Origin of the sequence: Vibrio iocasae (genome assembly GCF_042245395.1) — a bacterium.
GTDB lineage: Bacteria > Pseudomonadota > Gammaproteobacteria > Enterobacterales > Vibrionaceae > Vibrio > Vibrio iocasae.
The window spans coordinates 3513567-3628909 of the sequence record NZ_CP145311.1; the positions used below are offsets into that span (position 1 = coordinate 3513567).

Consider the following 115343-nt stretch of genomic DNA (forward strand, 5'->3'; position numbering starts at 1 on the left):
ATCTCTTGCTTGCTCTAATGTCATTCCTCTTTCTGGGTCTGATTGGTCATAGCGCCCCATTGAAATTTTTTCGTGTTTCTTTCCCAATTGAAAGCGAAATGTCCACGTCATTGTACCTGTTGGTCGAACCCTAATATTCAACCCCTCAACCTTTTTATCCGCAACTAAGTACTCTTTTTCTTTTGGTTTCAGCGCTTGCAAGGTCGCATTTTTATTAATTCGCTTACTCATGACGATCAACATCCTTTGATTCCGGGTACGGCTCGGGGTACGGCAACAAGTGAGTTTTCATTGTATCTCTTAAGACGACACTGGACAACGAAATCAACATAAACAATTAATATCAATGAATTAGAAAACAATCCTAGACTTTAATGGACGCTATCAGACCTAGCAATCCATATACCCACCATATGGAAGCGGGTGTGCTGCTAGAGCGCATAAAGTAGGAAGTTGGGTTAGGTGTATACCGTCATACTGCCTAACCCATTTTTATAAACACTCATATCTAACATATAGTTACTGATCAGAGTTAGAAAATCAGCGCTTAAACAAATCTCTACTGAATATATTTAATATTCCCTGATAACTGTAGGATCATACAAGTACTTTGAAGAATAGGCTTTCATCGAGTTAAAGATAAGTATCTTTGCGGAGGGATTTTTGTAATACAGTTTCTGAATGGCCAGATTCATTCCGCCACATTGGGTGGAGTGGTCATAATCATTAACGTTACCTATTGGCTTAGCTGAAGTGGCATCATTCGTACTGCACCAAAGAATATAAATATCATGATAGCCAGCGGTATCGGCCTGATCATCAATATAGTTGCCTTCCTTTGTAAAGCCTGCCCCACTCACTCCATAGTCGGTATAAGTAACACCTAACTCAGATACCCAAACGTCTTTAGCCGCATGTGATTCCCACATTACAGAGTACGAGCCACCTAACACACCTATGGACTTCCCTTTTATTCCACCAGCCGGTGCATTCTGACGTATAAACTCGGCTGTCATGGTAGCTATATGAGCATAACCAGCGGACTTGTAGTGCAGTTGGTCTGCTTGAATAAACATATCTTTGTTTGCGTAATTCAGACCTGACCTTCGATACAAGTCGCAAACTGGCAATGACCACTTTTCAGCAACAGCTTCTTGACCACGAACATAATCAATCAGGTTTTTTCCTGTAATCGCACCGATAGTTGCGGCCATTACCGCATTTGTTGTGGAAGCTACAGCCGCTACCTCAGATATTGCCTGTTCAGCTAATTTCGGAGCATCCTGATAGTTAAACATTTGCCCATTGATGGAGTATTTCGTTGCAGCGCTCCATGCCACCAAGTTGAGCGGTGGAAATATTACAGCTATCAACCACAGGTTCTTATAGTCAAGTGCACTATCTCTACTGTTAGTGGTGACCAATTTATATGTACTGGCATCGTAATAGATCATTCGTGTTTCATTATTAATAGAAACTGAGTAACCCGCTAGCGAGATATCTCTTTCAGTGCCTCTATACATCCAAACATTCTCGTAATGAAAGGAAAAGCGTTTAGCTTCAAAATCCACATTGAATGCTGAATCAAAACTCAAAATTACACCTTGCTTTTGAGCATTCAGACGAGGTATTGCCGTCGTATCATTGGTTGATACCACCCTAAAGTTTGGACAAGCACACCAGGATACCCCTGACTCCGGACGAAAAACGGCCATTAGATGGTCATTTTTCGATATCTCAGATATCGATGCGGAACTACCAAATACTCTGAAAGCATTTGTAACTGAATTCCAGTATAAGTTACGTGATGAACTATCAATAGCAATGGTCGTTGGACCTACCCATGCACCAATCCTGTTTTGGAGGTATAGCGATGGCACCTGGATTTTCCAGTTTATAAAATCAAATACGATTTGATCTATAGAGTTGTTCCCAGTAACCAACCCCAAAATACCGTGATGATATGGATTTCCGATGTCCCCCGCGTCTGCACCACTACTTTTAACCTCTATCTCCTGAGTAATCATAGAGTTTGTAGGCTCATCAATATCAATGGCTCTTTCGTCGTAATCAGTCGTCATTTAAATTCTCCACGTAAATGCTCCTCTTAGGTGGAAAACAAACTGCTTTTTATTGTTTGCCACCTTAGTAACATTCAATACTACTTCTAACCTCTTCACCTTGAATGACTCTAAAGTTAAGGTCAGGAAAATTATAAGTAAGCCTTTGTTTATATTCCTTTTAATCAAAGGTTACCGATCGATTCATCAGCTTATGGAGAGGGAGTGAACAAAAGAAAAGTGCACAGTATGAAGAAGTGACGTGCCTTTGAATGACAGGCTTTGAGTGATAAAAAAGAACCCCACTAATATAGCGGGGTCCAGATGTTCATCATTGAGCCATGAGGCTCGTTAGCAGATTAAGCATGGTTCTTATTCATATACCCAAGCTTCTTACCTACCCATGCCATCAACAACATAGTGACTATAATAGAGAAGAAGTTAGAACCTACTTCCGGGAACTGAGCTTTTACAAATGCGGAGTGTCCAAATGCCCCGACAAAGAAGCAAGCCAAACCAATTAGTGGAATATCCTCTGCAACCGGGCTTTTTAAGTAACCGTCATATAGCATCTGTAGAGACAGTACCAATGCGATTAATGGGAAAATGGAAAATGACACTTCAGAAAGTGTTACTGAAGATAACAGTGCATTACTACACATACCAGCGATAGCCGCTAAGATAAGTGTCTTTCTCTCTGACTGACCAGAGTTTAGGGGAGCCTCATTCGACATAGTTATATCCTATTTTTCTGCCGTTCACGTTCTTTTCTATACCAATAAGCGCCTTTAGCTGTCATTCTCAGCTGCATAACAAGACGCTCTGTTAGTTCTTCTCTTTCATGCTTGCTTAAATCAAGCGCTTCCGCTCCGGAACTGAAGACCAATATTACCGATGCTTCTGCTTGTACTACTGCCTCTTCTCGATTCATGCCAGTACTGATTAAGTATTCTGTCATTTCTGCTGAGAAGTGCTGAATCTCTCTCGCTACTGCAGCGCGAAACTCAGCGGATGTTCCCGAACGCTCGCGTAACAACAACCTAAAAACGTTCGGACTACTCTCGATAAATTCCATAAAGGTCTCTACCGATGTTCTTATCACACTACCTTCTTTAACAATTCGTTGACGAGCTTGACGCATTAGTTGACGAAGCAGAAGTCCACTTTCGTCTACCATTGTTAGTCCTAACTCATCCATATCCTTAAAGTGACGATAAAATGATGTTGGCGCAATTCCAGCTTCTCTCGCGACCTCTCTCAAACTTAAGTTTGAAAAGCTACGATCGGCACTCAACTGACTAAAAGCAGCATCGATCAAGGCGCGACGAGTCTTCTCCTTTTGCTGTGCTCGTATTCCCATTTTATTTTCTTTCAATCTTTTTATCGCAAGCAATCATTACTACAGGCCCTTACTATAGCGCGAATTTGGGCAAGTAGAAAATCACTGAGTCACAACGCGCGTCCCTTCTCATAACTCCGTGATCGTCACCACTCTCTTATAGGAAGATCATTTACCTGACAAATTAAGAGGTTAAAATCTCGATAAGTAAATGTTAACAAAAAACACTAAGGATGGAAGTAATGGTGAAGCCCAATCACTATGATGCAATTGTAATTGGTAGTGGCCCCGGTGGTGAAGGCGCAGCAATGGGCTTAACTAAAGCAGGGCTCAAAGTTGCGATAATTGAAAAGGAAGCCAGTGTAGGTGGCGGATGTACACACTGGGGTACTATCCCTTCAAAGGCACTGAGACACGCAGTAAGCCGAATTATAGAGTTTAATAACAACCCGCTTTTTTGTAACAACAACTCCAGTATACATTCCACCTTCTCCAATATACTCAATCACGCTAAGACGGTTATCGACAAACAGACCCGATTAAGACAGGGCTTTTACGATAGAAACGAATGTTCTTTGATATTTGGCGAGGCTCGTTTTACAGATAACAATACCATTGCTGTATCTAAACCGGATGGGATTGTAGATACCTATACTGCCGATAAATTTGTTATCGCTACTGGTTCCCGACCATATCAACCTTCAGATGTCGATTTTAATCATGAACGCATTTACGACAGCGACTCAATCCTTTCACTACAGCATGACCCAAGACATATCATCATCTATGGTGCCGGGGTCATCGGTTCTGAGTACGCATCCGTCTTCAGAGGTCTAGGCGTTAAAACTGACCTGATTAATACTCGAGATCGACTGCTTTCATTCTTAGACAACGAAATTTCAGATGCTCTCTCCTACCACTTCTGGAACAGCGGAGTCATCATTCGGAACGACGAAACGTACGAGAAGATCGAAGGCACAAAGGATGGTGTAATCGTTCATTTAGAGTCAGGTAAGAAAATGCGTGCCGATTGCCTGTTATACGCAAATGGCAGAACCGGCAACACCGATAAACTCAACTTAGAAGCGGTTGGATTATCACCTGACTCCAGAGGGCAACTCAATGTCGATGAACACTATAAGACTGAGGTTGAGAATATCTACGCAGTTGGTGATGTTATTGGTTATCCAAGCCTTGCCAGCGCAGCATATGATCAGGGACGCTTCCTAGCTCAGCATATTGCTCAAGGTAATATGGATACACACCTTATCGAAGATATTCCAACGGGTATTTATACTATCCCTGAAATCAGTTCAGTAGGAAAAACTGAGCAAGAGTTAACTGCAGCTAAAGTACCGTACGAAGTTGGTCGCGCTTCTTTCAAGCATCTTGCTCGCGCCCAGATAGCAGGAAAGGATATTGGTAGTTTAAAAATCCTTTTCCACAGAGAGACTAAAGAAATACTGGGTATCCACTGCTTTGGTGAGCGAGCTGCGGAGATCATCCATATCGGACAAGCTATTATGGAGCAGAAAGGTGAAGCCAACACTATTGAGTACTTTGTAAATACCACATTTAACTATCCAACAATGGCTGAAGGATACCGTGTTGCTGCCCTAAATGGTTTGAATCGACTTTTTTAATCTGACAGGGATGTGCCGAGGATACCTAATAGCTCGGTATATCCTTTACCAACTTAGTTCGATTACGGTCGGTGTCAGTCTATTTTTGATCGGTGAGAATTTTCTTAATAGTTTATGCCAAAGCTTCCATCTACCACATTCATGGTCAAGTGGTGAGTACTGTTTTGTCCATTTTAACCAAGGCAGCCAACCAATTAGCTTTTCCTGTGGTGACGAAAAGCCATGAGCATACTCACCGCAACCCAACTTGCGCCCCAACCTTGAAGCAGTCTTATCGCCAGCTAAAACTATACAAGCCTGTGCTTTGGTGAAATGACGTCCTAAGTATTGAATGAGCCTTGCGACTTGTCGCTCGTCTGAATCCAGCAATGCTTGCTCACATACTATTAGAACAGGGGTACTTTCATGGATAGATATATCATCCAGCCAATCCGTTGAGCTTACCGAGCCAATTTTTAACTGGTAACGTTCATTGTGATGAAACAGTTTTTCGCGCCATAAAAGATTTTCGCTAATATCGAGCTCAATCCACTGACACAATCCATTATCAAGCCGATAAAAGCGTGTATCTAGTCTGGCGCCAACATTAATAACCAAACCTTGTGGGTGGTTTTGTAGAAACGTTTGGACTCGAAGATCGCAGAGTTTGGTGAGTGTCGCGTGTAAAAGCTGTTTTTGATTAACATCTCCAGAAAGGCATTCAGGAGAAAGGTGACACTGCTTGCAAGCTTTAGCAGCAATCGGATCATAGACTAGCCCACCATCAACAAAGCTCTCCCTACTTCTTAACCACATTGGTTCTAGTAGATTGGCTGGGATCAAGTATTCCGGCTTGTTCTTATGTTTTCTAAACGATAGGTTTATATTGTCACGACTCATTATCATCTTCCTCTCATCAAGAAAGATGATAATGAATATCAATTACATTCGCAAATTAATATCATGACTTATATCAAATTACATCCAGTCAGTATTACGGATGATACCAACAGCAATGCCTTCAATAGCCATATGCTGGGAAGTCAGGTCTACTTGAATGGTGTTAAACTCTTCATTCTCAGCATGAAGTAATACGGTAGCACCTTTTCGCTCTAGCCTTTTAACTGTAACGTCATCATCAACACGTGCAACAACCACCTGGCCATCCCTAACATCCTGTGTCTTATGAACGGCTAACAGGTCACCATCCATGATGCCGATGTCTTTCATACTCTCTCCGTGAACACGAAGAAGAAAATCGGCTTGAGGGCGGAACATAGTAGGATCAACCTGATAGTGAGCTTCAACATGCTCTTGAGCAAGAATTGGTTCACCCGCAGCCACCTGACCAATAAGAGGTAACCCTGGATCATTGCTGGCTTCTTCCTGAAGAAGAATTCGAATACCTCGAGATGCTCCAGGAATAATTTCAATAGCCTGCTTCTTAGCAAGCGCTTTTAAATGCTCTTCAGCAGCATTCGCTGAACGGAAGCCTAACTCACGAGCAATCTCAGCTCTGGTTGGCGGCATCCCTGTGTCATCGATTTTATCTTTAATCAGGTCAAATACCTGTTGTTGGCGAGCGGTTAACGGCTTCATAAGTCACCTGTCTTTTTATACAGTTAACTGTGAGTATATACAGTAAGTAGGGACTTGCAAAGGAACATTTGAAAAACTTGTTGATTCATCACAACTGTTTCATGTGGAACACATTCTAAACCTTAATAAATCACTGTCTTCCATCACTATTAAAAGTATGTGAAATAGAAGGCTTCACACCAAACGTATCCACAGAGAACCATAGCAACCATTACGGCGGCCGAACCAGTATCCTTCGCTCGACCAGCTAACTCATGAAACTCAGGGCCAATTCTATCCACTACAGATTCCACAGCGGTATTCAGAAGTTCAACGATCATCACCAATAAAACTGTGCTCACCATTAAGACACGATACGTTGAATCCACATCCAAATAAAAAGCCAATGGCAGCATAATCAGAGCAGCAAGGACCTCCTGTCGAAATGCTGCTTCGTTTTTAAACGCAGCTCTCAGCCCTTGGCTAGAGTATATACTCGCATTTATGAGCCGTTTGAAACCTTTGTTATCTGGATTCTTCATTTATTCTCCCTGCCTATGAGTTCAATTTATAATTATTTTCAGACTATTATTACGTTATTGCCTTTTAACAATAAAAGGTTTGACCAGTTTCTGATATCCTTGCACCAAATTATGACTTCTCTATGTTAAGCGACATATATGCTCTGTTTGCACACGCAATCATACAAAGTATTCGCTTAGATTTTTTGAATTTTCTCGAGGCCAGTTATAGATGTCTTCAGGACGAATCATTCCCCGTTCAATCGTTAAGTTACCAATTTCTGTTTTGGTTAAAAGCAAAGCGATTCCATCAAATCCGATAGAAGATCTCGGCATTGATTTAAATAAGCCTCTCATATACGCGATGCCATTCCGCTCGAATGTGGATTTGCACAGTATGAGAAAGCAAGCTTTAGCACTTGGTTTACCCGACCCTCTCTCACCTTTAGAGATTAACGGAAAAACACTGGGTCGTTACGTTTATATTAGCTCACGACCAACTTTGCTTCAGGACGACAAGCACATCCCTAGCGCTTCAGTTGAACTTTTTTCAGAACTACTGGAAATGCATGCTCAAGATAGTGAACTGGATGTACAGGTAATTCCAACTTCCGTCCTTTGGGGAAGAAAACCGGGTAAAGAAGAAAAAGAAACCCCATATTTACAAGCGATGAATGGCCCGCAAAAAGCCAAAGCGATGTTGCTATCCGGACGAGATTGCATGATCCGATTTAGTGCCGTTGTTTCTTTGCGTTATATGGCTGATTCGCACGGTACCGATAAGGCGATTGCTCAAAAGCTTGCCCGGGTAGCTCGTATCCACTTTTCGCGACAAAAACTTGCTGCGTCCGGTCCGAACCTGCCAAATCGTGAACAACTGTTCGAACGCTTACTGAATTCTCAGGTTATTCAGAAAGCCATTGAAGATGAATCCCAGAGCAAAGGAATCAGCATAGAAAAAGCGCGAAAAGAAGCGCATTCAATTCTTGATGAAATCGCAGCTAACTTCTCCTACTCCCTAGTAAAGAAAGGAGACCGTTTCCTCGGATGGTTGTGGAACAAACTTTATCAAGGGCTAAATATTAGCAACGCTTCAACGGTAAGAAGACTTGCGCAGGAAGGGCATGAAATTGTTTACGTTCCTTGCCATCGTAGCCACATGGATTACCTACTGCTTTCATATGTTCTGTATCGTGAAGGAATGGTACCTCCACATATTGCCGCGGGTATTAACCTGAACTTCTTCCCTGCGGGTCCAATTTTCCGCAGAGGTGGAGCCTTCTTTATTCGCAGAAGCTTTAAAGGCAACAAGCTCTACTCAACCGTTTTCCGTGAGTATCTTGCAGAACTTTTTGCAAAAGGTTACTCAGTCGAATACTTCAGTGAAGGTGGACGCTCCCGAACAGGCCGACTACTGCCAGCTAAAACGGGCATGCTAGCGATGACTATTCAGGCGATGCTTCGAGGCCTGAACCGTCCCGTTACCTTGGTTCCTGTGTACATTGGCTATGAACACGTTATGGAAGTTTCTACTTACGCCAAAGAGCTTCGAGGGAAGCGTAAAGAGAAAGAGAATGCAGGTCAGGTAATTAAAACCATCCGTAAGCTGAGAGATTTCGGACAAGGTTACGTTAACTTTGGTGAGCCTATCCCACTCAATAACTACTTGAATACCCATGTGCCTGAGTGGACCAAAGACATTAATCCGTTAGAAGTACCTAGACCTCACTGGATGACACCAGTCGTCAATCAGATTGCGAACAAGATGATGACGCATATCAATGATGCAGCAGCAACAAACGCACTGACACTTTGTGCAACAGCGTTGCTTGCATCACGTCAACGCGCTCTAGCCAAAGAGACACTGATAGCGCAAATAGACTCTTACACTCAGCTACTTCGCAATGTCCCTTACTCGGAAACAAGTACTACACCGGATAAATCAGCAGAAGAACTGGTAGAGCACGCTCTGGCTCTCAACAAGTTCATTACTGAGCGAGATGCTGTCGGTGAGATTATCTCTCTTGATCGTCATCAGTCTATTTTGATGACTTACTATCGAAATAATATTATCCACTTGTTTGCTATTCCATCTCAGATTGCTCTGATGGTTGTTCGAAACGAAAAAGTCTCTGTGGCACAAGTTCAGGAAACTATTGCTCAGTTGTACCCATTCTTGAAGAAAGAGCTTTTCTTACGATATGAACAGGATGAATTAAAAGAAGTAGTCATAGCCATCATTGATGAGCTAGTAAGGCAGGAGTTAATTAAGCTTAACGATGGCATACTTTCAATCAATCAGGTGAAGATCCAGTCACTAATGTTGTTAGCAAGAAGCATTGCGGAAACACTTCAGCGCTATGCAATAGCTATAAACCAATTAGTGTTTGACCCAAGTGTCGATAGATCAGAATTGGAACAAAGAAGCCAGGAAGTCGCTCAACGTCTGGGGCGTCTGCACGGTATCAACGCACCAGAGTTCTTTGATAAGGGTGTATTCTCTTCTTTGTTCAGCGTACTGAAAGAAGAAAACTATATCGATATCGATGGAAAGTGCGATATTGAAAGAACTCAAAAGCTCGCAGAGATGCTATCCGGCCTACTAACTTCAGAGGTTAGGCTAACGATTCAGGAAAGCCTGATATCCAAAGAGGATGTTCCTAACGAAGAATTAGAAGAGAAATAGACTAAAAAAGGTTCTGCAGTGCAGAACCTTTTTTCTATCTATCGGCATTAATTAAAGAGTACTTAAAAAGATTCCAACCGTTAGTACCAAACCTACATTATTGTTGTTCAAAAAAGCCTGAAAGCACTTATCTCGGTCCCTGCCTCGAATCAGGTTTTGCTGATAAACAAATAGCGAGGCAGCGCCTAATACTCCCCAATAGAACCATTGGCTAAGCTGAAGCTGATAACCCAATGCAATAAGTAAAACGATAGTTAGAAGTTGCAAAGCGCCAATAATAGCTTTGTCTAATCTGCCAAACAAGATAGCGGTAGATTTAACACCAATGCGTAAATCATCATCACGATCAACCATGGCATATTCTGTATCGTAAGCAATCGTCCACATGGCATTTATCACAAATAGCAACCATACGTATGGCGAGATTTCATTGGCCTGTGCAGCCCATGCCATGGGGATTGCCCAGCTAAATGCCAATGCGAGAAAAAGCTGTGGTAAATGAGTATAGCGCTTCATAAAAGGGTAAATAAATGCGAGCGCTATACCGATAAAAGAGAGCTTCACCGTTAGAGTGTTCATGGTCAAAACCAGAACAAAAGAAACAACGGCAAGTAAGAGAAATAATATAATTGCTTCAGACGCAGATACCGTACCGGAAGGAATTGGTCTGTTTTTAGTACGCTTAACTTTTCCATCAATGTTTCGATCTGCAAAGTCATTGATTACGCATCCGGCAGAACGCATTAAAACAACGCCGGCAACAAACACGATAAGCACATCCCAACGCGGTAACCCATCCGCGGCCAATATTAGTGACCACATTGTCGGCCATAACAGCAATAATGAACCTATTGGCTTATCCATGCGCATCAATTGCCAGTATGCTCTGGCTTTGACGAAACTCATCTATACATTCTCCTTAACGTATACCGGAGAGTCAGGTAAAAAAAGTTCAGCAACTAAAAGAGGCTTACCATTCATCCATAATCTTGAACGCCTGGCTAACAGCTTGCCATACGAAGTATTAGCCCATCCAGCTTGTAACTTATCACGATATACTTCTTCTGCTCTAAAAACTGTTAAGCCGAGAGGAATCTCACCTAATTCGCTGAGATCGTACTGCTGATCTTCTAACGAAGAGAGAGGCATAAGGGTTCTGCCAACAACCCATTGGCTATCATCTCCATTTAAAATCACTTCCCTAAGGATACACGCTTCATTGCTAAGGAGAGAAACCTCCTGAGTTGTCAAACTTTCTCCCTGAATAACATGATTGCTAAGTAAGTTTACGGATAGATCCTGGCACTCTTTTTCGAGGCGTCGGGACAATGAGCCTTCTTCCTGCAACCAATCCAGTAAAAAGTCTGTAGATAATTCAAAAGATTCAATATCTTTCCATTCAACATTTTTTAGAGCGTTAATGTACAACGAAATCTGCTCGGGCATATTTGTTTTTTATAGTTAGCATTATTGTTATAAACTAGTGAGTGAAGTTTAGGTGAAATGAACATCACAATACAAGCGTACCTAAGCCATTTTAACAGACAAAATCGCCCTGGATATTGGAATAAAAAATATAGAACTCACAAATATGGTTAGATCATTCCTCGTATTACTTCTGCTCACTGTTAGCAGCTTCTTTTCAGTATCAGCAATAGCAGAAGAAGAAAAAGCAGCACCAATTCTACAGTACTATGCTTTATCTCCTCACATTACAACAAATGTGTATACCAAGGGGAAAACCATTGTTTATTTGCGCGTCAGTGTCGACTTAATGGTGGCAGATAGCAGTTATATTGCGGATCTTGAACTTCATGAGCCGCTAATAAGAGACGCAATAATTGAGCATATCGGGCAGCAACAAGAAGAAAAGGTTAAGTCACTGGCAGGCAAAGCCGCGTTAGAGACTGAGCTATTAGATTTGTTGAACAGCCTGCTACTAGCTGAAACAGGCAAAACTATAATTGCAAAAGTTCTTTTTTCTGAGTATCTGGCGCAATAACACTTTGTATTGATGAGAAAGGCAGCCGTAAGGTTGCCTTATTGTCTTAAGCCTTTCGAACGCTGGAACCGCTATCCTTAAATCCAAGCGCGACCCCGCTTAACAAACCCACTAAATGAGCGGTGTTTGCAATGGCTAAATATGATTGCACATATCCAAGAATCAACCAGACCAGCATAAAACCTACTATAGATTTAGGTATCACCAACCCTTTTTCTGGTGCTCGTGTACCTAGAACCCATATATAACCGAGTAGCGCATATACCACACCTGACAGGCCACCAAAGTTAGCACCTTCAACCCAGTATTGGCCTGCACCTGAAAGCAGTGCTGAAAGAGCAAATATCTGGAGGAGCTTTCCACTGCCTAACCGTTGCTCTATGTCTCCGCCTAACTGCCACCACCAAAGCATATTAAAGACAATATGCATAACCGAAAAATGCAGCAGTGCATGAGATAACCATCGCCATAGCTGCCATTGTTGCTCTGCCGATGCAGGGAAATGCATATAACTGAAAACTAGCCTGCCAAACCCGATCTGTTGCAGAGCAAAAATAACTATGCCTATCACCATCACAGCCAACGTAATCGGCCCGGCTTTTGCCTTCACCATACTTAACATACTTGGCGTGTGATACTTAAACTTCTGATTTCTCGATTCAGCCATGTCCCATGATGCAGCATGATACTTACTGGCATCTGGATTGGCCAAGAAATGCTTTAGCTCTGCTTCAGTTTCCAATTGATCTTCAACATTTTTTAGCCAAAGAGCAAAACTACCACCCCCCTCTGGCATCATGGCAACTTCTATCTTACGAGAAGCCATATAGTCGATAAAAGCTTGTGCTAACCGAGGGTTATCCAAAACGATTAATCGGATCATCTACTCACTCTTCTCAATTGGCAGACCAGCACGCTTCCACGCTTCGAAACCACCATCAATGCTGTAGACCTCATCAAACCCCTGGTTCATCAAATACTGAGCAGCCCCCTGACTACTGACACCGTGATAGCAAATAACCATTACCGGTGTCTCAAAATCCACTTCATCCATGAAGTTTACGATCGTATCGTTAGTTAGATGAAATGAGTTCTGTGGACAGGCCATTGTGTACGAACCAGGGTCTCTAATATCAACAAGTACGGCCCGCTTATCTTCCAACAATTTATACGCTTCTAATACATCAATATTCTTGAAACTACTCATTTGTCACTTCCTTATTGTTATTTGACCATTGTAACTTATCCCAACGCAGATATGGACAGATGAACGTCAGGGTTATCCACTAAAGATCGAAATTTAGCCAACTGTGCATAAACTTGTGGATTACGTTGATAAAGTGGTTCTTAAGAAAAAGATCCACAATATATAGTGATGATCTTTCTTAATCTGTGCGTATTTCATTTTTTATCCCCAATCGTAAAAAACCGATCAGAGCCTATTGCACCCCGCTTTCTTACAACAAGATTTCACTTTTTACACAAAGTTATTCACAGCTTGCAAGTGGTTTATTGATCTAAAAGCATAAAAAAACCGGGATCATCTGATCCCGGTTTCTTTTAATCTATTCTAGCGATGAATGGTTAGAACTCACCAACGGCTGCTTTCAGCTTTTTCATGGCATTCTTTTCAAGCTGACGGATTCGTTCAGCAGACACGCCATAAGTCTTAGCCAGTTCTTGAAGTGTTGATTTTTCATCATCCAACCAGCGTGAACGAACAATGTGCTGACTACGATCATCCAGAGTCGCAAGTGCATGAGACAAGCGAGTATTTGTGTGCTCTTCCCAGTTGTCCGCTTCAATGCTTTCAGCGATATCTGAGTTTTTGTCTTCCAGGTAAAGAACCGGAGCAGACATGCTTACACCAGCATCGTCATCTTCAGTCGGCAGTTCAAAAGCAGCATCCTGAGCGGCAAGGCGAGATTCCATCTCTCTCACTTCTGAAGGCTCTACACCCAACTCGCGAGCAACAGTTTCTACTTCACCGTTGTTGAACCAACCTAAACGCTTTTTCGACTTACGCAGATTAAAGAACAGTTTACGCTGAGCTTTGGTTGTCGCAATTTTTACGATACGCCAGTTTCTCAGAACGTATTCATGAATTTCAGCTTTAATCCAGTGAACTGCGAAAGAGACCAGACGAACACCCACTTCCGGGTTAAAGCGTTTTACCGCCTTCATCAGGCCAATGTTACCTTCCTGAACGAGATCTGCCATTGGAAGACCATAGCCAGAGTAACCACGTGCAACATGAACAACGAATCGAAGATGAGAAAGGATAAGCCCTTTCGCAGCATCAATTTCACCTTTGTAATGTAATCTCTCGGCTAGTTCACGCTCTTCTTCTACAGACAGCATTGGGTAGCTGTTCACAGAGCTAATATAGCTGTCTAAGCTATCTTGTGTAACTAAAGCCATTGGATACGCTTGGTTTGCCATTCAATTCCTCACTCGTTTCTCTAACAGAGAAAGCTAATTATTACTGCTCTTCTATCTAAAATTGAGATGAATCAATTTTAAAGAAGGGGGATTTATTATCCACAGATACAGGCGCTATACAAGTATATTATCTATTTCTACTAAACAACTATGACGCTATATCGGTATTTTTATGACAAAATCACATCAAACTGGTTCAATTTCTTTTAGATGACTTCTAGCCGACAGCCTTGCCGCGATAAAGCCTAAGAAAAGACCTAGCATAAGTAAAAGAACAGATTCATCTATATTTAAGCCGATAAGTCTAAAGCGACTATCATAAAGTGATGCGAGTTCTTCTACAGCGCCGTTCAACAATATAGTAATAACTGCTGTAAGTATCCAGGCAGATACCGCCCCAATAAAGCCAAACCACATTCCATAATAAAGATAAGGACGAAGGATAAAGCTATCAGTCGCGCCAATCAGCTTCATTACCTGTATCTCCTCTTTATGAGCAAGAATGGTAAAACGTATTGTATTGCCAACAATCAAAAATACGGCTGCGCACATCAATACTGAAAGTGTAATAACAACGGTTACCGCCAGTTTATGTATCGCGTCTAGTCTCGATAACCAATCTTCATCCAGCCTAACATCCGTAACTGACTCATCTTTTTGAATGCGGCTCGCGATGGCTTTGATTTGCTCATTAGTCTCAACTGCTGGCTCTACAACGAGTACAGCAGGCAAAGCGTAGTCACTAAGAAGAGAAAGGGCCTGCTCAAATCCAGAGTGCTGACTTAAGTCACTCAATCCTTGCTGCGAAGAGATATATTCAACAGCCTGAACTTCTTCCCAGTTTTCAAGCTCATCTTTCAGAACCATAACTCTTGCTTCTGCCACATCTTCATGCAGAAAAACACTAATCTGAGAAGGTGTTGCGACACTATCAGCAACTTGCGCAATATTTTTCCCAACGAGATAAATACTTGCGGGTAACGCTAGCGCCATTGAAATAACAGCTAATGTCAGAAGATTTCCTAACGGCCTTTCCCACAAAGATAAGAATGCTTTCTTTGCCTGACTGAAGTGAATTCTTAAAAAGCTATCTCTTTTACTCGATGCCTTTTGCTTTCTGGCATTATTGCCCATAGCCTTGAACCTCACTTAGAAAGCCCTGATTAAGCTCCAGACGACGGTACTGCGGCCGGCTTTGAATCAAGCCAATATCATGGGTAGCCAAGATTACCGACACTCCGACTCTATTAAACTCTTCGAACAAATTTAGAACTCGACCGGAAAGCTCAGGATCAAGATTACCTGTAGGCTCATCGGCAATAAGCAACGTTGGTCTGTTAACAACTGCTCTGGCAATCCCAACTCGTTGCTGTTCACCGCCAGAAAGCTGACTAGGTAAGCACTTTGCTTTGTCCAGTAATCCTGTTTTATCTAAGGCTGCAGATACTCTGCGCTTGATATCGTTTTCAGAGGCCGACTCAATACGCATCGGCAAGGCAACATTATCAAACACCGAACGGTCAGTAAGTAGCCGGTGATCCTGAAATACAATGCCCAGGAGTCTTCGAAGGAACGGGATATCTTTAGCCGGGATATTAGTAATATCATGGCCATTGAAGCTAATTTTTCCGTCGGAAGGGCGTTCCATAGCACAAATCAGCTTAAGCAATGTACTCTTACCAGCTCCTGAATGACCATTCAGGAATGCCATCTCACCTCTTCGCAGATGAAAATCAACTTTTTGCAGAGCCTGACGGCCACCACGATAGGCTTTACTAACCTGCTGAAATTTTATCACCCGTTCGTCCTCTGACTCGGTTATATCAGGACCACATAGTGGCTTTTAGTCATCTCTGCTAAATAGCGCTTCAATAAAGTCTGTAGTATTAAACTTGCGAAGGTCATCGATACCTTCACCCACACCGATATATCGGATTGGAATTTTAAATTGGTCAGCAAGGGCAAAAATAACGCCACCTTTTGCTGTTCCATCTAGTTTAGTCAGCGTAATACCGGTTAATGGAGCGACATCGCTGAACAGTTTAGCCTGACTAATCGCATTCTGCCCCGTACCAGCATCCAGTGTTAACATAATTTCATGTGGTGCAGAATCATCTATCTTCTTCATTACGCGAACAATCTTACGTAACTCTTCCATCAGGTTGCTCTTGTTCTGCAAGCGCCCTGCGGTATCCGCAATTACAACATCCACGCCACGCGCTTTAGCAGCTTCGATGGCATCATAGATAACAGAAGCACTATCCGCGCCAGTATGCTGGGCAATGACAGGAACATCGTTTCTCTCACCCCAAACCTGAAGCTGCTCAACTGCCGCTGCACGGAAGGTGTCACCCGCAGCCAGCATCACTTTTTTGCCTTCACTTTGGAATTGTTTAGCCAACTTACCAATCGTTGTTGTCTTACCTACACCATTCACACCAACCATCAAAATAACGTATGGAGTTTTGGTTGTATCAACTTCAAGAGGCTGCTCCACATGAGATAGGATCTCGGCCATCTCTTCTTTAAGCAGACCATACAGCGCTTCACCATCTTTCAGCTCATGGCGAGATGCTTTTTCTGTCAGGTTATCGATAATTTTTACTGTGGTGTTCATACCCACATCAGCAATCAATAACTGCTCTTCTAGCTCTTCAAATAGATCATCATCAATTTGCTTGCCTTTAAACAGGCCAAAGAATCCAGCACCGATGTTCATCTTGGTTCTGGCAAGACTACGCTTCAGACGAGCAAAAAAGCTTTCTGTTGGCTTATCCTGCTCAACCACTTTAGGTTCTGATTGCTCTTTCGCTACTGACTCTTCGGCTTCTTCAGCAACGTCTTCCTCGGACTCAGAAGAAACCTCTTTCCAATCATCTTCCTGCCAGTCCTCGTCACTCCATTCATCTTCTTCGGAGTCTGGCCCCTGGTCTGACTCCGCCTCTGTCTCTTCGAGATCTGACGTTTCTGTTTCTGAAGAATCAGCTTCTGAAGCTTCCGCTTTTTCTTCTTCAACAGGTAGCTCAGCTTCTTCGCTCAGCTCTTCCTGCTCTACATTCTCTTTCGGTGCCTGTTCTTCGTCACCAAACCCGAGCCACGATAGTAATCCGCGCTTTTTCTTTTCCGTCATCTGGATGAATTCCTGAGTCTCAATCTGTACCTGAAAAATGATAAAACAACAAAGTAGTGAAAATTTTTTTGTTTGATTGGTACACTTCGTCAATTATTTAATTATTCAACTTCGCCTTATCAACCCGATACAAGCGAATTTGATATAGTAACACTTTATTTGCGGTCAAAAAATCTATGGTAAGACGTCGTCGACAAAACACCTCACAAAACAGGACTTCAACCGGTCATGTACGTATTATTGCTGGCTTGTGGAGAGGGCGAAAGCTACCTGTGAAAGATGCGGAGGGTCTTAGACCAACCACGGACAGAGTAAAAGAGACACTGTTTAACTGGTTGGCACAAGATATTCCTCACTCTAAGTGCCTTGACCTGTTTTCTGGTTCTGGCGGGCTTGGGTTTGAGTCTGCATCAAGACAAGCAGAAAAAGTGACGATGCTTGAACTGAACCCGGAAGCTCACCAGCAACTAAAATCCAATATCTCTCTGTTAAAAGCGGAGAACATCGAAGCACTAAACACCGATGCGTTAGCCTTTTTGAAAGGCCAGGGAACACCGCATGATGTTGTGTTTATTGATCCTCCATTCAGAAAAGGGCTTCTTGACGAAGTAGTGCAACTGCTAGAAAGCAATGGCTGGCTGGCGGAAAATGCTATGATCTATGTTGAAACAGAAAAAGAGCTGACGCTGGATAATATACCTCTGAGCTGGCACCTTCACAGAGAAAAAACAGCAGGACAAGTTAGCTATCGCTTATTCGAAAGGAATACTTAAATGAAAATACTTATTCTTCTGGCAAAGGCCTCTATCGCGTTTGTCTGGTTTATTCTGATTCTGAACCTGTTTATGCCATTTCCTGGTAAAGCAGCCATTGCTCTATACATCATGACGGCTTTCCTATTTATGATGCATGCTGTGCAGATGATGATCTTTATCGGAGCCTTTGGCGATAAGGTAAAAATCTCAGGCTGGGAGAAGTGGTCTATCCTTGTTTTCGGTATTTTTTCACTACTGGATATTCGCCGAAAACACATGCAATAAAGGCCATGTATAACAGGCCGAAAATAGCCTATTTATTTTTATCCAAAAGCAAGCCACAACCATTATTCGGTGATATAGTTGCGCCCATTCGATTTCCGGTTATAGAGACTTAAACGATGGATTTAATTTCCGTATCTGTAATGCTATTTTTGATTATGGATCCGATGGGCAATTTGCCTATTTTTTCCTCGATTTTGCGCCATATAGAAAAGAAACGGCGCAGAGTAATCCTGATTAGAGAGCTTCTGATTGCGCTCTTTGTCATGCTTGTTTTTCTCTATTCAGGGGAAAGCATTCTTAACTTCTTGGCACTTAAAAAGGAAGCGATCTCTATATCAGGTGCAATCATTCTTTTCCTAATTTCATTAAAAATGATTTTCCCGTCCAAAGACTCCGCTATGGGTCTGGCGGCTGGTGAAGAGCCAATGATTGTTCCTCTGGCGATCCCTATGCTTGCAGGGCCTTCGATTCTGGCAACACTCATCCTGATCGCTCATCAGGAACCACACCGAATGCTGGAATGGTCTGCAGCCATCGTAATTGCGTGGTCAGCTTCTGCTGTTATTCTTCTGTTTGGTGAACTGTTTGAGAAAATTGTCGGGCCAAAAGGTCTTGCAGCGATAGAACGATTGATGGGTATGCTGCTTCTTATGATTTCAGTTCAAATGTTCCTGAACGGAATTTTCAGCTACTTCGAGCATATGACCCAATAAATCTTCCTGTTACTAAAAGGGCCAGCATATTTGCTGGCCCTTTTAGTCAGATTAGTGATGAGAGCAAATCTTCTCTCTCATTGTGCTGTACACCCCATCTGATTCAACGATTTTTCCACGCTGAATAAAGAACTCAAACAAGTCCTCAAATGCGATAGCATCAAACTTACAAGTTCTAAACATCAGCTCCGAACCAAACTTCTTCTCTAAAGTCTCTCTGAGTTCTTCTTTCGACATTGGCGTCTCTGCTAGTAACTCCAGAACTTCATGACCATGAGTATTTTGTGACATAAACAACTCCACATGTAGCAGCCTATATTAGTGGCTGAAGATTTGAATTATAAAACAGAAGCCACTATCAACGAGTGTGCAAGTAAGTAGCTTCCTGAAACTAAATTGTTTTTGTTCGCTTTATTATTCTGCTTTGCATTTCCTGCTCCCAAAAGCGCAGAAAGGGCGAATAGGTATGCACCTGCACAGGCAAGCTGATGTCCAAATACAGGCTCACTTAAACAAAGTTGTGTCGCAGCCCAACAGAGCTGAACCAGAACCAGCCCCATCATCAAGACAGGAAAGACGATTGAATCCAGGCGGGGCAGCATTAAGAAAAAAACGATAACCGCAGAGGCAAAAAGCAATGCTGGTAACCACCAGGATAACCCACCTTCTAGCTGCAACCAGAATGATTTGCTGTAACAGATAAACATTATCAATGTCATAACAAAGGCCGCGCGCTTACCTATTTTTTGAAAGGCGACCAACAGTTCCACACAGACAGCCAAAGACAGGGCAACAGCAACCCAAAGAACATGAGGTTGTAGTTCGGAGAATATTCCAAGAATAATCAGTAAAATAGAAAGGGTTATAGGCTTAAACAAGACCCGAAATTCCAACAGCTAACCAATAAAAATGAGGAAACCTCTGTGATTTAACCGAAGTAGTGTATGGAATGAACGAGATTAGTCCAGTACTCAATACCAATTATTGGATCTAAGAGAGGAATTCTATTGGCGAACTCCTCTTTAGTATTAGAGGCTCATAAGTGAACAGATAATGTGTCCCAATGAATGTAGTAAAAACCCAAGGCTGCAAGAGTAAATAGGATCATCAATGCGACAGCAGCTCGCCAGATAAAACGGCTTGCTCTTGGTGTTAGTTCCTGCTCACAATCATCACAGACTGCTAAAAAGTCGTTTCGATCCTCTAGCTGATAATTCTCTTCATGGACAATCTTGTTTCTTATGGTCGCAACATATCTAAGCTTGCCAATCACATCATGTGGCAACCTCTCTTCGCAGCTAGTGATTAGCTGATGCAGACCCTTCCCATCTGCGTGATATTGCACCCGAAGTAATTTCTCCAGTCGACGAGTGCGAACTACAACTCTTTCAATATCTGACATAACACTTACCATCCCTTCGTCAGAAATGCTTTTTAAGCTATCAATCCTTGTCTCATTTTAAGTATAGGAAACAAAGCAGAAATTCATTACCTAACATTGCAATTAACTCTATATATATTAAAAAGTTAATCATCAAGTCAAAGCAAAATGATGATTCTTAGATAAAGCCCCCTACTTTGACCAACACATGTTAAGGCAATAGCCAGCGACTTTTGCCCGATAAAGAGAACAACCAGCTCATTGCAAGGGCACCACTACCGCTTAACGCAACCCAAAGCGGAATAAACCAAATCGGATTCATTCCTTCATGCCAACCGAGCTCAATCATCGGCCAAAGAAAGATTGGATGAAGAATGTAGATACCTAGGCTATGTTTGCTAATAAATCCAACTACCTTTCTGGCTTTATCTGATAACCCTTCACCATAATAGCGCCCCAACATAAATATCATGGATGCAGCAGCAACCGTATTTAACGTTTTATAAGAAAGCCAACGTCCAAATGTATATTCACCAGCCTCAATACTACCTTGTATCACCATTGCAGCCGTACTCACTAACCCAATGGTCCCGGCAAGCGTAACTAAACTCACCGTTAGCTTCGTAAGAGGTAGTTTCTGATACAAAATGTATCCTAATAGTAAGTACCCACTATATAACCACAGTTGTGAGCTCCATATTCCGTCAAACCTAAACAGGTAGAGCCCGGTTGTAAGCAACCACAGTAGAACAAAAGCATATAGCGCCGCTTTATCCGCTCTTCTCACAAATACTTGTAGAAAAGGAATTACAAAATACAACGGAATAAAATAATAGAAAAAGCCTAAGTGGTAATACGTCGCGTCATGAGGACTATTTTTTAACACTTCCAAAGAGACTTCTGAACTGTATCCATCACTACTCCAACCTGATAAGTAACAATAGAAGAGAGACCAGGCAATAAAAGGCAGCAACACCTTCCCGAGCCTTTTTTTCACATAATACCCAGCATCAAATGGACGCTGGTCGCTCAACATCAAGGCTCCGGTGATCAGAATAAATACAGGCACCGCCCACCGACTGAAGCTATTGAGGGTAATTGCCGTCGACCATTCAAATAAAGGTATGTTCCCAAACTCATGCCGATAAGGTCCCAAAACATGAATAGTTATAACAGCGAGTGCTGCTACACAACGAAGAACATCGAAAAAGAAAACGTGCTTTCTCATAATTTAATAGCATTTGGAGTTTATCCAAAAACTATAGCACGAAAATAAAGCCGAGGAGTGCTTTTAGATCTTTGATAGATAAGACAAATAAAGCCAGATACAACTGGCTTTAATTATGTCGTCAGGATATGAAATTACGCGAGTTCTGGCTGCTTAACCTTGGGCAGGTAGACAGAAATAAACACCGTAATCGAAAGAAACGCAAAAGAAACCCACAGACAAGCGGCCAACCCTGCCATCTGGAACACCCAGCCAGAAAGAATGGTACCTATCAGACGTCCCATTGCATTTGCCATGTAATAGAAGCCTACGTCCAATGAAACTCCATCACCCTTGGCATAACTCACTATCAGGTATGAGTGCAACGAAGAGTTGATCGCAAACACAGCACCAAAAATAAGCAACCCAACAATAATCACCAGCTCCGGTTGCCATTCAACCTGCACACCATAAGCAATTAAACCGGTTACACCAGCAAGGATTGCAGCCCAATATGTTGCGGCAGAACCATCCGGCACTTTACCTTGTGCCTTCCCGGTAATTTTAGGAGCAATTCCCTGCACAAACCCGTAAGCAATAACCCATAGAGCCAGAAAGCCACCGACCCAAGTGTGGTTCCAACCAAAAACCGAGCCAAGGTATACCGGCAACGCAACCACAAACCATACATCACGTGCACCAAACAGGAACATACGCGCTGCTGAAAGAATATTGATGCTTTGAGACTTTGAAAAAATCTGCTTAAACTTAGGTTTGTTTTTGGCCTTGCCCATATCACTTTCAAGCCACATCAAACTCCCGCTCAGAACTACGGCAAGTACACCAGCCATAATAAGAACCGCCAACTTAAATCCAACAAGCGAAAGAAGCAAACCACCAATAAAGAAGCCTGCACCTTTTAGTGCGTTCTTAGAACCGGTCAGAATCGCAACCCATTTATACAATGCACCCTGCTGCTCATCTGGAACTAAAGTCTTGATAGCGCTCTTCGCACTCATTTTGTTCAGGTCTTTCGCAATACCGGATATGGCTTGCGCAGCCATTACCCAAGGAATGGTCAACCATGCGCTTGGTACCGCTAACATCACCAACGCAAAGATTTGCATTGCCAGGCCAACATTCATCGTTCTGTTCAGGCCAAGGCGCGCTCCTAACCAGCCACCGATGAGGTTGGTCACAACACCAAAGAATTCGTAGAAGAGGAAAAGTGAAGCAATTGCTAACGTGCCATATCCAAGGTCATGGAAATAAAGCACCACTAGCATTCTTAACGCACCGTCCGTGATGGTAAAGTTCCAGTAGTTAAACGTCACCAGCATATATTGGCGAACACTTTTACTTAGATTGGAGAACATAGTTTTAACCACTTTAAGTTCAGGTGGGCAGCTTCTAAAGCTTTTGGATCATCATGATCCAAAAGCTCTTTGAACTAGAATTTAGCTGCTACTTTTTCGATGTAATCGATCTGAGGTTGCTTGGTAAACGCGCCTGGGCGAAGCGCCTTAACTTCACGCTTAATTGTTTCCAGATCCCAACCTTGCTCCAGAAGAATATGTGCTGCAAGTATGCCTGTACGGCCCGAGCCACCAAGGCAATGAAGAACAACTTTTCCACCTTGCTTCAACATTTCCTGGACCTTAGGACTAATCACTTCCCATCGAGCATCAAACTCTTCACCCGGAGCCTGATCATCTTCAATAGGTTGATTGAACCAGGTCATTCCAAGCGCTTCCGTCATTTCAGGTAGAGCTGCAACGCCAACTTTTTCCATCTCTTCTTTATCAAGAGCGGTCACAATCGCAACCGTACCTTGCTCTTTTAGTTGCTTCAGAGATTCCTCAAGACCAGCCTCTTTAGTACCCGGACAAGGCGTTAGAATAAGAGCTGCTTTGCCTTCAAGGATGTTTAGTTCCCATGTTGGATGTGTCATTTCAATACTTCCTTATGCCAGACCAACTTTACGTACAAGCTCAGCAGTACGTGTTGCGTAACCCATTTCGTTGTCATACCAGGCATAGATCTTCACCATACGAGAGCCAACAACCATAGTCGACATCGCATCTACAATCGTAGAACGCTGGTCACCTTTGTAATCGATAGAGACTAGCGGACGTTCTTCAAAGCCAAGAATGCCTTTTAGCTCACCTTCCGATGCTTCCTTCAAAAGTGCATTGACCTCTTCGGCCGTGGTATCACGTTTAACGTCAAAGATAATGTCCGTAAGAGAAGCATTCGCCAGAGGTACACGTACCGCGTGGCCATTAATCTTGCCTTTTAGCTCAGGGAAAATCTCAACAATCGCTGTCGCACTACCTGTTGTTGTCGGAATCAGGCTCATACCACAAGCGCGAGCGCGACGAAGGTCTTTATGCGGCGCATCCAGAATAGTCTGAGTATTGGTAAGGTCGTGAATAGTAGTGAAAGAAGACTGTTCAATGCCTAGCTTCTCGTGAATCACTTTAACCACTGGCGCGATACAGTTGGTCGTACAAGAAGCAGCGGTAACAATCTTATGAACAGCTGGGTCGAAAATTTCGTCATTCACGCCTACAACAATATTCGCAATACCTTCTTCTTTTACCGGTGCCGAAACAACGACACGCTTCACGCCCTGATCAAGGTACTTGTTCAGGAAAGATGTTTTACGATGCACGCCTGTACACTCGATAACAACATCACAACCAGACCAGTCAATCGCGTCGATATTACGTTCCTGAGTTGTCTTTATACGTTGACCATTGATCACCATCTCTTCACCGTCTGCGGTTACTTCGTGGTGCCAGCGACCCTGAACAGAATCAAACTCAAGCAAATGAGCCAAGGTTTTTGTATCACCAGCAACATCATTGATTTGAACAAACTCAAGCTCTTCCCAATCAAAAGAAGCTCGCAGAGCAAGGCGGCCAATACGACCAAAACCGTTAATTCCAACTTTAATAGGCATTTTTTAACCCTCTGATAGAAATCTATTTTTGCTATCGGCTAAACGCAAGGGCGTCCGCTGAAAGCATTTAATCTGTCAATATCCTGCTGATATTGTTCTTTTAGACAACTTGACTCTTTCAAGCCATCAATAATCTTTAACAGCCATCCCGGAAGGTTGTCTGAAACTCGATACATCACCCACTGCCCTTTTCTTTCATCAATCAATACTCCTGACTGACGAAGCTGCGCAAGATGACGAGAGATTTTGGGCTGGCTCTCGTTAAGAGCCTCAGTAAGTTCACATACGCACAAGCCTTCCTCTCTGGCGATTAAAAGCAGACAACGCACACGTGTTTCATCTGAAAGCATCTTGAAGAACTGATTTGGTAACATATATAACACTCACTACATATGGATATGCGCATATATTATGATAAAAAAAACGCGCGTCAACCGACACGCGCTTTTTGTCATCAAACTTTAATATTCACTATTTGGACATCTCTAGCATTTCCTGGCTCCACTTCTGAGCTTCACTCAGTATCGGACTTACATCTGCCAGCTCAAGGCCCAGTTCAGTACACATCTCTTCCAGACCAATCCAATCCGCTTTTTCGTAACACTCTTCCAGCTTTAGCAGGCAACCAAGTGTACCTTCACGATTTAGCAAAGCAGATTTGGCGTTCTCCGAAAGAGGTAAATCTTCAATCATGTTCTCCAGCGGTGTGTCCATCAGTGCATCAAGCATTGAAAAGAGACCAATGATAAACGCCTGATTCCGATACCCCTGGAACTGACTTATGCGAGACATCATCAGGCAGAACTGCGCTCTTTGCATCGAGAGTCCATATAGCTCCTGAGGCTTGTTACCCGACACGTACGAAGCCGCTGCCAGTGACACAAACACCTTTAGCTTCTCCTGTCCTAAGTAAACTAATGCTTGCTTAAATGACTCAATAGGCTTGTCAATACGTGGAGACATGGTATTCACAAACCGCAGAAGCTTGTACGAAAGCGAAAGGTCTTTGGCAATAATTTGCTCTACCTTGTTGTAGTTGACCTCAGGTTGCATTACCTCTTTGATCAACTCCAACGCTAATATCTGCTCTGGACTGACATACTTTTGTTTCACAATTTCTGGTTTACTGAAAAAGTATCCCTGAAAATAGCGAAAGCCCGCTTCCATAACGGCATCAAATTCATCTTGGTTTTCTACTTTTTCAGCTAAAAAAGAAGCGGTGACACCTCTCTCTTTCTGCTCAATAACATAGTCACACGCATCATCAACACCATGTCTCATTACATCAATTTTGATGATGTGGATGTATGGAAGAAATTCGTCCCATTTGTGGTCAAAGGTAAAGTCGTCCAATGCAATCATATAGCCAGACCGGTTGAGCTTTCTGATTGCCGCCAATAACTCATCCGTTGGCTCACAGGTTTCCAAAACCTCTATAACCACCTGATCTTTAGGTAGCATGAGCGGTAGATCGTGAATAATCGAGTCATAGGTAAAATTGACAAAGCTTCGGGAAGACAAAACGGATGGATTCCGCCCCATTGACAGGAAATTCTCTACTACCAAACGGTATGTTGCCCGGTTTTCTCCTATGCTACTTGGAAAGGCATTTCGCTCACCATCACGAAACAGCAGTTCATAACCTATTGTTTGCTTACTTTTGTTAAAAATCGGCTGACGAGCAACATATGTATACATAGCAATCCATTCTTCTTATTTCACGACACTTAAATCGTAGCTTTGAGTGGTTTGAGTTGATAGGCTTTTATGAATTTAATTTCACACTATTATATACTTACGTGAATTCAGTCACGTTGTACTTCTTAGTGATAACCGTGCACTGTAAGCTAAATAAACTAAAGATATAATTATTGACCCTAAAACCAAAAATGTCCTGATGATGACCAAAGATTCCGAATATCTATTAACTACAGAAAAAAACTTTACTACCGACATTGAGGGCAATATTCGCGCATTGTGGGAAGCTCGAAATGAAGGGTATTTAAAAAACAAAACAAACAAAAATCTCTACTGGATATCTTTAACATCACCAAATCACTCCAAAGCAGTCGTTATTGTTAATGGCCGAATTGAAGGAGTATGGAAGTATCAGGAACTCTTTTACGACTTCTATCGCAATGGTTATGACGTCTATTCTTTCGATCACCAAGGACAAGGTTGTTCCGACCGCTTAGTAACGAACTCCGATATCGGTCATGTTGAGTTTTTTTCTGACTATGTTGAAGATATGGCTGCAGTTATCGAACAATTTCAGTTGCACCGATACGAGAAACGCTTTTTGGTTGCCCATTCAATGGGAGGTGCCATCAGCACCAGATACTTGCAGCTGCACAGCGAACATAACTTTAATGCAGTCGCACTAAGTGCTCCTATGTATGGAGTAAATGTTGCCTGGTACTTAAAACCCATCAGCGCTCCATTTATGAGGCTCAAGGCGATGTTTCATTCAAAGCCTGACTATGGGACCAGCAATACAACTTATTACTCTAAGCCTTTTGAAGACAACCCTCTTTCCGGTTGCGAAGTCCGGTATCGCTGGTTTCGCAAACTATACGAAGATAAGCCAGGACTAAAGGTCGGTGGTCCTAGTGCAAGATGGATCTGGCAAAACCTCAATGCCGCTAAACTATGTATCTCAGAATCTCAAAAGCTGACTCTTCCGTTCTTGTTACTGCAAGCCTCCGGAGAGGTCATTGTCTCTAATAAAGATCAAAACAAATTTATAGACAAACTCAGAAAAACAAACGAACAAGCCAGGTTAGAAGTCGTGCAGGGGTCCAGGCATGAGATTTTTTTTGAGAATGATGAGTATCGTAACACTGCACTAACAAAACTATTCTCTTTCTTTAATAAGAACTAATACAAAGTACTTTAGAGCATTAAAAGAGGAAAAGTAGGTTTACCCTCTTTTTTCGGTCCGTTTTTACATAAACTACGGACTATTGCCGAGAAACAGCTCTCAGCACCCACACTTCAGATTTATGAGGAACACATGACCGTAGCGAAATATCAAATTGTTGCATCTGATCTTGATGGCACGCTTTTAGCGCCAGACCACCAGCTAAATCAGTTCAGTAAAGAGACACTGGTAGAACTGCATAATAAAGGAAAGACTTTTATTTTCGCGACAGGTCGCCATCATGTAGACGTAGCCGGAATCCGCGAACAAGTTGGTATTCCTGCATTTATGATTACCTCTAACGGTGCGCGTGTTCACGACCTAAACGATAAACTTCTGTACAGTCAGAATGTTGAAAGCAATATTGTTCAGCCAATTCTGGATATTGTAAAAAAAGATCCAAATATCAGAATCAACATCTACCAGGATGACGAATGGTTTATCAATCAGGAAGATGAACTCCTTAAAAAATTCCACAAAGACTCAGGCTTTGCATATGGTGTTTTTGATGTCGATAACGCCCCGACAACAGGTATCGCAAAAATCTTCTTTGTTTATCCTGATCATGAACACCTAGTTCAATTCGAAGACGAGATAAACGAAAAATATGGTAATCAGGTAAACGCTTCTTTCTCTACACCATTTTGCCTAGAAATTATGGCTGCAGAAGTGTCTAAAGGAGATGCACTAAAAGCTGTCGCTGAATCTCTCGGTTATACACTAGAAGATTGCATCGCCTTTGGTGACGGTATGAATGACGTAGAGCTACTATCGATGGCTGGGAAAGGTCTTGTCATGGGTAGCGCACACCCGAAAGTATTTGATGCTCTCCCAGATATTGAAGTGATAGGTACAAATGAAAATGATGCGGTCGCGCATTACCTGAGAGATCATTTGATCTAGACAATTAGATTCTTACCCAAACTAAATGGTAGTCTTTTACGACTACCATTTTTGTTTTTGCTCCACAGGAACTGAGTTGATGAAAACCAAATCCACACTCGTATCGATTGCTTTACTGACTCTGCTTCAGGCATGCAGTTCTCTATCAGAGACCTCAACGAATCCCGAAGAGGGAGTTTTTGCAACGACAGAGTCTGCTGTACCTCAACCCTTTGAAATGAAGGGAACTCTGGTATTAGGCCCTGATAGCCGAACATTTACACCATGTGGAAGTCGCGAGCAATATTTACTGCAGACTAAACCAGAAATATTAAAAGAACTTACAAACCTCCAGACAGAGACTTATCAGCCATTATATTCTGAGTTTTCAGGCCACTTGCTCCCTATGCCTCAAACTGCTCCAGAACAAGATTTTGGAGCACAGTTTATCGCCTCAGAGCTCAAATATGCTTCAACGAAGAGTCTGGAAAAAAAATGTATTAATCGTTCTGATGTTGATACATCTTTGGACTGGGTCGGAACATACTCCGCCACCAGCACAAAGAGTGGAGGATTTTCTGTCTCAATGGCATTAACACAAGATCACTCAGCAAGCATCACTTACCAATCAGGTACTGGTGGAGCTGAAACTAAAGAAAAAGGTTTCTGGCAACAAATCAACTCACAGCAAGTCCAAGTCATTATGACAAGACATCAAGGACAACGCCTTCTCTCGAATCGCTTGTTTACAGTCGTAGATGAAAAGTTAATCGCGGTTGAAGAGATTATCAATGGAACAACATACCCAATAGCCGATGGTGGCTTAGTCCTCTATCCAGAAAAGAGTTCCAGATAATGACAAGCAATGATTTAACACCTGAGCCATGCCCGAACTGTGGCTTGAAACATCAGTGTGTTTGCCACCAAATTCCGCAGATACAAACTGACTGGCACATCGCCCTGCTTACCCATCCCAATGAGAGATATCGTGATACAAATACAGGTAAGCTTTTGCATCAGTCATTAGGTAACAGCAGTATCCATATCTGGGATAGAGTCAGTCCCCCAGCATCATTGATGAAGATGATTGAAAGCCATAACTATCAACCTGTGGTTTTATACCCCTCAGAAACAAGTATGGAGCTCAGTGCTTTCTGTGCATCTGATACTCATCTTCCCATACTCTTTATCTTGCTAGACGGAACCTGGCAGGAGGCCCGAAAGATGATGAACAAAAGCCAATGGTTGAAAAAAATAACCTCTGTACATTTATCAGGTAGTTTTAAATCTGAATACAAATTGCGTAGGAATCAGAAAGATGGAAAATTATGCACATATGAAGTAGGCATTCAATTATCTAAATACTTTAATGAAAACCACCCCGATGAAATGTCACAGTTTTTTAATTATTATTTATCCGTATTTAATGCGGATAAAAGCGGACATAAATACACGTCTTAACCTAATTTAATAAGCCTATATAAAATATAGGCTTATTAATATAATCAAATATATTCTTGTTAAAATATATTAGAACGAGTATTTAGCACCAAACTTAAAGTTCGTACCTTCTTTTTCAACACCAGCCCTTTCTACAGTGCCATCCTGAATGACGACATAAGATGTAATGCTATCGGTGAATTTATAATCAACGCCTGCATACATAGTGCTAGCTTCAACATCTACACCTTTTGACTCACCATCAACTTGCTGGAATGAGCCATAAACGGTTGCTGCACCAATAACATACTCAGCTTTAAGTGCGTATGAATCACCTTTGTTGTCTGGGTCTAATTCTAATTCAACATCATCATTAACTTTCAAAGAGCCGGCACCTTCGAACGAAATGTATGTCACACCAAACTTCAGGTCTCCAAAGTTAACATCTGCTCCGATACCTGAAGAGCTTGCTTCATCACCGTCAGAGCCGTATGCCACTGCAACAGAGAAGCTATCTTCTACTTTGTATTCACCAGAGAACGCATAGTTTGAGTCTACATCTGAGCTAGAGTCCGTTTCATAGTTTGCAGAGAAGTTGAAATCTCCAAATGAGTTTTTATAGCGAAGACCTTGTCCATCAACGCCGCCCTGACCGATTGCATAAAGGTTGTCACCTTCACCAGCGCCAGCTTTTTCGATAGCACCGAAGGAGTTCCCTGTATCACCGATAGAGATGTTACCAATGGTTGTGTGGTCGTATTCGAACTTGATATCATCGAAGCTTGCGTTCTTATCGATTGAGCTACCAGTGTTGATAGCGTATGTACCAATCAACTTAGATTCTTCATCGATAGTGTGTGTTGCCTTGATTGTTAGATTTGCATCAGTCAGAACATGGAGATCTTTGTCTAGCTCTTTCCCCTCTTTGTCCACTGCGTTTGTATCGAGAACATTACCAAACGCTTTAGCCCAACCACTTAGCTCTACGCTATTACCATCTTTATTATAAACTTCTGCTGCTGATAGAGAACCCGCTGCCAGCACCATAGGAATAGCTAGCGCAATTGGCTTTAATTTCATATTAATACCCTTTTGTAAAATACATAACCACATATTGTTCGAATAATTTGTTTTATTATTTATTCGAAACAGCATTCTTTATAATTTAATTAATCTCATTATTTTTGATTAATTTAATCTCGCTGCTAAAAGAATATTATTTATTCAATCAATAATTACAAAGCGGGAAATAATTACAAAATATTAATGCATGATCTCGGTAATACTTATAGAAGAAATATTACGCTGAAGTGTAAAATAATATTTAAATAGAATGGAGTACAAATAAATAAGGCCAGCTAATTGCTGGCCTTATTACATTTATTAGTTGTTAATTTATACGTTCACAAGAGTGAGTGCTCTCCTGGAAACATCGTTCGCAGCTTGAGTCATATCTTGTTTTTCCAGAACATCCGCCAGATAAGCATAGTCAGACACATCAGCACGAATAGAGAGCGCCTTTTCAAACTGCTCCTGAGCCTCAGGCCATTTCTCCGCACGAACACTCAGTTGCGCCATTGCGCTGTATGCCGCCGCATTCTCTGCGTCTTTCTTAACGATTCCTTCCAGTAAGACTGTCACTGGATGTAAATCCGGAAGATTTAACTCAGGCAAAACGGCAATAAGTGCATCGTCTTTATTCTTCTTAAGTGTTTCACGAATAATAATAAACGCTTCAGAGTCCGCTTTGCGAAGCATTAACTGATTAGCCAGACAGAGAACCAACCTGGTGTTCTGTCTCTCTTTTTTGCTAAGTGCAGAGTTCCAGTGAGACAGTAGTCCCTCACTTCCTTTCTGCTGAGCAAGTTGTTCCATCAAGCCACACTGACCATCAAGGAATAGCGCTTCACGCTCTTTAGCATCTACAATGCCTGCCTTTTCCAGCTTGTGCAAAGAATCGAGCAGAGGCTTCCACTGCCCAAGCTTCACATAACAGTTCTTAAGCAGATTCAGAACCATTGTATTATCCGGATATTTGCCTTTTAGCTCAGATAGTACCGCCAGTGCAGACTCGAAATCACCATTTCTATTGTGTTGTCTGGCTTTCGTTAGCTGTACAGCAAGTTCAGAGTTATCTTGCTTGTTCGCAAGCGCTAGATATTTGTCACGCTTGGTGTCATCGCCCATCTCTTGTGCTGCCTCAGAGGCAATCAGATAACACAGAAGTGGCATATCATGATGATTAGCCCAGCGAGTCACTTTTTTCTCTGCACCTTTCCAGTCACCTTCGAGGAGCTTCACAATACCTTCGTTAGTATAACGGCGAGCTCGTCTCATCTTTCTCACACTGAACCAGTTCCAGGTTGTCGATGAAGCATGCAGTACCTTCTTAATCAGATACTCAAGCCCGAATAAAGCGGCAAGCAGAGCTACGACAAAAATAACCAGAGTTGTAACGCTCATTTCAATTGTGGTGTTGGCAATTGAAATTAATACGTAACCTTGCTGACCATTAAACTGCGTTCCTGCGAACAAGCCCAGTCCAAGAACAGCAAAGAGGAAAATAGATCGAATCATTTTTTCTCCTCCATAGTCATACTAGTCACTTCTCTGCGCAGTCTTTCGTTGATGACATCTGAAAGCGCCTTCTGAGAAACCAGCTTAACAGGGTAAGTCACCTCAATATTCTTCTTACTTAAATCTGAAAGCGTTTTGTTGAACTGGATTACAGATGGGTCATCGAGCTTGAAGAACTGTGTTGACCAGTCATTAGCTACTTGAAGAGAGGTTTGATAAACCTCTTTATTTTCAGAGTAAACCGCTCTGATAGCGTTCTCGATCTTGCCTTTAATGTTTTCTTTCAGATAGTAATGCTGCTTAGGCGAAAGAAGAGGAATGACATTGCCATCACGAGTACGGAAGGTAATGAACTGCTCAGAAAAATCTTTCAGAGAAGTCACCAGGTTTTCTTGCCAATCATTGATATCTCCAGATACTTCTGCTGTTTCAACAACAGGTGCATCAGGCAATATCGCATTTGCTAATGGAAGCTCATCGACTTGCTGTTGCAAAGTCGTCAAACGGATAGCCAGACCTTCTCGGTCAATAAGAGGAACCGCTTTAAGGGAAACAATATCCTTCGTCATCTCTTTACGAAGAGGAACCAAGCTAGGGTCGTTCAGCGCTGAAATTCGCTGGTCCGCACTTTCCATAAGCAGTGTTGCGCTCTCGACATCTTTATCCAGGAATAGTTTTCTACCTGCCAGTTTAACCAGATAATCAGCTTCAGCTAACAGCCAGTCATTAGGGCGACGTCCCTTAATATCAGAGATCGCGACTTGTAAGCTCTTAATGCTCTCATTCTGCTGATTAAACAAGGTTTCAGATTTTGCCTCAAGCGTGTTCATGTTTGACGCGACACTGGCAGAAGTATCAGATAGTTTTTTGTCTAGTTGAGCACTTAGCTGACTTATCTGAGATTTAAGTTCAGCGACTTGCGCTTTATATTGCTGAGCTTGCTGGTTGGTCATGTATGCGACACCACCACCAATAAAGAGTGAAAGTACGATGGCTAACGTCGCCAGTTTCGTACCTTTGCTTCCTTGCTTCTCTGCGGGTTTAGGCTCTTTTTCCTTTGATACAGATTTTGATTCAACTTCTGGTTCAGTTGTTGGGGGGGTGTCCTCAACTTTAGGTTCAGAGTTACTCTCCTCTTCAGGAGTAGTCACAACAGCATCATTCTTTTCTTCGGGTTGAGAGTCTTGTTTGTTTTCAGATTCCAAATTCTCGTTTTTTTTAGTTGTCATGCGTAAGTCCTGTTGTTGAAAACGACTGTATTGCTGCTAACAGTTCAGAGTTGGAGGCACTCCCTGTCACTTCCACACTGGCAAATCCAGATTCAGAAGCGATCTCTGCGATCCTGTTGCTTGGCACCAGCAACGTCTTTTGATAAAGCCAATCATGAAAATATTTGGGAACAGAGCTAATTAAAATGCTTAGCTGTTCCGCGCTGGTTACAACAATGTGGTCAATATTGTTTCTTTGCCATTTTTCTATCTCAGAGTGTCCATTAAAAACAAGTGTTTGACGCTGGTACACTTCACAATAATTAACTAATGCACCTTCTTTTGATAGTTTGGCACGAATAAGCTCACGACCACCATTCCCTCTTAGTATTAGTACCTTTTTACCATCTAACTGTTTTAGTTGAGGTAGTTCCAGGAAGTGTTCGCTATCGCTTATCTTTGGGTAGTGTACTGCCTGTTGAGTACATTTGCTGAATTCATCGGCGGTTTTTTGACCAATTGCAAGATAAAGCAATTTTTCTGGCCAGCTCTGCTCATGATGACACAAAATTTTGTGCGCCCATTCAACTGCGGGCTTGCTGACAGCAATAACTATGTCAGAGCTTTTGAGCAGGAGAAGTAAACTCTCGGCTTCTTCTCCTTGTTTAAACGCTATCAGAGGCAAATGAATAGCATGAATACCAATTTCACCCAGTGAATGACATAATTCTTCCCCTTCCGGGCTTGGTCGTGTCACTAAAACCGCATTCATTGCTATTAACTCACCTCACTTTATCATTTGAAGCCAAGCTTAGTGCTCGCTGTATAGCTTCTCTAGAATTTCTTTAGCACCTTCATCAAGTAGCTGATTAGCTAACTCAACACCTAATGCTTCTGCATCTTTTCTGCTACCGCGTATTTCACCACGCACGATCTTGCTTCCATCTGGCTCACCAACCAAAGCTCTCAACCAGATTTCATCACCGTCAAGCAGAGAGTAGCTACCAATTGGCACCTGGCATCCACCTTCCAGAGTTAAGTTCATTGCACGCTCACAACGAACTCGGTCTGCTGTATCAGCATCGTTGAGTGGCTCAAGTAATTTAATCAGTCTTTCGTCATCTAATCGACACTCAATACCAACCGCACCCTGACCAACTGCTGGCAATGATTGCTCTGGCTCAATAAAACTCTGAATACGCTCTTCAAGCTCCAGGCGCTTCAGGCCAGCCGCAGCCAGAATAATTGCGTCATAGTCGCCAGCATCCAGTTTACCCAGTCTGGTTCCGACGTTACCACGCAGTTCTTTGATCTGTAGGTCTGGTCTCGCTTCTTTTAACTGACATTGACGACGTAAACTACAAGTACCAACTACCGCACCCTGTGGAAGTTCATCAAGATTGTTATATGTATTGGAAACAAAAGCGTCACGAGGATCTTCACGCTCACAAATCGTAACCAGTCCCAAACCTTCAGGGAAATCTACCGGCACATCTTTCATAGAGTGCACAGCCAGATCAGCCCTACCTTCTAGCATCGCTACTTCAAGCTCTTTTACAAATAAGCCTTTACCACCGACTTTGGCTAAAGGGGTATCCAAAATCACATCGCCCTTGGTTACCATAGTAACAAGCTCAACTTCTAAGCCTGGATGAGCGGCCATAAGCGCATCTCTTACATAGTAGGCTTGCCAGAGAGCTAGAGGACTTTTACGAGTAGCAATACGAATTGGTTGATTGGTAATACTTTCGGACATAGGGATACAACTTCCAGAACTTGTTATAGATTTGAAGCTAATCCTAACACTGTAACCGTACTGGAATCATCTGTTGTTATTAGTAGTGATAAAAAGCACCGCGATTTTCATTATTAGATAAAGATAGTGTGATACATGTCGCAGTTGTCAGCTACACTAGTATTAGAAGCAACTTAAAAAAGTAGAGACTTTCATCCCAAATTGATGCTAATGTTGCATTTTGTTGAAAGTATTGAAGAGGATCGTATTTTCTTTACTCAGAAGGCCAAAAGTGTTAAATTGATCACGTTTTGTTGACCATAAAGAATAAATTTCAAACGAAATCAGAACGAAAAACTATCAATCAAGGAATACCTCTTGCAGGCTTATACCCATAAAATAATAAGTAGACTCGATATACTTAACCAGCAGCGAATTGATCGCGCGCTGGCACTTATGGATGTTCAAAGCCAGCAAGTATTTAACTTTATTCCTGTTCTTCTTCACTACAACCACCCTGCATTTCCCGCTTACTACGATAAACCTGTCCCACATGGAATCTTTGGTTTTGAACCAAATGATATTCAAAATCAGCTTATCGAGCAGGTTTCTCTGGGCCAACAAGAAACGCCTGAAGTCACTGTAGAGCCTCAAGTACTCGCACTGTATACCATGGGCAGTACCTCCTCTATTGGTCAAAGTACCTCAAGTGACCTTGATATTTGGGTCTGTGTATCTCCATCAATGGACAGTAATACACGTGCGCACTTAAGCAATAAGTGCATGCTGATTACTGAATGGGCAAAAGGTTATGGTGTTGAAGCAAACTTCTTCCTGATGGATGAAGAGCGCTTTCGCAGTAATAAATCTGAAGAGATGACCGGTGATAACTGTGGCTCGTCTCAACATCTTCTTCTGTTAGATGAGTTTTACCGTTCAGCCGTTCGATTAGCAGGCCAACGATTACTATGGCATATCGTTCCACCAGAAATGGAGGAGTGCTATAACGAATATGTCTCTCAGCTTTGTAGCAGTGGTGATATCAACTGTGAAGAGTGGATAGATTTCGGAGAGCTGAATCGAATTCCTGCAGAAGAATACTTCGGCTCTAACTTGTGGCAGCTATACAAGAGCATCGACTCACCTTACAAATCCGTTTTAAAAGCTATCCTTCTGGAAGCTTATTCGTGGGAATACCCACATACACAGCTATTAAGTATTGATTACAAAAGACGTTTCTTTGCGTACGATCCTGACTTGTACAGCATGGATTCATACTACTTGATGCTTGAGAAGGTAACTCGTTATCTTGAAAGGATTAAAGATGACAAGCGATTGGATCTTGTTCGTCGCTGCTTCTACCTAAAGACGCATGAAAAGCTATCCCGTGAGCCCGGTGCTGGTTCTGTTGAATGGCGACGTGAAGCGCTTACAGAAATGACCCAACAATGGGGCTGGGATCTATCCGTCATTAAAGAGTTGGATAACCGACGCAACTGGAAGGTAAAACAGGTAAAGGTTGTACATCATGGTCTTCTTGATGCTTTGATGCTTAGTTACCGTAACCTGATTCAGTTCGCCCGCAGAAACGACATCACATCCTCAATTAGCCCGCAAGATATCAGTATTCTTGCACGTAAACTCTACGCTGCATTTGAGATTCTGCCGGGAAAGGTGACTCTGCTAAACCCTCAGATTTCGCCTGACTTGCATGAAGAAAATCTAAGCTTTATTCAGGTCAGGGAAGGTAGAGTCAACAAGCCAGGTTGGTATCTGTATAAGCAGCCTCTGGTAGCAAAAGAAATTATCGGTCAGCCATACCTGGAGCACAACGAGTATCTTAGTAAGCTTGTAGCCTGGTCCTTTTTTAATGGCTTAATAACCGAATCAACCCGACTCCACTCTGTGGTTCGAGATGCCGATCTGGACATCGACAAGTTCTACCAGATGGTGAGTGACCTCAGAAATACGTTCTCACTTCGCAAACGTCGCCCAACGATGCAGGCGTTGGGAAGTCCTTGTGAAATTAGCCAGCTTGCTATGTTCATCAACTTCGAGGACGACCCAACAGCTCAGTTGGACCTGAACCCAAAGATGACCAAGTTTGATGTTCAAAATACGGATATCTTTAGCTTTGGTGACGAAAACAAGAGCCTTGTTGGAAGTGTTGATCTGGTTTATCGAAATTCATGGCATGAAGTAAGAACGCTTCACTTTACCGGTGAAACCGCCATTCTGGATGCACTAAAAACAGTATTAGGTAAGATGCATCAAGACGCCCTTCCACCAGAATCTGTTGATGTATTCTGCTACAGCAAAAACTTACGCGGCATCATGCGTAACTGTGTTTATCAATTGCTTGCTGAGTGCATAGAGTTAAGACTTAAGCCTGTTGAGCAGCAAAAGAGAAGGCGCTTTAAAGCCATCAAAGTCGCCAACGAAATGTTTGGGTTGTTTTTTGAAAGGCGAGGAGTCTCTGTTCAGAAGCTAGAAAACTCTGTCGACTTTTATAAGAGCATCTCAATTAACAAGCTTCAGGGCTCACCACTTTCTATGCTTGATAAAGAGCAGGATTACCATCTACCAGAAGTTGTTGATGGGTTTGCGAGCGAAGGCTTGGTTCAGTTCTTTTTCGAGGATACAGATATTGGCTTCAATATCTATGTGCTGGACGAGGAAAACGAGATTGAGGTGTATCACCAGTTTAATGGTGACAAGGACTCTATGATCAGCAGCGTCAATCGATTCTACACCTCTTCAAGTGAAGGTGAAGCGGAAAGTAAGCTGATTAACTTTAACCTTCCTCAATACTATCAAATCGTGAAATGTGAAGATGGAAGCGAGTATGTCGTTCCTTACAGAAACGACGGTGGTGCTCCGGTAAAGTCTTCTAAAGCTGTAAACGCTTAGTTTCAGGCTAAGCTTGCTAAACCTATTTGATAAAGGAGCGAATGATCGCTCCTTTTTCTATTCCCACTCTATCTCTTCCTGAGCGTGTATCTCACACTCTTCTTTTACTTTTTCAAAAAACTCACTTCCGGTTTTTGAGCAAATCCACTTTTGATCCTGATACGAAAAATGAAAGCCACCAGACTTTGAAGCAAGCCAAATCTCTTTCATCGGCTCCTGCTTGTTGATAACTACCTGACTTCTATCTTCAAATTCAAGATTCAGAACATTTCCTACGCGCTCATAATCAATATCCGCACCAGACTCATCTATCGCTTCCTCTAGCTGACTAAACTCTTCGTCAACCAATTCATGATATTCAGTTGCATTCATCCTGCTCTATCCTATTGCTTTTCTTATCGGTAGTGCGATTATAGGGGGCATTGAATCAATAATCACGATATGTACTATGAAAAAGATACTAGCTGCACTTTGTCTGACATCACTTCTTGGCCTAGCAGGCTGCGGTAACACAGGCCCGCTCTATATGCCTGAAGATGCAAACCAGACTGAAGAAACGCAGTCCTAATCGAGAACAGATCGTAAGAATAAGCAGGGAAAAGAACATTGGATTACTTTAATTATCAGGATGATGGCCAACTATGGGCTGAAAATGTCCCACTTACCGACATCGCTAATGAGTACGGAACACCTCTTTATGTTTATTCCAGAGCTACGCTAGAACGCCACTGGAATGCATTTGATAAATCTGTAGGAGAGCACCCTCACCTGGTTTGTTATGCCGTTAAAGCAAATGGCAACATCGGTGTACTAAATGCCCTTGCACGTCTAGGTTCAGGCTTTGACATCGTCTCTGGTGGTGAACTGGAACGCGTTTTAGCTGCGGGTGGTAAAGCATCAAAAATCGTATTCTCAGGTGTAGGTAAAACAGAAGCTGAGATGAAACGAGCACTGGAACTAAAAATTAAATGTTTCAATGTTGAATCTGAGCCCGAGCTGGATCGTCTAAATAAAGTAGCATCCGAGCTTGGTGTAAAAGCCCCTATTTCTCTGCGCATCAACCCAGATGTCGATGCAAAGACTCACCCGTATATCTCTACTGGTTTGCGTGATAACAAATTTGGTATCGCGTTTGACCGTGCCAAAGAAGTTTATGCATACGCAGATAACTTAGAGTTCATTGATGTTCAGGGTATTGACTGCCATATAGGCTCCCAGCTAACAGAAATCGAACCATTTATCGATGCAACAGATCGACTACTGGCATTGATTGATGAGCTTATCGAAGATGGCATCCATATACATCATCTGGATGTCGGTGGTGGCCTTGGTGTTATCTATAAAGATGAGCTTCCACCACAACCATCAGACTACGCTAAAGCACTGCTTGCACGTTTAAAAAATCACCCTGAAATCGAGCTAATCTTCGAGCCAGGGCGAGCTATTGCCGCAAACGCTGGTGTTCTTCTAACTAAGGTTGAGTTCCTAAAGCATACCGAATTTAAGAACTTTGCTATTGTAGACGCAGCTATGAATGATCTGATGCGCCCAGCTCTATACTCTGCATGGCAGGATATCGTTCCAGTTAAGCCAAGAGATGGGGAAGCTCATACCTATGACATCGTAGGTCCTGTTTGTGAAACAGGCGATTTCTTAGGCAAAGACAGAGAGCTAACCATCGAACAAGACGACCTGTTGGCCGTGCGTTCTGCTGGTGCGTATAGCTTCTCTATGTCATCAAACTATAACGCCAGAGCAAGAGCTGCAGAAATTATGGTGGATGGTGATAAAGTTCACTTGATAAGAGAGCGTGAAAAAATCACCGATCTTTGGCAACTCGAACACTTGCTACCGGAGTAACAGAGACAGATATGCATTTCCATTTTTCTAAAATGCACGGATTGGGTAATGACTTCATGGTTGTGGATTGCATTACCCAAAATATATTCTTTTCTCCTGACTTAATCCGTCGTCTGGCGAACCGGAATACGGGGATTGGGTTTGATCAGCTTTTAGTGGTTGAAGCACCCTATGATCCAGAAACTGACTTCCACTATCGTATATTTAATGCCGATGGTAGCGAAGTGGAACAGTGTGGCAATGGTGCTCGCTGTTTTGCCAAATTTGTGCGCATGAAGGGGCTGACGAATAAGTTCAGCATTGGCGTGAGCACCAAGAAAGGCAAAATGGTGCTGAAGGTTGAAGACGATAACATGGTCACCGTTAACATGGGTGAACCTGTATTTGAACCGTCTAAGATCCCGTTTAAAGCTAAGCAAACTGAGAAAACCTATATTATGAGAGCAGAAGACCATACTCTCTTCTGCGGAGCAGTTAGTATGGGTAACCCTCATGTGGTCACCACTGTAGATGATGTAAATACTACCGATGTAGATACTCTTGGGCCCTTATTAGAGTCCCATGAACGTTTCCCTGAGAGAGTCAATGCTGGTTTTATGCAGGTTGTAAACCGTAATGAAATCCAACTTCGTGTATATGAACGAGGAGCTGGTGAAACTCAGGCATGCGGTAGTGGTGCTTGTGGTGCTGTCGCTGTGGGCATTATTCAAGGTAGCCTAGACAATGAAGTGTTGGTTCATCTCCCAGGTGGAGACCTTACTATTCACTGGGATGGTCCAGGCCATCCGTTATTTATGACCGGCCCAGTCGCGCATGTATTCGACGGCCAAATTAGTTGTTAACGAAAAAGAGGACATGTTTTGTCTCATGTAGAACCTGGTGCTCTTACTGCTGAAATCGTAGAAGAGTACCTTAGAGACTATCCCGACTTTTTTAAAACCCGCCCGGGACTGGTAGATAAACTTTCTCTACCTCATCAACAGCAAGGCGCTGTATCTCTGGTGGAAATTCAACTGCGCAGGCAGAGAGAGAAAATTCAGGAACTCGAAGAGGAAATAACTCAGTTGATGTCATTAGCAGCAGAAAATGACAAAACATTTCATGAGTTTATGCACCTTCAGGAATCTGTGTTGAAATGCACAACTATCGATGAGCTTATCGCATGTATCTCAAGCAAAGCTGTCACGCTTGGCCTGAAAGGATATGTCAGGTTAATTGATAGTCCGGATAGTAAATCTCATCTGAGATACGACAGCTGGCATCGCTTTGCAACAAATCATTTTAACGGGAAAGACGCTTATCTTGGCCGCCTGAGAAAAGCTGACCGAGAGCTTCTGTTTGGAGAGCAAAATGTCCCAGAACTTGGATCTTATGTTGTACTCTCTTTGAATAAACATAAGCCTCTAGGTGTTATTGCTTTCTCATCGGAAGATGGTGGGCATTTCCAACCAAATATGGACACCCTGTTCTTGCGCCATCTAGCACTTGTTGTTTCACATCTCGTTTCAACTATGGAATGGGCTTGTGAGAAAGATAATGATGTCATCGAACAAACCACTGCCTGATAGCCTTTCTGAACCCTTAGCTCGCTTTTACGAATATCTTCGAAGTGAGCGAGGGTTAAGTCCCCTAACGATTCGGAATTACCGTCAGCAGCTGGAGACTATAGCCTCAGATCTGCATACAAAAGGATTAAACTCTTGGCAAGACGTCGATTCCAAATGGGTAAGGCAAGTTGTCAGCAAAGGGGTCCGACAGGGACTTAAGTCTAATAGTATTTCAACTCGGCTTTCATCCCTCAGAAGCTTTTTTGATTATCTGATATATACAGAAGAACTGTCTGCTAACCCCGCTAAAGGGGTTGTAGCACCTAGAAAAGACAAGACACTACCCAAAAACCTGGACGTTGATGAAGTAGGCCAATTACTGGAAGTAGATGAACAGGATCCGTTAGCCGTGAGAGACAGAGCGATTATGGAGCTCATGTATGGCGCAGGTCTTCGACTCGCTGAATTGGTTAGCCTTGATGTAAAAGGGGTAAACCTTGGCTCAGATGAGCTTCGTGTCATCGGTAAAGGCAACAAAGAGCGAAAAGTTCCTTTTAGCGGTCTGGCGAAAGAATGGATAGCTAAGTGGCTAAAGCTGAGGCCACTACTTATGAAACAAGACGAGCCCGCCCTTTTCATCTCAAAACTTGGCCGCAGAATTTCACACAGAAGTGTACAAAAGCGAATGGAAGAATGGGGGTTGAAGCAAGGTGTAGCAAGCCACATTAGCCCGCATAAACTGCGACATTCATTCGCAACGCATATACTAGAATCTAGTGGTAATCTGAGAGCGGTTCAGGAAATGCTAGGCCACGAAAATATCTCGACAACGCAAGTATATACTCACCTTAACTTTCAACATCTCGCTCAGGAATATGATAAAGCTCACCCTAGAGCAAAGAAGAAATAGGTCAACTCAATGCTGATATATAGAAACCTTAAACCCGTAAAAGCGATGACTTTTGATCTAGACGATACACTTTATGATAATCGCCCAGTCATTGAGAATGTCGAGCGCGAAATGGTGAGTTGGCTCTACACTCAGCACCCTGTATCTTCTACCGTTCCCGTTTCCAGGTGGCGACAAATTAAAAGAGAAGTTGCGCGTGCTAATCCTGAAATCTGTCATGATGTGACCTTATGGAGACAGACTCAGATCGAAACAGGTTTACTGCAACTAGGTTATTCAACAGAAGCTGCCCGAAAAGCTGCTCAGGAAGGCATTGAACACGCTCTGTGGCTTAGAAACCAGGTCGATATCCCCGATATAACTCATACCGTAATGGAGCAACTTGCAGAAAAATACCCTCTCATTGCGATTACTAACGGTAATGTTGATCCGAATAAAATTGGTATTGGCGGTTACTTTAAAAAAGTATACAAAGCCGGGCCAGACGGACGCTCAAAGCCCTTTTCGGATATGTTTGATTCAAGTGCCAATTATCTGAACTTACCAAGAGAGAACATACTGCACGTTGGCGATCACCTCAGAACAGACGTTATGGGAGCGAAAGTTTCAGGGTTCCAAGCATGTTGGTCAAACTATACGGATAAAAGCATTAAAAACGCCCCAAAGGCCCGCATACTTCCAGATATAGAAATCAATCAACTCGAAGCGTTATTAGAGTTTATCTAACTCATGCTTTCCGAATCTCGTCATTTGGATTTAAGTATTAGAGAATCTAAGGTGTTGCTGCTTGTTTCTCTTTTTTAGTCAGCCATTTATTGACTATATTATTGGTATGGCCAGAATTTTAGGCAAGGGCATTAGCGGTATATACGGATGAGAAACTATCCTTTATTGGTGACATCACCTGAAGAGCTACATATTCAACTCGATGAAATAGTTCTTGATAGCCAAGCAAATTATTTGGTTCAGATTTGCTCGACTCAGAACGACCAACTGAGTATTCGTTATAGCCAACTTCTAGGTCAGACTCTTCCCCTATGTACAATAATTGGCCAAAGTACTACCAACGTCATTTTTCGTGGTGAGATTTATGACCACGGTACTCTCATTGTCATTACAGAGCTAAAACAAAGCACTCTAACAAGTAGTGTCATACCTTTAACGGATAACCACTCACAAGATAGCCAGTCTCTGGTTCACTCTTTAGATCTGAAAGAGAGTACTCAATCCGTTATCAGTTTTGCTGATGGTATCACCGCTGGTGATTTCTCTTTATATCAGGCCTTTAACCACCTCGACACTCTAATACCTGTTTCTGGAGGTGTTTCAGTAAAATCTAAGTATGGTCATTGGGTTATGCTAAACCAATCCATACACAATGACGCTATCGTTGCCGTAGCGATACATGGTAATGAGCTTCAGACCACGTATGGCAGCTTTAACGAGTGGAATCCTATTGGCAGAAGGTTTGTCGTTACGGAATCCCAGAATCATCGCGTTATCTCTCTAAATGGAGTCTCAGCTGTCAATATCTACAATCGCTATCTGGCCGATGGACAGCAGGCCCCTTTATCTGACATCGTCAACTTTCCTTTGATGAAAGGGATTAAAAGCGAGCAAAACCTATACAGCCCGATCTCTACCTATCCTGATGGTTCTATTGAGTTCGATAGACAACTAGCTGAAGGTAGTGAAGTCAGGTTTAGTTATAACCACCCGTCTTTAACTATTGAACAGGTTCAGTTGGAAACAACGCAGCTTAACAAGTTTAATCCGGATAGCATCTTCATTTACAACTGTACGTCTCGATTAGACTTCATGGAAGGCAATGAGGAACTACAGCCCTTCCTTTCTTTAGGTTCCGTTAACGGTACTTACTGTTCGGGAGAAATTTGCAGAGATAAAACCAGACAAACCATTTTGCATCACAGCATGACTTATTTGGCAATGAAGGAAAAAATTTCCGAATCCGCGTCGAATAATAGTTATTCGGATAAAAATCACGCGATATCTCCGCTCTTTTCACTGATAAGAAACGCGATCACTGATGTCGATATGATGCATAGCGAACTCGAAGAAAAGTATGTGCAGCAAGCTAAAGCTCTTACAGAGAGTTATCGTATTGATCTGCGAACAAATCTGCTAAATAGATCGGTCTTGAAAGAGCGCTTATCTGAAATACGACTGAACGAGCACCTGATCACCATGAAGCTCAACAACTTCCCTCAAATAAACGAGAAGTATGGCTACGATATTGGCGATCAATTGTTGATGGACATTAGTCGGTATTGCGAATCATTGCTTCAGGAAGCTCTTGGACGGCACTGTACTCTATACAGCATAGGCACCGGTGAATGGGCGGCTGTTTTTAGCTCCGATCTTTCTGGCGTCGCACTTAAAAAGAAAATATCTGAATTTGCAGAGCAAATCGAACATGTAAACTTTGATCCAGCCAACAGACCAGAGCTGGGACATCTATCCGTTGCTGTATCCGTTGGCGTCACCAGCCGAAGGGACTACCCTAATGTATCGCCAGATAGAGTTCTATTAAAATCCATAGAAGCACGTCGCTTTGCAGCTAAGCACAACCGACACGTATTTAGCGCAAAACAGCTCGAAAAAGAAAATGACAACAGACAATCTCAGCTCGAATGGTTAAGTTGCGTAAGTCGGGCGGTATTAAACGATAGTGTTGTCACTTTCGCCCAACCCATTTTAGAAGCACATAGTCATAAAGAAATTGCTGTTGAATGCCTAGTCAGGATTAGAGATGAAGGGAAAATCATCTCTCCTGGACAATTCTTGCCTATCATCGAAGGCACGCATTTATATACACGATTAAGTCGTCAAATGATTAAACACACCTTTTCTGTGATGAAAAATAAAACCATACCCTTCTCCATTAACCTATCTCCACAGGATTTAATGAATGACAAGACCATACTCTTGTTAGAAAGGTGTCTTCTGGCGATCAAGGATCCAGGCAGGGTTGGATTAGAGGTATTGGAAACCGAACAAATTCACGATTACGGACGAATGATAGAAGTTTGCAATCACCTGCGTTCCTTAGGAGCAAGAATCATCATAGATGATTTTGGTTCAGGCTACTCAAACATAGATGAAATAATAAAGCTTGAGCCACAGATTGTTAAAATTGATGGCAGTCTAATCCGTTCGATAGATACCGACCAGAGGCAGAGAAAAGTAGCACAGACGCTAATACAACTCTGTGAAGTTCTTGGTGCAAAAACCGTTGCCGAGTTTGTGCACAATGAAGATGTCTGCAAAGCTGCCGAGGATCTTGGTGTCGATTACCTTCAGGGGTTCTACCTTGGCAAACCATATCAAGCCATTTGAGCAGAACAAATGGATACGACACTGATTACAAATTAGTGCAAAAACTCTAACTTTTGCGATTATTCTATTATCTATTACAAAAGAATAAGATCTGTGTAACATTGCAAGCCTAAAAAACAAGCACGTTCAGAAACATTCATTTATAACCAATAGTAGCTAGGTTTCATAAGTATAAGAATTAGGTTGTAACTCATTGATGAATAATTATTCGTTTGTTGTTGCTTGCCAGCGAGAGCTTGTGAGTCAGTTGGGCAATATCAGCATTAGCTCTGAAAGCAGCTATTTTGCACAAATTTGTTCAACGCAAAGTGCTGAGACAGCGCTAAGCCTCAGTGCCACACTCACTGAGCATATAGATGGTATTGAAGTTATAGGTCACAGCACAAGCCACTATATCCACGATGCAAAAGTGTCTAACCAAGGGACACTTATTATTCTTACAGAGCTAAAAAATGCCTCCATTTCTTCGACCCTTTTACAGCTATCAGAGAGTAATTTACAAATTGAGGATAGTTTACTGCTCACAGAAAACCTGGACATACAAAAATACACAAAAGCTGTGATCAGTTTCGCTGATAACATAGATTCAAAAGATAGTGGCCTGTTTGCTAGTTTTAATAACATTACACCGACAATACCTGTTGCCGGAGGTGTCTCTCAGCTGAACGAATTTGGCTCTTGGGTGCTACTTAACAACCATGTTGCCAATAAAGCAATTGTGGCGGTCGCACTTCATGGAAGTGACCTCTACGCTCGCCATGGTGGATTTATAGAATGGAACCCTGTTGGTCGTACATTTGAAGTCACTCAAGTTGAAGGAAATAAGGTCTTAACTCTGGACCATCGCAGTTGCTCTGATTTGTATCAGCACTATCTTGGAGATGGTAAGAAGTTATCTCTGTATGAGCTTAAGAGTTTCCCTCTAATGAGAGGTGACAGAATAAACCAGGATATCTGCATCCCTGAAAGTATTGCTGAAGATGGCGGTATTCGATTTAGCGGACACCTTCAACAAGGCGATCATGTTCGCCTTTGTTACAACCATCCATCTTTGACCCTCGAACAGGTTCAGCTGGAATCTGAACAGCTTCTTCAAGACTGTCCCGATATCGTTTTTGTCTATAACTGCTCTTCCAGACTAAATTTTGCAGAAGGTGATAAGGAGCTTCGTCAGTTTGCTTCTGTCGCACTTACAGAAGGAAGCTATTTTAGTGGCGAGTTTTACAGAGCAAGTCAGCAAAAAGTTCTTCACCATAGTCTTACCTATCTCACCATCAGGGAAGGAGAACCAAATTACGTAACAGATACAGTACGGCAAAGTATCAACCGGGACAAAATTACTCCTCTATTTTCTCTAATACATAACGCGATATCTGATGTAGATAGAATGCAAAAAGGTATGGAACAGAGAATGAGAGAACAAGCCCGGCGACTAACAGAGAGCTATCGATTAGATCACAGAACCTCGTTGCCAAATAGAATTGCCCTCAAGGAACACTTGAGCAAGATGAGTCGCAATGGGTATCTGATCACCATGAAGTTGATGAACTTCCGCCAAATTAATGAGAAGTATGGCTATCGAATTGGTGACCAACTCTTAATGGACATCAGCCATTATGGTCGCAAGCAGATTCAAAAACTATACCCAGCTATAGACCTCTACAGTATTGGCATTGGGGAGTGGGCGATCATTGTAAGTTCTGACAACGATACTGGTGCTGTTCTAACCAAATTCTATGAGTTTGTCGAAGAATTTGAGCAGATTAATTTTCGACCTATCGGTCTTTCGGAAATGGATCATATATCAGTATCTTTAAATGCAGGTGTAATAAGTGCTGAAGACTTCCCACTGCTCTCTGCTGACGAATTACTGATAAAGTCTATTGAGGCCCGAAGATGGGCTAAAGAACACAACCGCCATGTGTGTAACGTTAAAGATATTCAATCAAAAGCGGATGAGCGCCAATCTCAGCTTAACTGGTTATCCGTTGTCAGTCGGGCTATTTTAAGAAACCAGGTAAGAACTTATGTACAGCCCATCGTACAGACACACAATCACAACCAATATTCACAAGAGTGTCTGGTTAGAATCGTAGAAAACGGTAAAGTCATATCTCCAGGGCAGTTCCTTCCAATAATTGAAGGAACACACCTATATACAAGACTTAGCCGACAGATGATAACCAACACCTTTAATCTGATGTCGACAAAAACTGGAAATTTTTCGCTTAATCTTAACCCTCAAGATCTGGTTAGTGATAAAACCGTAACTTTACTAGAGCAACAAATATTGTCATTAGATAACCCTGAACGAGTCGGCCTTGAAGTGCTTGAAACCGAAGAGATAAAAGACTACGGACGTGTCAGGGAAGTGTGTAACCACTTACAGTCTCTGGGCGCTAAATTAATTATCGATGATTTTGGCTCGGGATACTCCAATATCGATGAAATCATTAAATTAGAACCTCAGATTATTAAGTTAGATGGAAGTCTTATTAAGAATATGGACAAAGATGTTAAGCAAAGAGAGGTAACACGAGCTCTGGTAAATCTGTGTCAGGTTTTTGGTGCTAAAACCGTAGCAGAGTTTGTACATAATCAGGAGATAGCAATGATTTCTGAAGACCTCGGCTTTGACTATCTACAAGGCTATTACTTTGGGGAGCCTAAAGAGCTATAAATCTAAAAAATCAAAATATAGTTGAGATAGTGAGCCCGCTGGAATTACGGGCTCACTGGTATGTGGAGATATGAAGAACTATATCTAGTTTATTCGCAGCTCCGAATTAGGAAAGATTTTGTCCAAGACTACTTTTCTCACTACATAATCGGAGCCTGAGGTTGTTAAGTGGACCGAATCAAAAATCATCAGCTCATCTCCCACCTTAGCCCGGCACTTCATTTGCGCACCTTCCCCTTTACATAGTGGAGTCAGCATATCAACAAAGACAAAGTCCTTATTTTTAGCTTGTAGCGCTTTCAGATAATTATTCGTCTTTATAACAGACTTATCGAAATTTCTATCCTGGATATACTCTTCACCAAAATGTCTTTTTACATATACAAACGGTAATGATGGTTGCCACTGAGGTAATGGGCCGATAACCGCGATTGTTTTTACACCCAGCTCATTCAAAGTTTCAATCGTATGCGGCCAGTCATTGTTTTCATGCTTACCAAATGACCCTACAACGACTACATCCGGTTTCGTTTTGAGAATGGCATCATAGGCTATCTTATTCGAGTAGTTACAACCTATATCAGAATGGTCAATCCCATTACTTTTCCTTACAAACGAAGGTGCACACCCTGATGATGTTAACTGACTAAACGGTGTCCCCTCAGGCAAGTTTTTTCTCAACCCAACAGAAACTGCCCCCATATGAGAGTCCCCCCATACAAATACACCGCCTTTCTTGTCACTTATACATTTTGCATCGACTTGAGATTTCCCTGTATCCCTAGTCTTATATGACGCATTACACATTGCATACAGTCCTGTAGGATCAAGCTCATAGTGATCGTATTTATCTAAAAACTTTGACTCTGGTGTATTTGCCGCTGCGCGATAAGGAACATTGAATCCATTTGTAAGCATTGTCGAAACAGACAAGCAAACTACTGCCATAGCCCCCCACAGAGGTTTGATGCGTAACAAGTGCGTCCATTGCGTGTAGCCCGGAAAACGATAAGACTCAACAAATCGATAGCTTAGCCATCCAAGTATCAAAGAGATTGGAATCCCCCAAATATACCAGTTGTCGTACTCATAGAAGCCAAATACAACGACTGGCCAATGCCATAAATAAATAGAGTAAGACCATCTTCCTAAGGCCTGAAAAACGCTATTATTCGTCAACAAACTATCCTGACGGTTTGCACACAATACGAGATAAGTCCCTAAGACAGGAACCAACGACAGTGCTCCCGGCCATGGAGATTCGCTAGAAACAAAAACAAAGCACGTGGCTATGAGGCCTAAGCCTATTAGCTCAAAACCTCTTCTGAAGCGATCTCTGAAAGGATTGGGGTAAAGGTATGCAATGCCCCCTAAAAGCATCTCCCATGCTCGCATAGGCAATAAATAGTAGGCTGTTGTTGGCCACTTCATCGTCGCCAATACAGAAAATGCGTAACCAAGTAAGGCAGTGATTACAACCACTCGTTTGACATTATTGAGAGACAAAAACGTTTTAAGAACCAACAACGCGATTGGGTATAAGATATAAAATTGCCACTCTGTGGACAAAGACCAGGTATGCAACAACCACTTTTCATGTGATGCCGCATCGAAATAGCCCGATTCCTTCCAATAAATAATGTTAGAAAAAAAGCCTAAGCTTCCAGCAACATGCTCTCCTATGACTTCGTATTCTTGGGAAGACAGGAAGAACCATCCATATACCAAAACAGCCGAGCACATAACTGTCATTGCAGGAATTATTCGATTTGCTCGTGCGACATAAAACTTGAATATGTTTAATGAGTCCTTCTCTAAGGCTCTAAATAGGATACCGGTCATCAAGAAACCGGAAATAACAAAAAATACATCTACACCAATAAACCCACCAGGAAGCCAGTCAGGTTGAAAGTGGAATAGCACAACTGCAATAACAGCAATGGCTCGTAAGCCATTAATATCATAACGAAAACTCACAAAATATCTCTCAGTATACATATAAAAAATTATAATGCTTACGCAACCGCACACATACTAACCCAGATTCATATAAATAAGATAGTCTCAATTGTGATACAAATCGCTCTTACTGACACTTTTCATTATAAAGAGGAGGTAATTATACCAATTCCATTAATTTTGTGATCTAATGAGGGCTCTTAAAGGAGCCCTCATGAAGCACGATTTCCCCAGCCTTATCAACTCCACGTCTAACGCTCGGCTTAGAATACGTTACCTTGCTGTTTCCCACTTTGTTGATGGTAAAAGCCGTACAGAGATCGCTAAGTTCCTCAAAGTCAGCAGAGTTAGCGTTAATAAATGGGTTAAGGCCTATCTCGATCACGGCCTTGAAGGACTGCAAGAAAAGCGTCATTCAGGGAGGCCTCACCGCTTAACCGAAGAGCAAAGGCAACAACTCAAAGAGTATGTCACCGAACATGCTGTTAATGCTGATGGTGGCCGCCTCCAGGCAAGGGATATCGGCCTCTTTATAGAAAGCAATTTTGGTATTACCTATCAACAGTCAGGGATATATCGCCTGCTACATGATATTGGCTTGAGTTGGATTACGACTCGCTCCAAGCACCCTAAGCAAGCAATAGAAGCTCAAGAAGCTTTTAAAAAAATTCCCAATAGAAACGATCCTTAAGATCCCCGGGCATGTCGCACTAAAAGATGTTCAAATATGGTTCCAGGATGAGGCCAGGTTTGGTCAGCGCAACACGACAACCCGAATATGGGCTCCCAAGGGCACTCGTCCGAGGGCGGTACAACAGCAGCAATTTGAATATGCATACTTGTTTGGAGCCGTATGCGTTACCACTGGTGATGCGGAAGCCATTGTTGTGCCTGTTAGTAATATGGAGGCAATGAAGGAACAACTTCGGCTTATCTCACATGCCACACCAACAGGTAAGCACTCTGTTGTCATTATGGATCAAGCGAGTTGGCACCAAAGCTATCTTGCAGATGATTTTGACAACCTCAGTATCATTCATATACCGCCATATTCCCCGGAACTGAACCCAATAGAGCAGGTGTGGAGTTGGCTTCGTCAAAACGAACTCGCAAATCGATGTTTTGAAAACTATGGTGATATTGTCGACAAGCTTTGTCGTGCCTGGAATAAGTTCTGTTCAGAGAAAAGCAGAGTTATCTCACTCTGCTTTAGAGATTGGATTAACCTGATAACTTAATTAATGGAATTGGTATTACTACTATTCCCGGTAATCGTAGAGATTTTATGGGGTAGGATATTTCTATGAAACTAGAAAACCAGAGTTCAATTTGGATAGAGGTTGAGATTGAAACAAAGCCTAAAAAAGCTGGAGAGTTGAGAGAGTTAATATATTGGTATGATCAGGGTTACTGTTTATCTGCAGAACAGCAAAAAGCCCAGTCTTTCGACTGGGCTTTCTTAATAGTGGCGGAGAGATAGGGATTTGAACCCTAGATACGCTATTAACGTATGCCGGTTTTCAAGACCGGTGCTTTCAACCACTCAGCCATCTCTCCACAAATTGTTCTAAAACTTAGTCTTACTTTAATATGCTAGGTTTTAGTTTTGCCTTCAGACATTCCTTAACAAAAAAGGGCAAAATCTGAAAACAAGGAAGCAAGCCTGGCGATGTCCTACTCTCACATGGGGAAGCCCCACACTACCATCGGCGCTATTGCGTTTCACTTCTGAGTTCGGCATGGAATCAGGTGGGTCCACAACGCTATGGTCGCCAAGCAAATTCTTTAATTCGGAAAACTGATGTTAATTAACTGTTCTATACACATTCAACGTTCTTATTCGAGTCCACAAAACCCTTTGGGTGTTGTATGGTTAAGCCTCACGGGCAATTAGTACAGGTTAGCTCAACGCCTCACAACGCTTACACACCCTGCCTATCAACGTCGTAGTCTACGACAACCCTTTAGGACACTTAAAGTGCCAGGGAGAACTCATCTCAAGGCTCGCTTCCCGCTTAGATGCTTTCAGCGGTTATCGATTCCGAACTTAGCTACCGGGCAATGCCATTGGCATGACAACCCGAACACCAGAGGTTCGTCCACTCCGGTCCTCTCGTACTAGGAGCAGCCCCTTTCAATTCTCCAACGCCCACGGCAGATAGGGACCGAACTGTCTCACGACGTTCTAAACCCAGCTCGCGTACCACTTTAAATGGCGAACAGCCATACCCTTGGGACCGACTTCAGCCCCAGGATGTGATGAGCCGACATCGAGGTGCCAAACACCGCCGTCGATATGAACTCTTGGGCGGTATCAGCCTGTTATCCCCGGAGTACCTTTTATCCGTTGAGCGATGGCCCTTCCATTCAGAACCACCGGATCACTATGACCTGCTTTCGCACCTGCTCGAATTGTCATTCTCGCAGTCAAGCGGGCTTATGCCATTGCACTAACCACACGATGTCCAACCGTGTTTAGCCCACCTTCGTGCTCCTCCGTTACTCTTTGGGAGGAGACCGCCCCAGTCAAACTACCCACCAGGCACTGTCCTCACCCCAGATAATGGGGCTAAGTTAGAACATCAAACATACAAGGGTGGTATTTCAAGGATGGCTCCATGCATACTGGCGTACACACTTCAAAGCCTCCCACCTATCCTACACATGTAGGCTCAATGTTCAGTGCCAAGCTGTAGTAAAGGTTCACGGGGTCTTTCCGTCTAGCCGCGGGTACACTGCATCTTCACAGCGATTTCAATTTCACTGAGTCTCGGGTGGAGACAGCGTGGCCATCATTACGCCATTCGTGCAGGTCGGAACTTACCCGACAAGGAATTTCGCTACCTTAGGACCGTTATAGTTACGGCCGCCGTTTACCGGGGCTTCGATCAAGAGCTTCGACCTAAGTCTAACCCCATCAATTAACCTTCCGGCACCGGGCAGGCGTCACACCGTATACGTCATCTTACGATTTTGCACAGTGCTGTGTTTTTAATAAACAGTTGCAGCCACCTGGTATCTGCGACTCTCGTCAGCTCCATCCGCAAGGGACTTCACCAATAAGAGCGTACCTTCTCCCGAAGTTACGGTACCATTTTGCCTAGTTCCTTCACCCGAGTTCTCTCAAGCGCCTTGGTATTCTCTACCCGACCACCTGTGTCGGTTTGGGGTACGATTCCTTACAATCTGAAGCTTAGAGGCTTTTCCTGGAAGCATGGCATCAATGACTTCACTACCGTAGTAGCTCGACATCGTGTCTCAGCCTTAAAAAGAGCCGGATTTACCTAACTCTTAAGCCTACGCACTTGAACCTGGACAACCGTCGCCAGGCCCACCTAGCCTTCTCCGTCCCCCCATCGCAATTGTAAGAAGTACGGGAATATTAACCCGTTTCCCATCGACTACGCCTTTCGGCCTCGCCTTAGGGGTCGACTTACCCTGCCCCGATTAACGTTGGACAGGAACCCTTGGTCTTCCGGCGTGGAGGTTTTTCACCCCCATTATCGTTACTCATGTCAGCATTCGCACTTCTGATACCTCCAGCAAACCTTACGATTCACCTTCAACGGCTTACAGAACGCTCCCCTACCCCGCAATCAAAGATTGCAGCCGCAGCTTCGGTTTATTACTTAGCCCCGTTACATCTTCCGCGCAGGCCGACTCGACTAGTGAGCTATTACGCTTTCTTTAAATGATGGCTGCTTCTAAGCCAACATCCTAGCTGTTTTAGCCTTCCCACATCGTTTCCCACTTAGTAATAATTTGGGACCTTAGCTGGCGGTCTGGGTTGTTTCCCTCTCCACGACGGACGTTAGCACCCGCCGTGTGTCTCCCGGATAGTACTTACTGGTATTCGGAGTTTGCAAAGGGTTGGTAAGTCGGGATGACCCCCTAGCCTTAACAGTGCTCTACCCCCAGTAGTATTCGTCCGAGGCGCTACCTAAATAGCTTTCGGGGAGAACCAGCTATCTCCAGGTTTGATTGGCCTTTCACCCCTAGCCACAAGTCATCCGCTAATTTTTCAACATTAGTCGGTTCGGTCCTCCAGTTGATGTTACTCAACCTTCAACCTGCCCATGGCTAGATCACCTGGTTTCGGGTCTATATCCAGAGACTGAACGCCCAGTTAAGACTCGGTTTCCCTACGGCTCCCCTAAACGGTTAACCTTGCCACTGAATATAAGTCGCTGACCCATTATACAAAAGGTACGCAGTCACCCCACAAAGGAGGCTCCTACTGCTTGTACGTACACGGTTTCAGGTTCTATTTCACTCCCCTCACAGGGGTTCTTTTCGCCTTTCCCTCACGGTACTGGTTCACTATCGGTCAGTCAGGAGTATTTAGCCTTGGAGGATGGTCCCCCCATATTCAGACAGGATATCACGTGTCCCGCCTTACTCGATTTCACTGAAAATGGTTTGTCGGTTACGGGGCTATCACCCTTTATTGCCATGCTTTCCAGCATGTTCACCTGAACCATTAAAAGCTTAAGGGCTAATCCAATTTCGCTCGCCGCTACTTTCGGAATCTCGGTTGATTTCTTTTCCTCGGGGTACTTAGATGTTTCAGTTCCCCCGGTTCGCCTCATTAACCTATGTATTCAGTTAATGATAATTGCTTATGCAATTGGGTTTCCCCATTCGGAAATCGTAGACTCAAGTGGCTTTTACTGCCTTATCTACGCTTATCGCAAGTTAATACGTCCTTCATCGCCTCTGACTGCCAAGGCATCCACCGTGTACGCTTAGTCACTTAACCATACAACCCCAAAGAGTTTCCAAGAAACCTTTAAGATTGTTTAATCAAACAACCAAAGTTGTCTGCAATTTTTATACATGATGCAGACTCGATTTTGCCGGACTCAAATTCCAAGAACACTTGAATGTGTGTTGGTACCTATATCTTTAAAAGACATAGGATTTGAGAACTTTTAATTGAATAACAACGCATATCCGAAGATATGGGGATTGTTGTTATTCGTCAGCTTTCCAAATTGTTAAAGAGCAAAGATTTCTTTCGAAACCATTTTTAAACACACTCGCAAGAATGCTTAAAGATGGTGGAGCTATGCGGGATCGAACCGCAGACCTCCTGCGTGCAAGGCAGGCGCTCTCCCAGCTGAGCTATAGCCCCATCTAGTGGTGTTGCTTATTTTGCTTTAGGCAAGGCATGAAGTGAGGAAGTGTAGTTCACTACACGACGAGCTTCATAACGCAGCATAAAGTAAAATTGGTGGGTCTGAGTGGACTTGAACCACCGACCTCTCGCTTATCAGGCGAACGCTCTAACCACCTGAGCTACAGACCCACGTTTGCTTCTTTACTTTCTAAACCTAATCAATCTGTGTGAACACTCATCAATGCACAATCTATATCGTTAAGGAGGTGATCCAGCCCCAGGTTCCCCTAGGGCTACCTTGTTACGACTTCACCCCAGTCATGAACCACAAAGTGGTAAGCGTCCCCCCGAAGGTTAAACTACCTACTTCTTTTGCAGCCCACTCCCATGGTGTGACGGGCGGTGTGTACAAGGCCCGGGAACGTATTCACCGTAGCATTCTGATCTACGATTACTAGCGATTCCGACTTCATGGAGTCGAGTTGCAGACTCCAATCCGGACTACGACGCACTTTTTGGGATTCGCTGACTCTCGCAAGCTAGCAGCCCTCTGTATGCGCCATTGTAGCACGTGTGTAGCCCTACTCGTAAGGGCCATGATGACTTGACGTCGTCCCCACCTTCCTCCGGTTTATCACCGGCAGTCTCCCCAAAGTTCCCACCCGAAGTGCTGGCAATTAAGGATAAGGGTTGCGCTCGTTGCGGGACTTAACCCAACATTTCACAACACGAGCTGACGACAGCCATGCAGCACCTGTCTTACAGTTCCCGAAGGCACACCTGCGTCTCCGCTGGCTTCTGTAGATGTCAAGAGTAGGTAAGGTTCTTCGCGTTGCATCGAATTAAACCACATGCTCCACCGCTTGTGCGGGCCCCCGTCAATTCATTTGAGTTTTAATCTTGCGACCGTACTCCCCAGGCGGTCTACTTAACGCGTTAGCTCCGAAAGCCACTCCTCAAGGGAACAACCTCCAAGTAGACATCGTTTACGGCGTGGACTACCAGGGTATCTAATCCTGTTTGCTCCCCACGCTTTCGCATCTGAGTGTCAGTATCTGTCCAGGGGGCCGCCTTCGCCACCGGTATTCCTTCAGATCTCTACGCATTTCACCGCTACACCTGAAATTCTACCCCCCTCTACAGTACTCTAGTTAACCAGTTTCAAATGGCCTTCCGAGGTTGAGCCCCGGGCTTTCACATCTGACTTAATTAACCACCTGCATGCGCTTTACGCCCAGTAATTCCGATTAACGCTCGCACCCTCCGTATTACCGCGGCTGCTGGCACGGAGTTAGCCGGTGCTTCTTCTGCAGCTAACGTCAAATGATGAGCGTATTAAACTCACCACCTTCCTCACTGCTGAAAGTGCTTTACAACCCGAAGGCCTTCTTCACACACGCGGCATGGCTGCATCAGGCTTGCGCCCATTGTGCAATATTCCCCACTGCTGCCTCCCGTAGGAGTCTGGACCGTGTCTCAGTTCCAGTGTGGCTGATCATCCTCTCAGACCAGCTAGAGATCGTCGCCTTGGTGAGCTCTTACCTCACCAACTAGCTAATCTCACTTAGGCGTATCCGATAGCGTGAGGCCCGAAGGTCCCCCACTTTGCTCCGAAGAGAGTATGCGGTATTAGCCATCGTTTCCAATGGTTATCCCCCTCTACCGGGCAACTTCCTAAGCATTACTCACCCGTCCGCCGCTCGACGCCCTTAACGTTCCCCGAAGGTTCAGTTAAGTCGTTTCCGCTCGACTTGCATGTGTTAGGCCTGCCGCCAGCGTTCAATCTGAGCCATGATCAAACTCTTCAATTAAAGTTTTTGTGGTCTTTCGACCGGCTCAATGAATACTGACTTCAAAACTACATAAGTAATTTCAAAGCTATTATCGTTCCAACAGAACGATAATGAATTGACTGTGCCGAATAACATAAAGTTATTTCGTTTGGTCACTCAGTTCATTGATAAATCTTTTAGATTATCATCAACGAGTGCCCACACAGATTGATAGGTTTAAATTGTTAAAGAGCAACTTCAACTAAAACTTTCAGTTTTAAGCCTTTCAGCTTTTCCGTTGAAGTGGGCGGCCATTTTAGCGAGATAACTGTCAGTGTCAAACACTTTTTTCAATTATTTTCTCATGACCAAATTTTCATTCCCTAGCGCCGAATCCCTTAACCTGTAAGGCCTCGCCGTTGGGAGTTGCGCATTATAGGGAGATTATTTTGTGACGCAACCCCTTTTTTAAATAAAATTGATTTTTTTATTTAAATGGCTATTTCTAAGCCAAAAATGACAAAGGAGGATATAAAAACCCTCCTTTTACTTACAATTATGTAACACCTAGTACTAAATGAAGGAGTAAGCATCTGCAAACATGTGGTCTCGCTTCGCTTCCCTCTCCTGACTAAACTGTTCTCTTGCAGCACCAGCCATTTCAAATCGGCCTGCTATATAGATGTCAAAGTCTGCCAAAGATTCAAAATCACCTTTCACAGCATTCAGAACATTGCCCACTTTACCACCCCACTCCTGAGGAGCGGACTCTACAACTGGAATAAACTCTATGTTGCGATGACTTGAAGCGATTTGGTTCATCTCTTCCAGAGCATATAACTGGCAGTCAGATTTAGCACCCCAGTATAGATAGATAGGATTGGGGATATTCTGACTAACGCAGTGATCCAGAATCGAGCGGACATAACTGAATCCCGTACCACCAGCAATGAGAAGTAGTGGACGTTCCGTCTCTTTTAACCAGGCATCACCATGAGGCGCATCAATCGCGACTTCCTTACCACTATCCAAAGCCGCTCTCATCATATCTACAACTTCTGAAGCGTATGCATTTTCTTCAGCAGCACCAATGTGTAGTTCCAGCTCTCCTTCATGGCGACATGGACTACTTGCGATAGAAAATGGCCTTTTATCTTTTTCACCCATCTCTACCATCAGATATTGGCCGGCTTTAAAGGTCACTGGCTGTTCCGGGTGCAACAGAATTTTGAATGTGTTGCATGCTAAAGGCTCAATAGACTTTACTGTACAATTTATTGTCATTTTGTCCTCTTACTCTTCAAAGGTAAGTTTTAAATTGGTTTCGGCATAAGCCTGACAGGGGAATATCCAACCTTCTTCTTTTTCCCGCTCTGTGAGCATAGGTTCAAGATGGTAAGAAACTTCCCCTTCTGTTTTTCGGCACAGGCACGCTGCACATGCGCCAACCTGACAGCGGTGTGGAAAGTTAATATTATTGTTGAGCGCTGCTTCCAGCACCGTCTGTCCCTGTTGAACCTCAAACTCAATATTGCCTGGGCTCAAAATTACTTTTGGGGTCATTGTCTTAATATACCCAGCTCATCCCAGATTGAATCGATTTTCGCCACAACCTCGGGATCTTTCTTTATTGGTTTACCCCATTCACGGGTAACCTCTTCTGGCAGTTTATTGGTAGCATCTAAACCTAACTTAGAACATCTGCCATTTTCTGCCTGAATCTGAACTGTATCACGCGAGGGATCCATGCGTGTAGTTACCGCCCAAATAACGTCGTTCCAGTCATGAACATTGACGTCTTCGTCGCAAAGGATCACAAACTTTGCATCGGTAAACTGTTCAAGGAACTTCCACACTCCAGTCAATACAGACTTACTCTGCTGAGGCTCAGTTTTATTAATAGATAAAACCGCAAAACGACCCGCAGTCGCTGAGGGTATCGCTATATCGATAATCTCAGGGAAAGTATCCTTTAACTGACTTATGTGCAGCTCGGTAATCTCGTCATTACTATGATCTAATAGCTCTGGGGCGGTCGCGTTCTCAGAATCCCACTTGATTGTTGCGTCCATCCCCATTTTTGAACCTAGCCCAACAACCGGAGAAGCAAAGTCCAGAGAATCAATCGGCGTGTTTTCTATCATTAATGTGTCACGAACGGGTTCCATGTTGTCACACATTGCTTTAATAACCTGGTCCCAATTGCGCGCATCGACACTCTCGTCGCATACAATCACATACTTGGTGTACATAAACTGTCGAAGGAACGACCATACTCCCATCATGACTCGTTTGGCATGACCGGGATATTGCTTTTTCATCGTAACGACAGCCATGCGGTACGAACACCCTTCAGGTGGCAAATAGAAGTCAATAATCTCTGGGAACTGCTTCTGCAGTATAGGCACAAACACTTCATTAAGCGCGACACCTAGTACAGCAGGCTCATCAGGCGGACGTCCTGTATAAGTGCTGTGATAGATCGGATTCTCTCGCATCGTTATATGCGTAATGGTAAATACCCGATGCTGTTCTACTTCGTTGTAGTAGCCAGTATGGTCTCCGTAAGGTCCCTCTTCTGCGAATTCATTCGGATCGATATAACCTTCCAGAACAATTTCCGCACTCCCAGGAACTTCCAGATTATTACTTACAGATTTAACGACCTCAGTTTTGCTTCCTCTTAGTAGGCCAGCAAATGCATACTCAGACAATGTATCCGGAACAGGCGTTACCGCACCCAGAATTGTGGCCGGATCAGCACCAAATGCGACGGATACAGGAAATGGTTCTCCCGGATGAGTTTCCATCCAATCCTGCAAATCCAGAGCACCACCTCGATGAGCGAGCCAACGCATAATAATTTTGTTTTTGCCTATCTTTTGCTGACGGTAGATGCCTAGATTCTGGCGATTCTTATTTGGACCTCTGGTAATGGTTAATCCCCAGGTAAGTAGCGGAGCAACATCTTCTGCCCAACAGCTCATTACCGGAATCTTATCCAGATCGACCTCATCTCCACTCAAAACGATCTGCTGACAAGGCGCCTTTCTAAGTTTCTTAGTCGGCATATTAAGAACCTGCTTAAACACCGGAATTTTATCCAGCGCATCTTTAAAGCCTTTTGGTGGCTCAGGCTCTTTTAGATAAGCCAACAATTTCCCGACCTCTCTAAGCTCAGAGACTTCTTTTCGTCCCATCCCCATCGCAACGCGCTCTGCTGTACCAAACAGATTCGTAAGTACAGGAAGATCGTAACCTATAGGGTTTTCAAACAATAACGCCGGACCACCAGCCCTTAAAGTTCGGTCACTGATCTCGGTCATTTCGTAGTGTGGGTCGACTGGGTGAGAAATTCGCTTTAGTAAGCCTTCTTTTTCCAGATGTTCGGTAAAGTCTCTCAGGTCCTTGAAGTTCATAACCTTTTGTTCGGAAAATTGAAATTAGTTCGATTATAACAAATTAATAACGTTTTCGGCTCGGTCGATACTCAAAAACTTAGAACATAAAAAAACGCCACTCTGGCAATCAGAGTGGCGTTTTCAGAATTTGCTTAAAATGCTTTAAGACTATTGTCTGCGCATTGCATCGAAGAACTCATCGTTAGTCTTCGTCATCGCAAGCTTATCGATCAGGAACTCCATCGCATCGATTTCACCCATTGGGTGAACAATCTTACGAAGAATCCACATCTTCTGAAGCTCTTCTGTCTTAGTCAGAAGCTCTTCACGACGAGTACCAGAACGGTTGAAGTCGATTGCCGGGAAGACACGCTTCTCTGCGATCTTACGGTTCAGGTGAATTTCCATGTTACCTGTACCTTTAAACTCTTCGTAGATAACTTCGTCCATCTTAGAACCAGTATCAACAAGCGCAGTCGCCAGAATTGTCAGGCTACCACCCTCTTCTACGTTACGAGCCGCACCGAAGAAACGCTTAGGACGATGTAGTGCATTAGCATCAACACCACCAGTAAGTACCTTACCTGATGAAGGAACAACGGTGTTGTACGCACGAGCAAGACGAGTAATAGAGTCAAGCAGGATAACAACGTCTTTCTTGTGTTCAACCAGACGCTTCGCTTTTTCGATGACCATTTCTGCAACCTGAACGTGGCGAGAAGCTGGCTCATCAAAGGTAGAAGCAACAACTTCACCCTTAACCAGACGCTGCATTTCTGTTACTTCTTCCGGACGTTCGTCGATAAGAAGTACCATTAGTTCACACTCTGGGTGGTTGTATGCGATGCTCTGTGCAATGTTCTGAAGAAGCATTGTCTTACCCGCTTTTGGCGGAGCAACAATCAGACCACGCTGACCTTTACCAATTGGTGATGCAAGGTCAAGAACTCGTGCCGTGATATCTTCTGTAGAACCGTTACCACGCTCCATAGTCATGCGTTCGTTTGCATGCAGAGGAGTTAAGTTCTCAAACAGAATCTTATTTCGTGCGTTGTCCGGCTTGTCGTCGTTAACCGTGTTAACTTTCAGAAGTGCAAAGTAACGTTCACCGTCTTTTGGTGGACGAATTTTACCAGCGATAGAGTCACCGGTACGTAGGTTAAAACGACGAATTTGGCTAGGAGAGACATAGATGTCGTCTGGACCAGCAAGGTAGGAACTATCCGCACTGCGAAGGAAACCGAAGCCGTCTTGAAGAATTTCCAGAACACCATCGCCAAAAATGTCCTCACCGCTTTTCGCGTGAGCTTTCAAGATTGAGAAGATGATATCTTGCTTTCTTAGACGAGCAAGGTTTTCCAGACCGAGGCTTTCACCAAGTTTAACAAGCTCAGAAACAGGCTTGTTCTTCAATTCAGTCAGATTCATAGTGGTGGTTACTTTAGCTTTAGTAGTCAAAATAGGATCTGTTTGTGTTAGTTAAGATTGTTTTCGGCCACAGGATTGACCAAGAAATGAACATTTGTTTATTTAACGTGCGATAAACTAGCACTAAAAGTAAGCGTAGTCTAGCTTTGTAAAAAACAAAACCGCGCATTTGTTAAGATGCACGGTTTATCGCTTACAAAATCTAACCCGAATTACAGGTTAGCGTCCAAAAACTCTTTTAGTTGAGTTTTAGACAGCGCACCAACCTTAGTTGCTGCCACACCACCATCTTTAAACAGAAGCAGTGTTGGGATACCACGAATACCAAACTTTGGTGGCGTTCCAGCATTTTGGTCAATGTTTAGTTTACCGATAGTGAGTTTGCCTTCGTATTCCTCTGCGATTTCGTCAAGAATAGGAGCAATCATCTTACAAGGACCGCACCACTCTGCCCAAAAATCTACTAATACCGGGCCTGCAGCTTTAATTACATCGCTTTCAAAACTTTCATCTGATAGCTGCAACATCTTATCACTCATCTTCCACTCCAATTTTATTTATGCTACTGGTTGGATGATAACCAGAAAATAGATTTCCTATTGAGCCTGAATTAACTTCGTAATGCAACCCTTACCTGATATTCTATAGCGATGAAAAAGACGCATATCACAGAGCAAAAATTCGCCGACTTGGATTTACATCCGCAAGTTATTGAAGGATTGGAGAAAAAAGGGTTTGAATACTGTACCCCTATCCAAGCCTTGGCGCTGCCGGTACTGCTCACCGGCCAAGATATTGCAGGCCAGGCCCAAACGGGTACTGGTAAAACCCTAGCGTTTCTTACTGCTACTTTTAACCATTTACTTAAAACTGATGCGATTGAAGACCGTAAGGTTACTCAGCCTAGAGCGATCATTATGGCTCCAACGCGTGAGCTTGCTATCCAGATCTATAATGATGCAGAACCATTAATTGCATCTACAGGCCTGAAAGCTGCACTTGCCTATGGTGGTGAGAGCTACGACAAGCAACTAGCCAAGTTGGAAAAAGGTGTTGATGTTCTTATCGGTACAACCGGACGTATCATCGACTTCTATAAGCAACGTGTCTTTAACCTGAACAGCATTCAGGCTGTGGTACTTGATGAAGCTGACCGCATGTTCGATCTTGGCTTTATTAAAGACATTCGCTTCTTGTTCCGTCGCATGCCTGAGCCGAAAGATCGCCTGAACATGCTTTTCTCTGCGACGCTTTCTTACCGTGTACAAGAGTTAGCATTTGAACATATGCATAACCCGGAACATGTGGTTGTTGAGCCAGAACAGAAGACAGGTCACCGAATTCAGGAAGAGCTATTCTACCCTTCTAATGAACATAAGATGTCTCTGCTACAGACTCTTATCGAAGAAGAATGGCCGGACCGCGCAATTATCTTTGCTAACACCAAATTCAAGTGCGACTCTATCTGGGGACACCTTGCTGCTGACGGTCACCGCGTAGGCCTACTAACTGGTGATGTACCACAGAAGAAACGTGAAAAGATTCTTGAGCAGTTCACCCGTGGTGAAGTCGATATTTTGGTTGCAACGGATGTTGCTGCTCGTGGTCTTCATATTCCAGCGGTAACGCACGTATATAACTACGACCTACCAGACGACTGCGAAGATTACGTTCACCGTATTGGCCGTACTGGCCGTGCAGGGGCAAGCGGTCACTCAATCAGTTTTGCTTGTGAAGATTACGCTATCAATCTTACTGCGATTGAAGAGTACATTGAGCACACAATTCCGGTATCCGATTATGACCCTAGTGCACTGATCGAAGATCTACCTGCACCAATCCGTATGCGTTCACGTAATTCTCAAAACCGTAGAACAAATACTGGTGGTTCATACAAAGGAAATCGCAACAAGCGCAACTCACGTCCGCGCCAGCCAAGAAAGTAGGAAAGAGTTTAAAGGAATAGAATGAGTCAGGCAGTTTCTTCTCCGTTATACGCTGCTATCGATCTCGGGTCGAATAGCTTTCACATGCTCGTTGTGCGTCATATAGATGGCAGCGTTCAGACACTTGCAAAGATTAAGCGCAAAGTTCGCTTAGCGGCAGGGCTTGATGAGCAGAATGCTCTTAGTGCTGAAGCTATGCAGAGAGGATGGGACTGTCTGAGTCTTTTTGCTGAAAGACTTCAGGATATTCCAAAAGAGAACATCCGTATCGTAGGTACCGCGACACTGCGTACCGCTACTAATGTTTCTACTTTTATAGAGAAAGCGAATCAAATCCTTGGGTACGATATCGATATCATTTCCGGTGAAGAAGAAGCAGCCACTATATATAAGGGTGTTGCTCATACCTCAGGAGGTATCGGTAAACGTCTGGTAGTTGATATTGGTGGAGCAAGCACTGAGCTGATTATTGGTGAAGGGTTTGAAGCCAAAGCGCTGACCAGTCTGAAAATGGGCTGTGTTACCTGGCTTGAGAAGTACTTTAAAGATCGCCAGCTTTCTCAGAAGAACTTTGACGTTGCTATCGATAAAGCTAAAGAGACACTTCAGCCGATTCTGGAAGAGTACACTTCTATCGGCTGGGATGTTTGTGTCGGCGCAAGTGGTACCGTACAGGCGCTACAGGAGATCATGCTTGCTCAGGGGATGGATGAAGTAATCACCCACTCCAAGCTGAAAAGACTGCAAAAACAAGCAATGCGTTCTGATCACCTGGAAGAACTGGAGATAGAAGGCTTAACACTGGAGCGAGCTTTAGTTTTCCCTAGTGGCCTATCTATTCTTATCGCTATCTTTGAGCTTCTAGAAATCGACTCAATGACGCTTGCCGGTGGCGCTCTGCGTGAAGGCATGGTGTATGAGATGATGCCGGAAATGCGTCAAAGCGATATTCGAAGCAGAACTATTAATAGTGTTCAGAGCCGTTATCAGATAGATAAAGTCTATGGAGAACAGGTTTCTAAGTTAGCACTTACTCTTCTTGAGCAATGCGGTGGTAAAGCGTGGATTGCTGAACCACAGGCTGCATACCTGCTTGAAACAGCAACTAAGCTGCATGAGATAGGACTATCTATCGACTTTAAGAAAGGTGGCGAACATAGTGCTTACCTGCTGAACAGTCTGGATCTTCCTGGGTATACCAGAGCTCAAAAGCATCTATTAGCAGAACTGGCTCGTCGTTATAGAGAGCAACTAAGCTCTATACCAGAGCAACATGCCGTTTCTGCTGAAAGCAGTAAGCGGCTTCTTCGTCTACTACGATTGTCTGTTCTGCTTTCTCACCGACGAGATGTTAGCCTCCAGCCAGACTTCGAGCTGAAAGCTGACAACGATGAACTAACCCTGAGTATTGAAAAGCAGTGGTTAGAGAAGAACCCTCTCACTTGTGCTGAGCTGGAAATTGAAGCGAATCGTCAGAGCGATATGGGCTGGCCACTTACCATTAAGGCTGTTTAGTTTCTCTCTTTAAACTTCCTTCAAAACAAAAAAAGCTTGTCACTCTGTTAGAGGACAAGCTTTTTCTTTATCTGCAGTTTGTGCGGTTGGCTTAATTAAGCTTTAACACCAGCGATAGTCAGTTCTGGGTTTACAGCAGTCAGCTTCTTAACCAGATAGTTTAGTAGTACACCGTACATAGGAACAAACAAGCCAAGGCTAATTACCAGCTTAAAGCCGTAATCCACCAGCGCGATTTCAGTCCAGTGTTCAGCCATAAACGGATCCGGGCTCTGGTAGAAAGCAATCGCGAAGAACGCCAGTGTATCTAGTGCATTACCAATTAGTGTTGAGCATGTTGGTGCTACCCACCACTGCTTAAGTTGGCGCAGACGGTTAAACACCTGCACATCCAGAATCTGTCCTAATAGGTAAGCCATGAAGCTTGCTATCGCAATACGAGCAACGAACAGGTTGAATTCGCCTAGTGGTGCTAACCCTTGAAACTGACCTTCATAGAAGATCACTGATAGTACATATGAAGCAATCAGTGCCGGAAGCATAACCAGGAAGATGATTTTTCTAGCCAGCTTTGCACCAAAGATACGAACTGTCAGATCGGTAGCAAGAAAGATAAACGGAAAAGTGAATGCGCCCCAGGTCGTGTGCATACCAAAGATAGTAAATGGAAGCTGAACAAGGTAGTTGCTGGATGCAATGATTACCAGGTGAAACAGAACAAGGACAGATAGTGCTTTGCGCATTTGCGCAGGGGTAAAGTTACTCATATTGTACCTTTTTGGTTTTGCTTGGGGTTGAGGGAACCCAAGTGAGCAAATGCTCTGGTTAACAAATATCGTTGCTCATTGAGAGCGGGCGGCGATTATACATTAATCAGTTTTGGCTGCAATAGGTTAAAAAATAGCAAACGTTTTTGTGAAGGGAATTTTATATTCGTACCCGACAAAGCTCTGGATATTCCTGCGTAAAAACGCTGTAAATACTTCCCTGTACGCTCTAATTTTTCTTCCATGAAAAATAAGTTTTACTCCGGAACAGCCAGACCTTTACTTAAAAGAGGAGTCAATCTTAAGAAGCGAGTTACAAAAACAGAAAGTTAAAAGCCAACGCGAAAAAGCTTTGCCAGATAATCGAGTTCTTCTCTGTTTTCTGTTGGAGCCAAAGCCTCCAGCCAGATTGACTCGCTGTAATGCTCCGCTTTAAGCATCAACTTGCAGCCTTCAAAATCAATCAACCAGGAGTGGATATCTGCATCGGTTTGCTTCTCTACAATAGATGCAGAAAGAAGGGAGACGAGCTTTTCACCCAGTGCAGGGTAAGAGTCGAAATCGAATGAAGGGGAAGAGAGGATAAGTTTGCCCTCTTCTTCTATATATTCCACCAGCCCAAAATCAGCCATGAGTAATGTGCTCCTGAATAAGGTCTAGAAACGGATCAGCATACCTATCTAGTTTAACCTGCCCTACACCATTTACTGCCAGCATTTCACCGTATGAAGTTGGTAATATCTCGGCCATATCGATAAGCGTTGCATCACTGAACACCACGTATGGCGGAACATCATTTTCATCAGCGATAGATTTACGTAGCTTACGCAGTTTAGCAAACAGAACCTTGTCGTAGTTCTTGCTGGTCAGTTTTTCTGACTTAGCTGAACGAGCAGCAGTATCTAGTCTCGGCACCGCAAGTTCCAGTGTTCGCTCTCCTTTTAGCAGAGGGCGTGCCTCTTCGGTGAGCTGTAGCGTTGAGTTACGAGTGATGTTCTGAAACAGTAAGCCTTTATGGATAAGCTGACGCATGATACTAACCCAGTAATCATGACTGTGTTCACGGCCAATACCGTATGTAGAGATCTTATCGTGGCCATTTTCACGTACTCGGATGTTCTGCATGCCTCGAAGAACCTCAACCACATACCCCATACCAAAACCTTGATTCACTCGGTAAACACATGAAAGTGCCTTTTGAGCAGCTTCAGTCGCATCAAAGTGTTTCGGTGGATCGAGACAAATATCGCAGTTACCGCAAGGTTCATGGCGATACTCTCCGAAGTAATTGAGCAGGACTTGTCTGCGACAGGTTTGCGCTTCAGCAAATGCACTCATCGCATTTAACTTATGGCTTTCAACTTGTTTCTGTGGGCCGTCTGGCTTTTCATCCAGCATCCGGCGCAGCCAGCCTATGTCTGCTGGATCGTAAAGCATCATGGCTTCTGCTGGTAAACCGTCACGACCTGCTCGGCCGGTTTCTTGATAATAGGATTCAATATTTCTTGGAATATCAAAGTGAACAACAAATCTAACGTTTGGCTTGTTTATGCCCATACCAAATGCAACGGTTGCCACGACTATCTGAATATCATCACGCTGGAAAGCTTCCTGAACATAAGCACGCTCATCAGTTTCCATACCAGCATGGTAACCAGCCGCACGGATATGATTATTGCAAAGCTTCTCTGTCAGCATTTCTACTTTCTTCCGGCTACCGCAATAGATGATTCCACACTGACCACGCTGCTCACCAAGAAAGCGGATAACCTGAGATACGGGCTTGTGCTTTTCTATCAGGTTGTATCGGATGTTTGGCCTATCGAAACTACCGAGGTATATATGCGGTTCACTCAAATGAAGACGGGATACGATATCCTTTCGGGTAGCATCATCTGCGGTGGCAGTTAGTGCCATTACCGGAACATGAGGAAACTGAGTTTTAAGCTGACCTAAAGCTGCATATTCCGGACGGAAATCGTGCCCCCACTGAGAGATACAGTGAGCCTCATCTACTGCAATCATAGATAGGTTCAGATAACTTAATCGCTCCAGAAAGTCATTGGTTAATACTCGTTCCGGAGAAACGTATATAAGCTTCAACTTCCCATGATTCATACGGTTATAAACCGTAATCAGCTCCTCACGAGGCATTGAGGAGTTAATACATTCCGCTGCAACACCATTCGCTTTCAGTTGATCAACTTGATCCTTCATCAACGAAATCAGTGGAGAGATAACAAGAGTGATCCCTTCATGGTTCAATGCCGGGATCTGATAGCAAAGTGACTTACCACCTCCCGTCGGCATGATGACTAGGCTATCCTGATTATTAAGCGCCGACTCAATGACCTCTGCCTGTCCGTCTCTGAACTCCTGATAACCAAATACGTCACCAAGAACACCTTTGGCATTCAATAGTGAAGATTCAGAGTTTTCAGCCAGAAGAGTTGATGTCATTTTGATTCCGGGTCGTTGCGAATGGCATAAGTTGGCCCGCCATTGTAGTGATGTTTAATTGTGAATTAAACCGTAATTTGTTCGCAGCTCAATTGAATAACTCTTATACTGGACGACTCCATAATAAAATCATACCAATAGCCATAAAACACTAATGACAACTGAACAACAACAGCGAGCACGTCAGGGCGTCCTATTTGCGCTAGGTGCATATACCATGTGGGGTATCGCCCCAATCTACTTTAAGGCATTAACGGAAGTTCCTGCCCTGGAAATATTGTCTCACCGAATTATCTGGTCTTTTTTTGTTCTTGCCGCTCTTATCCAGGTAAGCCGTCAGTGGAACACTGTCGTTAATGTACTTAAGGACAAAAAGAAGCTCCTTATTCTGACCGCGACAGCTCTGTTAGTTGGGACCAACTGGCTTATATTTATCTGGTCGGTTAACGCAAATCATATGTTGGATGCCAGCCTGGGCTATTACATCAATCCCCTGTTCAACGTGATACTCGGGATGGTTTTTCTAGGTGAACGATTAAGGAAGCTACAGTGGCTGGCGGTTGCGCTAGCATTTGTAGGCGTCATGATCCAGGTGATCGCGTTTGGATCTGTACCATATGTAGCTCTTGCTCTGGCGATCTCTTTTGGTTTGTACGGATTGCTAAGGAAGAAAGTTAATCTCAATGCTCAGGTCGGTCTATTTGTAGAAACCATGGTTTTGATCCCTGCTGCAGCTATCTATCTGTTTGCTATTGCAAGTTCAGACACATCAAACCTAATTAATAACGATTTGAGCCTCAACATACTACTGTTGAGTGCCGGTCTTGTGACAACAGCACCTCTACTCTGCTTCAACGCTGCCGCAACACGCCTAATGCTCTCTACACTAGGTTTCTTCCAGTATATTGGCCCAAGCTTGATGTTTATTCTTGCTGTTACCGTTTATGGCGAACCGTTCAATCATGACAAAGCGACAACATTCGCCTTTATATGGGCTGCATTATTCTTGTTTAGCTTTGATGGTATAAAAGCCAGCACAAAAAATCGAAAAGCGGCAGCCTCTCAATAGAAATTACCCTCTTTTGGCCCGGTTTTACCGGGCTAACTCACCCTAAATAATTGTTAAATTTATAACAAATACCAATGCCCATCTTGCACTCATAAGTCTAATTTTACATAAATACCCAATTATTTGTTCAAAAAGCCATCTACGTGCATAATCATGCACTCTCATTTGTTAACAAATGTTTTCACTCTGTTACGACATAATCCCACCCCCTTGTGAGAGATCTCTTACAAAGCCGTAAGCAATAGTATCTTTAAGCCCTAAGCCATATTCATAACTTTGACTTAACTTTCTGTTTTAAAAAGCATTAGTGTTTTTGGGTTGTTTTTTGGACACTTGTAATCCATTTCACCTCCTTGCTGAATTAACCATAAAGAGTAATATTTAACTTGTCGGCAGGGAGCTGATAAGGAATGGAAAGCACCACGGATTGGTAGTCTTCAGGATGAAGATTCGGTTATTCAGGATGAGTAATCGGCAAGGAAAGCAAAACGGACATTGAATGGAATCAATAGTGACTAGGATGGTTGCTAGCAAGGAAATGCAATGGACACCTCTGGATGAGGCAAGGACTTAACATCAGGATGATGTAAGGGACACCGCTCAGGGAACAAGTGAAGTGCGCTAACGAGGATTGTTAGCAGATCAGGATAAGATCAAGGACACCGCTAGGAAGGCGACGAAAGGAATAAGCTGAAGGAAACAGCACACTATCATGGATTAGATGCATGGAGCACTTTTAGTAGCCGGATTGCTGCGAGTAAGACTATAGCCCCGATACGCAAGTATCGGGGCTTTTCTTATATGGTCTTCTAAATTTTGCGATAAAGCTTTTAGAACAGAAGCTTTATCGCGATTTCATGTAAAGATGATGGAATTAGAAACCTACATGGTCTCCAGCTTCGCATATTGAGTAACCAGCCATTTGATGCCCTCTCCGTTGAAAGCCACCTGAACACGACTTTGCGGACCACTTCCCTCAAAGTTGATAATGGTACCTTCCCCAAACTTAGGGTGCTTCACACGCTGGCCAAGGTTAAACCCTGTTTCATTGAAGTTCTGCTTAACGCTAGTCTGGCTAAACCTTCCTGATGTTGCCGGTCTGCTCACTTGTGCCTTCATTCGCACTTCTTCCAGACACTCTTCCGGCAGTTCTCGTATAAATCGGGATGGCTTGTGGTACTTGTCCTGACCATATAAACGACGCATTTCCGCGTAAGTGATATACAGTTTTTCCATTGCACGGGTCATACCCACATAACAGAGCCTACGTTCTTCTTCCAGGCGAACCGCATCCTCCGCAGACATCTGGCTAGGGAACATGCCTTCTTCCACACCAACCATAAATACCAGAGGAAACTCCAGGCCTTTTGCACTATGAAGTGTCATTAACTGAACAGCATCATCAAACTCATCAGCCTGACCTTCACCCGCTTCCAGAGCAGCATGAGATAAGAATGCAGATAGCAATGTCATCTCTTCCGCTTCTTCTGGCTTTTCAAACTGGCGTGTAGCTGTGACAAGTTCCTCCAGGTTCTCTATGCGAGCTTTGGATTTTTCACCCTTCTCCTGCTCGTACATAGCGAACAAACCGGAAGCCTTAATAACATGGTCAGTCTGTTCATGCAGAGACATCTCAGCAGTATCATCTTCAAGTGCATTAATCAGTTCAATAAAGCGACTCATGGCACCCGCAGCTCTGCCAGCCAAAACCTTTTCTTCGACCAGGGCGACACTCGCTTCCCACATAGTCGCTCCACGATCTCTCGCAGCGAAGCGAATGGTTTCAAGTGTTTTATCCCCCAGACCGCGCGTCGGTGTATTTACGATACGCTCGAAAGAAGAGTCATCATTTCGGTTTGCCATTAATCTTAAGTAGCTAAGAGCATCCTTGATTTCCTGACGCTCGAAGAATCGCATACCGCCATAGATCCGATAAGGTAACCCGGCCTGGATTAACGCCTCTTCCAGAACACGAGATTGGGCGTTGTTCCGGTAAAGCATTGAAGTATCTGAAAGTGCACCGCCTTTATCCTGCCACTCCTTAATTTTGTTTACAGCAAAACGAGCTTCATCTAGTTCATTGTAAGCAGAGTAAACAGAAACTTTTTCACCCTCTAGACCGTCCGTCCACAGTTCCTTACCAAGACGCTCAGTGTTGTTTGAGATCAACTCGTTGGCAGCATTCAGTATGGTTTTGGTCGAACGATAGTTCTGTTCCAGACGAATAGTATTAACGGAAGGAAACTCTTCGGTAAATCGGTGGATATTTTCAATCTTCGCACCACGCCAGCCATAGATGGACTGGTCATCATCACCAACGATCATCACTTTACAGCCCGGTCCAGCCATCATCCTGAGCCACGCATACTGAATGTTGTTGGTATCCTGGAACTCATCCACAAGAATGTGCTTGAAACGAGCCTGATAATGTTCACGTATAAACTTGTTGTCTCTAAGTAGCTCATGAGCCCTTAGTAGGATTTCAGCAAAGTCCACCAGCCCCGCTCTGTCACAAGCCTCTTGATAAGCTTTATAAACTTGTAACCAGGTTTTGGTAACTGGGTCGTTGTAGGCATCGATATGGTTAGGTCTCAGACCTTCATCTTTTTTGCCATTAATCCACCAGCTCGCCTGTCTCGCTGGCCACTGTTTTTCATCTAAATTTTGAGCCTTAATCAGGCGGCGAAGTAACCTTTGCTGGTCTTCTGAATCGATAATCTGGAAGTCTTCAGGCAATTTTGCATCGAGATAGTGAGCTCTTAGGATTCGGTGACAAATGCCATGGAAAGTACCGTTCCACATGCCAGATGCACTTCCCATCATAAGCTCTTCGATTCTGCCTCGCATTTCAGCGGCCGCTTTGTTGGTGAACGTAACCGACATAATCGAAAATGGGGAAGCTTGCTCAACAGACATCAACCAGGCGATTCGGTGTACCAGCACTCGCGTTTTACCACTACCTGCACCCGCTAATACCAGGATGTTTTCTAACGGAGAAGCAACCGCCTCACGCTGTTTATCGTTCAGGCCATCAAGAAGTAAAGATGCATCCATTTAGTTCACCAAACCATGTTACTGTTTATTTATACATATCCAGCCATTATACCCCAACTATCCAAAAACTTTCCTTTATAAATCCACAAAAAAATCATCGCAACTATTTACTAAAATACAGGAACTTACATTCAAGCCATGAATAAATACTAAAAATAAGTATAAGTTTTTTGAAAGTTTTTCACGATTCATCGAGTCCTTATCTTCAAGCCAGTTGCAGATATGCTCAACATCTAACAAACGGTAACTGTGCTGATTAAATATACGGAATTAACTTCGAGGAATTTAGAATGAAAAAGTCAAACATTGCTGTAACTGCTGCTGTTTCAAGCCTTCTTGCTATCGGTGCTACTGCACTTACGACCACTCAAGCTATCGCTGCCGATAAAGAAAAGTGCTACGGCGTTGCTAAAGCTGGTAAAAACGACTGCGCGACTAAAACAAGCTCTTGTGCTGGTACATCTAAAGAAGATTTCCAAAAAGACGCATTTATTGTTGTACCTAAAGGTCTTTGTGACCGCCTTGCTGGTGGTAGCACTTCATCTAGCTAATCCCTCGGTTATGAGAGTATTTGGTCACCCATGATCCAAATACTCTCTGACCTCCCAACTAGACCATCAAGGAACGAGTATGCGGTTACACAAAGAAATTGGAGTTGGCCTTAGAACCCCTCATATGGACCACTTTCTAGAGGCGCAACAAGAGTTAAGCTGGCTAGAGATTCATAGCGAAAACTACTTGCTTCCGAATAGTGTTGATCGAAAAAAACTTAACCGAATTAGAGAGTCCTACGATATTAGTTGTCATGGTGTAGCGCTTTCTCTGGGGTCTGCGGGAGGAATTAGCATTGAACACCTTAAACAGCTAAAAGGCTTGTTCGACGATATCGACCCTTTTATGGTTTCAGATCATTTAAGCTGGAGTGAGAATAACGGCCAATACTTTAATGATCTCTTACCACTGCCATATACAGAAGAAGCTTTGGATATATTCGTGAACAACGTGCTAACTGCACAAGAATATCTGAAGCGAACAATACTCATAGAGAACCCTTCGAGTTATTTAAAGTTTTCTCACTCAACAATTCCCGAATGGGAGTTTCTGTCTGAAGTACAGAGGCAAACAGATTGCCATTTGCTACTTGATCTAAATAACGTGTATGTTTCTTCGTTTAATCACGGATTTGATTGCCACGAATACCTTAATGGAATAGATGCGAGCGTAGTAAAAGAGATTCATCTTGCTGGTTTTACGGTAAAAGACCACCCAAAGGGCGAAATCTGGATAGATACACACAACCAACCAGTGACACCTCAGGTTTGGCAGTTGTATGCTGACTGGACTCAAAAAAATGGAGCAAGACCAACTCTAATTGAGTGGGATCTGGACATTCCAGAGCCAGAAGTTCTGATGTCTGAAGCACATAAAGCAAATACTATTTTGTCAGAGGCTCTTTGTAACCTTAAGGATGCGTCATGACAATTAGCCTATCTGAACTACAGAATAGATTCGCCGACGAGCTCCGCTATAAGGAATCTACTTTAGACAATCCTTGCATGATCGAGAGCACTAGCTTTACCAGTGACGAAAGACTACAGATATACAGGAACAACTTTGTTATTGGTTTATCGGAAGTACTGGAAGCCACCTACCCAGTAATCAAGGCTTTGGTCGGAGATGAGTGCTTTCAGGCCTTATCGAGAGAGCACGTACTTACAAACGCGCTTTCCGAAGGTGACGTAACCCATTTTGGAGAACGATTTGAACGCACTATTGCTTCGATAAAAACCGTTTCAGAGCCGCTTCCTTACTTAGTAGACATTGCCAGATTGGAGTATGCACTGGATCGCTCTAACAACGAACTAGCACAAGCATTACCATCACCGATGCTTAAGCCTCTAAATGAGATTTCGGATGTCCCAGAAGATCAACAAGACAAGATTGTTCTTCACCTCAAGCACGGTACTTTTTCGTTAAATTCAGACTATTCCGTTTACTCTATCTATAACGGTGTGATTTCAGGGCAACTAGAGAACATCAGTATCGATAAACCCGAGAGCGTTTTAATCAGAAGTACTGCAAACAATGAACTAGATGTCACGACTATCAGCACTACTGCTTTCAGGTTGATTCTGTCAATTCGCGCGAACAAACCTTTAAACCAAATAGAACCTTCCGAGCTAAACGCTCTCCCTGAGATTTCATCTTTCGACGTTTTATCTGGCTTTACTCTTACAAATCAGACACAGGATTAAGTAATGAACAGCTCAACGATTTCAAAGTATATTCATAGCTACGAACTGATGATAAAAACAACCCAGAACATTTTCGTACCAGTTTTCTTGCTGTTTCTCAGACTATGGGTCGCATGGGTTTTCTTCAAGTCGGGTTTAACTAAGATATCGTCCTGGGACAGTACGCTCTATTTATTCGAACTAGAGTATCAGGTGCCAGTAATCAGTTGGCAACTAGCAGCCTATCTGGGAACGGCCGCAGAGCTCATTTTACCGGTGTTTGTGGGGCTTGGTTTATTAACGAGACCTATGGCTTTCGCTCTATTCGTATTTAATATCGTAGCCGTGGTTTCCTACCCATTACTATGGGAAAAAGGTTTTTATGATCATCAATTATGGGGCTTGATGATATTAAATATCATTGTTTGGGGTGCAGGAAAGATATCTCTAGATCATTTAATCAAGAGAAAGTTGTCATCTAAATAATATATTCATTAACTTAATAGCAATTAATTCCTCTTCAAGATTTAGTTGCTATTAAGATTTACTTTGTTAGAAAAGCTTTTAATTCGTCTACCGAAATACCGTCTTTAACAAGCTCTTCAGCTAGTAGCTGCACTTGTTCGTCTTTTCTTGATTCAATAACTTGCTGGAACTGGTAAACAATATCACGAAGCATATGCAGTGGAATTTGCTTTGCTGCGCTGCGGATGCGCTCTTCACTTTGATTACCCAACTCACTAAGCAACTTTCCAAACATCACTTTTTCAGGTGCATCTTCTAGTTGCTCTAATACGCGAGCCATCTCATAGGTGGTTAATGCCATTAGGTGAAATATTTCCTAAGAAAATTAGTCGTAAAGGAGTGTTAAATATACACTCCTTTTTTTCTTTCGGGAAACAATATTTATTCTATCTACGGCTCTTACTTAATTTAATTAAGAATAGACTTCATGCCACTTTTTCCCTTTTCTGCTCATTAAAATGATTAGTGCCGGAGTAATAATTAACATGTGTAAAGCAATACTTTGCTGTGGTTCTAATCCTAGCCTTTGGCTAGTTCCTACAAACATACCTGCACCGCTCATTTGAATTAGTCCTAACAAGGCCGCAGCTGTACCAGCTTTATTACCAAAAGGAGCAAGAGCCTTACCGGCGGCAGCACCCAATATCATCGAAAAACCAGCTGATGACAAAAACACTGGGCCCATGAAGGCGAAAGGATGATCTACGTTCAGCAATAGCAACATCCCAATACCGGCCGCGACTATAAGAGATATTCCTGAGATCAGTGTAAAGTGACTACCTTTACTTTGCATGATTTTAGGCGCGATAAATGCCGCTGCTATATTAATCGCGGCGTTCGCTCCGAACCAATAAGTAAACTCATTCATCGAAAGGCCAAAGCCTTCCATCAAAACAATAGGTGCCGCACTTACGTAGGCAAGTATCACGGCCATTGCCAGCATGCATAAGAGCGCATGAAACTGAAACGTATCTGACGATAGAACACTTTTGTACCGTTCTAAACTAAAAATAGGTCCAACGGCTTTACTTTTATTGGTCTCTTTCATTTGAGTGACAACAACCAACCCAACGACTAACGCAAACAACGTCATAAATGAGAAATTGCTTCGCCAACCGTACGCTTGAGTTAAGAAACTACCCAATATAGGAGCCAGGGCAGGAATGAAACAGATAGCACCGTTAAGGTAGCTGATCATCTGTCCACTTTTGTTCGCCCCAAATAGGTCTCTCACCGTTGCAAAAGCAGCCACAGAAGTAGCACAAGCACCAAAGCCCTGAAGAAGTCTAGCAAGTAACAACCAATCGATACTCGTTGCAGCTGACGCTAAATAAGAACTGGCTCCGTATAAAACAATACCGCATACCGCAACAACCTTGCGACCGTATCTATCCGCTAAGGGGCCAGCAAAAAGTTGCCCAATACCCATAGCAAACAAAAACCATGCAATTGTATCTTGAGCGAGCGCGTGTTCCACGTGAAACGACGACGCAATAATAGGAATAGCTGGAAGATATATGTCGATTGCCAAAGGGCTAAATAGCACCAATAAGACCGTAATAGATACCTGTAGCTTTGATTTAAAAGTCATGTTTTTTGCCCACTTTTTAATACGAGCAAATTTTATATGTTTAGTGATATGAATAGAAATGGCATATACTCATGAGTGATATTCCCATGAGTAAAATCATATGAACCTTGAGAAACTATCCCGAATAGACCTAAATCTGCTGGTTTGTTATAAAGTTCTCGCAGAGGAACTAAGTGTTACCAGGGCTGCTTCGCGACTTTGTCTGAGTCAGTCCTCAGTAAGTAAGTCGTTAGCGAAGCTTAGAACTCAGTTCGATGATCCCCTGTTCGTTCGTACCTCTCATGGTATTGCTCCTACAGCCAGAACTATTTCTATAAAGCCTAAGCTCGATAATCTAATTGCACAGCTCATAGCGATTAGCGAGCCAGAAAGCTTTACACCCCAAACAACTCAGCTCTGTTTTAATATCGCACTCGTTGAGAGTGTCTACCCTTTGGTGCTACCACACTTTTTACCGGCAATTTTTCAGCAAGCACCACAGCTCACGATTAGTACACACAACTGGAATAAAGATACTTTTAAAGACATTCAAAATGGTCAGCTGGATATGGGTATCACAGGCAAAGATATTGAGTTTCAGGATGCTTTGTTAACCATGCTCCCACCAGATGATATTTGTGAGCAGGAGATTTACCGCGACAATCAAAAATGCGTGGTACGAAAAAAGCACCCTTGCCTAAATAAACCCTGGAACCTTGAAGCTTATCTAAAGCTAAGACACCTGCAAGTACGATGTGATGGAAACGACCGCTGGCTTCTAGATTACAAGCTTGCGGAAAAAGGATTAGATAGAGATATCGCCATAACCGTCCCTGATTTTAATAGTGCTGCAAATCTATGCTCCTATACAGATTTTGTCTTTACAGCTCCAAGTCATTTTACAAACCTGATGGCAGAGCAATATGATCTCACAGTATTACCACTACCACTAGAGTTTCCCCCTATGGCCTATACTCTTTTTTGGCATAAAGAAAGGGAACAAGATCCTGCACTCACCTGGCTAAGGCAAATAATTAAGGAAAAGACACACCACCTTAATTCGTAGTATTCTGACAAATCAGTCACAGCTGCTGCTACAAACTTATAACTATTAAAGGAACATCATGACCAATACGATTATTGAACGTGTAGAGAAAGTTAGAAATTGGCTAAGCAAAAACGACCTTGATGCTTTCGTCATTCCTCATGAAGATGAGTTTCTGGGAGAATACTTGCCAGAACACAACGAACGTTTACTCTGGGCAACAGGGTTCACTGGTTCTGCAGGTGCTGCAATTATAACTAGAGATAAAGCAGCTATATTTGTAGATGGTCGATATACGGTTCAGGTTACAAAACAGGTTCCTGGCTCCGTGTTTGAGTATCGTCATCTAATTGAAGAGCCATTAACGCATTGGATCAATTCTGAGTTGGCAAGTAACTCTAAGATCGGTTTTGACCCGCGAATGCACTCTTCGAAGTGGTTGGAAACGACAACTCAGAAACTTACTAATTTTGAGTTGTTGCCTGTCGACGACAACCCAGTAGATAAACTGTGGTCAGAGCGCCCTTCTCCAACACTATCAGATGTTATGCTAATGGATATTAGTAAAGTTGGAGTATCTAGCGCAGAAAAACGCAAACTTGTTGCGGGTCTCATCGAGGAAAACAAGTCGGATGCAGCAGTTCTTACAGAGTTAGACTCCATATGCTGGCTTCTCAACATTCGTGGTTTAGATGTTTCCAGACTACCAGTACTGCTTTCCCACGCAATAATTTACAGCGACGAGTCAGTTGATTTCTTTATCGATCCGGCACGCTTGCCAGGAAACTTTATTGATCATGTAGGAACCGGTGTTCGTATATATGCTCCGGTTGAGCTTGAGTCTGTTCTAAAAAGCCTCGAAAACAAATCCGTCGTTGTAGATAAGTCATCAACTAATGCATGGATCTTTAACACTCTTATAAGTTCTGGTGTAAATGTTGTAGATACAATGAACCCTTGTGCTCTTCTCAAAGCTCAAAAGAACGAAGCTGAGATTTCTGGCATGAAAGCTTGCCACATTCGCGACGGAGCAGCGATGGCTAAGTTTTTACACTGGCTCGATCAACAAGTTGACCAGGGTATTTATCATGATGAAGCGGTATTATCAGATACACTTGAAAGTTACAGACGCCAAGATGATAGCTTAGTTGATCTAAGTTTCGATACGATTTCAGCAGCCAGCGTAAATGCTGCAATGTGTCATTACAACCATCTTAACCAGCCAACACCTTCAACTATCCAGCCAGATACTATGTATCTTGTAGACTCTGGTGGTCAGTACCCTGACGGCACTACAGACATAACTCGTACAGTCGCTATCGGTAAACCTAGCAACGAGATGAAGAAACAATTTACTCTCGTTCTTAAGGGGCATATTTCATTAGCTAGCGCCAAATTCCCTAGTGGCACTTCCGGACATCAATTAGATGTTTTAGCAAGGCAACATCTATGGCGTTATGGCTACGACTTCGACCACGGTACGGGCCACGGTGTGGGCCACTTCCTGAACGTACATGAAGGGCCGCAAAGAATCGCAAAAGCACCAAACAGCGTAGCTCTTTTACCGGGCATGGTTCTTTCAAATGAACCGGGATATTACCGTGAGCAAGAGTTCGGTATTCGAATTGAGAACCTCGAATTAGTCGTAGATGTAGATACTAGCGGTGATATGAGCGTTCTTGGATTTGAGTCATTAACCCGATGCCCGATCGACAAACGATGTATCGAACTGTCGCTGTTGTCAGAAGACGAAGTTGAATGGCTTAACAATTACCATCAAACTGTCTGGCAAGAGGTGAGCCCTTTACTGGAGTCAGATGTATTGGGGTGGCTGAAAGAGGCAACTGCAAAAATTTAAACTACCTAAAAAAAGAGAGGCGTAATCAGCCTCTCTTTTTTGTTTCACGTGAAACATCACCCCGAGTAAGCGCTATCCCAGTCTTTCCAAACAGGCACTAAATTCGCCCGTTCTATAGCTAAAGCAACTTCAGATGGTGTTCTACTATCATCAATCGAGAACTGTTCTAATTCTTGACTATTATTCGCATACCCGCCTGGCTGAGTTTTTGAGCCTGCTGACATGTTCGTAATCCCAAGCTTTACTGCATTATCTCTAAACCGTTCAGACTCTCTGGTGGATAGGCTCAACTCTACTTCATTGTTGAACAGACGATAGGCGCAAATCAACTGTACTAGTTGTCTATCAGTCATAAGCGATTTAGGTTGAAACCCGCTTTCGCAAGGTCTAATACGAGGAAACGAAATTGAATAGCGAGTTCTCCAGTAACGTTTTTCGAGATAATTCAGGTGAGTCGCTAGATAAAAGCTATCTGTTCTCCAGTCATCTAAACCAATCAAAACACCTAAACCAATTTTATCGATGCCTACCCGAGCAAGCCTATCCGGAGTTTCGATACGAAATTGGTAGTCGGCCTTTCGTCCTCTTAAGTGATGCTGAGAATAAGTGCGGGAGTTGTAAGTCTCCTGATAGATCATTACTCCATCAAGCCCTACATTAACAAGTCCCTTATACTCATGTTCTTCTAGAGGCTGTACTTCCATGTTCACGTAACTAAACTTATCTTTAGTCTGAGAAATCGCTTTAGCAAGATATTCAAATCCAACCTTAGCCTCATGCTCCCCCGTTACCAATAGAATATTGTCAAACTTCATTCTTTTTATAGCATCAAGTTCACCCTTTATTTCTTTCTCATTTAGTACCTTTCTCTTAATTCTGTTGTCCATAGAGAATCCGCAATATGTACATACATTTGAACAAAGGTTAGAAAGATAAAGTGGTGCGTATAAGCCAACGATGTTGCCAAATCTTTTTCGTGTTAACACAAAGGATTTTTGTGCCATCTCTTCCAGATAGTTTTCAGCAGCAGGAGAGATAAGCGCTTTAAAGTCTTCCAGATCAAGAGTGCTTTTGTTTAGGGCTCTTACTACGTCACGGGTAGTTTTGCTATAGATAGAAAGACTAGTGTCATCCCAATCCATTCCCTGAGTTTGCTCGAAGAAAGACATTCCGCTCTACCCCAGGAACTCTGTTAATGGACTGGTGTGTTGCGCATGAACGCTCGTTTCCCCGAGACCAGCCTCATAAGCAATACGACCCGACTCCACTGCAAGTTTAAAAGCTTTTGCCATAGCGATAGGATCTGATGAGCTAGCAATACCCGTATTAATTAATACCGCATCCGCTCCTAACTCCATCGCATAGGAAGCGTGAGAAGGAGCTCCAAGACCAGCATCAATAATCACGGGAACATTCGCTTGTTCGATAATTATCTTCAAGAACTCCACACTAGCTAACCCCTTGTTAGTCCCGATAGGTGAAGCTAATGGCATCGTCGCAGCACAACCGACCTCTTCAAGTCGTTTACACAAAACCGGGTCTGCGTGGCAATAAGGTAATACTATGAAACCCTCTTTAACGAGGATTTCTGCCGCTTTTAACGTTTCAACAGGATCGGGCATTAAGTACTTAACGTCCGGGTGTATTTCGAGCTTAACCCAGTTTGTATCTAAAGCCTCACGAGCCAACTGGGCAGCAAAAACCGCTTCTTTCGCATTCTTTGCGCCAGATGTATTCGGCAACAGATTTATGCCACTCGCTTTCAGTGGCGCGTATATATCAGACTCAGGGTTGTTAGTATCCACCCTTTTCAAGGCTAGTGTTGTAAGCTCAGTTCCGGAAGCTTTCAAAGAGTTCAACATCACTCTGTTCGAGCTAAACTTTCCGGTACCAGTAAACAAACGTGATTCAAACTCTCTATTTGCAATCTTTAACATTTCATCCCCCCGCTATCACTTTAAATACTGAAATGCGATCTTCTTCATTAAGTATCGTTTTATCCCAATCTCCTTTAGGACAAATTACTTCGTTTAACACTAATGCGCTGCCACTGGTATCAATTCGAAACTGTTTTAGAAAGTCGTCTATCGTACTTCCCGTTTCTAAGTTCACTTCATCTTTATCAAACCAAATTTTCATTTCATATCCCTTTGTTTTCCGGACCCACAAACAGTGCACGAAACGTTTTTAATTCCTTTCATTGACTCCCAGTTAAGTGACTTGCCATCGAAAGTTAGTAACCTAGTCTCTACTTCTGTTTCTAATCCCAGAAGATGCTTTATAGCTTGTAACGCTTGCATGTTACCTATAACCCCAACAACCGGGCCTAAGACTCCACGTGAAGAACAGTTTTCAAACTCAGCATCTTGAAAATCAGGAAACAAGCAGTGATAACAAGGCTGGCTAGCGTGCCCGTTTAATGCTGAAATAATCTGTCCATTCCAACCAATGGCAGATCCGGAAATCAATACCGTTTTATTCTTTACACAAGCATGATTAATCGCATAACGGGATTGGAAACTATCCGTACAATCAAGAACTACATCGGCCATCATGACTTCTAGCTCTAACTGTTCACCTTCTAAATCGTTTTCGACAGTTCTTATCTTTATGTGCCTATTTCGCTCTTCTAGATAGCTCTTTAAAATGGACGTCTTGTAGTAACTAATGTCACTCTCTTTATACGGTAGTTGCCGGTGTAAATTAGACTCGTCGATTCTATCGCCATCCGCTAATACCAACTTACCTATACCAGCTCCGGCTAAAAATGTTGATGCTGCAGTCCCTAACCCTCCACAACCGATTACAAGAATGTTCGATCGTAAAAGCGTTTCCTGACCAATATCACCCACCTCTACTAACGAAACTTGCCTTTCATAACGACGATAATGAAGTTCACTTAAACAATTACTCATCGTCACGACGCCTCGTCTCGGTAATCAAATCGTTAAACAGGGAAACAGCTAACTCAACGTTATTAGCCTGCGTAACAGCGCGCACTACAGCAATACTGTCCACACCACACGAGAGAACCTCTTTTGCGTTACTTAGGTCGATCCCCCCAATAGCGACAGTAGGAACATCACGACCTAGCCGAATACTTAGATGGTCGACCGCTTTTTGATAAGCCCTTAATCGTGCTAGCCCCTGTGGTTGTGAAGGCATATCTTTAGTAGTCGTTGGAAAAATATGCCCTAACGCTATGTAGCTAGGTTTTAACTTTGCAGCAATCAATATTTCATCAAAACTATGTGTCGAAATCCCTAACCTTATACCTGCGGATTTAATTAAGCTCGTTGAGGCTTCTATTAAGTCTTCCTGGCCAAGGTGAACACCATAAGCTCCATGCTTAATAGCTAGCTCCCAATAATCGTTGATAAAGACCTGGGCACCATGTTCGCGCCCCAAGGAAATTGCCTTTTCTATTTCTTCCTCGAGGTTCTCACGCTGTGAATCTTTGATCCTTAATTGAACTGTTTTAACACCCACCTTTAAAAGCCTATCTACCCATTCAGCAGATTCCACGGCCGGATAAAATCGAAACTTTTCAGCTTCAATAGGCTTAAAACTGTCTCCTGTATTTGAGTTAAGCTCGAAGTCGATTGCATTTTTTGTGTGTCTAAGCTCATCTTGAATTGTTTCACGTGAAACACTGGAGTTTGCAAGGGTCTGAAAATTCATTTAACTATCCTCCTCAAACTCAAGGCTATACAGGGAACTTCCATTTTCTAAAAACTGTTTTGACTTCTGTTCTAACTGGAAATCAACACTATCGTTATTAGGGGCGTTAGCTGATCGACCTTCTGACGCACGTATTTCATGCGAGAGCTTCATCGAGCAAAACTTAGGTCCACACATAGAGCAGAAGTGAGCGACTTTTCCTGACTGTTGCGGAATGGTTTGATCGTGATAAGCTCTAGCTGTCTCCGGATCAAGGGCTAGATTGAACTGGTCTTCCCATCTAAACTCGAACCTTGCTTTGGACATAGCATTATCACGAATTTGAGCTCCGGGGTGCCCCTTTGCTAGGTCTGCTGCATGTGCTGCTAGCTTATACGTGATTAATCCTGTCTTTACGTCTTCTTTATCCGGTAAACCAAGATGTTCCTTTGGCGTTACGTAACAGAGCATCGCACAGCCGTACCAGCCGATCATCGCGGCACCTATACCTGATGTAATATGGTCATATCCTGGAGCAATATCTGTCGTTAGAGGCCCAAGGGTATAAAATGGAGCCTCATGACAATGTTCTAGTTGCTCTTCCATATTCTCTTTGATCATATGCATCGGAACATGTCCAGGCCCTTCAATTATTACCTGGACATCATATTCCCATGCAATAGATGTCAGCTCTCCGAGAGTACGAAGTTCAGCAAACTGAGCTTCGTCGTTTGCATCTGCAATAGAACCCGGGCGTAGCCCATCTCCAAGTGAAAGAGCTACATCATACTGAGCACAAATCTCGCATATCTCTCTAAATCGCGTATACAAAAAGCTCTCTTGATGATGCGCCAGACACCATTTTGATATTATGGCACCACCTCGGGAAACAATTCCGGTAACACGTTTTGCGGTCATTGGAATATGGTGAAGCCTGAGACCGGCATGAATGGTGAAGTAATCCACCCCCTGCTCTGCTTGCTCTATTAGTGTGTCTCGCATGACTTCCCATGTCAGGTTTTCAGCAATGCCGTTAACCTTTTCTAATGCCTGATACATAGGAACTGTACCTATTGGAACTGGGCTATTCCTAAGAATCCACTCCCGAGTTTCATGAATGTTTCTACCTGTCGATAGATCCATTACCGTGTCTGCACCCCAACGAGTAGCCCAAACCAGCTTCTCAACCTCTTCTTCTATAGAGGATGTCACTGAAGAGTTACCAATATTAGCGTTCACCTTTACCAGAAAGTTCCGCCCGATTATCATTGGTTCGGTCTCGGGGTGATTGATGTTAGAAGGTATAATTGCTCGCCCTTCAGCAACTTCACTTCGTACAAATTCAGCTGTTATTTCTTTAGGTAAGTTTGCACCAAAACTTCTACCCTGATGCTGAGCTATCAGAGCTTTATCACGGTATTCAGCACGTCTCATGTTTTCCCTTATGGCTATAAACTCCATTTCAGGTGTTATGATTCCTTGCCGGGCATAGTGAAGCTGCGTTACATTTTTACCAAGTCTTGCCTTTCTAATTGAAGGTAAATTGCCATAACGAAGCTCTGTTAATGACTCATCGTCTAAGCGCTCCTGGGTGTAAACAGAACTTACTGCGTTTAGTACTTCGGTATCACTTCGCTCTAAAATCCAACCTTCTCTTAATTTTGGTAAACCTTTATGAAGGTCTACTTTATGGGTAGGATCTGTATACATACCCGATGTATCGTACACATGAACAGGTTCATTCGGCTCAAATACTGGCGCTTCTTTAGTTCCCCCAACCAAACTTTCATCCAGGCTTATCTGCCTCATAGGCACTCGAATACTACTCTTGCTGCCTTCTACATAGATTTTGGTTGAGTTGGGGTATGACTGAACCGATAGCGTATCGATAAAGTTTCTGGCTATAAGCCTTGATTGTTTGCGACTCGACATGCATTTTCCTTGCGTTATTGCTTGATAAAATGCTTGCCGGAAAGATGCTACAAGAGGTGTCGAGAGACAGCAAAAAGCTAAAATTCTTTGCTGTATCGACAGATTGATATGGGTTCAGAATAGATCTGTTATATCTCTCTTGTTCCCTTCGCAGGTATTAACCCGATCAGGTTCAACGGATCCCGAATTAACGGTCTCAGCCTAATGGCACTCCGACAAGTAAAATCAGTATATAAAATCAGTCTGGAGAAACCAAGCTGACCTGTTAAACGATGTGGAAAAGATTAACTTTTCATTAGCAATTGGAAGCCTACCCAGGCAGCAGATATACTTAATACAACGTTAAGCAAAACATTTAAGCCCATCTTAAAAAAGGCTCCTTGCTGAAGAAGCAGAACGTTATCCATAGAAAAAGTCGAAAAGGTTGTTAGAGCTCCCAGAAACCCAAGGCCGATAATCTGCCTCCATGGTGCTACTGCTAGCAACTCTTTTTCAAAAGCGGCTATCAAAATACCCATGATGCATGAACCAACAACGTTAACGACCAAGGTACCGTAAGGAAAGCCCCGCCCTAGTAAAACGATGCATAGCTCAGAAACCAAATAACGGGAACAGGCACCAAATGCTCCGCCAAGAGCGATAAAGCCTAAAGTAGCAAATTGACTCATAACATAAACCTAAATCTTAAAGTGCCGAAATTTTACGCTAACAACCTCCTTTTACCAATACAAAATTAGGAACATAGACTTAATAACTTTAAAGATTTTAAATGTTACAGGAGTAACTTTTATTAGGACTAATAGGCTGTATTTGTCTTATTGCCACTGATGTAAATAAACTTCGGAATAGAAAACATTAACTCAGAATCTTTCATGGGACGATCTACAAGGCCATTCTAAGGTTTAAGTGATATAATATTGGCATATTGTGTTAAACAGCCCTAAGTGACTGTAGAGGGCCAATTTTGGTAGAATCCAAGGGAGTCTTTATCTTATGCTAAAAATGTGCGATTTGAAGAAATAGCAAAATGGCAAAGACTCTCAGATCTGGCTGGCAATTTATACCAATTCCATTAATTTTGTGATCTAATGAAGGCTCTTAAAGGAGCCCTCATGAAGCACGATTTCCCCAGCCTTATCAACTCCACATCTAACGCTCGGCTTAGAATACGTTACCTTGCTGTTTCCCACTTTGTTGATGGTAAAAGCCGTACAGAGATCGCTCAGTTCCTCAAAGTCAGCAGAGTTAGCGTTAACAAATGGGTTAAGGCCTATCTCGATCACGGCCTTGAAGGACTGCAAGAAAAGCGTCATTCAGGGAGGCCTCACCGCTTAACCGAAGAGCAAAGGCAACAGCTCAAAGAGTATGTCACCGAACACGCTGTTAATGCTGATGGGGGCCGCCTTCAGGCAAGGGAGATCGGCCTCTTTATAGAAAGCAATTTTGGTATTACCTATCAACAGTCAGGGATATATCGCCTGCTACACGATATTGGCTTGAGTTGGATTACGACTCGCTCCAAGCATCCTAAGCAATCAATAGAAGCCCAAGAAACTTTTAAAAAAATTCCCAATAGAAACGATCCTTAAGATCCCCGGGCATGTCGCACTAAAAGATGTTCAGATATGGTTCCAGGATGAGGCCAGGTTTGGTCAGCGCAACACGACAACCCGAATATGGGCTCCCAAGGGCACTCGTCCGAGGGCGGTACAACAGCAGCAATTTGAATATGCATACTTGTTTGGAGCCGTATGCGTTACCACTGGTGATGCGGAAGCCATTGTTGTGCCTGTTAGTAATATGGAGGCAATGAAGGAACAACTTCGGCTTATCTCACATGCCACACCAACAGGTAAGCACTCTGTTGTCATTATGGATCAAGCGAGTTGGCACCAAAGCTATCTTGCAGATGATTTTGACAACCTCAGTATCATTCATATACCGCCATATTCCCCGGAACTGAACCCAATAGAGCAGGTGTGGAGTTGGCTTCGTCAAAACGAACTCGCAAATCGATGTTTTGAAAACTATGGCGATATTGTCGACAAGCTTTGTCGTGCCTGGAATAAGTTCTGTTCAGAGAAAAGCAGAGTTATCTCACTCTGCTTTAGAGATTGGGTTAACCTGATAACTTAATTAATGGAATTGGTATTAGCAAGATTCTTGAGTCCTATTGAAGGAAATGACAGGCATTAAAAACCCGACGCTTTCGCATCGGGTTAAAATAAGTGGCGGGGTTGCGGGTAACTGGGACTCAACACGCACGGCCAGTGCAGAGACTAAAGCGCAAAGCGCTTTCAGGGAGCATTAAACGCAAAAAAGCCTTGTCTTTCGACAAGGCTTTAGAAGAAGTGGCGGAGCGGACGGGACTCGAACCCGCGACCCCCGGCGTGACAGGCCGGTATTCTAACCAACTGAACTACCGCTCCGCACTGGTTAGACTCTAAGTCTAAATTTAAAGCCTGGCGATGTCCTACTCTCACATGGGGAAGCCCCACACTACCATCGGCGCTATTGCGTTTCACTTCTGAGTTCGGCATGGAATCAGGTGGGTCCACAACGCTATGGTCGCCAAGCAAATTCTTTAATTCGGAAAACTGATGTTAATTAACTGTTCTATACACATTCAACGTTCTTATTCGAGTCCACAAAACCCTTTGGGTGTTGTATGGTTAAGCCTCACGGGCAATTAGTACAGGTTAGCTCAACGCCTCACAACGCTTACACACCCTGCCTATCAACGTCGTAGTCTACGACAACCCTTTAGGACACTTAAAGTGCCAGGGAGAACTCATCTCAAGGCTCGCTTCCCGCTTAGATGCTTTCAGCGGTTATCGATTCCGAACTTAGCTACCGGGCAATGCCATTGGCATGACAACCCGAACACCAGAGGTTCGTCCACTCCGGTCCTCTCGTACTAGGAGCAGCCCCTTTCAATTCTCCAACGCCCACGGCAGATAGGGACCGAACTGTCTCACGACGTTCTAAACCCAGCTCGCGTACCACTTTAAATGGCGAACAGCCATACCCTTGGGACCGACTTCAGCCCCAGGATGTGATGAGCCGACATCGAGGTGCCAAACACCGCCGTCGATATGAACTCTTGGGCGGTATCAGCCTGTTATCCCCGGAGTACCTTTTATCCGTTGAGCGATGGCCCTTCCATTCAGAACCACCGGATCACTATGACCTGCTTTCGCACCTGCTCGAATTGTCATTCTCGCAGTCAAGCGGGCTTATGCCATTGCACTAACCACACGATGTCCAACCGTGTTTAGCCCACCTTCGTGCTCCTCCGTTACTCTTTGGGAGGAGACCGCCCCAGTCAAACTACCCACCAGGCACTGTCCTCACCCCAGATAATGGGGCTAAGTTAGAACATCAAACATACAAGGGTGGTATTTCAAGGATGGCTCCATGCATACTGGCGTACACACTTCAAAGCCTCCCACCTATCCTACACATGTAGGCTCAATGTTCAGTGCCAAGCTGTAGTAAAGGTTCACGGGGTCTTTCCGTCTAGCCGCGGGTACACTGCATCTTCACAGCGATTTCAATTTCACTGAGTCTCGGGTGGAGACAGCGTGGCCATCATTACGCCATTCGTGCAGGTCGGAACTTACCCGACAAGGAATTTCGCTACCTTAGGACCGTTATAGTTACGGCCGCCGTTTACCGGGGCTTCGATCAAGAGCTTCGACCTAAGTCTAACCCCATCAATTAACCTTCCGGCACCGGGCAGGCGTCACACCGTATACGTCATCTTACGATTTTGCACAGTGCTGTGTTTTTAATAAACAGTTGCAGCCACCTGGTATCTGCGACTCTCGTCAGCTCCATCCGCAAGGGACTTCACCAATAAGAGCGTACCTTCTCCCGAAGTTACGGTACCATTTTGCCTAGTTCCTTCACCCGAGTTCTCTCAAGCGCCTTGGTATTCTCTACCCGACCACCTGTGTCGGTTTGGGGTACGATTCCTTACAATCTGAAGCTTAGAGGCTTTTCCTGGAAGCATGGCATCAATGACTTCACTACCGTAGTAGCTCGACATCGTGTCTCAGCCTTAAAAAGAGCCGGATTTACCTAACTCTTAAGCCTACGCACTTGAACCTGGACAACCGTCGCCAGGCCCACCTAGCCTTCTCCGTCCCCCCATCGCAATTGTAAGAAGTACGGGAATATTAACCCGTTTCCCATCGACTACGCCTTTCGGCCTCGCCTTAGGGGTCGACTTACCCTGCCCCGATTAACGTTGGACAGGAACCCTTGGTCTTCCGGCGTGGAGGTTTTTCACCCCCATTATCGTTACTCATGTCAGCATTCGCACTTCTGATACCTCCAGCAAACCTTACGATTCACCTTCAACGGCTTACAGAACGCTCCCCTACCCCGCAATCAAAGATTGCAGCCGCAGCTTCGGTTTATTACTTAGCCCCGTTACATCTTCCGCGCAGGCCGACTCGACTAGTGAGCTATTACGCTTTCTTTAAATGATGGCTGCTTCTAAGCCAACATCCTAGCTGTTTTAGCCTTCCCACATCGTTTCCCACTTAGTAATAATTTGGGACCTTAGCTGGCGGTCTGGGTTGTTTCCCTCTCCACGACGGACGTTAGCACCCGCCGTGTGTCTCCCGGATAGTACTTACTGGTATTCGGAGTTTGCAAAGGGTTGGTAAGTCGGGATGACCCCCTAGCCTTAACAGTGCTCTACCCCCAGTAGTATTCGTCCGAGGCGCTACCTAAATAGCTTTCGGGGAGAACCAGCTATCTCCAGGTTTGATTGGCCTTTCACCCCTAGCCACAAGTCATCCGCTAATTTTTCAACATTAGTCGGTTCGGTCCTCCAGTTGATGTTACTCAACCTTCAACCTGCCCATGGCTAGATCACCTGGTTTCGGGTCTATATCCAGAGACTGAACGCCCAGTTAAGACTCGGTTTCCCTACGGCTCCCCTAAACGGTTAACCTTGCCACTGAATATAAGTCGCTGACCCATTATACAAAAGGTACGCAGTCACCCCACAAAGGAGGCTCCTACTGCTTGTACGTACACGGTTTCAGGTTCTATTTCACTCCCCTCACAGGGGTTCTTTTCGCCTTTCCCTCACGGTACTGGTTCACTATCGGTCAGTCAGGAGTATTTAGCCTTGGAGGATGGTCCCCCCATATTCAGACAGGATATCACGTGTCCCGCCTTACTCGATTTCACTGAAAATGGTTTGTCGGTTACGGGGCTATCACCCTTTATTGCCATGCTTTCCAGCATGTTCACCTGAACCATTAAAAGCTTAAGGGCTAATCCAATTTCGCTCGCCGCTACTTTCGGAATCTCGGTTGATTTCTTTTCCTCGGGGTACTTAGATGTTTCAGTTCCCCCGGTTCGCCTCATTAACCTATGTATTCAGTTAATGATAATTGCTTATGCAATTGGGTTTCCCCATTCGGAAATCGTAGACTCAAGTGGCTTTTACTGCCTTATCTACGCTTATCGCAAGTTAATACGTCCTTCATCGCCTCTGACTGCCAAGGCATCCACCGTGTACGCTTAGTCACTTAACCATACAACCCCAAAGAGTTTCTAAGAAACCTTTAAGATTGTTCAATCAAACAACCAAAGTTGTCTGCAATTTTTATACATGTGCAGACACGATTTTGCCGGACTCAAATATGAACAACATTGAATAAAAAATGTCATTCCCAAGAACACTTGAATGTGTGTTGGTACCTACATCATAAAGACATAGGATTTGAGAACTTTTAATTGAATAACAACGCATATCTAAAGATATGGGGATTGTTGTTATTCGTCAGCTTTCCAAATTGTTAAAGAGCAAAAGTGTATAAACACTTTCTAAGGATTCTCACAGTCAAAAATCCAACCAATTCGATATTTCTTCTTATTGGTTTGGATAACTGCTTTCCAAAAATACTTAGAGAGTGGTGGGCGATACCGGGCTCGAACCAGTGACCCCCTGCTTGTAAGGCAGGTGCTCTCCCAACTGAGCTAATCGCCCACATTGTTTTAATTCCCGTGGAAGAGAATGGTGGGTCGTGCAGGATTCGAACCTGCGACCAATTGATTAAAAGTCAACTGCTCTACCAACTGAGCTAACGACCCAATGGTATCCCGTAGGGGAGTCGAACCCCTGTTACCGCCGTGAAAGGGCGGTGTCCTAGGCCTCTAGACGAACGGGACACTAAAACTTGAAGGTGTTGGGCACCTTCTACTCTAAACTTTCTAAACCTAATCAATCTGTGTGAACACTCATCAATGCACAATCTATATCGTTAAGGAGGTGATCCAGCCCCAGGTTCCCCTAGGGCTACCTTGTTACGACTTCACCCCAGTCATGAACCACAAAGTGGTAAGCGTCCCCCCGAAGGTTAAACTACCTACTTCTTTTGCAGCCCACTCCCATGGTGTGACGGGCGGTGTGTACAAGGCCCGGGAACGTATTCACCGTAGCATTCTGATCTACGATTACTAGCGATTCCGACTTCATGGAGTCGAGTTGCAGACTCCAATCCGGACTACGACGCACTTTTTGGGATTCGCTGACTCTCGCAAGCTAGCAGCCCTCTGTATGCGCCATTGTAGCACGTGTGTAGCCCTACTCGTAAGGGCCATGATGACTTGACGTCGTCCCCACCTTCCTCCGGTTTATCACCGGCAGTCTCCCCAAAGTTCCCACCCGAAGTGCTGGCAATTAAGGATAAGGGTTGCGCTCGTTGCGGGACTTAACCCAACATTTCACAACACGAGCTGACGACAGCCATGCAGCACCTGTCTTACAGTTCCCGAAGGCACACCTGCGTCTCCGCTGGCTTCTGTAGATGTCAAGAGTAGGTAAGGTTCTTCGCGTTGCATCGAATTAAACCACATGCTCCACCGCTTGTGCGGGCCCCCGTCAATTCATTTGAGTTTTAATCTTGCGACCGTACTCCCCAGGCGGTCTACTTAACGCGTTAGCTCCGAAAGCCACTCCTCAAGGGAACAACCTCCAAGTAGACATCGTTTACGGCGTGGACTACCAGGGTATCTAATCCTGTTTGCTCCCCACGCTTTCGCATCTGAGTGTCAGTATCTGTCCAGGGGGCCGCCTTCGCCACCGGTATTCCTTCAGATCTCTACGCATTTCACCGCTACACCTGAAATTCTACCCCCCTCTACAGTACTCTAGTTAACCAGTTTCAAATGGCCTTCCGAGGTTGAGCCCCGGGCTTTCACATCTGACTTAATTAACCACCTGCATGCGCTTTACGCCCAGTAATTCCGATTAACGCTCGCACCCTCCGTATTACCGCGGCTGCTGGCACGGAGTTAGCCGGTGCTTCTTCTGCAGCTAACGTCAAATGATGAGCGTATTAAACTCACCACCTTCCTCACTGCTGAAAGTGCTTTACAACCCGAAGGCCTTCTTCACACACGCGGCATGGCTGCATCAGGCTTGCGCCCATTGTGCAATATTCCCCACTGCTGCCTCCCGTAGGAGTCTGGACCGTGTCTCAGTTCCAGTGTGGCTGATCATCCTCTCAGACCAGCTAGAGATCGTCGCCTTGGTGAGCTCTTACCTCACCAACTAGCTAATCTCACTTAGGCGTATCCGATAGCGTGAGGCCCGAAGGTCCCCCACTTTGCTCCGAAGAGAGTATGCGGTATTAGCCATCGTTTCCAATGGTTATCCCCCTCTACCGGGCAACTTCCTAAGCATTACTCACCCGTCCGCCGCTCGACGCCCTTAACGTTCCCCGAAGGTTCAGTTAAGTCGTTTCCGCTCGACTTGCATGTGTTAGGCCTGCCGCCAGCGTTCAATCTGAGCCATGATCAAACTCTTCAATTAAAGTTTTTTTGCATCTAAGATGCGGCTCAATGAATACTGACTTCAAAACTACATAAGTAATTTCAAAGCTATTATCGTTCCAACAGAACGATAATGAATTGACTGTGCCAATGACTAAAAGTCATCGTTTGGTCACTCAGTTCATTGATAAATCTTTTAGATTATCATCAACGAGTGCCCACACAGATTGATAGGTTTAAATTGTTAAAGAGCGTTGCTTTAAGAGGCTTTCTCTCAAAGCGGACGTGCATTCTAGCGAGATAATCGTCAGTGTCAAACACTTTTTAAAATCTTTTTTGCTAGCCCCTCTTTCGAGTGGTTCGTCCAACTGATATCAGCGTTTCCGTTCGGTGTCCGCCGTGTCAGTGAGGGCGCATTATAGAGACCTTCGTCACATTGGCAAGCCCTTTTTTGCATTTATTTCGTTTTTTTTACTGTTTGGATGTTTTTTATCCACTAAAGGCTAGTTTTACTAACTATCTATATAGTTTTATGCTTATCTGACGCTATTTGAGGGAATATTATGAGTTCTATAAGAAGCTACAAAGGAATTACACCTGTCATAGGTGATGGTGTGTATGTTGATGAAACTTCCGTTCTGGTTGGCGATGTTGTTTTGGGGAAAGATGCCAGTATTTGGCCATTTGTATCAGCCAGAGGGGATGTTAACCATATTCGCATAGGTGAAAGAAGTAATGTTCAAGATGGAAGTGTTCTCCATGTCACCCACAAGAACAAGCAAAACCCCGATGGTTACCCTCTAATAATAGGAAATGAGGTAACTATAGGACATAAGGTGATGCTACATGGTTGTACGATTAAAGACAGAGTTCTTATCGGTATGTCTTCAACTGTTCTTGACGGTGCGATTATAGAAGAAGACGTAATGATTGGTGCTGGTAGTCTGGTTCCACCAAACAAAGTCCTTGAAAGTGGTTATCTCTATGTTGGCAGCCCGGTAAAGCAGGCCCGCCCTTTAAAAGAGCAAGAACTGGCTTTCCTTAAAAAGTCTGCCAACAATTATGTCGAAACCAAAAACGACTATCTAAATGATGTAAAGCCTGTAGAGCTTAGCTAATTTCTATCTGACCGGAAGAGTTAAACATTTCATCTTCAATTAACTCTTCCGCAACCTCTTCCAGATCGAATCTTAAGTCTGCGAATATGGACAGAGCATCTTCGCCAGACTCAATATTCTTACCCGAAAGCTCAACTAACTTCGCTTTTGATATGACACACTCAATAAGAGCACCAGATTGCTGAGCGGGAAAAACGACAGCCTGAGTGCCTTCATTCCACTCCTGAATATCTGGGAATAAAATCGACTGATTCATTATTGCCCTTCCAGGTTCTTTCGAAGCTCACGCAGAATTTGCTTTGTACCCGGCCTTAACCCACGCCACAACATAAAGCTTTCAGCCGCCTGCCCAACCAACATGCCCAGCCCATCGTATGCCTGAAGAGCACCATTGTCTCTCGCCCACTTATTGAATGTCGTCATCCCTGCTCCATATGCCATATCGTAAGCAATGCAGTTTTTAGAAAAGATTACTGGGGAGATATCAGGAAGCTGCTTATGCAAACTAGCCGATGTGGAGTTGATTACCAGATCGTATGATTCATTAATACTTGCTAGTGTTGCCGCCTTTACATTACCAAATGGCTTGAAGATCTCTTCAAGCGTCTGAGCCTTATCAAAAGTTCGGTTAGCAATGACGAGTTCTTTCGGTTTGTGCTCAAGTAGCTGCCTTATAACACCTCTTGCAGCGCCACCAGCACCAATCAATAGAATACGAGAGCCTTCCAGAGGAACCTGATACTGAAGCAAGTTTTGAACGAAACCTTCTCCATCAGTGTTATCTCCTATGATCTCGCCGTCATCCAGCTTCTTGAGTGTATTTACTGCACCCGCCAGCTGAGCACGCTCTGTCAGCCTGTCGGCAAACTGAAAAGCATCTTCTTTAAATGGAGCCGTTATATTGCACCCCTTTCCTCCGCTCTCAAAAAACGCTTTAGCAGCCTCTTTAAATTCGCCGACTTCCGGCTGCTGAGAGGTGTACTCAAGGTTTTGCATTGTTTGTCTGGCAAACAGAGTATGAATAAACGGAGATTTACTTTGAGAGATCGGGTTACCGAACACGAGATATTTATCTGGGGTACCAGCCATTTCCTTGCCTGCAACTTCTATAAAATAAAAAGGGTCAACTCAGTTGACCCTATCATTTACAACACTATAAGCCAAGTTACCACTCTCTTGGCGTCAAGAATTCTTTATAGAGCTTCTCTTCAGGGCTTCCAGGTTCAGGTTGGTAATCATATTCCCATCTAGCAAGAGGTGGCATAGACATTAATATAGACTCTGTTCTGCCACCGCTTTGCAGACCAAACAAGGTTCCTCTGTCATAAACGAGGTTGAACTCAACATAACGACCACGACGGTATAGCTGAAAGTCTCGCTCCCTTTCACTAAACTCTGTGTTTTTGCGTTTCGCTACGATAGGTAGGTAAGCCTGAGTATAACCTTCGCCAACAGCTTGAATATAAGAGAGACACTTTTCAAACTCCCATTGATTCAAGTCATCAAAGAAAAGCCCACCTACTCCACGTGTTTCGTTACGGTGAGGTAAGAAGAAGTATTTATCACACCAAGCCTTGTGCTCAGTATAGATATCATCACCAAAAGGCTGACAAATAGACTTAGCGGTGTCGTGCCAGTGCTGGCAATCTTCTTCGTAAGGGTAGAAAGGTGTCAGGTCAAAGCCACCACCGAACCACCAAATAGGTGCTTCACCCTCTTTTTCTGCAATAAAGAATCGAACGTTAGCATGAGAGGTTGGTACATAAGGGTTATTCGGGTGAATAACCAGAGAGACGCCCATAGCCTCGAACTTTCTTCCTGCCAGTTCAGGTCTATGTGCTGTCGCTGAAGCTGGCATCTTATCGCCAAACACATGGGAAAAATTAACACCGCCCTGCTCGAAGATAGCACCATCTCTCAAAACGCGCGTACGGCCACCGCCACCAGCTTCTCGCTCCCACGCATCTTCTACAAACTTTGCTTTTCCGTCTTCTTTCTCTATTTGCTCACAAATACTATCCTGAAGACCTAGAAGAAAACTTTTTACCGCATTCTTATCAACGCTCATACTTATCCTTGTCTTAATATTTTTCCTGTTCTTGCGTCTCTGATTTCAGAAGGCTTTTCCCGTCCACCAGTTTTACCTTCTAGAACAACAACTCCTGTACCACCTAATTGCTCAATCACTTCTTCTGTAGTCATGCAGGGAGGCTGCCCGGTTAAATTTGCGCTGGTTGAAGTAATTGGCTTTCCGTATGCAAAACATAACTCCTGCACAAGTGGGTGATCGGTCACTCTCACAGCAACTGAATCAAACTGACCTGAAACAAACTCTGTAACTTTCGAGCTAACAGGAATCACCCAGGTAACGGGCCCTGGCCAGGTAGCATGAATTTCATCTAACTGAGTTTGACTAAGCTGCGATTCATCTATGTACGGCAAAACCTGCTCATAACTAGCCGCGATAAGAATCAGCCCCTTTTCAACAGGGCGCTGCTTGATATTCAATAGCTTCTGAATAGCTACAGAGTTGTCTGGGTCACAACCAACACCAAATACACCTTCAGTAGGGTAAGCAATAACCTCACCTTCTTGCAAAGCTACTACCGCTTGTTTTAAATCACTCATAATCTGTTTCTATCTATAACTATTACGAATAGTGTACTAATTCTCATTTGAACTGACTAAGCCTATTTTTTTACATTATGTAAATAGTAGGGTAATAAAACACACGCAAACGTTTTCCTTACACAAAAATCCCCTTATAATGCGCGCAAATTGCACTCAAATTAATCTCTACAGCAGGAGTATAGGATGAAAGTCGGAATTATCATGGGTTCTAAGTCAGACTGGCCAACAATGAAACTGGCAGCAGATATGCTGGATCAGTTTGGTGTGCCATACGAAACCAAAGTAGTTTCAGCACACAGAACCCCTCAGCTTCTGGCTGACTATGCTAATGGCGCAAAAGAGCGTGGTATTAAAGTAATTATCGCAGGTGCTGGCGGTGCTGCACACCTTCCAGGTATGACAGCGGCGTTTACCAGCCTTCCTGTTCTTGGGGTTCCGGTTCAGTCAAGAGCGCTAAAAGGTATGGACTCTCTGCTTTCTATTGTACAGATGCCAAAAGGTATTGCTGTTGGTACTCTGGCTATCGGTGAAGCTGGCGCTGCGAATGCCGGTATTCTGGCCGCTCAGATTATCGGTACGCATGATGAAGAAGTAATGGCAAAAGTTGAAGCCTTCCGCACTGAGCAAACTGAAACCGTTCTGGCAAACTCTAACCCAGCTGAGGACTAATTCAGATGCATGTATTAGTTCTAGGTGCTGGTCAACTTGCAAGAATGATGTCTCTTGCTGGTGCTCCCCTGAATATAAAGATTTCAGCTTATGATGTGCGCAGCAAAAATACTGTCCATCCGTTAACTTTGGAAGTACTTGGGCAGGGACTGGAAAACGCAATTGAGCAGGCAGATGTGATTACTGCAGAGTTTGAGCATATTCCTCTCGATATACTGGCTATCTGCGAAGCAAGCGGTAAATTCTTACCAACAACTGAAGCTATTAAGGCTGGCGGTGATCGTCGTCTAGAGAAAGCTCTGCTGGATAAGGCTGGTGTAGCAAACGCTAAATACCACGTAATCAACAGCTACGAAGATTTTCATGCTGCTATAGAATACGTTGGAGTTCCGATGGTTCTCAAAAGTACCCTCGGTGGCTATGACGGCAAAGGCCAGTGGCGCCTGAAGAATAAAGAGCAAATTGATGCTATCTGGGCTGAAATGGCTGAGTGCATTGCTGAAACTGAGAATCAGGCAATTGTTGCTGAAGAGTTTGTACCTTTTAATCGCGAAGTATCACTGGTTGGAGCCCGTGGTAAAGATGGTGAAGTTGCAGTGTATCCACTGGCGGAGAACGTTCATACCAATGGTGTACTCACACTTTCAACTGCCATCATCGACAACGAGCTTCAGGCGCAGGCTAAAACCATGTTTACCGCTGTCGCTGAAGAACTGGATTACGTTGGTGTTCTTGCGCTTGAGTTCTTTGATGTAGACGGAAAGCTTCAGGTTAACGAGATAGCTCCTCGCGTACATAACTCTGGTCACTGGACTCAGCAGGGTGCAGAGGTTTGTCAGTTTGAAAACCATCTACGTGCTGTATGCGGTCTACCTCTTGGTGGAACAGATATGATTCGCCCTACCTCAATGGTAAATATTCTGGGTGAAGACTCTGTTCCAACAGCAGTGCTAGCTCAGAAGTCTTGTCATGTTCACTGGTATGGAAAAGATAAGCGTCCGGGTAGAAAGATGGGACATATCAATGTTTCTGCATCTTCTCTGGAGCTTCTTAAAGAAGAGTTGACTAAGCTGGCCGAGGTTTTGGATGAAGACGCTTTTCCTGCATTAAAGAAAAGTGTTGAAGACTTCTAACCTTTGTCCAAACAAAGTGGCTGACTGGAGTTGATTCCGCAAACCGCTGAACACATCCCTGTTCGCTTAGACATGGGCATCCATGCCCATGTATGTTTGCTCCATCAAAACCAGTCAACTACTCCATATTCAATAAGAATTAGCTACTCTTGTGTATGGTGGCACTTTCTATCTGCACACTGGTATCGAATTCCACTTGCCAATGACTTCTCAACTAAAAGTGGAAAGCCGCATTTCTCACAATTACCCACTATTGGCTTCTGATTTACAGCAAACTTGCATTTAGGGTAGTTATCACAGGCATAAAACGTCTTTCCATATCGGGATTTACGCTCCACCAAATGTCCTGAGCGACATTCTGGACAAGCTATTTTATCTGGTTCAGTCTCTTCTTCAGGCTGATCAAGAGACTCGATATGATGACATTCAGGGTAGTTACTGCAACCAATGAACATGCCATAGCGCCCCTGCCTCAATACAAGTTCACTTTGACACTCAGGGCAAGGCACACCTAGCTCTTTAACTATGTGTCCATCGTTCTGGTGTAGGGGTTTGATATATTCACAACTTGGGTATTGAGTACACCCAAGAAAAGGGCCGTGCTTTCCGTGGCGAAGAGTTAGCTCTCCACCACATTTGGGGCAGGGTTCATGTTCTAACGCATGCTCATGCGCTTCAAACAACGAATGATCTATTTTTCCGCTCATTTACTCTCGCATTGCTGTTTAAACAATCGCTTTAGTGCAACACCCCTGTTTCTGAAGTGTATAGTAGCTCTTCCATTAAGGTGTAGGCATTTTCGTTTCCCGGCACATTAAACAGAACCATAAGTATTACCCACTTAAGATCATCAAGTAATAGCTCAGAAGTCTCCAATCCCATCACTCGGTCAATGACCATTTCTCTGGTTTCTGTTGTCAGAACATTAACTTGTTCTAAGAATAGTAAAAAGCCGCGACTTTTAACGTCCAGCTTTTCCATCTCTTTTGAGGTGTAAATACGTGTCGAAGTTGCTGCACTGGTCGCAATTGCAGATTGCGCATCATTTTGCTGCAAAGCAGCCAGGTCTTCTAACCAATCAAGAGCCTTATAAATCTCTTCCTGGTGAAAGCCTGCTCTTAATAGCTCTTCTTCAAGCTCGTCCTGGTCTACCATCAACTCTACATCGCTGTGAATGTAGGTTTCGAACAAATACATCAGAATGTCCATCATAGCTAACCCCTCCTCGTTCGAATATAACCGCCGGATACAGCGGCAACATGCCCTTGAAGCTCGAGCTCCAGAAGCTGCATCATGACTTCCTGAACAGGGATATTGGTCCTCTCTGCCAGAATATCAACTGGTATGGCTTCTACTCCTACGTTAGCTAAGAGTTGGGGAAATGGCAATTCCTCATTGTCGTCTTCGTGCTCAAACAGATCTTTTTGCTGGTTTAATGACCAGCTTAACAATCCATTGAGCTCTTTCAGGATGTCACTTGAAGATTGAACCAGACAGGCTCCTTCCTTAATAAGTAAGTTACACCCACGGGCTCCAGGACTATTTATTGAGCCAGGTAGGGCAAAAACTTCTCTCCCTTGCTCAAGAGCATATCTCGCCGTTATCAGAGATCCACTCCGCTCTGCCGCCTCCACCACCAGAACGCCTAAAGACAGTCCACTGATTATTCTATTTCTGCGCGGAAAGTGTTCTGGCCTTGGTAAAGCATTGGGCCTGAACTCAGAAACAATAGCTCCGCCCTGCTCTATTATTCTTCCAGCCAACTTTCTATGTCTAACAGGGTAGATATTGTATAAGCCAGATCCTAATACAGCTATTGTGTCACCATCGCAACTAAGCGCTCCATCGTGGGCATAGCCATCTACACCAAGAGCTAAGCCACTGGTGATAGTCAGCCCTTTGCCTGCCAGGTCTTTCGCAAAGGATTTGGCACTGTGTAATCCATCGATACTTGCATTTCTGCTACCTACAATTGCGACTTGTGGTTCTTGCAGTAGTTCCAAATTTCCCTTGACGAAAAGTAGTGGTGGGTAGGCACTTATTTCTTTTAGTAACTGGGGGTAAGCATTACCTTGAAGCGTCACTATATGGTTATCAGTTTCTTTACCCAGCCACTCAAGGCTTACTTCAACATCCTTCGTTGAGCCACTTTTAATATACTGAACTTGCTCAGATTTAAGACCTAACCCAAACAGCCGCTCAGATGAGTATGTCACCAGATTTTGAGGAGAATCAAAGCTCAACAACCGATTCAGCCTTTTACCACCCAAGCCAGGTGTAAAGCTAAGTGTTAACCATGCTATCAACTCATTCTCGCATTTGTTTTTCATACTGGTCTGCTGCTGTGGATTTCGATGTGCCTATTTTCTGAGTTCACCCCGAGCTTATCTATGTTCGATCAGCCTAATGAGACGGTGTCGATGCTTACTCAGTCCAATAATCAATCTTTAATGCATGTATAGATGAGGTGCACCTTAATTATCTGCTGTTATTTAACCTTCAAAGTGTCTAGAATTAGGCCATCAGAGTTGGCTGAGTCTACTCAGCTTCCAATTTAGCAGCACAGTAACGGTTCATTTTTCGAGATTTTATGTCTGTATTACAAGTATTAACCTTTCCGGATGATCGTCTTCGTACGGTTGCAAAGCCAGTTGAAGAAGTCACTCCTGAGATTCAACAGTTTGTCGATGACATGATAGAGACTATGTACGCAGAAGAAGGCATCGGCCTTGCTGCTACGCAGGTAGACTTCCACCAGCGTATTGTCGTTATCGATATTTCCGATAGCCGCGATGAACCAATGGTTCTTATCAATCCGGAAATCGTTGAGAAACGTGGTGAAGATGGTATTGAAGAAGGCTGTCTATCAGTTCCTGGTGCCAGAGCACTGGTTCCTCGTGCACACGAAGTAACAGTTAAAGCACTGGACAGAGACGGCAAAGAGTTCAGCTTTGATGCAGAAGACCTTCTTGCAATCTGTGTTCAACACGAACTTGACCACCTGGAAGGTAAGCTGTTTGTAGATTACCTGTCGCCACTAAAGCGTAAGCGCATTAAAGACAAGCTAGAAAAAATCAAACGCTTTAACGAACGAAATAAATAAAGAGGTTACCTTGAGTCAGTCACTACGTATTGTCTTTGCTGGTACTCCTGACTTCGCCGCCCGTCACCTGGCGGCGTTGTTGTCTTCGGAACATGAAGTTATTGCTGTATACACACAGCCAGACAGACCAGCAGGCCGGGGCAAAAAACTTACTGCCAGCCCGGTAAAAAACATTGCTGTTGATAACAACATCCCTGTTTACCAGCCTGAAAACTTTAAGTCAGACGAAGCGAAACAAGAGCTTGCTGATCTGAATGCAGATATCATGGTTGTAGTTGCGTACGGATTACTATTGCCACAACAAGTTCTTGATACACCTAAGCTGGGCTGTATCAACGTTCACGGTTCTATCCTTCCTCGCTGGCGCGGTGCTGCACCTATTCAACGCTCAATCTGGGCGGGTGATAAAGAGACAGGTGTCACTATCATGCAGATGGATATCGGCCTTGATACCGGTGATATGCTTAAGATAGCCACACTACCTATTGAAGCAACTGACACCAGTGCTTCAATGTACGAAAAGCTTGCTGAGCTTGGCCCTGAGGCGCTTGTTGATTGCCTAGCTGATATCGCTGACGGCAAAGCTGAACCAGAAAAACAGGATGATGATCTTGCGAACTACGCAAGTAAGCTATCTAAAGAAGAAGCTAAGATCGACTGGTCTCAGGAAGCAGAGTTTATCGAGCGTTGTGTTCGTGCATTCAACCCCTGGCCGATGAGCTATTTCTCTGTTGCTGAGAACAACGTAAAAGTATGGAAGTCTCGCGCAGAATCAAGTGACTCTGGCAAACCTGCTGGCACCGTTATCAAAGCAGATAAGACAGGAATCTATGTTGCGACAGCAAAAGGAACACTGGTGCTCGAAAGCATCCAGATTCCGGGTAAGAAAGCAATGCCAGTACAGGACGTACTTAACTCGAAAAGCAGCTGGTTTGAAGCAGGAAGCATTCTGGCTTAAATAGAATCCCCGTTAAAACGGGGATTATTACTTTGTAATTCATATAAATATTAATCAGGTTTCCAGCATGAATGTTCGCGCAGCAGCCGCAAAAGTTCTGTTTCAGGTGGTCGATCAGGGCCAGTCTCTATCCTCAGCCTTACCAGCAGCACAACAAACGATTAAACCTCGTGACCACGCTCTTCTGCAAGAGATGTGCTACGGCGCACTTCGTTACCTTCCAAGATTAGAGTCAATCGCTGGCAAGCTGATGGACAAACCACTTAAAGGTAAAAAACGCGTAATTCACCACTTGCTTCTTATCGGTCTTTACCAGCTTAGCTATATGAGAATTCCCGCTCATGCTGCTCTTAGTGAAACGGTTGAAGCAACTAAAGCGCTGAGAGAGCCAAGGCTAAGTGGCCTGCTTAACGCTGTGCTACGTAACTTCCAGAGAAATCAGGAAGAGCTGGAAGCCTTTGCTGTTAGCCATGATGCTGGCAAATATGGCCATCCAGGCTGGCTGCTCAAAATATTAAAGTCAGCATACCCTGAGCAGTGGGAATCAATTGTTGAGGCCAATAACCAAAAAGCGCCAATGTGGCTAAGGGTAAACAGCAAACATCACTCGCGTGACGAATACCTTGCTCTGCTTGAAAACGAAAATATCGGTGCGACAAAACACCCTGAAGCGGATGATGCCCTTAAGCTTGACCGCCCTTGTGATGTTAATGAGTTACCTGGGTTCGACAAAGGCTGGGTATCTGTTCAGGACGCAGCAGCGCAGCTTTCTGTTGACTACCTGACACCAAAAGATGGTGAGCTTATTCTGGACTGCTGTGCGGCTCCGGGCGGTAAAACAGTTCATATTCTAGAGCGCACAAAAGATTGTAATGTTGTTGCGATAGACAGTGACAACAACAGACTTAAACGTGTACATGAAAACCTAAAACGCCTGAAACTGAAAGCAGAAGTTCTGTGTGGTGATGCTCGTACACCTGAGGCGTGGTGGAAGGGGGAACAGTTTGATCGAATTCTATTGGATGCCCCATGTTCGGCAACTGGTGTAATTCGCAGACACCCGGATATCAAATGGCTACGCCGTGCTGATGATATTGTGGCACTTGCCCAACTACAAAGTGAAATTATTGATGCGATGTGGCAACAACTTAAAGCTGGTGGCACAATGGTTTACGCAACTTGTTCTGTTACACCACAGGAAAACAGTGAGCAGGTAAAAGCATTTTTAGAACGCACCAAAAACGCTCAACTTGTAGATTCCGATCCAGAAAATCCTGGTAGACAAATTTTACCAGGAGAAGAAGATATGGATGGCTTCTACTACGCTGTTCTGAAAAAAGCTGATTAACTATTTTGATATCCGGTTGGTTCAATTGCCGGGTGTAATTTGAAGAGATAACAACGTCATGAAAATCATTATCCTTGGTGCTGGTCAGGTCGGTGGAACATTGGCAGAAAACCTAGTTGGTGAAAACAACGATATTACGGTTGTTGATAAAGATGGAGACCGCCTGCGCGAGCTTCAGGATAAATATGATTTAAGAGTTGTTAACGGTTTTGCGAGCCATCCTGGTACTTTACATGAGGCAGGTGCTCAGGATGCAGACATGCTGGTTGCAGTAACCAACTCCGACGAAACCAATATGGCAGCGTGTCAGGTTGCATTTACTATCTTCAATACACCAAACCGGGTAGCTCGAATTCGCTCTCCGGAATACCTCAAAGAGAAAGAGTCACTCTTTCACTCCGGTGCTGTTCCTGTTGATCACCTGATCGCACCTGAAGAGCTGGTAACCAGCTACATCGAAAGACTGATTCAATATCCGGGTGCGCTGCAGGTTGTTAGCTTTGCCGACAGAAAAGTTAGCCTGGTAGCCGTTAAGGCGTACTATGGCGGTCCTCTGGTTGGTAACGCCCTTTCAACGCTTCGTGAGCACATGCCTCATATTGACACTCGTGTAGCAGCAATATTCCGTCAGGGGCGCCCTATCCGCCCTCAGGGAACCACCATTATTGAAGCCGATGATGAAGTGTTCTTTGTTGCAGCGAGTAACCACATTCGCTCTGTTATGAGTGAACTACAGCGACTTGAAAAGCCTTATCGCCGTATTATGATTGTGGGTGGTGGTAATATTGGTTCCTCATTAGCCAAGCGCCTTGAGACAGAACATAGCATAAAGTTAATTGAACGCAGTTATAGTCGGGCTGAGAAGCTATCTGAAGAGCTGGAACACACCATTGTATTCTGTGGTGACGCAGCCGATCAGGAACTGCTGACTGAAGAGAATATCGATCAGGTAGATGTATTTATCGCACTGACCAATGAAGATGAAACCAACATCATGTCTGCCATGCTGGCAAAACGCCTTGGTGCGAAGAAAACCATGGTGCTTATCCAGCGCAGTGCTTATGTCGATCTGGTTCAGGGTGGCGCAATTGACGTTGCTATCTCCCCCCAACAGGCAACCATTTCTGCACTGCTAACCCATGTTCGACGCGCCGATATTGTAAATGTATCCTCACTTAGACGAGGTGCAGCAGAAGCAATCGAGGCTATTGCACACGGAGATGAATCAACCTCTAAGGTTGTTGGCCGAGCAATTGGTGACCTGAGATTACCACCGGGTACAACCATAGGTGCAATCGTACGAGGTGATGAAGTTCTTATTGCTCACGACAATACTATTATCGAACAGGACGACCACGTTGTAATGTTCCTGGTTGATAAGAAATTTATCCCAGATGTAGAAGCGCTATTCCAGCCTAGTCCGTTCTTCCTGTAAAAAACTGGCTAGATCTACATTATGGTTAACTCTCGTCCAATACTCTTTGTGATCGGCCTAGTGCTATCAAAGATAGCACTCTTTATGTACGTCCCTACTCTAGTGGCATTCTTTTCTGGTACTGACGGATTTCTTGAGTTTGGTAAAGCCGTACTAATTACTCACTTTGCAGCGTTCATCTGCTTGACAATAGGACGAACAAAGCACTTCCGATTAAGTGTTCGGGATATGTTCCTGATAACGACATTGGTATGGACTATTTCCAGTGCATTTGCCGCACTTCCATTCGTATTTATCAACCATATCAGCTTTACTGACGCCTATTTTGAAACCATGTCTGGCATTACTACAACCGGCTCGACGGTGTTAAGTGGCCTGGATGATATGGCGCCTAGCATACTACTCTGGCGCTCTACGCTTCAGTGGCTTGGTGGTATCGGCTTTATCGTGATGGCCGTAGCTATACTGCCTATGCTTAACGTTGGTGGTATGAAGTTATTCCAGACCGAATCGTCTGACTGGTCTGATAAAAGCGCACCAAGAGCAAAAACCGTTGCCAAAAACATTGTAACCGTTTACCTGGCATTAACTGCGGCATGCTTTGTCGGCTATCTGATCACCGGCATGGGAGTATTTGATGCTCTTAATCATGCATTTACAACACTCTCTACAGGTGGATATTCAACTTCCGATGGCTCAATGAACCATTTCTCAAATGGCGCTCATTGGGTTGGAACAGTTTTTATGTTCCTAGGAGGCTTACCCTTCTTACTGTTCGTAACTGCAATGAAGAAACGTAATCTTAGTGCACTGTTCCATGATGCCCAGGTTAGAGGGTTTGCCTATCTGTTTATCGTGAGCAGCCTGATTGTCGCGGCCTGGCTTCAATATCACAACAACTATAGCTTTGCTGATGCAATACGCGTATCCATGTTCAATATTGTTTCTGTAGTAACGACAACAGGTTATGGGCTGGAAGATTTTACTGCGTGGGGCGCACTACCAACTGTGTTGTTCGCCTTCTTGATGTTATCTGGAGCTTGCTCTGGTTCTACATCTGGTGGCATCAAAATTTTCCGATTTCAGATAGCAATGACACTGCTGGATAAGCAGATGATGAAACTAATACACCCTTCAGGTGTGTTCGTTCAGCGTTATAACCACCGTCCCGTAAACGATGATATCGTTCGATCTGTAGTCGCTTTTGGAATTACTTTTTTTGCTACCATTATAGTTATTGCTGGTTGTCTGGCCTCACTTGGACTAGACCCTACGACCAGTATTTCTGGAGCAATCACTGCGGTTGCAAACGTAGGGCCAGGAATGGGAGATGTGATTGGCCCAACCGGAAACTTTGCAACGCTTCCTGACACAGCAAAATGGGTGCTAAGCTTTGGCATGCTAATGGGGCGCCTAGAAATTCTAACAATACTGGTACTTTTCTTTCCGCCATTTTGGAAAAGTTAATCAGAGGTTCTTTATGAAAAAAACTCTTACTCTACTTACCCTTGTTTGTTCATTTCCTGCATTAAGCGGTGAAACCGTCTTATTAAAAGATGGCCGAGAAATACAGATAAATGATGATTTTACTTGGCAATATGTTGTTAAGAAGAATGAAACATCAAAAACTAGCGTAGCCATTAATTCAATACCGATTGTTCAAGCAACAAGCAACACCTTGAATAAGGGCACTCTTATCGAACCAGGAAGTAAAAAAGATATACTCCAGCTTTCTGATTCTGGCGTAGATATTTTACTAGGCAAACCTGAGTATCAATCTGGCTCATTAACTATTCCTACATCTGTGACTAACCAAGGCTCCCAAAGCATAATTTCTGTAGAAATAGAACTGAGTGTTTACGATGTTCAGAACAACCTCCTCTTCAAAGAAGAGGTTGCAGTATGGAAATCCATTAAACGAATGGCTGACACCTATCTTCGCCCCAAAACAGCTAAAGAAGGCAAAGAGCTAGTAATTGCCTTACCTGAACAAAAACAGTACATCGTTCAGGCATCAGTAACACAAGTTGAGTCTCGTTAAACAGGCTCAACAAAATAGTAGATAGCCAAGAAGTGACAAACGCATCCCGCTAACACAAATCCATGCCAAATAGCATGATTAAAGGGGATGCGTTTTGATACATAGAAAATAACACCGAGCGAATAAATCACGCCACCAGCCGCCAACAATGTTAGCCCTCCGACATCCAAATGAAGCGCCAGTTGATAAATCACTATTAGCGATAACCACCCCATTGTCAGATAGCTAATCAAAGAAAGCTTCTCAAATCGATAAACAAACGCCACCTTAAACAAAATGCCTATCAAAGCTATAGTCCAGATAACGATCATCAAACCAATCGCTAATGGCGTTCGTAAGCTCACCAATAAAAATGGTGTATAACTACCTGCAATCAATAGATATATGGCGCAGTGATCGAATGTTTTCAGTGCGCGTTTGGCTTTTTTGTGGGGAATGGCATGATACAGAGTAGAAGCCAAAAAAAGAATGATTACGCTGGCACCATAGAGGCTCATACTAGTAATAGTAAGAGCGTCAGCATCGGTTTTATTTGCCTTTACAAGCAGCAAAATCAAACCAACAATACCTAAAATAATGCCTAGTGCATGAGAGAGACTGTTAGCCATCTCTTCTTTGACACTATATTCACTGTTGTTTTTGGATGAAGGCATATTAAGGCCCTATAGATAAATAGAGCCTAGAGTATGCCACATTTAGCTTACACGTGTAAGCTGAAAATATTATGTCGTAGAATCCAGATACTCTAGGACCATTTTCCCTGCTTCTTCTGAAGGTGTGTGCGCTGGAATAGTCAACTTTCTCTTCAGCTCACCCGTCCCCAATAGCGAAGAAAGCATTCCTTTAATACCAGATTGCTGTCTGTCTATCTCAAACCAAAGATCCAGAGACTCTTCGCTTCGATGCGCTACGACTTCAAGCTCTCGCCAGCGACCATGATAAGGTCCCGTAGTCGGGACAAATTCAAACTCCTGAACAAAAGGTAATGCAAAACCTTTTGTTTCCTCACATTCGACTTGCCTGATGCGAAGCCCCTGCTCTTCAAGCTCGGTAAGCACACCATCCATCAAGGCATCTGGTCGAATAGTAAGGGTATCTTTGTCAGTAGGATCAATTGCCATAGATATATCCAAGCCTGTTTCCAACCAAACCTTGGCATCACCCAGCGTAACCGGTGTATTCCATGGAATATCGAGCTCAATATCAAAGTCTCTTTGCTCTCCAGGCTTAACGGTGAATGCGTACGGAAGCTTCCACTCACTCAGAATATAATTTTTAGGGACGCGGCGTTTTTGTCCATGATTATTGTCATCTTTGTTGTTAACAGGCTCTTCGGCGATGTATCTGCAACATATCTTCAACTCAATATTATCGACTTCTTGCTCTGTAGAGCCACCGTACACTTCTACTTTGATACTTGCCTTTTCCCCAGGTACCAAATATTCCTGCTGCAATATTGAATCAACTCGTGCGGAACCAATTCCAAAGGTAGCTAAGGTTTTTTTAAGAAAAGACATGTCTGTTACTCCTTTACAACCTGTTTCACTCTTCTATATCCATATTAATCACAATCGGAGGAAAAGTCCTGATCATAACTCTCTAATTTATTGCTATTTCACAGGACAAAAAAGCAACATTTTTTAACAGATAGCCTCGATCAATAAGTGACGTAGTGATAAGCTTAGTGGTGATACTTTGTTCAGTTGAACTCAGTATCGTTACTCCTGATCATTTATTGGATTGGCAGCTGCCAGAAGAGATTTATCTCATAAATTATCAGGCCATTAAATTGGCAATGGATGTGCCTGACCGTTAGGTAAATATATGCACCCAACAGCAGTCAGGTTTTCGCGCAATACTGCAAGCGCGTCTCGCCGCCGTTGTAGTACAGTGGCAGCTCCGATAGCAAAACCAAATACACCAGCAAACTCACTGGTTAAACGAGTTGCTATGCAGAAGCGACCAGATGAACAAGTTAAAGCGGCATAATAAAAAAGCGCAGTCTTATTAACTGCGCTTTTTTCTTTCCATTAACCTACCTCAGAATAAGTTTTCTACACACACGTGATCTGTTAATTTAACTCCCATAAAAATATCTATATTTGGAGTAAAGTAATGAAATGCCATCGCGTAAACGAACTAATTGAGCTCATCCACCCTGAGTGGCAAAAAGATCCCGATCTGAATTTGATTGAATTTATAGTCAAGCTAACCAAGGAAGCCGGATACGATGGAAAGCTGGAAGATCTGACTGATGATGTGCTTATCTATCACCTAAAAATGCGTAATAGTGAAAAGGACGAAATGATTCCTGGGCTAGCAAAGGATCAAGAAGATGACTTTAAAACAGCTCTCCTTAGAGCAAGAGGGATCATCGAGTAACTCTTTAATATTGAACTGACGATTAAGCGACGCACATGCGTCGTTTTTTTGTTCTAAAAATTTGTTAAATATGACTACCTTAAAGAAAATAAAATGTTAACGATTATATAATCGCCCGCTAATACAAAATAAAAAGCATAAAAGTAATGTCAAATAGCCCGCTTGCTCAGGCGAGGCTAAAGCCCAAAAAGGAAACTTCATGAGTCAGGATAAAATAGATATTAAAGATGTGACTCCCAAAACCTTCAATCCCAAAACCCACAAAGGTCAAAAGGATAGGTTTAACCCAGGTAATAGAATTTACGTTCGAGAGAGCAAAGGTACCTTTCAGAAACTAAGGCGTTATGGCTCCTGGTTTTTGTTGTTGCTTTTTGGTCTCACCCCATGGATTCCTTATGGAGACAGGCAGGCTATCCTGCTCGATATAGGAAGCCAGCAGTTTAACTTTTTCGGTACAACACTCTATCCGCAGGATCTTACTCTTCTGGCCTTACTTTTCATGATCGCTGCGTTTGGCCTATTCTTTATTACCACCTTCTTAGGTAGGGTCTGGTGTGGTTATTTCTGCCCTCAAACAGTCTGGACCTTTATGTATATCTGGTTCGAGGAAAAGCTTGAAGGCTCGGCAAATAAACGAAGAAAGCAAGATAGCGGTAAGCTAACCAGTAACCTATTGATGAGGAAAGCAGCTAAGCATGTTGCCTGGATATTCATAGCACTTGTTACCGGAATAACTTTTGTCGGTTATTTTGTCCCGGTAATAGATCTGGTTATAGACTTTGTTACCTTTAATACGGGCTTCTGGTCAGGATTCTGGGTGATCTTCTTTGCAGTCTGTACTTATGCAAACGCCGGTTGGATGCGATCTATCGTGTGTCTGCATATGTGCCCGTACGCTCGCTTCCAATCAGCTATGTTTGATAAAGATACTTACATCGTTGGTTACGACACGAAACGTGGTGAGAACAGAGGGCCACGTTCAAGAAAAGCTGATCCAGCGAAGATGGGGTTAGGTGACTGTATCGACTGTGACCTATGTGTTCAGGTTTGCCCGACAGGAATCGATATCCGTGATGGACTTCAGTACGAATGTATCAACTGTGGTGCCTGTGTTGACGTCTGTAATCAAACTATGGACCGAATGAAGTACGAACCAAACCTCATCAGTTACACGACAGAGCACAAGCTTTCAGGCGTTCATACCAGTGTAATGCGTCCTAAGCTGATTGGTTACGGTGCGGTTATGCTACTTATGTGCGCACTGTTTGTTCTTCAAACAATCAGTGTAGAACCAGTTGGACTAAGTGTTCTCAGAGACCGGAATCAACTGTTTAAGGTTAATAGTAACGGCATGGTGGAAAACACCTATAACCTGAAAGTGATAAACAAAACCCAGCAGGTTCAGGAGTACAACCTGGATGTAACAGGTCTAACCGATGTGAAGTGGTATGGACAACAAACCGTTCAGGTTGATCCGGGTGAAGTTCTTAATCTACCAATAAGCCTGGGTGTTGATCCAGAAAAACTTATCTCACCTGTCGCGACAATTCAGTTTATACTCACCGACAGTGAAAACTTTACCATCGAAGTTGAAAGCCGGTTTGTGAAAAAACTCTAATCGCTTTCAAAGCTTAACTTCGAACAATCAGGGCTCGTTTTCGGGCCCTTTTTATTTATGGAAAATAGAATGAATAACAGCGCCTTCAACTTTGATGCACTTACACCAGATTTCATGTGGTACGCACTGGAAAGCATTGGTATCCGTGCAGAGTCAGGGCTTCTGGCTTTGAACAGCTATGAAAACCGAGTTTATCAATTTACTGATGAAGAGCGTAAACGCTATGTCGTGAAGTTCTATCGCCCACAACGCTGGAGTCATCTACAGATTCAGGAAGAGCATGACTTCACGCTTGAGCTAATCGAGCAGGAAATTCCGGTAGCGCCACCTGTTGTGATTGATGGTAAAACACTGCATGAATATCAGGGGTACTTATTTGCCCTGTTTGAAAGTGTTGGCGGCCGTCAGTTTGAAGTCGATAATTTTGAGCAGCTAGAATGGGTTGGTCGCTTTATGGGAAGAATCCATAGCGTAGGCCAACAGTCATCATTCCAGCACCGTCCTTCAATTTCACTGGATGAGTACTTATATCAACCGCGTAAGCTTCTTCAGAACTCTTCTTTCATCCCTATGCATTTGGAAAACGCCTTTTTCAGTGATCTCGATATGCTAATTAGCTCCATCGAAAAGCACTGGAACAGTGACTTTACTCCGATTCGCCTCCATGGAGATTGTCATCCGGGGAATATTCTATGGCGAGATGGCCCAATGTTTGTCGACCTGGACGATTCAAGAACAGGCCCGGCTGTTCAGGACTTATGGATGCTTCTGAACGGAGAAAAACAGGATAAACTTGCTCAGTTAGATACGATTCTGGAAGGCTATGAAGAGTTCTGTGATTTCAACCAGTCAGAACTAAAACTGATAGAATCGCTTCGTGGTCTAAGAATGGTTCACTATATGTCATGGCTGGCGAAACGCTGGGAAGACCCAGCATTCCCTATCGCATTCCCTTGGTTTAACGACCCTAAGTACTGGGAGAATCAGGTGCTCGGATTTAAGGAGCAGATAGCAGCCCTTCAGGAAGCACCGCTATCTTTAATGCCTCAATGGTAAATTCGCTTAGCGGGCTTTAAGCCCGCCAAGCTTTAACTTTGGACCAAACACGTTAATCAAAGCACCGGTTACAATAAGTGCACCACCAAGGTAGGTCCAGTTTGAAGGAATCTCTTCAAACACCAACAAACCAATGACTATTGAGAATACAATCTGAACATAGGAATACGCGGATGCTTTCCCGGCAGCTTGTGTTCTCATCGCTTTTGTAAGCCCCAGTTGCCCTATCTGAGTGAAAATCCCTACCATAACTAGCAAGCCTGTGATGTAGAGATCAGGCATAACAAAATCATCACCAATAAGTAGCAACGATACGGGTAAAGCAACCATAGGGAAGTAGAGAATAATTACCGAACTGTCTTCAGTCTGACTTAGCTTTCGAACAATAACATAAGCAACTGAGCTACCAAACGCTCCCAGAATCGCCATACAAACACTAAACAGTGGCAGGTTTGTGATTGCTTGCTCTGCCATAGTCGGCTTCACCATCACATAAATACCAAGCAAACAGAGAACAATGCAGATAATCGTAGATGCCTGTATGCGCTCTTTTAGGAAAATAACTGCGAGAACAGCTGTAAATACCGGATGAATGTACTGAAAGATGGTTGCTTCAGCTAATGGTAGCGTAGTCACGGAATAGTAAACACACATTAGTGCGGCCGTTCCTGCGATGCCTCGGGCAAAAAGAAGTGGTTTGTTATTGCCCCAGACAGAAATACGTTTACGCTTCACATCCGCATAGCTGATGATAAGAGAAACCAGTGCTCTTGCTGCAACAATTTCAAATACAGGGATACCATAGTTTCCCACATACTTTACGCAAGCTGACATTAAGGCAAAACCTAATGCAGAAAGCACCATATACCTGACACCCGCTGGAAACAGGTTGGATAGAGTATTTATCATTTAAAGATTAACCGTGTTGGTTATAGATCTGTTCCAGGCGGATATCTTTCTCTTTCCAGACATCCCCTAACCAAAGCTGGAATTCTCGCTTATAAGGCTTGTCATTGAAATAGTCACCCAGAACTTTTTCATCCACAGGATAAGTATTCACATGAACGACTATCTTTTTCATTTTGCCCATCAGCAAAGCTTTAAAAGGGTTCTCTCGATTCTTTGGATAAGCTAACGTCACATCAACAATGTTTTCAAACTGCTCCCCCATGGCTGCAAGCGTATATGCAATGCCTCCCGACTTAGGTTGCAACAAGTTTTTATATCCAGATCGACAACGAGCCAATTTATCGTATGTGTAACGTGTACCTTCTACATAATTTACAACGGTCGTTGGTGTATTTTTAAACTTTTCACAAGAACGGCGGGTAGTTTCCAGATCTGCGCCTCTCTTCTCTGGATTACGAATCAAGTACTCACGAGAGTAACGACGCATAAACGGCATATCCAAAGCCCAGCAAGCCATGCCTATAAACGGAACATATAAAAGTTGCTGCTTCAAAAAGAACTTGGGCATTGGTATTGAGTCTTTAAATACACTGCAAAGAACAACGATATCTGTCCAACTAAGATGGTTAGATATCATCAGATACCAACCATCCCTTTTTAACTCTTCAACACCTTGAATATCCCACTCTACCCGATTAAAAGTTTTTAGGATAAGGCAATTTATAGTGGCCCACATCCACATTACTTTGTTCGCCATTTTTGTCGCTAACGTAGGAAACAGAATTTTAAATAGCGCGATAAAACAGATAACTAAAGAACAAGCCGCTGAGTTAATAATAACCAATGAGCTTGTTATAAAAAGAACCATATAACCTAGCATGACAAGTAACTTATAATTTTAATCAGAGCAAAAAACCAGCGCCCAATTATACAGTTAACAATTCTGAATGGAATGCGAACCCACATTGGTCAGAGAAGTACAATCCTAGACTATCTGCGACGTCAAATGCCGGAGCAACCTGTCCATAGATCGATACCCCAAAGCTTCTAACAGGTGTTTTTTTTGAATATTAACTTCACCCTCAAGATCGGCGATAGTTCTGGCTACCTTGATAA

102 protein-coding genes, 7 tRNA genes, 6 rRNA genes, 4 pseudogenes and 1 riboswitch (2 of these 120 cut by a window edge) are annotated in these 115343 nt (G+C 43.6%); of the genes and pseudogenes, 44 read left to right on the forward strand and 75 right to left on the reverse strand.

Annotated elements, in window-relative coordinates:
• The 4 genes from SNR28_RS26010 to fabR all read right to left on the reverse strand — a co-directional run.
• Positions 1–231, reverse strand: the 5' end (the start) of a protein-coding gene (locus tag SNR28_RS26010; RefSeq protein ID WP_375751847.1) for a tyrosine-type recombinase/integrase. The gene continues 1029 nt to the left of window position 1, outside the view; only the first 231 of its 1260 coding nucleotides appear in the window; it begins with the start codon at positions 229–231; its stop codon lies off the left edge, out of view.
• Between the two features lie 341 nt (positions 232–572).
• Positions 573–2081, reverse strand: a complete 1509-nt coding sequence (locus SNR28_RS26015) for a hypothetical protein (protein ID WP_375751849.1) — start codon at positions 2079–2081, stop codon at positions 573–575.
• Positions 2082–2419: 338 nt separating this feature from the next.
• Positions 2420–2794 carry a YijD family membrane protein gene (locus SNR28_RS26020; protein WP_375751850.1) on the reverse strand — a complete coding sequence of 125 codons (375 nt, stop codon included), beginning with the start codon at positions 2792–2794 and terminating at the stop codon, positions 2420–2422.
• Between the two features lie 2 nt (positions 2795–2796).
• Positions 2797–3420, reverse strand: coding sequence for an HTH-type transcriptional repressor FabR (fabR, locus tag SNR28_RS26025; RefSeq protein WP_375751852.1), 624 nt, complete (start codon positions 3418–3420; stop codon positions 2797–2799).
• A gap of 221 nt (positions 3421–3641) precedes the next feature.
• Here fabR and sthA point away from each other — a divergent pair, with 221 nt between their 5' ends.
• Positions 3642–5042 carry a Si-specific NAD(P)(+) transhydrogenase gene (gene sthA, locus SNR28_RS26030; RefSeq protein ID WP_375751854.1) on the forward strand — a complete coding sequence of 467 codons (1401 nt, stop codon included), beginning with the start codon at positions 3642–3644 and terminating at the stop codon, positions 5040–5042.
• A gap of 45 nt (positions 5043–5087) precedes the next feature.
• On the opposite strand, the gene SNR28_RS26035 is transcribed toward sthA, so the two are convergent.
• The 3 genes from SNR28_RS26035 to SNR28_RS26045 all read right to left on the reverse strand — a co-directional run bounded on the left by SNR28_RS26035 (position 5088) and on the right by SNR28_RS26045 (position 7141).
• Positions 5088–5921, reverse strand: coding sequence for a class I SAM-dependent methyltransferase (locus SNR28_RS26035; RefSeq protein ID WP_375751855.1), 834 nt, complete (start codon positions 5919–5921; stop codon positions 5088–5090).
• Positions 5922–5999: 78 nt separating this feature from the next.
• The gene (gene lexA, locus SNR28_RS26040; RefSeq protein WP_375751856.1) at positions 6000–6620 is read right to left on the reverse strand and encodes a transcriptional repressor LexA; all 621 of its coding nucleotides are present in this window, start codon (positions 6618–6620) and stop codon (positions 6000–6002) included.
• Between the two features lie 149 nt (positions 6621–6769).
• Positions 6770–7141 (reverse strand): diacylglycerol kinase, encoded by a 372-nt coding sequence (locus SNR28_RS26045; RefSeq protein WP_375751857.1) that lies wholly within the window; start codon positions 7139–7141, stop codon positions 6770–6772.
• A 211-nt stretch (positions 7142–7352) separates the two neighbouring features.
• Between SNR28_RS26045 and plsB the strand changes: the two genes are divergently transcribed.
• Positions 7353–9806: a glycerol-3-phosphate 1-O-acyltransferase PlsB gene (gene plsB / locus SNR28_RS26050; RefSeq protein ID WP_375751858.1), complete on the forward strand. Its 2454-nt coding sequence runs from the start codon at positions 7353–7355 to the stop codon at positions 9804–9806.
• A 51-nt stretch (positions 9807–9857) separates the two neighbouring features.
• Here the strand turns inward: plsB and ubiA are convergent, their stop codons facing one another.
• Positions 9858–10712: a 4-hydroxybenzoate octaprenyltransferase gene (gene ubiA, locus SNR28_RS26055; RefSeq protein ID WP_375751859.1), complete on the reverse strand. Its 855-nt coding sequence runs from the start codon at positions 10710–10712 to the stop codon at positions 9858–9860.
• On the reverse strand, positions 10713–11252 hold the full coding sequence (locus SNR28_RS26060; RefSeq protein ID WP_375751860.1) for a chorismate lyase: 540 nt from the start codon (positions 11250–11252) through the stop codon (positions 10713–10715).
• A gap of 145 nt (positions 11253–11397) precedes the next feature.
• Here SNR28_RS26060 and SNR28_RS26065 point away from each other — a divergent pair, with 145 nt between their 5' ends.
• Positions 11398–11808: a flagellar basal body-associated FliL family protein gene (locus tag SNR28_RS26065; RefSeq protein WP_375751861.1), complete on the forward strand. Its 411-nt coding sequence runs from the start codon at positions 11398–11400 to the stop codon at positions 11806–11808.
• A gap of 46 nt (positions 11809–11854) precedes the next feature.
• On the opposite strand, the gene glpG is transcribed toward SNR28_RS26065, so the two are convergent.
• The 6 genes from glpG to ftsY form a co-directional block, all read right to left on the reverse strand.
• The gene (gene glpG / locus SNR28_RS26070; protein WP_375751862.1) at positions 11855–12691 is read right to left on the reverse strand and encodes a rhomboid family intramembrane serine protease GlpG; all 837 of its coding nucleotides are present in this window, start codon (positions 12689–12691) and stop codon (positions 11855–11857) included.
• Positions 12692–13015, reverse strand: coding sequence for a thiosulfate sulfurtransferase GlpE (gene glpE / locus SNR28_RS26075; protein WP_375751863.1), 324 nt, complete (start codon positions 13013–13015; stop codon positions 12692–12694).
• Between the two features lie 377 nt (positions 13016–13392).
• Positions 13393–14250 (reverse strand): RNA polymerase sigma factor RpoH, encoded by an 858-nt coding sequence (gene rpoH, locus SNR28_RS26080; RefSeq protein WP_375751865.1) that lies wholly within the window; start codon positions 14248–14250, stop codon positions 13393–13395.
• A gap of 186 nt (positions 14251–14436) precedes the next feature.
• Complete coding sequence (gene ftsX, locus SNR28_RS26085; protein WP_375751866.1) at positions 14437–15384, reverse strand: permease-like cell division protein FtsX; 948 nt, start codon at positions 15382–15384, stop codon at positions 14437–14439.
• Positions 15374–16048: a cell division ATP-binding protein FtsE gene (ftsE, locus tag SNR28_RS26090; protein WP_375751867.1), complete on the reverse strand. Its 675-nt coding sequence runs from the start codon at positions 16046–16048 to the stop codon at positions 15374–15376. The genes ftsX and ftsE overlap by 11 nt, the downstream gene beginning before the upstream one ends.
• A 45-nt stretch (positions 16049–16093) precedes the next feature.
• Entirely contained in the window at positions 16094–17380 is a 1287-nt protein-coding gene (gene ftsY, locus SNR28_RS26095) for a signal recognition particle-docking protein FtsY (RefSeq protein ID WP_375751868.1), read from the reverse strand.
• A gap of 176 nt (positions 17381–17556) precedes the next feature.
• On the opposite strand from ftsY, the gene rsmD reads away from it, so the two are divergent.
• From rsmD to SNR28_RS26110, 3 genes are all read left to right on the forward strand, one after another.
• Positions 17557–18153, forward strand: coding sequence for a 16S rRNA (guanine(966)-N(2))-methyltransferase RsmD (gene rsmD, locus SNR28_RS26100; RefSeq protein WP_375751869.1), 597 nt, complete (start codon positions 17557–17559; stop codon positions 18151–18153).
• Positions 18154–18420 (forward strand): DUF1145 domain-containing protein, encoded by a 267-nt coding sequence (locus tag SNR28_RS26105; protein ID WP_375751870.1) that lies wholly within the window; start codon positions 18154–18156, stop codon positions 18418–18420. It abuts the gene before it with no gap.
• 116 nt (positions 18421–18536) lie between these two features.
• Positions 18537–19133 carry a YhgN family NAAT transporter gene (locus SNR28_RS26110; protein ID WP_375751871.1) on the forward strand — a complete coding sequence of 199 codons (597 nt, stop codon included), beginning with the start codon at positions 18537–18539 and terminating at the stop codon, positions 19131–19133.
• A 51-nt stretch (positions 19134–19184) separates the two neighbouring features.
• On the opposite strand, the gene SNR28_RS26115 is transcribed toward SNR28_RS26110, so the two are convergent.
• The 9 genes from SNR28_RS26115 to SNR28_RS26155 form a co-directional block, all read right to left on the reverse strand.
• Complete coding sequence (locus tag SNR28_RS26115) at positions 19185–19424, reverse strand: YecH family metal-binding protein (protein ID WP_375751872.1); 240 nt, start codon at positions 19422–19424, stop codon at positions 19185–19187.
• Positions 19425–19471: 47 nt separating this feature from the next.
• The gene (locus tag SNR28_RS26120; protein WP_375751874.1) at positions 19472–20011 is read right to left on the reverse strand and encodes a lysoplasmalogenase family protein; all 540 of its coding nucleotides are present in this window, start codon (positions 20009–20011) and stop codon (positions 19472–19474) included.
• A 158-nt stretch (positions 20012–20169) separates the two neighbouring features.
• On the reverse strand, positions 20170–20535 hold the full coding sequence (locus SNR28_RS26125; RefSeq protein ID WP_375751875.1) for a DUF4145 domain-containing protein: 366 nt from the start codon (positions 20533–20535) through the stop codon (positions 20170–20172).
• 190 nt (positions 20536–20725) lie between these two features.
• Entirely contained in the window at positions 20726–21742 is a 1017-nt protein-coding gene (locus SNR28_RS26130; RefSeq protein WP_375751877.1) for an acyltransferase, read from the reverse strand.
• A 134-nt stretch (positions 21743–21876) separates the two neighbouring features.
• Entirely contained in the window at positions 21877–23097 is a 1221-nt protein-coding gene (gene arsJ / locus SNR28_RS26135) for an organoarsenical effux MFS transporter ArsJ (RefSeq protein WP_375751878.1), read from the reverse strand.
• Between the two features lie 74 nt (positions 23098–23171).
• Positions 23172–23672, reverse strand: a complete 501-nt coding sequence (locus tag SNR28_RS26140; RefSeq protein WP_375751879.1) for a phosphatase — start codon at positions 23670–23672, stop codon at positions 23172–23174.
• A gap of 12 nt (positions 23673–23684) precedes the next feature.
• A complete protein-coding gene (locus SNR28_RS26145) occupies positions 23685–24686 on the reverse strand; it encodes an ArsJ-associated glyceraldehyde-3-phosphate dehydrogenase (RefSeq protein WP_375751880.1) in 1002 nt (333 codons plus the stop codon).
• A gap of 38 nt (positions 24687–24724) precedes the next feature.
• Positions 24725–25060: a metalloregulator ArsR/SmtB family transcription factor gene (locus tag SNR28_RS26150; RefSeq protein ID WP_375751882.1), complete on the reverse strand. Its 336-nt coding sequence runs from the start codon at positions 25058–25060 to the stop codon at positions 24725–24727.
• A 97-nt stretch (positions 25061–25157) separates the two neighbouring features.
• A complete protein-coding gene (locus SNR28_RS26155) occupies positions 25158–26384 on the reverse strand; it encodes an EAL and HDOD domain-containing protein (RefSeq protein ID WP_375751884.1) in 1227 nt (408 codons plus the stop codon).
• Positions 26385–26583: 199 nt separating this feature from the next.
• On the opposite strand from SNR28_RS26155, the gene SNR28_RS26160 reads away from it, so the two are divergent.
• The 4 genes from SNR28_RS26160 to SNR28_RS26175 all read left to right on the forward strand — a co-directional run bounded on the left by SNR28_RS26160 (position 26584) and on the right by SNR28_RS26175 (position 29949).
• On the forward strand, positions 26584–27567 hold the full coding sequence (locus SNR28_RS26160) for an alpha/beta fold hydrolase (protein ID WP_375751885.1): 984 nt from the start codon (positions 26584–26586) through the stop codon (positions 27565–27567).
• 132 nt (positions 27568–27699) lie between these two features.
• On the forward strand, positions 27700–28509 hold the full coding sequence (locus SNR28_RS26165) for a Cof-type HAD-IIB family hydrolase (protein WP_375751886.1): 810 nt from the start codon (positions 27700–27702) through the stop codon (positions 28507–28509).
• Between the two features lie 79 nt (positions 28510–28588).
• Positions 28589–29344: a hypothetical protein gene (locus tag SNR28_RS26170; protein ID WP_375751887.1), complete on the forward strand. Its 756-nt coding sequence runs from the start codon at positions 28589–28591 to the stop codon at positions 29342–29344.
• Positions 29344–29949, forward strand: coding sequence for a tRNA-uridine aminocarboxypropyltransferase (locus SNR28_RS26175; protein WP_375751888.1), 606 nt, complete (start codon positions 29344–29346; stop codon positions 29947–29949). Before SNR28_RS26170 ends, SNR28_RS26175 begins: the two co-directional genes overlap by 1 nt.
• A 69-nt stretch (positions 29950–30018) precedes the next feature.
• Here SNR28_RS26175 and SNR28_RS26180 read toward each other — a convergent pair whose 3' ends face one another.
• From SNR28_RS26180 to hemC, 5 genes are all read right to left on the reverse strand, one after another.
• The gene (locus SNR28_RS26180; protein ID WP_375751889.1) at positions 30019–31008 is read right to left on the reverse strand and encodes a porin; all 990 of its coding nucleotides are present in this window, start codon (positions 31006–31008) and stop codon (positions 30019–30021) included.
• A 315-nt stretch (positions 31009–31323) separates the two neighbouring features.
• On the reverse strand, positions 31324–32505 hold the full coding sequence (locus SNR28_RS26185) for a heme biosynthesis protein HemY (protein ID WP_375751891.1): 1182 nt from the start codon (positions 32503–32505) through the stop codon (positions 31324–31326).
• Positions 32502–33734, reverse strand: coding sequence for a uroporphyrinogen-III C-methyltransferase (locus SNR28_RS26190; RefSeq protein ID WP_375751892.1), 1233 nt, complete (start codon positions 33732–33734; stop codon positions 32502–32504). The genes SNR28_RS26185 and SNR28_RS26190 overlap by 4 nt, the downstream gene beginning before the upstream one ends.
• On the reverse strand, positions 33724–34485 hold the full coding sequence (locus tag SNR28_RS26195; RefSeq protein ID WP_375751893.1) for a uroporphyrinogen-III synthase: 762 nt from the start codon (positions 34483–34485) through the stop codon (positions 33724–33726). Before SNR28_RS26195 ends, SNR28_RS26190 begins: the two co-directional genes overlap by 11 nt.
• A 39-nt stretch (positions 34486–34524) precedes the next feature.
• Positions 34525–35469: a hydroxymethylbilane synthase gene (hemC, locus tag SNR28_RS26200; protein ID WP_375751894.1), complete on the reverse strand. Its 945-nt coding sequence runs from the start codon at positions 35467–35469 to the stop codon at positions 34525–34527.
• Between the two features lie 357 nt (positions 35470–35826).
• Here hemC and SNR28_RS26205 point away from each other — a divergent pair, with 357 nt between their 5' ends.
• The gene (locus SNR28_RS26205) at positions 35827–38358 is read left to right on the forward strand and encodes a class I adenylate cyclase (protein ID WP_375751895.1); all 2532 of its coding nucleotides are present in this window, start codon (positions 35827–35829) and stop codon (positions 38356–38358) included.
• Between the two features lie 57 nt (positions 38359–38415).
• Here the strand turns inward: SNR28_RS26205 and cyaY are convergent, their stop codons facing one another.
• Entirely contained in the window at positions 38416–38730 is a 315-nt protein-coding gene (cyaY, locus tag SNR28_RS26210; RefSeq protein WP_375751896.1) for an iron donor protein CyaY, read from the reverse strand.
• Between cyaY and SNR28_RS26215 the strand changes: the two are divergent.
• From SNR28_RS26215 to SNR28_RS26250, 8 genes and pseudogenes are all read left to right on the forward strand, one after another.
• A pseudogene (locus SNR28_RS26215) lies at positions 38710–38926 on the forward strand (lipoprotein). The gene cyaY and the pseudogene SNR28_RS26215 sit on opposite strands and share 21 nt — an antisense overlap.
• Positions 38927–38964: 38 nt before the next feature.
• A complete protein-coding gene (gene lysA / locus SNR28_RS26220; protein WP_375751898.1) occupies positions 38965–40218 on the forward strand; it encodes a diaminopimelate decarboxylase in 1254 nt (417 codons plus the stop codon).
• 11 nt (positions 40219–40229) lie between these two features.
• Entirely contained in the window at positions 40230–41060 is an 831-nt protein-coding gene (gene dapF, locus SNR28_RS26225) for a diaminopimelate epimerase (RefSeq protein ID WP_375751899.1), read from the forward strand.
• Between the two features lie 18 nt (positions 41061–41078).
• On the forward strand, positions 41079–41783 hold the full coding sequence (locus tag SNR28_RS26230; RefSeq protein WP_375751900.1) for a DUF484 family protein: 705 nt from the start codon (positions 41079–41081) through the stop codon (positions 41781–41783).
• The gene (xerC, locus tag SNR28_RS26235) at positions 41755–42675 is read left to right on the forward strand and encodes a tyrosine recombinase XerC (RefSeq protein WP_375751901.1); all 921 of its coding nucleotides are present in this window, start codon (positions 41755–41757) and stop codon (positions 42673–42675) included. The genes SNR28_RS26230 and xerC overlap by 29 nt, the downstream gene beginning before the upstream one ends.
• Before the next feature lie 9 nt (positions 42676–42684).
• Positions 42685–43401: a 5-amino-6-(5-phospho-D-ribitylamino)uracil phosphatase YigB gene (gene yigB / locus SNR28_RS26240; RefSeq protein WP_375751902.1), complete on the forward strand. Its 717-nt coding sequence runs from the start codon at positions 42685–42687 to the stop codon at positions 43399–43401.
• A gap of 147 nt (positions 43402–43548) precedes the next feature.
• Positions 43549–46032 (forward strand): EAL domain-containing protein, encoded by a 2484-nt coding sequence (locus tag SNR28_RS26245; protein WP_375751903.1) that lies wholly within the window; start codon positions 43549–43551, stop codon positions 46030–46032.
• A 196-nt stretch (positions 46033–46228) separates the two neighbouring features.
• The gene (locus tag SNR28_RS26250; RefSeq protein ID WP_375751904.1) at positions 46229–48712 is read left to right on the forward strand and encodes an EAL domain-containing protein; all 2484 of its coding nucleotides are present in this window, start codon (positions 46229–46231) and stop codon (positions 48710–48712) included.
• Positions 48713–48796: 84 nt separating this feature from the next.
• Here SNR28_RS26250 and SNR28_RS26255 read toward each other — a convergent pair whose 3' ends face one another.
• Entirely contained in the window at positions 48797–50689 is a 1893-nt protein-coding gene (locus SNR28_RS26255) for an acyltransferase family protein (RefSeq protein WP_375751906.1), read from the reverse strand.
• 196 nt (positions 50690–50885) lie between these two features.
• Between SNR28_RS26255 and SNR28_RS26260 the strand changes: the two genes are divergently transcribed.
• Both SNR28_RS26260 and SNR28_RS26265 read left to right on the forward strand, forming a co-directional pair.
• Positions 50886–51909, forward strand: a protein-coding gene (locus tag SNR28_RS26260) for an IS630 family transposase (protein ID WP_375751907.1) whose coding sequence is annotated in 2 segments (ribosomal slippage) — positions 50886–51340 and positions 51339–51909 — 1026 coding nt in all. Because the reading frame shifts where the segments join, the coding sequence is not laid out codon by codon here.
• A 65-nt stretch (positions 51910–51974) separates the two neighbouring features.
• Positions 51975–52151, forward strand: a complete 177-nt coding sequence (locus tag SNR28_RS26265; RefSeq protein WP_375751908.1) for a hypothetical protein — start codon at positions 51975–51977, stop codon at positions 52149–52151.
• Here SNR28_RS26265 and SNR28_RS26270 read toward each other — a convergent pair.
• From SNR28_RS26270 to trxA, 12 genes and pseudogenes are all read right to left on the reverse strand, one after another.
• Positions 52138–52228, reverse strand: a tRNA-Ser gene (locus SNR28_RS26270). The two genes, SNR28_RS26265 and SNR28_RS26270, sit on opposite strands and share 14 nt — an antisense overlap.
• A 104-nt stretch (positions 52229–52332) precedes the next feature.
• Positions 52333–52448, reverse strand: a 5S ribosomal RNA gene (rrf, locus tag SNR28_RS26275).
• Positions 52449–52540: 92 nt separating this feature from the next.
• A 23S ribosomal RNA gene (locus SNR28_RS26280) occupies positions 52541–55430 on the reverse strand.
• Between the two features lie 299 nt (positions 55431–55729).
• Positions 55730–55805 (reverse strand) — tRNA-Ala (locus SNR28_RS26285).
• 97 nt (positions 55806–55902) lie between these two features.
• Positions 55903–55979: transfer RNA gene (locus SNR28_RS26290), tRNA-Ile, on the reverse strand.
• A gap of 70 nt (positions 55980–56049) precedes the next feature.
• Positions 56050–57601 (reverse strand): 16S ribosomal RNA (locus tag SNR28_RS26295).
• The 16S, 23S and 5S rRNA genes sit together here with 3 tRNA genes alongside, the layout of an rRNA operon.
• 534 nt (positions 57602–58135) lie before the next feature.
• Positions 58136–58846, reverse strand: coding sequence for an NAD(P)H-flavin reductase (gene fre / locus SNR28_RS26300; RefSeq protein WP_375751910.1), 711 nt, complete (start codon positions 58844–58846; stop codon positions 58136–58138).
• Between the two features lie 9 nt (positions 58847–58855).
• Positions 58856–59125 carry a 2Fe-2S iron-sulfur cluster-binding protein gene (locus tag SNR28_RS26305; RefSeq protein WP_375751911.1) on the reverse strand — a complete coding sequence of 90 codons (270 nt, stop codon included), beginning with the start codon at positions 59123–59125 and terminating at the stop codon, positions 58856–58858.
• Positions 59122–59529, reverse strand: a pseudogene (locus SNR28_RS26310) (3-octaprenyl-4-hydroxybenzoate carboxy-lyase); the annotation flags it as partial. The gene SNR28_RS26305 and the pseudogene SNR28_RS26310, both read right to left, overlap by 4 nt.
• Before the next feature lie 74 nt (positions 59530–59603).
• A pseudogene (gene ubiD, locus SNR28_RS26315) lies at positions 59604–60981 on the reverse strand (4-hydroxy-3-polyprenylbenzoate decarboxylase); the annotation flags it as partial.
• Positions 60982–61131: 150 nt separating this feature from the next.
• Entirely contained in the window at positions 61132–62391 is a 1260-nt protein-coding gene (gene rho / locus SNR28_RS26320; protein ID WP_277824874.1) for a transcription termination factor Rho, read from the reverse strand.
• A 212-nt stretch (positions 62392–62603) separates the two neighbouring features.
• Positions 62604–62930 carry a thioredoxin TrxA gene (gene trxA, locus SNR28_RS26325; protein WP_375751912.1) on the reverse strand — a complete coding sequence of 109 codons (327 nt, stop codon included), beginning with the start codon at positions 62928–62930 and terminating at the stop codon, positions 62604–62606.
• A 111-nt stretch (positions 62931–63041) separates the two neighbouring features.
• Here trxA and rhlB point away from each other — a divergent pair, with 111 nt between their 5' ends.
• Together rhlB and gppA are read left to right on the forward strand one after the other, a co-directional pair.
• Positions 63042–64337, forward strand: a complete 1296-nt coding sequence (gene rhlB, locus SNR28_RS26330; RefSeq protein ID WP_375751914.1) for an ATP-dependent RNA helicase RhlB — start codon at positions 63042–63044, stop codon at positions 64335–64337.
• 21 nt (positions 64338–64358) lie between these two features.
• The gene (gene gppA, locus SNR28_RS26335) at positions 64359–65852 is read left to right on the forward strand and encodes a guanosine-5'-triphosphate,3'-diphosphate diphosphatase (protein WP_375751915.1); all 1494 of its coding nucleotides are present in this window, start codon (positions 64359–64361) and stop codon (positions 65850–65852) included.
• Positions 65853–65947: 95 nt separating this feature from the next.
• Here gppA and SNR28_RS26340 read toward each other — a convergent pair whose 3' ends face one another.
• The 3 genes from SNR28_RS26340 to recQ form a co-directional block, all read right to left on the reverse strand.
• Entirely contained in the window at positions 65948–66619 is a 672-nt protein-coding gene (locus SNR28_RS26340; protein ID WP_375751916.1) for a 7-cyano-7-deazaguanine/7-aminomethyl-7-deazaguanine transporter, read from the reverse strand.
• A gap of 329 nt (positions 66620–66948) precedes the next feature.
• Positions 66949–67251 carry a DUF3630 family protein gene (locus SNR28_RS26345; RefSeq protein WP_375751918.1) on the reverse strand — a complete coding sequence of 101 codons (303 nt, stop codon included), beginning with the start codon at positions 67249–67251 and terminating at the stop codon, positions 66949–66951.
• Positions 67244–69079 (reverse strand): ATP-dependent DNA helicase RecQ, encoded by a 1836-nt coding sequence (recQ, locus tag SNR28_RS26350; protein WP_375751919.1) that lies wholly within the window; start codon positions 69077–69079, stop codon positions 67244–67246. Before recQ ends, SNR28_RS26345 begins: the two co-directional genes overlap by 8 nt.
• A gap of 154 nt (positions 69080–69233) precedes the next feature.
• Between recQ and rarD the strand changes: the two genes are divergently transcribed.
• On the forward strand, positions 69234–70148 hold the full coding sequence (rarD, locus tag SNR28_RS26355) for an EamA family transporter RarD (protein WP_375751921.1): 915 nt from the start codon (positions 69234–69236) through the stop codon (positions 70146–70148).
• A gap of 882 nt (positions 70149–71030) precedes the next feature.
• Here the strand turns inward: rarD and uvrD are convergent.
• Entirely contained in the window at positions 71031–73202 is a 2172-nt protein-coding gene (uvrD, locus tag SNR28_RS26360; protein WP_375751923.1) for a DNA helicase II, read from the reverse strand.
• Between the two features lie 290 nt (positions 73203–73492).
• Between uvrD and SNR28_RS26365 the strand changes: the two genes are divergently transcribed.
• The 4 genes from SNR28_RS26365 to SNR28_RS26380 all read left to right on the forward strand — a co-directional run bounded on the left by SNR28_RS26365 (position 73493) and on the right by SNR28_RS26380 (position 75922).
• A complete protein-coding gene (locus tag SNR28_RS26365; RefSeq protein ID WP_277824890.1) occupies positions 73493–73753 on the forward strand; it encodes a DUF2282 domain-containing protein in 261 nt (86 codons plus the stop codon).
• 79 nt (positions 73754–73832) lie between these two features.
• Entirely contained in the window at positions 73833–74681 is an 849-nt protein-coding gene (locus tag SNR28_RS26370) for a DUF692 domain-containing protein (protein WP_375751925.1), read from the forward strand.
• Positions 74678–75457, forward strand: a complete 780-nt coding sequence (locus SNR28_RS26375; protein WP_375751926.1) for a DNA-binding domain-containing protein — start codon at positions 74678–74680, stop codon at positions 75455–75457. The genes SNR28_RS26370 and SNR28_RS26375 overlap by 4 nt, the downstream gene beginning before the upstream one ends.
• 3 nt (positions 75458–75460) lie before the next feature.
• Positions 75461–75922 carry a DoxX family protein gene (locus SNR28_RS26380; protein ID WP_375751927.1) on the forward strand — a complete coding sequence of 154 codons (462 nt, stop codon included), beginning with the start codon at positions 75461–75463 and terminating at the stop codon, positions 75920–75922.
• A gap of 58 nt (positions 75923–75980) precedes the next feature.
• Here SNR28_RS26380 and SNR28_RS26385 read toward each other — a convergent pair whose 3' ends face one another.
• Both SNR28_RS26385 and SNR28_RS26390 read right to left on the reverse strand, forming a co-directional pair.
• Positions 75981–76262 (reverse strand): hypothetical protein, encoded by a 282-nt coding sequence (locus SNR28_RS26385; protein WP_375751928.1) that lies wholly within the window; start codon positions 76260–76262, stop codon positions 75981–75983.
• Between the two features lie 111 nt (positions 76263–76373).
• Entirely contained in the window at positions 76374–77552 is a 1179-nt protein-coding gene (locus SNR28_RS26390; RefSeq protein ID WP_375751930.1) for a multidrug effflux MFS transporter, read from the reverse strand.
• Positions 77553–77652: 100 nt separating this feature from the next.
• On the opposite strand from SNR28_RS26390, the gene SNR28_RS26395 reads away from it, so the two are divergent.
• Together SNR28_RS26395 and SNR28_RS26400 are read left to right on the forward strand one after the other, a co-directional pair.
• Positions 77653–78597, forward strand: coding sequence for a LysR family transcriptional regulator (locus SNR28_RS26395; protein WP_375751932.1), 945 nt, complete (start codon positions 77653–77655; stop codon positions 78595–78597).
• A gap of 58 nt (positions 78598–78655) precedes the next feature.
• Positions 78656–80434 (forward strand): aminopeptidase P family protein, encoded by a 1779-nt coding sequence (locus SNR28_RS26400; protein WP_375751934.1) that lies wholly within the window; start codon positions 78656–78658, stop codon positions 80432–80434.
• A gap of 56 nt (positions 80435–80490) precedes the next feature.
• Here the strand turns inward: SNR28_RS26400 and thiH are convergent, their stop codons facing one another.
• The 7 genes from thiH to crcB all read right to left on the reverse strand — a co-directional run bounded on the left by thiH (position 80491) and on the right by crcB (position 86694).
• Positions 80491–81603: a 2-iminoacetate synthase ThiH gene (thiH, locus tag SNR28_RS26405; protein WP_375751936.1), complete on the reverse strand. Its 1113-nt coding sequence runs from the start codon at positions 81601–81603 to the stop codon at positions 80491–80493.
• Positions 81604–81609: 6 nt separating this feature from the next.
• Positions 81610–82371: a thiazole synthase gene (locus SNR28_RS26410; RefSeq protein ID WP_375751938.1), complete on the reverse strand. Its 762-nt coding sequence runs from the start codon at positions 82369–82371 to the stop codon at positions 81610–81612.
• Position 82372: 1 nt separating this feature from the next.
• On the reverse strand, positions 82373–82573 hold the full coding sequence (gene thiS, locus SNR28_RS26415; protein ID WP_375751940.1) for a sulfur carrier protein ThiS: 201 nt from the start codon (positions 82571–82573) through the stop codon (positions 82373–82375).
• Entirely contained in the window at positions 82570–83349 is a 780-nt protein-coding gene (locus tag SNR28_RS26420; RefSeq protein WP_375751942.1) for a ThiF family adenylyltransferase, read from the reverse strand. Before SNR28_RS26420 ends, thiS begins: the two co-directional genes overlap by 4 nt.
• Positions 83342–84115 carry a thiamine phosphate synthase gene (gene thiE / locus SNR28_RS26425; protein ID WP_375751944.1) on the reverse strand — a complete coding sequence of 258 codons (774 nt, stop codon included), beginning with the start codon at positions 84113–84115 and terminating at the stop codon, positions 83342–83344. Before thiE ends, SNR28_RS26420 begins: the two co-directional genes overlap by 8 nt.
• Entirely contained in the window at positions 84116–86026 is a 1911-nt protein-coding gene (gene thiC / locus SNR28_RS26430; RefSeq protein WP_375751946.1) for a phosphomethylpyrimidine synthase ThiC, read from the reverse strand. It lies immediately after the preceding gene.
• A gap of 126 nt (positions 86027–86152) precedes the next feature.
• Positions 86153–86251: riboswitch (TPP riboswitch) on the reverse strand.
• A gap of 59 nt (positions 86252–86310) precedes the next feature.
• Positions 86311–86694 (reverse strand): fluoride efflux transporter CrcB, encoded by a 384-nt coding sequence (gene crcB / locus SNR28_RS26435; RefSeq protein WP_375751947.1) that lies wholly within the window; start codon positions 86692–86694, stop codon positions 86311–86313.
• Between the two features lie 444 nt (positions 86695–87138).
• On the opposite strand from crcB, the gene SNR28_RS26440 reads away from it, so the two are divergent.
• Positions 87139–88162 (forward strand): IS630 family transposase gene (locus SNR28_RS26440; RefSeq protein ID WP_375751544.1). Its coding sequence is split into 2 segments (ribosomal slippage): positions 87139–87593 and positions 87592–88162, totalling 1026 coding nucleotides; the frame shifts between segments, so codons are not numbered across the junction.
• A 216-nt stretch (positions 88163–88378) separates the two neighbouring features.
• On the opposite strand, the gene SNR28_RS26445 is transcribed toward SNR28_RS26440, so the two are convergent.
• The 7 genes from SNR28_RS26445 to SNR28_RS26475 form a co-directional block, all read right to left on the reverse strand.
• Positions 88379–88455 (reverse strand) — tRNA-Asp (locus SNR28_RS26445).
• A 31-nt stretch (positions 88456–88486) separates the two neighbouring features.
• A 5S ribosomal RNA gene (gene rrf / locus SNR28_RS26450) occupies positions 88487–88602 on the reverse strand.
• A 92-nt stretch (positions 88603–88694) separates the two neighbouring features.
• A 23S ribosomal RNA gene (locus SNR28_RS26455) occupies positions 88695–91584 on the reverse strand.
• A gap of 379 nt (positions 91585–91963) precedes the next feature.
• A tRNA-Val gene (locus SNR28_RS26460) sits at positions 91964–92039 on the reverse strand.
• Positions 92040–92067: 28 nt separating this feature from the next.
• Positions 92068–92143, reverse strand: a tRNA-Lys gene (locus SNR28_RS26465).
• 2 nt (positions 92144–92145) lie between these two features.
• Positions 92146–92221 (reverse strand) — tRNA-Glu (locus tag SNR28_RS26470).
• A 93-nt stretch (positions 92222–92314) separates the two neighbouring features.
• A 16S ribosomal RNA gene (locus SNR28_RS26475) occupies positions 92315–93866 on the reverse strand.
• A gap of 523 nt (positions 93867–94389) precedes the next feature.
• On the opposite strand from SNR28_RS26475, the gene SNR28_RS26480 reads away from it, so the two are divergent.
• Entirely contained in the window at positions 94390–94944 is a 555-nt protein-coding gene (locus tag SNR28_RS26480; RefSeq protein ID WP_375751948.1) for a gamma carbonic anhydrase family protein, read from the forward strand.
• On the opposite strand, the gene SNR28_RS26485 is transcribed toward SNR28_RS26480, so the two are convergent.
• The 4 genes from SNR28_RS26485 to SNR28_RS26500 all read right to left on the reverse strand — a co-directional run bounded on the left by SNR28_RS26485 (position 94937) and on the right by SNR28_RS26500 (position 97572).
• Positions 94937–95200: a DUF1488 domain-containing protein gene (locus SNR28_RS26485; protein ID WP_375751950.1), complete on the reverse strand. Its 264-nt coding sequence runs from the start codon at positions 95198–95200 to the stop codon at positions 94937–94939. The genes SNR28_RS26480 and SNR28_RS26485 overlap by 8 nt on opposite strands.
• Positions 95200–96033 carry a shikimate dehydrogenase gene (gene aroE / locus SNR28_RS26490; protein WP_375751952.1) on the reverse strand — a complete coding sequence of 278 codons (834 nt, stop codon included), beginning with the start codon at positions 96031–96033 and terminating at the stop codon, positions 95200–95202. Before aroE ends, SNR28_RS26485 begins: the two co-directional genes overlap by 1 nt.
• A gap of 76 nt (positions 96034–96109) precedes the next feature.
• A complete protein-coding gene (gene hemF, locus SNR28_RS26495; RefSeq protein ID WP_375751953.1) occupies positions 96110–97012 on the reverse strand; it encodes an oxygen-dependent coproporphyrinogen oxidase in 903 nt (300 codons plus the stop codon).
• A gap of 2 nt (positions 97013–97014) precedes the next feature.
• Positions 97015–97572 carry an L-threonylcarbamoyladenylate synthase gene (locus SNR28_RS26500; protein ID WP_375751955.1) on the reverse strand — a complete coding sequence of 186 codons (558 nt, stop codon included), beginning with the start codon at positions 97570–97572 and terminating at the stop codon, positions 97015–97017.
• Between the two features lie 186 nt (positions 97573–97758).
• Between SNR28_RS26500 and purE the strand changes: the two genes are divergently transcribed.
• Positions 97759–98244, forward strand: coding sequence for a 5-(carboxyamino)imidazole ribonucleotide mutase (gene purE, locus SNR28_RS26505; RefSeq protein ID WP_375751957.1), 486 nt, complete (start codon positions 97759–97761; stop codon positions 98242–98244).
• A 5-nt stretch (positions 98245–98249) separates the two neighbouring features.
• Positions 98250–99377, forward strand: a complete 1128-nt coding sequence (locus SNR28_RS26510) for a 5-(carboxyamino)imidazole ribonucleotide synthase (RefSeq protein WP_375751959.1) — start codon at positions 98250–98252, stop codon at positions 99375–99377.
• A gap of 143 nt (positions 99378–99520) precedes the next feature.
• Here the strand turns inward: SNR28_RS26510 and SNR28_RS26515 are convergent, their stop codons facing one another.
• The 3 genes from SNR28_RS26515 to dprA are packed head-to-tail and all read right to left on the reverse strand — an operon-like array spanning position 99521 to position 101707.
• Entirely contained in the window at positions 99521–100084 is a 564-nt protein-coding gene (locus SNR28_RS26515; protein ID WP_375751961.1) for a type I DNA topoisomerase, read from the reverse strand.
• A gap of 31 nt (positions 100085–100115) precedes the next feature.
• On the reverse strand, positions 100116–100589 hold the full coding sequence (locus tag SNR28_RS26520; protein WP_375751963.1) for a DUF494 family protein: 474 nt from the start codon (positions 100587–100589) through the stop codon (positions 100116–100118).
• A gap of 2 nt (positions 100590–100591) precedes the next feature.
• Positions 100592–101707, reverse strand: coding sequence for a DNA-processing protein DprA (dprA, locus tag SNR28_RS26525; protein WP_375751965.1), 1116 nt, complete (start codon positions 101705–101707; stop codon positions 100592–100594).
• Between the two features lie 260 nt (positions 101708–101967).
• On the opposite strand from dprA, the gene def reads away from it, so the two are divergent.
• From def to SNR28_RS26555, 6 genes are all read left to right on the forward strand, one after another.
• Positions 101968–102480, forward strand: a complete 513-nt coding sequence (gene def / locus SNR28_RS26530; RefSeq protein ID WP_375751966.1) for a peptide deformylase — start codon at positions 101968–101970, stop codon at positions 102478–102480.
• Positions 102481–102490: 10 nt separating this feature from the next.
• The gene (fmt, locus tag SNR28_RS26535) at positions 102491–103438 is read left to right on the forward strand and encodes a methionyl-tRNA formyltransferase (RefSeq protein ID WP_375751968.1); all 948 of its coding nucleotides are present in this window, start codon (positions 102491–102493) and stop codon (positions 103436–103438) included.
• Positions 103439–103505: 67 nt separating this feature from the next.
• The gene (rsmB, locus tag SNR28_RS26540) at positions 103506–104786 is read left to right on the forward strand and encodes a 16S rRNA (cytosine(967)-C(5))-methyltransferase RsmB (protein WP_375751970.1); all 1281 of its coding nucleotides are present in this window, start codon (positions 103506–103508) and stop codon (positions 104784–104786) included.
• A gap of 58 nt (positions 104787–104844) precedes the next feature.
• Positions 104845–106221: a Trk system potassium transporter TrkA gene (gene trkA, locus SNR28_RS26545; RefSeq protein ID WP_375751971.1), complete on the forward strand. Its 1377-nt coding sequence runs from the start codon at positions 104845–104847 to the stop codon at positions 106219–106221.
• Between the two features lie 21 nt (positions 106222–106242).
• Positions 106243–107688, forward strand: coding sequence for a TrkH family potassium uptake protein (locus SNR28_RS26550; RefSeq protein WP_375751972.1), 1446 nt, complete (start codon positions 106243–106245; stop codon positions 107686–107688).
• Between the two features lie 13 nt (positions 107689–107701).
• A complete protein-coding gene (locus SNR28_RS26555) occupies positions 107702–108262 on the forward strand; it encodes a DUF3157 family protein (protein ID WP_375751974.1) in 561 nt (186 codons plus the stop codon).
• Here the strand turns inward: SNR28_RS26555 and SNR28_RS26560 are convergent.
• Positions 108259–108915 (reverse strand): hemolysin III family protein, encoded by a 657-nt coding sequence (locus tag SNR28_RS26560; RefSeq protein ID WP_375751975.1) that lies wholly within the window; start codon positions 108913–108915, stop codon positions 108259–108261. The genes SNR28_RS26555 and SNR28_RS26560 overlap by 4 nt on opposite strands.
• Before the next feature lie 69 nt (positions 108916–108984).
• Positions 108985–109779 (reverse strand): sporulation protein, encoded by a 795-nt coding sequence (locus SNR28_RS26565; RefSeq protein ID WP_375751977.1) that lies wholly within the window; start codon positions 109777–109779, stop codon positions 108985–108987.
• A 307-nt stretch (positions 109780–110086) separates the two neighbouring features.
• Here SNR28_RS26565 and SNR28_RS26570 point away from each other — a divergent pair, with 307 nt between their 5' ends.
• From SNR28_RS26570 to SNR28_RS26585, 4 genes are all read left to right on the forward strand, one after another.
• The gene (locus SNR28_RS26570) at positions 110087–110251 is read left to right on the forward strand and encodes a hypothetical protein (protein ID WP_375751978.1); all 165 of its coding nucleotides are present in this window, start codon (positions 110087–110089) and stop codon (positions 110249–110251) included.
• Between the two features lie 126 nt (positions 110252–110377).
• Positions 110378–110644: a YihD family protein gene (locus tag SNR28_RS26575; RefSeq protein ID WP_375751980.1), complete on the forward strand. Its 267-nt coding sequence runs from the start codon at positions 110378–110380 to the stop codon at positions 110642–110644.
• A gap of 199 nt (positions 110645–110843) precedes the next feature.
• Entirely contained in the window at positions 110844–112262 is a 1419-nt protein-coding gene (ccoG, locus tag SNR28_RS26580; RefSeq protein WP_375751981.1) for a cytochrome c oxidase accessory protein CcoG, read from the forward strand.
• A gap of 69 nt (positions 112263–112331) precedes the next feature.
• Positions 112332–113318 (forward strand): serine/threonine protein kinase, encoded by a 987-nt coding sequence (locus SNR28_RS26585; RefSeq protein ID WP_375751983.1) that lies wholly within the window; start codon positions 112332–112334, stop codon positions 113316–113318.
• A 6-nt stretch (positions 113319–113324) separates the two neighbouring features.
• Here SNR28_RS26585 and SNR28_RS26590 read toward each other — a convergent pair whose 3' ends face one another.
• From SNR28_RS26590 to SNR28_RS26600, 3 genes and pseudogenes are all read right to left on the reverse strand, one after another.
• A complete protein-coding gene (locus SNR28_RS26590; protein WP_375751985.1) occupies positions 113325–114227 on the reverse strand; it encodes a DMT family transporter in 903 nt (300 codons plus the stop codon).
• Between the two features lie 7 nt (positions 114228–114234).
• Positions 114235–115107, reverse strand: a complete 873-nt coding sequence (locus SNR28_RS26595; RefSeq protein ID WP_375751986.1) for an acyltransferase — start codon at positions 115105–115107, stop codon at positions 114235–114237.
• Between the two features lie 105 nt (positions 115108–115212).
• Positions 115213–115343, reverse strand: a pseudogene (locus SNR28_RS26600) (ATP-binding protein) (its annotated part continues 550 nt past the right edge of the window); the annotation flags it as partial.

Bases quoted from the DNA above. Each gene is read 5' to 3' on its own strand.
- rho (WP_277824874.1), bottom strand. From the start codon at position 62,391: ATGAATCTGACTGAATTGAAGAACAAGCCTGTTTCTGAGCTTGTTAAA.
- SNR28_RS26150 (WP_375751882.1), bottom strand. From the start codon at position 25,060: ATGTTACCAAATCAGTTCTTCAAGATGCTTTCAGATGAAACACGTGTG.
- fabR (WP_375751852.1), bottom strand. From the start codon at position 3,420: ATGGGAATACGAGCACAGCAAAAGGAGAAGACTCGTCGCGCCTTGATC.
- thiE (WP_375751944.1), bottom strand. From the start codon at position 84,115: ATGAATTTTCAGACCCTTGCAAACTCCAGTGTTTCACGTGAAACAATT.
- trxA (WP_375751912.1), bottom strand. From the start codon at position 62,930: ATGAGTGATAAGATGTTGCAGCTATCAGATGAAAGTTTTGAAAGCGAT.
- SNR28_RS26195 (WP_375751893.1), bottom strand. From the start codon at position 34,485: ATGAATGCGGTTTTAGTGACACGACCAAGCCCGGAAGGGGAAGAATTA.
- SNR28_RS26500 (WP_375751955.1), bottom strand. From the start codon at position 97,572: ATGAGTGATTTAAAACAAGCGGTAGTAGCTTTGCAAGAAGGTGAGGTT.
- SNR28_RS26560 (WP_375751975.1), bottom strand. From the start codon at position 108,915: ATGCCTTCATCCAAAAACAACAGTGAATATAGTGTCAAAGAAGAGATG.
- dapF (WP_375751899.1), top strand. From the start codon at position 40,230: ATGCATTTCCATTTTTCTAAAATGCACGGATTGGGTAATGACTTCATG.
- SNR28_RS26245 (WP_375751903.1), top strand. From the start codon at position 43,549: ATGAGAAACTATCCTTTATTGGTGACATCACCTGAAGAGCTACATATT.
- SNR28_RS26480 (WP_375751948.1), top strand. From the start codon at position 94,390: ATGAGTTCTATAAGAAGCTACAAAGGAATTACACCTGTCATAGGTGAT.
- SNR28_RS26365 (WP_277824890.1), top strand. From the start codon at position 73,493: ATGAAAAAGTCAAACATTGCTGTAACTGCTGCTGTTTCAAGCCTTCTT.
- crcB (WP_375751947.1), bottom strand. From the start codon at position 86,694: ATGAGTCAATTTGCTACTTTAGGCTTTATCGCTCTTGGCGGAGCATTT.
- rsmB (WP_375751970.1), top strand. From the start codon at position 103,506: ATGAATGTTCGCGCAGCAGCCGCAAAAGTTCTGTTTCAGGTGGTCGAT.
- plsB (WP_375751858.1), top strand. From the start codon at position 7,353: ATGTCTTCAGGACGAATCATTCCCCGTTCAATCGTTAAGTTACCAATT.
- rsmD (WP_375751869.1), top strand. From the start codon at position 17,557: ATGGTAAGACGTCGTCGACAAAACACCTCACAAAACAGGACTTCAACC.
- aroE (WP_375751952.1), bottom strand. From the start codon at position 96,033: ATGGCTGGTACCCCAGATAAATATCTCGTGTTCGGTAACCCGATCTCT.
- trkA (WP_375751971.1), top strand. From the start codon at position 104,845: ATGAAAATCATTATCCTTGGTGCTGGTCAGGTCGGTGGAACATTGGCA.
- SNR28_RS26410 (WP_375751938.1), bottom strand. From the start codon at position 82,371: ATGTTAAAGATTGCAAATAGAGAGTTTGAATCACGTTTGTTTACTGGT.
- SNR28_RS26400 (WP_375751934.1), top strand. From the start codon at position 78,656: ATGACCAATACGATTATTGAACGTGTAGAGAAAGTTAGAAATTGGCTA.
- thiS (WP_375751940.1), bottom strand. From the start codon at position 82,573: ATGAAAATTTGGTTTGATAAAGATGAAGTGAACTTAGAAACGGGAAGT.
- SNR28_RS26575 (WP_375751980.1), top strand. From the start codon at position 110,378: ATGAAATGCCATCGCGTAAACGAACTAATTGAGCTCATCCACCCTGAG.
- yigB (WP_375751902.1), top strand. From the start codon at position 42,685: ATGCTGATATATAGAAACCTTAAACCCGTAAAAGCGATGACTTTTGAT.
- dprA (WP_375751965.1), bottom strand. From the start codon at position 101,707: ATGAAAAACAAATGCGAGAATGAGTTGATAGCATGGTTAACACTTAGC.
- cyaY (WP_375751896.1), bottom strand. From the start codon at position 38,730: ATGAATGCAACTGAATATCATGAATTGGTTGACGAAGAGTTTAGTCAG.
- SNR28_RS26115 (WP_375751872.1), bottom strand. From the start codon at position 19,424: ATGTCACAAAATACTCATGGTCATGAAGTTCTGGAGTTACTAGCAGAG.
- SNR28_RS26340 (WP_375751916.1), bottom strand. From the start codon at position 66,619: ATGAGTAACTTTACCCCTGCGCAAATGCGCAAAGCACTATCTGTCCTT.
- rhlB (WP_375751914.1), top strand. From the start codon at position 63,042: ATGAAAAAGACGCATATCACAGAGCAAAAATTCGCCGACTTGGATTTA.
- fre (WP_375751910.1), bottom strand. From the start codon at position 58,846: ATGACAATAAATTGTACAGTAAAGTCTATTGAGCCTTTAGCATGCAAC.
- SNR28_RS26485 (WP_375751950.1), bottom strand. From the start codon at position 95,200: ATGAATCAGTCGATTTTATTCCCAGATATTCAGGAGTGGAATGAAGGC.
- SNR28_RS26140 (WP_375751879.1), bottom strand. From the start codon at position 23,672: ATGACACATCCAACATGGGAACTAAACATCCTTGAAGGCAAAGCAGCT.
- SNR28_RS26035 (WP_375751855.1), bottom strand. From the start codon at position 5,921: ATGAGTCGTGACAATATAAACCTATCGTTTAGAAAACATAAGAACAAG.
- SNR28_RS26555 (WP_375751974.1), top strand. From the start codon at position 107,702: ATGAAAAAAACTCTTACTCTACTTACCCTTGTTTGTTCATTTCCTGCA.
- gppA (WP_375751915.1), top strand. From the start codon at position 64,359: ATGAGTCAGGCAGTTTCTTCTCCGTTATACGCTGCTATCGATCTCGGG.
- SNR28_RS26145 (WP_375751880.1), bottom strand. From the start codon at position 24,686: ATGCCTATTAAAGTTGGAATTAACGGTTTTGGTCGTATTGGCCGCCTT.
- SNR28_RS26585 (WP_375751983.1), top strand. From the start codon at position 112,332: ATGAATAACAGCGCCTTCAACTTTGATGCACTTACACCAGATTTCATG.
- SNR28_RS26155 (WP_375751884.1), bottom strand. From the start codon at position 26,384: ATGTATACATATGTTGCTCGTCAGCCGATTTTTAACAAAAGTAAGCAA.
- SNR28_RS26570 (WP_375751978.1), top strand. From the start codon at position 110,087: ATGCACCCAACAGCAGTCAGGTTTTCGCGCAATACTGCAAGCGCGTCT.
- SNR28_RS26375 (WP_375751926.1), top strand. From the start codon at position 74,678: ATGACAATTAGCCTATCTGAACTACAGAATAGATTCGCCGACGAGCTC.
- glpG (WP_375751862.1), bottom strand. From the start codon at position 12,691: ATGATCCGATTAATCGTTTTGGATAACCCTCGGTTAGCACAAGCTTTT.
- ftsX (WP_375751866.1), bottom strand. From the start codon at position 15,384: ATGGGCAATAATGCCAGAAAGCAAAAGGCATCGAGTAAAAGAGATAGC.
- SNR28_RS26190 (WP_375751892.1), bottom strand. From the start codon at position 33,734: ATGACAACTAAAAAAAACGAGAATTTGGAATCTGAAAACAAACAAGAC.
- SNR28_RS26170 (WP_375751887.1), top strand. From the start codon at position 28,589: ATGAAAACCAAATCCACACTCGTATCGATTGCTTTACTGACTCTGCTT.
- SNR28_RS26345 (WP_375751918.1), bottom strand. From the start codon at position 67,251: ATGGCTGATTTTGGGCTGGTGGAATATATAGAAGAAGAGGGCAAACTT.
- SNR28_RS26595 (WP_375751986.1), bottom strand. From the start codon at position 115,107: ATGCTAGGTTATATGGTTCTTTTTATAACAAGCTCATTGGTTATTATT.
- SNR28_RS26015 (WP_375751849.1), bottom strand. From the start codon at position 2,081: ATGACGACTGATTACGACGAAAGAGCCATTGATATTGATGAGCCTACA.
- SNR28_RS26305 (WP_375751911.1), bottom strand. From the start codon at position 59,125: ATGACCCCAAAAGTAATTTTGAGCCCAGGCAATATTGAGTTTGAGGTT.
- xerC (WP_375751901.1), top strand. From the start codon at position 41,755: ATGATGTCATCGAACAAACCACTGCCTGATAGCCTTTCTGAACCCTTA.
- SNR28_RS26265 (WP_375751908.1), top strand. From the start codon at position 51,975: ATGAAACTAGAAAACCAGAGTTCAATTTGGATAGAGGTTGAGATTGAA.
- SNR28_RS26065 (WP_375751861.1), top strand. From the start codon at position 11,398: ATGGTTAGATCATTCCTCGTATTACTTCTGCTCACTGTTAGCAGCTTC.
- SNR28_RS26515 (WP_375751961.1), bottom strand. From the start codon at position 100,084: ATGAGCGGAAAAATAGATCATTCGTTGTTTGAAGCGCATGAGCATGCG.
- SNR28_RS26390 (WP_375751930.1), bottom strand. From the start codon at position 77,552: ATGACTTTTAAATCAAAGCTACAGGTATCTATTACGGTCTTATTGGTG.
- ubiA (WP_375751859.1), bottom strand. From the start codon at position 10,712: ATGAGTTTCGTCAAAGCCAGAGCATACTGGCAATTGATGCGCATGGAT.
- SNR28_RS26180 (WP_375751889.1), bottom strand. From the start codon at position 31,008: ATGAAATTAAAGCCAATTGCGCTAGCTATTCCTATGGTGCTGGCAGCG.
- SNR28_RS26110 (WP_375751871.1), top strand. From the start codon at position 18,537: ATGGATTTAATTTCCGTATCTGTAATGCTATTTTTGATTATGGATCCG.
- SNR28_RS26160 (WP_375751885.1), top strand. From the start codon at position 26,584: ATGATGACCAAAGATTCCGAATATCTATTAACTACAGAAAAAAACTTT.
- SNR28_RS26550 (WP_375751972.1), top strand. From the start codon at position 106,243: ATGGTTAACTCTCGTCCAATACTCTTTGTGATCGGCCTAGTGCTATCA.
- SNR28_RS26565 (WP_375751977.1), bottom strand. From the start codon at position 109,779: ATGTCTTTTCTTAAAAAAACCTTAGCTACCTTTGGAATTGGTTCCGCA.
- sthA (WP_375751854.1), top strand. From the start codon at position 3,642: ATGGTGAAGCCCAATCACTATGATGCAATTGTAATTGGTAGTGGCCCC.
- ftsY (WP_375751868.1), bottom strand. From the start codon at position 17,380: ATGACGGAAAAGAAAAAGCGCGGATTACTATCGTGGCTCGGGTTTGGT.
- recQ (WP_375751919.1), bottom strand. From the start codon at position 69,079: ATGACATCAACTCTTCTGGCTGAAAACTCTGAATCTTCACTATTGAAT.
- uvrD (WP_375751923.1), bottom strand. From the start codon at position 73,202: ATGGATGCATCTTTACTTCTTGATGGCCTGAACGATAAACAGCGTGAG.
- def (WP_375751966.1), top strand. From the start codon at position 101,968: ATGTCTGTATTACAAGTATTAACCTTTCCGGATGATCGTCTTCGTACG.
- SNR28_RS26060 (WP_375751860.1), bottom strand. From the start codon at position 11,252: ATGCCCGAGCAGATTTCGTTGTACATTAACGCTCTAAAAAATGTTGAA.
- hemF (WP_375751953.1), bottom strand. From the start codon at position 97,012: ATGAGCGTTGATAAGAATGCGGTAAAAAGTTTTCTTCTAGGTCTTCAG.
- purE (WP_375751957.1), top strand. From the start codon at position 97,759: ATGAAAGTCGGAATTATCATGGGTTCTAAGTCAGACTGGCCAACAATG.
- SNR28_RS26395 (WP_375751932.1), top strand. From the start codon at position 77,653: ATGAACCTTGAGAAACTATCCCGAATAGACCTAAATCTGCTGGTTTGT.
- arsJ (WP_375751878.1), bottom strand. From the start codon at position 23,097: ATGTTCTCCAATCTAAGTAAAAGTGTTCGCCAATATATGCTGGTGACG.
- SNR28_RS26175 (WP_375751888.1), top strand. From the start codon at position 29,344: ATGACAAGCAATGATTTAACACCTGAGCCATGCCCGAACTGTGGCTTG.
- rpoH (WP_375751865.1), bottom strand. From the start codon at position 14,250: ATGGCAAACCAAGCGTATCCAATGGCTTTAGTTACACAAGATAGCTTA.
- SNR28_RS26370 (WP_375751925.1), top strand. From the start codon at position 73,833: ATGCGGTTACACAAAGAAATTGGAGTTGGCCTTAGAACCCCTCATATG.
- lexA (WP_375751856.1), bottom strand. From the start codon at position 6,620: ATGAAGCCGTTAACCGCTCGCCAACAACAGGTATTTGACCTGATTAAA.
- SNR28_RS26130 (WP_375751877.1), bottom strand. From the start codon at position 21,742: ATGAGAAAGCACGTTTTCTTTTTCGATGTTCTTCGTTGTGTAGCAGCA.
- SNR28_RS26185 (WP_375751891.1), bottom strand. From the start codon at position 32,505: ATGATTCGATCTATTTTCCTCTTTGCTGTTCTTGGACTGGGCTTGTTC.
- SNR28_RS26385 (WP_375751928.1), bottom strand. From the start codon at position 76,262: ATGGCATTAACCACCTATGAGATGGCTCGCGTATTAGAGCAACTAGAA.
- ccoG (WP_375751981.1), top strand. From the start codon at position 110,844: ATGAGTCAGGATAAAATAGATATTAAAGATGTGACTCCCAAAACCTTC.
- SNR28_RS26250 (WP_375751904.1), top strand. From the start codon at position 46,229: ATGAATAATTATTCGTTTGTTGTTGCTTGCCAGCGAGAGCTTGTGAGT.
- rarD (WP_375751921.1), top strand. From the start codon at position 69,234: ATGACAACTGAACAACAACAGCGAGCACGTCAGGGCGTCCTATTTGCG.
- SNR28_RS26165 (WP_375751886.1), top strand. From the start codon at position 27,700: ATGACCGTAGCGAAATATCAAATTGTTGCATCTGATCTTGATGGCACG.
- SNR28_RS26020 (WP_375751850.1), bottom strand. From the start codon at position 2,794: ATGTCGAATGAGGCTCCCCTAAACTCTGGTCAGTCAGAGAGAAAGACA.
- SNR28_RS26510 (WP_375751959.1), top strand. From the start codon at position 98,250: ATGCATGTATTAGTTCTAGGTGCTGGTCAACTTGCAAGAATGATGTCT.
- thiH (WP_375751936.1), bottom strand. From the start codon at position 81,603: ATGTCTTTCTTCGAGCAAACTCAGGGAATGGATTGGGATGACACTAGT.
- thiC (WP_375751946.1), bottom strand. From the start codon at position 86,026: ATGTCGAGTCGCAAACAATCAAGGCTTATAGCCAGAAACTTTATCGAT.
- SNR28_RS26045 (WP_375751857.1), bottom strand. From the start codon at position 7,141: ATGAAGAATCCAGATAACAAAGGTTTCAAACGGCTCATAAATGCGAGT.
- SNR28_RS26590 (WP_375751985.1), bottom strand. From the start codon at position 114,227: ATGATAAATACTCTATCCAACCTGTTTCCAGCGGGTGTCAGGTATATG.
- SNR28_RS26420 (WP_375751942.1), bottom strand. From the start codon at position 83,349: ATGAGTAATTGTTTAAGTGAACTTCATTATCGTCGTTATGAAAGGCAA.
- SNR28_RS26520 (WP_375751963.1), bottom strand. From the start codon at position 100,589: ATGATGGACATTCTGATGTATTTGTTCGAAACCTACATTCACAGCGAT.
- glpE (WP_375751863.1), bottom strand. From the start codon at position 13,015: ATGAGTAGTTTCAAGAATATTGATGTATTAGAAGCGTATAAATTGTTG.
- hemC (WP_375751894.1), bottom strand. From the start codon at position 35,469: ATGTCCGAAAGTATTACCAATCAACCAATTCGTATTGCTACTCGTAAA.
- SNR28_RS26125 (WP_375751875.1), bottom strand. From the start codon at position 20,535: ATGTCAGATATTGAAAGAGTTGTAGTTCGCACTCGTCGACTGGAGAAA.
- SNR28_RS26380 (WP_375751927.1), top strand. From the start codon at position 75,461: ATGAACAGCTCAACGATTTCAAAGTATATTCATAGCTACGAACTGATG.
- SNR28_RS26105 (WP_375751870.1), top strand. From the start codon at position 18,154: ATGAAAATACTTATTCTTCTGGCAAAGGCCTCTATCGCGTTTGTCTGG.